Origin of the sequence: Pseudomonas sp. LFS074 (assembly GCF_047978165.1) — a bacterium.
Taxonomy (GTDB): Bacteria; Pseudomonadota; Gammaproteobacteria; order Pseudomonadales; family Pseudomonadaceae; genus Aquipseudomonas; species Aquipseudomonas putida_P.
This window is the reverse complement of sequence record NZ_JBFPFV010000001.1, coordinates 629,586-742,745: the sequence shown is the minus strand read 5'-3', so window position 1 is coordinate 742,745 and position 113,160 is coordinate 629,586. Positions and strand designations below refer to the sequence as shown.

Genomic DNA, 113,160 nt, shown 5'->3' with positions numbered 1-113,160 from the left:
GGCTATCGCGTCACCCGGTAAGAGCAGCCTTGTGCTGCTCCTACAGGTTCCGTGCTTACCGTGGCATCGCCCAGCAGCGGCCTTGCGCAGAACTCAAACACCCACACAATCGCTGTAGGCGCTGGGTTGCCTGCGATGGGCTGCGCAGCAGCCCCAGCCTCCCTCAAGGGCACAAGTCAGAAGTTGTACTTGATACCCGTCATGATGTTTCTTGGCGCACCGTACATACCGTGGTCGCCGGCATAGCTGAGGTACTCGCGGTCGAACACGTTGTTCAGGTTCACAGACGCACTCAGGTGTTGGTTGAAGTCGTAGCGCGCCAAGAGGTTGGTGACGGCATAGCTGCCCTGAGTGAAGGTGTGCAGGTCGGCACCGGTTTTACTCTGCCAGTTCACACCGCCGCCAAGGGTGACCTTGTTCAAGATGCCCGGCAGGCGATAGCTGGTGAAGGTCTTCAGACTGTGGCGAGGCAGGGTAGTAACGATACGTTGGTCGTCAGCGTCGGTGCTGACTGCATAGGCATAACCGGCAGATGCCTGCCAGCCTTCAGCCAGTTCTCCATCCAGGGTAAATTCAGCGCCCTTGGTAGTGGTGCCCTGTTCTGACTTGTACGTGTTGCCGCCTGGGGTATCGATCCAGATCGCCAGGTTGTCCTGCTCGATCTTGAACAGCGCGACGCTGGAGTTCAGCTTGCCATCGAAGTGGCTGCCCTTGATACCAACTTCATAACCGGTGCCTTCCATCGGGTCCAGTGGTTTGTTGTTGATGTCGCGAACCCAGGACGACTGAGGGTTGAAGATTTTCGTATAGCTGGCATACAGCGACCACGTATCGTTGACGTCATACACTACGCCGGCATACGGAATGTAGACGCCGGTCTCCGACTCTTTGGTCTTGGTTTTTTCTGCGTTGTAGGGTTTGTCCTCGATCTCACGATGCCAGTCGATCACGCGGCTACCCAGCAAGATACTGAGAGCGTCGGTGGCATGCAGGCGCGTGGCGAGATAAGCGGCGTATTGGGTTTCGTCGTTAGTGGATTTGCCAGTGACGTTGAATTCCGGTTTTACCGAGTTGCCGTTCCAGTTCAGCAGGTTGTCGATCGCCCCGGCCGGAGAGCCGGAATAGTCGTACTTCCAGCCGCCATAGCTTGGCACGTTCTCGTAGTAGTTGGACAAGGTCACACCGGCGATCAACTCGTGCTCGCGGCCCAACAGGCCGAACGGGCCGGTCAGGTAGGCATCGATGTTGTTCTGGCGCGGGATACCAGAGAAACGCACGGGCAACTGAGTGGTGCCGCTTCCGTCCGGGTTGAGGCCACCGTTTACGTAGTTGAAGACTTCATCGAACTTGTTTTCGGAGTGGGTCAGCTCGATCTTCCCGCTCCAACCATTGGCGAACTGCTGTTCGATCGACGTGAAAAAGCTGGTTTGTTCATGGTCGTTGTACGACCAGGTTTGAGCTGAATTGAGCGAGCGTTTGAGGTTGGTGCGAGAGCCGTCGGTGAAACGGGTCGGCAGGCCAGAGCGCATTGGGGAGTCAACGTCTGTGCGTTGGTAACTGAAGCCCATGGTCAGTAGGGTGTCTTCAGTCAGGTCAAACTCGGTAATGCCGTAGATCAGTTGCGAGTCCTGCTTGTAGCGGTCGACCCAGGACCGCTCGGTCTTGAAGTCGGCGACCACACGACCGCGTACGTTACCGGTTTCGGTCAGCGGGCCAGACACATCAAAGCCGGTACCGTAGCGGTCCCAATTACCGGCTTCGGCCCAGACGCTGGCCTGTGCCTCAGCGGTCGGACGCTTGCGGATCAGGTTGATCGTCGCTGAAGGGCTGCCCAGGCCGCTGATCAAGCCGGTAGCACCGCGCACCACCTCCACACGGTCATACATGGCCATGCTCTGGGTGTAGTTGTCCATGCGCTTGACGGTGGGCACGCCGTCGATTTCAAAGTTCTGAATCTCGAAGCCCCGAGAGAAGTAACCGTCAGACTCGGCACCCAGTCCGTCGCGCAACACGATGACGCCCGGGGTGGCATCGAGGGTGTCACTGAGATTGGTCAGGCGCTGATCATCCAGGCGCTGGCGGGTCATGACGGTCAGCGACTGCGGGGTTTCTTTGGGGGTCAGGTTCAGGCGGGTCGAACTGCTGGAGGAATAGGTGGTGTACAGCCCGGTACCTTCTGTCGTCGACCCGGGCGCTTTGCCCGAAATTGAAATGCTTTGAAGCTCCAGGGCGCTAGAAGCTGGCGCTCGTTGCAGGGTGTATCGCCCATCCGGCTGGCGAACCGCAATGAGTTGGCTGCCTGCGAGTAGCACCTGTAAAGCACCGTCGACCGTGTAATCACCACTCAAACCTGGGCTGTTTTGCCCGGCAATCAAATCATTGGAAAACGACAGCAGCAAATGGGCTTGCTGGCCCAGTTGGTTGAGCGCAGTACCGAGTGACGCCGGGGGAATTTCGTAGTGTTGCACGCTGTTATCGGCGGCTGCCCACACGGGCGATGAAGTAGCGATCAGAACCGCCGCGGCGCAACCCAATGTGTTGGCGAGCGACCTGTAGTGCGACGAAATACTGCGGTGAGGCATGTGAAGTTCCCCCGATGATTTTTGATGTATGGCCTATGAGTCTCGCCAGAAATCAAAACGGCTCATCGAGGACGAAAAAACTTCAGACGTTCGCTGGCGAGGGACGCAAGTTGATCCACAGGCGAGTGAAACGCTGTACCTCCAATTGCAGCGTCTGGGCGACGGCATCGATGACTCGATCGCTGTCAGCCAGCGGGTAGGTGCCCCACACGCGCAGATTGGCCAAGGCGGCGTCGCACCCAAGATACCCATGACGATAGCGGCCAAGTTCGTCGAGGAAAGCCTGAAGCGGTTGGCCGTTGGCGACGATCATTCCTTCGGCCCAGGCGGGGCTGGATGCTTGCATTACACCCTGATCGAGCACCCCAAGCGGCCCGAAACGCGCCAGCTGCCCGGCTTGCAGGGCAGTCCAGGTGCCGGCCTGAGTCGGGGTCACTTGAAGCGAGCCACGATAGACCGCCAACTGGGTAGAGCCATTGTCGAGCTGCCGTATCGTGAAACGTGCCGAGGACGCTTGCGTGCGAACCTGAGCGGTATCGATGAATAGCGCCGGGTTCAAGGCAGCATCAATCAAGACCTCGCCGCTGAGCAATCGAAGGTGCCAACGATGGCCCGTCGCACGAGCGTTTATCGCGCTATGGGTATTGAGTTCTAGCGACAGATCCGAGGCCAGCGCAACACGTCGCTGCTCGCCCACACCCGTGGTGTAATCGGCACTGAGGCGCGACACCATTTCGCTGTCTCGACTCATCCATGCACCGGCGCTTGCAGCCAGCAACAATGCCAACCCTTTTATCGCCCGACGCCTGCTCAGCTTTTCCTGGGAGGGAAGCAACAGCGCCCGCCGGGCAAGGTCTGGATCGCCTCGGGTGCGCAAAGAGTCGAGCTGCTCCCCCAGCGCCAAGGCTTTTTCCCAGGCCAGTTCATGCAAAGGGTGTTCACTGCGCCATGCCACAAAAGCGGCCTGTGCGGATGAATCGAAATTGGCCTCCTGCATATCGAGCCACCACTCCATCGCCTCCTCACACATTTTTGGCGATAGCGATGGTTCTCGGCTAACGGCGTTACCGGAAATCGTCATTGCAGCGATTCCGTCACCAGCATGCATCGCGCACCCGCTTTGATGATATGGCGTTTGACGGTAGCGATCGAAATACCCAGCCGTTCGGCAATTTCTCCGTGGCTGAGCCCGTCCAGTTGCGACCAGAGAAAAGCCTTTTTGACGGCGACATCCAGTTCGCAGAGCGCTTCGTCGAGCCGAACCAGCGTCTCGAAAACAATCAGTTGGGTCGCCAGATCCGGCAGCACGCTTTCGTCTTCCGTCTGGAGCGCATCCAGGTAGGCTTTTTCCAAGCGTGCGCGGCGATAGTGGTTGGACAGGACACTGCGTGCCACCTTGGCCAAGAAAGGCCGAGGCTGGCGGACTTCAAATGCCTGGTCACTGACCAACAGACGCATGAAGGTGTCCTGCATCAAATCAGCAGCGCGGTGTGAGCAGCTCAATTGCCGATACAGCCAGCTACGCAACCAGCGGTGTTGCTGTTCGTACAGAGCAGTGAACTGAGCGGTATCGACGGATGCCATTGGCGGTCACAGAATTGATGCAAATGAGAAGCGGTATCATATTTGACTAATAGGGTGCCGACAAGGATGCAAAAGGGCGCAGTGTGTGAAGGGCTGCGTAGCAGCCCCAATACCCCTATCCAACGGGAATGGACCACCAGGCAGCCGTTATTAGCTAGAGACCAGCGCACCGGTGATAGTTGGCTCCGCCTTACTCAATGATCTGGCCTACCCGCCTGATTCTGCTCACTTCGCGCCATCACCTTCCCACACTGCTCACTGGCCAATCGGCTGATGATCCGAATCGCCTGGTGGATACCGGCTGTGTTACGAAAGCTCAGTCGCGGGTTGTGTTCGCATTCCAGCATTTCATCGTGCTGGACCAAGGCCTCGCCTAGCAGTTCGAGCGTCCAGGCGTAGCTTTGGAGGGTGGATAGGCGCTCGTATTCAGTCATGGCGTGCCTCCGATTGCGCAGAGACAATGCGGGAATGGCTGAAGATGAAGTAGCTGCGGACCGTCGGGGAACGACGGTGGAGAACGGATGTGAGGATCTGTAACGGATCTACGGTGGTCATGCATGAGTTCCTTTCGTGATGGAACTGCCACCGCTCGCGGCCAAGCAAGTTAAGGTGGCAGCAGTACGCGGGTTGGCCGACCGGGACGAAAGGAGCCCGGCACACCCGAAGGTGTCCCGCGCACCACCGCCATAACACGACATCGCGGGCACAGAAAAGCGCCTGCGATGAAGACTGGGCGCTGATGCGCCTTTCGATTCCGACCGGCCAAGGTCGCGTCGCCGATGCTTCGGCGACGTGGGGACTTTATTCCCGAGTGGCTGATTTCGCAAGTTTCTGAGAGTACGAAAAGGCTGCGTGTTTCGTGGGAAGATGGCTGCCACAGCCTGGCAGTCACACCAAATCAAATGCTCGCAAAACTAACAGGTGCAAAGCCCCTGCCGGTTGCCCGGTGCCTGCTCCTCGCAAAAAAACCAGGATCTGCACGCTCGCTGTAGGAGCTGGCTTGCCTACGATGGGCTGCGCAGCAGCCCCTGCAATCCTTCCCCAAATGACTAAATCACAGGCAGGCCCCAAGCTAAGGGCCCCATCCAATGTGAACGGCTTTAGCGCTAAACGTCGGTTGTTGTTATGTAGATTAGAACTAGAATCTACGCAGGCGAGGATGTATTACGCATGTAAAAACAGCACATTGAAAAATGCCAACCACCTTCCCTACAGAGCTACATCCATGGCTACGTATTCGCGAGATCCAGCTGTTTTAGACAGAGTCGAGGAGCTGTGCCGCAACTGTAATTTAGGGAAATACCGACACTTCAATGCATCTTCCAGAGCCAAGCGCCTTAACGACTATCTAGGCTTACCTGTAGTGGCTATCAACATAATACTTGGCTCTGTATTTTTCATAGCACTGAGCCAAGATCTGCCCTCGATAACCAAGTGGGCCGGAGGCTTCCTAGGCCTGGCCGCAGCGCTTATCGGCGGCATTTCCACGTTCTTCAATTTCGGGAAACTTTTCGAAGGGCATCGCAGCATTGCTAACAAGTACATCAATCTCGCTGCAAAATGCGAAATATCAATCGCCCGCTACCGAGACAATTTAATTGACCTGGAAGGATTAGACAAGCTACTGCAAGATCTCCAGGAATCTTACTCAGAGATAAGTGAGGAGTCTAAAGCGTTCCCCACCAGCGAGCGTGACTTTAAAGTCGCGCTTGACAGTGAAACCATTCGCGTAAAAACAATGAGAGATCGACAAAAAGGTGAGTCACGGCCCCCACTTTAGTAATCGTCAGACCCAGAGCATTCGAAAATTCCAAAGCAGCTTGCCAGCATCAGGGGCTCCCGGTAAATGGCGTGCTACACAAGCGGCTCAAGAAATTTCTCCGCAGGCCGATCCAATCAGTTGTAAACCTCACAGCCCAGGAGAAAAACTTGCAACCAAGAAAAGCCATGACTTCAACGATCAATTTCCTAAAGCAACCAATAAACATAGTTCTCTTGCTTGCTGCTGCGTTTCCCTTGAGCGTAGTGCTTTGCGGTCTGACTTCACTTTCAAAGCCCAAGACAGAGGCCATGACAGTGGAAGTTTTAACAGCTTGTTCTGACAGCAATACTTGCTCAAAAAAAATAATACTACTAAGTGGAAGAATATTCAGCAACGAAGCACAATCAACCATTCAATCACTTGAAATAACCTTAACAGAAAATCCTGACATTAGAGATATTTGCTTAAATAGCATTGGAGGGGACAATGACGCCGCTGTAGCAATTTCCCTATTTATTGCCCAAAAAAAACTGAACACCTGCCTTGCTAATCGATATCAAAATATCGATGGAACCACTCATCCGCTTTCATTTGTGAGCTGTCAGTCATCCTGTACCTGGGTGATGCTTGCAGGTAAAGAGCGGACGATCTTCAGCTCAGATGTTTTTATTGGCTTCCATGGCAGTAAAAGCTGGGTAGGCATCGGCAAGTGCCATTGCACCTTCAATGATGAGAGTGCTAAAACTGGATGGCAGAAACTTATTGTGAATCTTTCCAATGCCAACGAAATATCACCCGAAGCTCTGGACGCTCAACTGAAGCTGTTAGATTGGTCGTTTGACCAGGGATACGGCCGAACTGTACCCAGAAAACTAGACTTGTTACTTACCAAGGATTACTACTTTACGCAGGACTCTCGCGCCATTTAAAACGCACTATTCAGAAAACTTATCACACCCAAGCAAGAGTTCTTCACGTTCATGCTTTTTAAGCATCTGCATATCTGGCACGGCAAGATAGGATTTTAGCGCAACAGATATATCAACAGCCCGGCTCACCTGGCCGTGTTCATCGCCTCGCTCATGGCACTGGGAACCGAGAACTATCACGACGCCAGTCATCCTGCCGCGCCCAAGAAACGCATCACATTGCTGCGAACGGTAGACGGTACGCTGACGCTGGAACCCCGCGAGGGCGATCGGGTGCTCGGCTTCCACTACTCGGTATGACCTGAACACCCTAGCCCACGCAACGAAGCACCAAAGTCGGTGAAATTCCGATCGACTAGGCAAAAGAAAAGGCGACCCTTTTGGGGCGCCTTCGGATGTTAATGAGTTTGTACTCGCAGCAATTCTTTAGTTTCGGGATCTACGATCCATTAGATCAGAACCCAGTCGAATCATCGGCCGTATGGTGGGGCCTATCGACTGCCCTTGCGTCAGTGTGTGCCATTTTCAACGCTGTCAGAACGGGAGGCCGATGACTGGCAAGCCATTCCCGAAAAATGCGCGTATGCAGTCCTCGAGATAGATTTTCGAAGATTTGCCCTGAAAGGTCAAACCACCTGTTTTCGCAAAGTCGTTTCAGTAGGCGGCCAAGACCATCAATGTTTTCCAGGCACAAAAAAGGCCTGCATCGCTGCAAGCCTTGATGTGTGGTGCAAGGACAGAGATTTTGGTAGCCGTCACTGGAACCTGAACTGGTGCGGAGACAGGAGTCGAATAAGGCACACATAGACCCCGTATTTATTGACCTCTAGCCTCTATATTTCCAAACCGTATACCTAACCATATACCTAAAACCCAAATCACCCTCCCCCACCTCGGCGGCATCGCAAGGCACAACCCGCCGAGCAGCAACTCTGCCTGCCTTCTGACCGTTTAGCTGGCCGGCCGGCTAACGGCTGAGATGCAGCCGCGCCCTGGCAACAAGCGGCAGGTCAAGTTTTCGGGATCGTTTGAGCATCAGCCGAATGAAACAGAAGACGGACATCCCAAGGAAAATCTCAGCTGCAGGGAAACCGCGAGTCCCCGTACCCGTGTAGGGAGGGGGGTATGGGGAGGACCCAAAAACGGCAAATGCACGACGCCCCACCCTGCTATCTAGTCAGTGAGGGGGCGCAACGATGAGCTACAGACTTCGTGGTCCCTAACCCGGCAAAGCGGTCAGTTCGGGAAGTCTAGGGGGTTGCCTCGCTGCTGGCTTCAGCCCTTTTTGGGGCGTGGGGAGTGTGACCATTAAGAACTGGTGTTCTTGGTGTTCTTGGTGTTCCAAAAACGCTGGAAGCCAGCAAACAAGGGACCTATAGCTAGGGAACACCATTGAGAAATATGTGGAACACGAAGGCTCAGTAACACAAAAGGTGTTCCGTACCTCCAAGACTCGAGTGGAGCAATCTGGATGGGCTTGAGGTAGATCTAGGGCATGCCAGAGTGGTACACCGCGACGGTGCAAAGCCCGATGAGCAGGTGAGGGGCTGGAATCTTTACCCCTAGGAAAAAGTGAAAAAAACGGCCTTAGACCATAGATTTTCCGGATGGTTCAGCACGCCTTCTCAGCAGGCATTGCATTTAATTTTTGGCGTATGTAGATTAGCGTTGCGTAAGCGTACCGCTTATGTGCTGCAATCGATTGCTTATAGATCCTGGGTTTTGCTCGTACGAGCGTCTGAAGTTTTTGACTTTGGACTTGTCCGGAGGCTCGCACCTCCGATCCCCTCCGAGAAACGTGGAGGAGACAGGGACGGTAGGTTTGGCCATGTGAAGGATGGCAGCTGCCAGCGATCTGATCGATGAATGCATCATCCTTCACTGCACCCTTGAGTATGGGTTGGTCAAACCTATTTTTAATAGGATTTAAAAATGGCGCTACTCAATCCTAGAAAAGTTTCAACGGGCTCGATTTCAAGTATTGAGAATCTTTGTAGCGCGCTTTCTGTATCGCTCGCCGAAATTTACGCGGCGCTGTCTCTTCCTGATGAGGAAAAATACGCTGTTTCCCAAGTGTTCAAGAGCGATGGCAGCGTTCGACTGGTCCACAATCCGCATTTCTTGCTCAGGAAAATTCAGCGAAGAATAAACAAGCGTATATTTTCCAGACTCAGCATTATTGAGTGGCCAGACCATCTTTATGGTTCCGTACCAAATCAACGAGAGCAAGATACTCAACGGCTGATTAACAAAGACTATGTGTCGTGTGCCGCCAAACACTGTGGCGCGAAGAGCTTATTGAAAGTCGATGTCAAGGATTTCTTTGATAACATACACAAAGACTTAGTGCTCGATATATTTAGCAATTTCATGAAATTTGACAGAGAAGTTTCTGAATTGCTTGCAGAGATTTGCTGTTTTAGGTCCCATGTAATCCAGGGAGCCCTGACCTCAAGCTATCTGGCCAGTTTGTGCCTCCATGATATTGAGGGCGCCGTGGTTCATAGATTGTCGCGAAAAGGTCTTGTATATACGCGCCTCGTAGATGACATAACGGTTTCGTCAAAGATATCAAACTACGACTTCAGTTATGCTCTGGACATTATTAGGGCGATGCTTACTAGTAAGGACCTCCCGCTTAACGTTGTTAAAACCCGATCTATTTATGTTTCCAGCGAGCCTTTGACTGTCCATGGTCTAAGGGTCGCATTTCCTCAGCCTCGCCTTCCATCTGGAGAGATCGCTAGGATCAGGGCAGCCGTAAAAAATATAGAAAATTTAGCATCAGAGCGTGGCTATAGAACAACTCACGCTTACCGACACGATTTCAATCGCTGTATGGGGCGAGTAAACAAATTAGTTAGGGTGGGTCATGATCGATACGACTCGCTGCTCGCTCGACTCAAGAAAATATTTCCTTTACCTTCTAAAAAAGATATCGAGCGTGCGCGTGCAATGCTGGACCGCCTGGCTCGTGACTGTGCTACTAAACGTAGCACCTATTGGTACGCAAAGCGATATTATAAGCTTCAAGAAAGATTGATTATCCTAAAACGTTCATTTCCAGCTGTCACGAAAGAAATCAGAAAGTCGCTAAAGGGTTTGAAGCCTGATTATGAATAAAAAACTTGGCGAAATTTGGCACGACTACCCATATCTAAACTATCTTGTCGCCGGACTATTATTGGTCGCCGCAACAGGCATAATACTGAGCACTATAACCATAATTATCACCGGCATTGACGGTGAGTTTGCCAGGCCTCTTTGCTTTAACAACGAATGCATTAAGAAGTTTTTACAAATATATGACCAATCCTTTTTGATACTCATAGCAACTCTGAATTTGCTTGTAGGGCTTGCGACGATTGGGGGGATAATAGTTGCGCTCATGAGTTTTTTAAACAGCGCAAACGCCACAGCACTATCAAACCATATCTCACATTTCTCTATATTTCAAAACTACGTAGCATTAGAGATCTCCAAGCGCACCCGTATATCTCCTTCATCTGTAGATACATTTGTTTGGTATAATTTAATTTTCTCCAATTCGCGAAATGGGAAAACTTCAATTTCCGATGATTACTGCGCCGTCATCTCAGCTTTAAATAGCGAAATACTTTTTTCTAATGAACAAGCAAGGACTGCGCTTCAAGGCTCATTTCGATACATGCCACATCAGAAAAGAATCATCGACGCTCTAAACTGTATGGGGGTCGCGTTAGGCCATCAGCCTAGAAATGAATTTTACGAGATTGAAGATCAAATTTTTTCTTTGATATCTAGCTTAAATAAATCTTTTTGTTTCTCGGACAAAGTACCTGAGCTAGTGAAGAGGCAATACGTTTAATTTATCGAAATGTAGTATTTATCTTTCCGCCTCCATGGCAATTTCAGCGGAATTTCCACGTTCACTATGCCTCAGAGAAAACATTTCAATATTTCCGCTGCTGGGGGGTACCGGGTTATCTCGAATGACTGAAATTGGCAGTTAACTTCCCTCCGCCAAGGGCCGCTCTGGGTCGAAAGCCCCATGGTGATCGTCCGTAAACCCATAGGAGCCCTTGGCGGAGGATAGCTAACGGCCAAAAGCAGATATTCAATCCATCAGCAAAACTAGAGACAACTCAATTAACCTTCATCCAACTTCAGCTCAAATGCTATAGGAGCACTTCTTAGCAACTGACCTGGTCCTGGACCAAAGCGTCTGGGTACTGTTTCTTTTTCCAATGATGTCGCCCAAATATCGCAAACTTTGGCAGAATCAAGTTGCTGACTGTTTTCGGCAATCGTGATAAATCTTTTGATCAATGCTGCGATTATTGCATACGAAAGCGATATGACGTGCGGAAGCACTCTGAAACCGGTCTCAGAAAATCCATCATAAGCAATTTTGTTACCCCTACCCAGCAGGTAGCTTTTGGTTATCGCACTATATGTCCGATGTGTATACTTGCTGAGATCACTATAAAGATTGCTTAAGTTTTGGGCTTTATCTTGGCACTCAAATTTTCTTATGAATTCTCTAAAAACCCTATGCGGAATGACTTCGTTATTATACCATTTAGCGAGATCTTTCCTGGCCCCATCACCAGCCAAATAAAAGTAGGCCGAAATATCCATTGTTTCAACTGCATCACGAAATAAGCGCGAGGCAATTCGATGCCTCTTTTCCTCTGTTAATTTTAAGGCATCTATTAGCGCCTCTAAGGCATCTATCTGTATTAGCCAGATCGCCTTGTCGAGAGTTCGTTCATCTCGATCAAAGTGCATGTCCTTTTCTGCATAATGAAGCTTTATTGACGATAGAACCTTATGAGCTTCTCGATGAAATTGCTCTTGCCCACCATACTCATACGGCTCATTCCACGCATCTTCTGTGTCTCTGTCCCATACAAAACTTGGCATAAGTCTCGCCCATAAATTCAACTGTCATTGATACGTCATGTCGCAATTTCCATTGCGATGGCGTGCCGCATAATGGTCTTGTCGATATCTTACTCGTCTTGACCATCAGGCTCGCCGAACAAGTACTTACCTGTATACCAAATTGACCGCCCAACGTTGTGAATTAGCTGCTCTCCTTGCCGTATGGGCGAGCTATCTTCATTGACGCCCGCGAGCTTGATCGCATCTGCAACCTTTGAACCTGTAGGATGCGCATCTCCCAATCGCATGTCATAAGCACCGGCAATTTCAGCAAATATCCGTTGGGCGCCGTCGATTCCAATACTTTGAGCCAGGATACTTTGTAGCAATTTATTCGAACCAAGCTTATCCTTCTCCGCGTGCGTAGAAAGCTTGCGTAGTTCGCGCACGTTGAGTCTGTCCGAGAACACTCGAATAATATCTTTGGCCAATCTGAGTAGAGTTGGTCTATCCTTGCTCGAAAATCTAGATACTTGTTGCCCTGCCTCGGCGTCATCAATGTCATGGGTGAATAAGGATATATTGTATTTTTCCCGAAACCCATCTTCTAGAAGCCTCATGCTTCCAAAGAATAGTTCTTCAACTGCATATGTAGATGCTGGTTTTGCCTTAACCTGCGATTCTAGCAACTCGCTTGAAACTTTACCTTCTGGAGCAGTGTTATGTGCGGCCCAAACATGTTGTTCCCAGGAGGCCAAGCGTGCGACGTCATAGGCGTAGACAGTAATCAGGTCAGAGCTATTGATCCCAAAGTGAGTTTTATACCCTGATGTGGACTGTATGGCCCCAGTTTCGCCAGTGTACCAGGTCAACTTAAAGCCGCGATTATTCAGAAGCTCAGTGACAACGCTCGCCCGAAACCATAACCAACGACCGATGTCCTCGTTCCTAAGTGCCCGTGATGGCATTCGAGTACCATCAGTTTCCACGATGAATTGAGGGAGGTTCGGATCAGTATCTCCACGAACCCGCTGGCTTTTTGATTGGTGGTCGACCCACTCCTCCCGCCAAAACTCACCCTCGACCCGAACACCTGCATAGCCTCCTCGTTGCCCATTGGAGCTTTCATGGCCTGTGTTAGTATCATTTTCCGGCCCCATTACCGGAGCGTCTTCTTCCTCATCGACGTCCGTCCTCCAAGCACGAAACATCGCCCAGCTTCCTCCGAACACGTCATTGAGATCCCTAACGATTAGCTCGAACCTGCCGTTATCTCTTTCCTCACTTCGTGTTTGCAAATTTGAATAAGCACTATGCTGCAAAGCGGCAACATTTTCCACTCTCTGTCGATAATACGACAGACGAAGCGACAAATTTCTAGCTGCTAAATAATCTATTAGAAACTCCCTTTTTATTTCAATAAGACGATGTTCGCCGTTCGCGTCGAAGGTTTCGCGAGCTACTACTACGAAGTTTTCTTCAGGTCTAACCCAGTTATCACCTTCTTTGATGAGACCCAGCGCCACGATGAGATCCGGACTCAATATCCATTTGTTGCCACCTATGACGGGCTGCGGCTGCACATAAACTAAGTTAAAGCCTATCGGCTCTTTATCGTTATATTGATATTGATCGATTGACGAATAATATCCATCTTCGTACGCATACGGGGCGACGGTATGCCCTATTCCTATGTCGCTCCACCCAAGGCGCTCTTCGACAAAGACTCGATGTTCTGGCGGGAATGCAACGGAGCCACATCCAAAATACTCACTGACATGACCTATCTCTTTCAAATCTCCTTTCTTGTCTTCTACAGACGCTCCCAAAGGAATCCATGCCGCGTTAGAAAATACTCTGCGAGTTTCCTTGGTTTGGAGAATCCACTCTTCATTCATGGTTGAACTTCCGGTATTCATGATAGCGCTTGGTAATAAAGGACTGCCCTTCGTCCTGTTTACCATATTAGCTCGCGATTGGGCGGCGTCGGTGCACAGGCTACTCAGGATGCCAGGGCTGAGGATGGAGTAGCAACGCGCCTAGCTTTCGAGGGCTAACGGCTGTATGCATCTGCTGGTGCTCAAACGGGGGAGGAACCGCGTTCAACGGTAGCCCGCTTTTGGCCGCTTTCTGCCTGTCGCGAAAGGCAGAAAACGGCCGAAAGCGGTCTTTCAGGAGCCTCAGCCGGTCGCTCGTCCAAACCGTCCTGTGGGTAGCACTACTGATAGGGTGTCTTACAGGAATTGTCATGAAAGACATCAGCTAAGGTTGATGCCTAATAGCCATCAAGCCTAAGATGGGCTTCCCTTACCCCCAATGGACGAGCCGTAGATGAAGCCAAAATCTACCTAACAAAAAATTGGTCAAGAACTGCGAATGCCGCATCGGCAGATACCAGACCCAGGAGAGTCACTATTGACCATTGCAGCGCGAATTCAGGAATGCACAGCTAAGCTCGCTCTAGGGGATGCCGAAAATGCGTTCATCCAACTTGCAATTGCCATCGACGGCACAGCCAAGCTGCTTTATCCAGGAAAGAAGACATCTGAGCGCTGTAAAAAATTCTTGAAAGACAGCCTGCCGTTCATTCTCTGGTCACTAAGCAATGGAACACCAGCTAAAACAACTAGCCTATCATTCGAAGTTTCGAGTTCCAGCGATTCAGGGACATGTATTGAATTCGAAGATCTTGTCTACAAAGTCATGCGCTGCTCCATACTCCATGAAGGCGAACTCTCGGAGAAAGTGGAATTTGTCAACGCCCCCTACGTTGGCACGCTCAATGGCAGAGTACAGTTCCCTTTGGCATTACTTGGATCGTTGCTCTTCGCAGTAATCGCCAGCCCCGTGAACGAGCGTCAAATAGTTCATGAATCAACTTCATTCATCTTTGGCAGCACCAAGGTCCCTGTAAATGACATGCTTGGAAATTTGGAAAAGACCAAAAAAGCAATCCGAAACGGTTTCCTATATGACGTAGAGCACTTGCTTCAGAATTTTAATACCGAAGACAATCATGAACGACAAAAAAATTAATACACATACATCAAAACACCACCACCTATTACTCTGAGATGGTGTTTTGACAATTTGATAATGACGGATTCGGCAAGCTGGAATTAAATGTCTGTCAGCTGCTCCAGCTGGATAGTGCTGCGTCGTTCCAAAACCCTACGATGTGAAATGAAATATCCCTTTTGGGGAGAAATAGCTGGAACGTAGAAATCGCTCAGGCTATCACCGTACCCAAGTAGTTTTTCAGCTGCTGCAACATGGGCCGCCAGGGTTGCCAGTTCTTGTGCAGCCCTCTCAAAGCGGTCTGCCCAATAAAATCGAGCAGCCTGAAGAACTTTTGAGCTCAGACTGTCAAGCTCTGATTGCTTCTGCTGAATAACAGCATCAAGCTCCGAGAGCTGTGTGCAAAGTGCAGACGAGACTGTATTAGCACCTTGAAGCGTCTGTTTGATTATCGCCAACGCGTGGGACGCCTTCTGCAACAATCCCTCTGCCTTGCGCTCAACCCCGCTATCGTTCTCCCCCATCGCCTGGGCATAAGCTTGGGCGGCTTGATGTTCATCGCGTTCTGCAGCTTCAAATTCACGCTCGTGCTTCGTAACAAGACCTGCCCTTTTGAACTCCAGCATCTCTCGCTTTTCGCGTAGGCTTTTAATTTCGCTTTGAATCTTGGCTATATCTTTTTTTGCCTGCCGCACGTTTTCAGAGGCAAACTTTACACCATCTTCCCAGCTAACCAAGCCCTGAAGTCTTGGAATCTCTCGAGATAGCTCATCAATTTTAGCTTTAGCATTGGAGTAAGGCGCGATCTGATCCCGAGGATAAACAGGCCTTCCCTGACGGCTATTAGCGAATGTTTTCTCTGCCTCGTCAGCGACGGCTTTTAGCCGAGGAAGATCTTTCTTCAAGCTTGCGAGTTCAGCTTGGCATTGTTTTAGCATAGACGAATTTGTGCTCATTTTGGACTCCAATAATCAAATTTATGAAAGCGCAGGCGTAGGCAGGCCGAGCCTATAAGTGGCCATTAATCTCCCGGCTAGTTTAGTGCTACTAGTTATTCGCCAAGCAATACGTTTGAATTCACAACATAAACCCGTCCTTTCGGCATTCCGGGTAGTGTTACGGATTGGGCGGCTTTTCCGTCTCCGCTCGGCTCAAGTATTCCGCGCGCGACCAGCTCTCTATTTACATTTCGCAAGTTCATACCTTTAAAAACCTCATCACGCCAAGTCGTGCCGAGGAAGTAATAGGTCACCGACGTATATAAAGAGTCGCCAATGCCATGATCCATAGTCCTGCGAAAGCCAAGCCGGTCTGCTGTACGCGGCGCATGCTCATCGGTCTTTGCGGCAATAGAATCCCACCGCGTGAAGCGACTTTCTCCATAACGCTCCACCATGCCGCGCAGCCTGGCCACGATAGCGTCACCTTCCAGGTTTCCGGCACCGCCACGTTCAGCCAACCAAGCATCCAAGCACACGCGCGCGGATTGCAGCGCTATTCCGTCTGGCCATCCTGTAACGCCCAAGGCTGTAGCCAACTCACCTGCCGCCGCTGCCAGTCCGAAGCGAGTTGCGGCACGCTGTGCCTGGCCGCTGGCGCTGGCAGGTAATGCCTCAGTGGTAAACCGCTCCAGAGTGCTGCGCACCATGGCCGCATATGCCCGCAACTTACCGGGCTCACAGAGGGCCGACAGGAAAGCCTGGGCAGGCGTGCCATAGCATCGGCTAACCCGGGCCTTGAGCGCATCCGACAGCGCGGCGGCATCGTCGAAGCTATGCAGCTCTTCAAACAACCCTAGCCCTTTGCTCGCGTCAGCCGGTACAGCAAGCAGTCGCACCTCCATACCGGCTTTCAGGTCCTTGTTTGCCTCGGCCATGTGTTGCGCCAAGGTCTTTTCCCCGGTGGAGAGAAACAGCAAGCGCCATTCCTGAACTTGGCGCCCACTCATGCCACGATCATTGGCCCGCGCCTTACCGGTGCCGTTACCCAGCATGTAGACCGTTTCCCCAATGATCCGTGGGTCGCACATCCCGATCTCATCGAGCACCAGCAACCCGTCCGAGTGCGCCGCTGCGATACTTTCCAGGGCGTTGTCTGTCGAGCGCCAGGAACGCACCAGACGTGGCCCACCCCAAACCGAGGCAGCCACCTGCAGGTGGGTGGTCTTCCCGCCCGAGCTATCGCCGTACAGGTGGAAACCGCCCGACTCGTGCCCGAGTAGATGCAACACCGCACCAGCGAAAGCCACGCATACGACGAACGCCAGGCGGTTATTGCCCACGCAAAGCGCACCGATTTGCTGCTGCCATTGTTCCAGTGTCCCCGCCTGAGTGATCGACGGAAGCTGAGCACCGGCTTCGTAGAAGTGCAGATATTCGGCGGTGGCACCTATCTGCCGATCTGGCAGCAAGTAGGCATCCCCGTGCCAGCCCAGACGAGTGACCAGGCGAGCCCGCTCAGCACCGTCATAGCCCTGCAAGTAGCTCTGTAGATCGTTGCGCGAATTGCGAGCAGTGCGCACGGGCGCCAGGCGCAGCCCCATATCGACCAGTGGCGCGAGCACTTCCTTGCCAAAGTCGCCGGCCATTGCCCTGGCCGGAATGTTGAGGCGCTTGTTGGCCCCATCCGGGTCATCGAACTCCACCAGCAACCCCCAGCCGTGGCCCTTTTCGTCACGGGTCCGAGCCAATACCTCTAGCCGTGAACAAACCGGGCGTGCTTCACCATCCTCACCGGCATAGAACACCCCATCTTTCGTGACACGGAAGCCGCTCGGGGCTGGGGCGGTTTTCTTCTCAGGTTGCGGCTTGGCCTGGCCAGTGGTCTTGTTCTGCTTGGTGGGGGTGGGTGTGGCGGCAGGTACGAGGGCGAATAGCTTCCCGGTGCGCTGCAGCTCTGCTAAGTGTTGAGCCGTCCAGCCTTTGGACAGGGCATCCGCCGCATCGTCACCTTCGCGCCACTCACCGCCTGGGGCGAAAGTGGGGCGCTCGCCCTCCATGCCAGGGAGTAGCCCGAACGCCGTCAAGGCTACCGTCTGGACCGAGGCAGCTCCAAGCTTTCGCAGGTGGTCGGCCAAGGCATCCATGCACTTAATGCCGGGGGCATCGTTGTCAGGCCAAAGCAATACGTCACGCCCGACTAGCGCCGCGAAATCAGCCTTCTGCCAAGAGTTCGTCCCGTTGGGCCAGCAGGTGGCAACATGCTCGGGCAACAGATCGGCAGCGGCATCGGAGGCCTTCTCGCCCTCGCACAGCACTACTGGCGCCAAGGGGCGTTTAGCCAGATCATCAAGTCGCAGCAGCGGGCGAGGCTCCGATAAACCCTGCCAGCGCCAAGCTAGCGAGTCATTTGCAGAGTTTTTGCACCAGGTGAGGGGCGCGAACACTTTGCGCGGCGTGCCGCTCTCATCCGGCCCGAGGTCGAAGCGGTACAGCACCATAAGTGGCTGACCGTTGGCGTCACGGTAAATCCAAACCTTGGAAGGTTTACCGTGCTGCCGGTGCGCTTGCAGCACCTTCAGCATTGCCTGCTCAGGAATGGGCAGCACGGGCACCCACTCTGGTTTTTTAGCCTGACTGGCGGGAGCTGTGACGTCGGATTTGCTCATCGCCTCGACACCGAGGAAGGCAGCCAGTTTGTTACACGCCTCCACATCTGTGCCGCGATCGAGGTAGCGCACCAGGTCAATCAAATCACCGCCTTTATCACCGGTGGCGAAGTCGCACCAGGTGGCTTTGGCCAAGTTCACCTTGAGCGAGCCTGAATGCTTGTCCGCTCTCGTTGGGTTGGGGGCGGTGTATTCCTTGCCACCGTCTACGCGCTTGCCACCGGGAAGCCAATGGGCCAGCACGCGCTCAATCGCCGCGCAGGAGGCGGCCTTGACCTGCGCAAAGGTCGGATGCCTGGAGTTGGGCATCTTCCTGCTCATGCCTGGCCACTCTCGGCAATCTGAATCCCAGTGGTCACATCATCGACAAGAGCCTTAGCCTGCTCACCCAAATAGTGCGCAGCCCACACAAGCGCATTGTTGTCGTCGCTCACGCCTGCTAGCTGCGTCAATTTGTTCACACAGCTCATGAGTACCGACGCCTGCTCCAATGCTTCCTCACCGGAGATATCGGGGCATACCCGGAAAAATGGTAGATTCGACGAGTTGTGCTTAGAGAAGGTGGCACCGCCCGCTGTATTAACCTGAATGCGCCCGCTCATTTCCGCCCCCTTTCCGCGACATGGCGGGTCGAATCGTCGGCATGCACGACCAAGATACGAATCTGCTCCAGCGTCCCACGTACGTCCCACAGAGCGCCGAGAATCACACGGTTAGTCAGGCGCTGCCCCTGCTCCGCCTCGAACTGATCCTCCAGCAAACACAGCACCGCCTGGGCTCGCTCAACGGCACAGGTGATCGCATCTATTGGGACGCCAGCGGGCGCCTGTGCGGTAACGCACAGCAGATCTTCGGGTTGAGAGCAGTGCTGTAGTTGAGTAGTCATTGGGCGCCCCCGTTTGCTTCCAGGGCGCGGGCACGGGCCATCGCCGCGTTGTAACGCGCCAAGCGGACGGAGAGGGATGAATTGGCGTGCAGTGCCGCAATAGCACGGGCCTTCAGGGCGGCAATGTGGCTCTGGAGAGCAGACGGATTGAGGGTGTGCATGGGGTGACGCTCCTTATGTGTGGAGCTGCCACGGTCCGTCGCCAAACGAATTAGGGTGGCAGCTGTGCGCAGGTTGGCGAACCGGTACATAAGGAAACCGGCAGACCCGAAGGTCTCCCACGCACAGCCGCCATAACACGGACGTACGGGCACAAAAAAAGCGCCTGCAATCGTGATGGGGGCGCCTGTGCGCCTTATGTTGATCGGGTCGCCAAACCCGGTCGCTGAATTTGCAGCGACAGGCGCAGAGTAACGTGTGACCCGACGAAGCGCAAGCTGAGTGGTGCGGGCAGGTTGCATGGCTCCTGGCCATGGCATAGAGTGAGCGGGCAAAGTGAAGATCCTCAGACGCCCTCGGTTGCAGCCGGGGGCGTTTTCGTTAGTGGATAATGGCCGGGCGACGCTCAAGCTTTAGCCAGGTGAGATTGCGGCCTTGCCTGGCCTTCTCATACATCTGTCCCAACGCATTGGGATTGGCGAGCACGTTGGGCACCAACTGCGCTGCATCCCGAATTACTACGTCCTCAGGCGCCTCGACAGCGAGCAGCATCCAATCAAGGGTCGGCCAAATCAGCAGCAGAACGTGCGCCCCTTTGCCTAGTGCTTCGTCGCGGAGTTTTTGCAGTCGCTCCAGTCGCCCAGGCGTAGGTGCCTTTGGACCCAGCTCGTCTATGGCATCAAGGGCAGCGGCGGGCAGGAAAATAGGTTTCATGCGGCGCACCCTCGCAACCAGGCCGCAACTCGCTGATCCTCCGCACATTCGCGCTCATACTCAGCACGCAGCATGCGGCGGCAATCCTCAGTGTTTACACGGACCCATTCGGACAGACCATCACAGGTCGGCTCATGCTCTGCGCGTTGGCTGATACGGCGGGCATCAACGTAGTTGTGCTCGGCCGCTTTGCGCTCAGCCGCTACTTGAGATTCCACATAGCCAGTCCACACCTCTGGGCAATTTGCATAGGCCGCATCACTCCCTACGAGCCAGTAAGTGACCCAATGGTTTGATTCGCTCGACTCTCCAGCGGGATGGGTCATAGCAAATGCGCCTGCCCCCACCACCTGTGCTGGCTCCATGCGCGTCCTATGCTGGCGCAATAGGGTAGGCAGTTCCCAAGGGGAAGGAACCAGCGGAAGCACCAGGCCATCTGGGTTGAAAAAGTGCGCTTTTCCATCCAGGCCGTTCCAACTTACACCTGCGACGGTACGTTGCTTCCAGTTGTTGCGGCCCGGCTGGTACAGGGCAAAGCCAATTCCGTATGTGTCGAAGAAGGGGCCAGTAAACGGCATGCGAGCGAGTCTCATGCAGTAATCCCCCGAGCTTCAATACGTTCACGCGCCCAGCGCTGCACTTCTGCGAGAACAAAGCCCACTGGCGCTCCCCGTGACGTGCTGCCGCTCAACGGCACGGGGCGGGGAAAGGTCGGATCGTCCTTGAGCCGCTTGTAGATAGTTGCGCGAGCTAGGCCGGTCATAGCCACCACATCGGGGAAGCGAATCAGCGTGGCGGCAGGATCAAAGCCTGGAACTTGACCAATACCCTGGCGCAGATTGCGCACCGAACCGCCGCCACCACGTGCATGGACAGCGGTCGATGGAGAGGGGTTGTTTGTGGATTGACGCGAGGACATTAGCTTTTCCCCCGAGGCGCCGTAGAAGTTTGGTGCCGCTTGGCTAGCCAGGCGTCCAGCTCGGCCCGCTGATAGCGGATGCGTGCGCCACAGCGGATGAAGGGGAGAGCGTGCCTACCAGTGCTGCGCCAGGTGGCCAGGGTCTTGACCGATAGGCCCAAGAATTTGGCTGCCTGCTCAGGCGTGAGGAGGTTAGCGGGCGAAACAGTTGTTACAGATCGGATGAGTTGCATGTGATGCCCCCGGATTTGATGAAACCAACGGGGGGGAAGATAAAAGGAGAGAGGGAAGTGAACTAGGTTCACTTCCCTGGAGTTCAGGCTGGAGGCAGAACACCTCCCTCGCGTAGTATTTCCCGTATGCGTTTTGACACAAGGCCTTCCGCAACCGGCCGCCTAGAAAGGATCCCTGAAATTTCACTGGGCTGCCTACCAGACGCGCGTAGCTCTCGGCCCGCATCACAGATGGCCTTATCGCGCTTGGCATTATTCTCTTGCCTGGCGGCACCGCTTCTCGCCCCGGCTTTCCTGCCTGTCGCTGCGCGAGACTTCTTCAATGCTTGCGCCAGCGCTTCGGGTGGAATACTTGGATTCCGATAAAGCTCCGCGAAGATGATGGAGTTGCGTGCGCGCCCTAGCATATCGACAGCCGACTCCCGTGCCTCGATCTCGGCTATCGAACATTCAATGCGGCAATCATTAACGATGGTGACGTAAAACTCAGGGTCATTCACCCTTAAGTCATCAACACGCGCGCGCCCAAATGCCTCCACCACATTGTCAGCCAATTGCGCTTGCCATTTGCGAAGAGCATGTATCGCTCGGCAGCCATAAGCCATAGCGAGGGCTGCCGCAAGCTGCGAATCGGTGGCACGCCTTTCCCATGCCCCCGCGTTACGCACCGCCCAAGCCAAGCCTAGTGCTGGAGACCGATCCAGCGCTTGCTCAATGTTGTAGAGCTTTCGGCTTATCTCTGCTACCGCCTCAATCGCCCACTCTTCAGGGCGCCACTCTTCGCGTTCTTCTGGACGCCACATTTCGACACCAGCCGCCACTAGATCAAGCCCTTCATCGAAGCGCTCCGCGAATTCGCGATAAAGCGGCAACCACTCCAACTCCAATTCAAGCTCGTCGAGGTCGAGGTTCAAAGGACTAATTAATTTGCCAAGAGTCATAGCAATACGCCGTTAGCTATTTGACGATCCCCACGCCCCGGTTGGCGCAGACAAAGCCGCGCCGGGCCGTGATTGAGTGCTTGGGCGCATCGGAGGAGCGGCCAGCAGGAAGGGGAGGAGGCTTGCGTTGGCGTAGAGGGGCGCACGGGCCGAGTCGCCTCGTTCAAGGAACACCGTGTGTGTTCCGGCGCCTTCGTGTTCCGCCGCTTAGGCAAAGGTGTTCCTTGGCTACAGACCTCGTGTTTTTTGGCTTCCAGCGTTTTTGGAACACCAAGAACACCAAGAACACCGGCTTTTAATCGAATACTTGTTTTCATTGCTGTCCAATCGTGCCGAATGCTCCACGCACCACATTGCTTACTCCCTCCCCCACGCGAGCAAAGTCATAAGGCGTGATGTGCTTCTCTCGATTGGCATCCAGATAGTCGGCCCACCACTGAACCATGAGCCGGCGTTCTTCAATGTACTCAGCCTTGTGGATGTATGCCGCCCGCACACTGTTACGCTCTTGGTGGCTCATCTGACGCTCTACCGCGTCCTTGCTCCACAGTCCCGATTCGACGAGCGCGGAACAGGCCATGGCTCTGAACCCATGCCCACACACCTCGGTCTTTGTGTCGTAGCCCATGCGTCGAAGCGCCTTGTTCACCGTGTTTTCACTCATGGGCTTCCAGTGGTTGCTGTCACCCGCAAACACCAGGTCGAAGCGCCCGGTGAGCTGGCGCACCTGCTCGAGCGTGGCCAGTGCCTGGCGACTCAGAGGCACCAGGTGGGGCGTGCTCATCTTGGAGCCGCGATGCGAGTTCTTCACGCCCTCGATCTGCTGGCGCTCGCCGGGGATCTCCCACATAGAACGACCGGTGTCGATCTCTGGCCAGCGAGCAAACCGCAACTCACTGGACCGGATGAAAACCAGAAGGGTGAGCTGGGTGGCCAGCCGGGTCAGCGGCCGGCCGGTGTCGCCGTCGATTCTCTGCAGCAGCTCAGGCAGCCGATCCAGCGCCAGCGCAGGACGGTGAACGGTCTTGCGTGTGGCGGTTGCGCCCTGTAGGTCCACCGCTGGGTTGGTGTCGATGTGCCCGTGCTGTACGGCCATACGCATAATTCCGGTCATGTACTGCCGTAGCCGGCCAGCGGTATCCAGAACCTCGCGCTTCTCTACCGCCTTGAGCGGCGCCAGCAGGTCGCGAGTCTTCAGGCCGGCCACCGGACGCTGGCCTAAGGCCGGGAGCAGGTAAGTTTCGATCCGCCGCCACACCGTCGCGGCATGACCTGGTGACCATTTCTTGGAACAGGCCTCATGCCAGTCCTTGGCCAGCACGCCGAAGGTGTTGGCCCTAGCATTCGCCGCTTCGACCTTCCCCTGCCGGGCGCTCTCAATCGGGTCCTTACCATGCACCAACAACTCCAGCGCTTCGGCTCGGCGGGCGCGGGCGGCTTTGAGTGTCAGCGCTGGGTAGTTGCCGAAGGTGGCCAGCCCCTCTCTGCCATCCGGCCGCTTGAACTTCATGCGCCAGATCTTGCTGCCGTTCTTCTTGACCAGCAGGAACAGGCCCTGACCGTCGAACAGGGTGTAGTCCTTGTCCCGCGGCTTGGCGGCCTCGCATTTGGGGTCTGAGAGGGGTGTAACGGTGCGTGCCATAGGTATACGTTTTCTCGTCGAACCGGCGTATACCCTAACGTATACCTAAAATCGGTATATGCCTAGAGACAGAATGAGACAGCCAGATACAAGAAAGCCCGCACTTGGCGGGCTTTTCAGGGGATTCCGTGTACAAGAAGAGACGTATCGGAACAGTAGAATGGTGCCGGAGACAGGAATCGAACCTGCGACCTTCGCGTTACGAGTGCGCTGCTCTACCGACTGAGCTACACCGGCGTGTAGCGCAACGTACCACTGCTCACACCCGCAACGCAAACCCCTGTTTCCGCTAGTTTATTACCCTACCCTCAAGCCCCCTTGCAGCCCTTGGGCGCCAGGTCGTCCTCGATGTCGGTGGTGCACGCCCATCCAGTTGCCGAACGCTTCAAAGTCAGTGACTTGCCCACCACATTGGCCGGCGCATCCACCAGCGTGCAAGCAATGCTGCCGCTGCCATCCGTCGCCTTGCCATCGGCTGCGATCGCACAATGCGCCGTCGCCGGCTGGCCACCCAGCTCGGTTACGCCCGTCACATCTTTCCCGTCATTCAAGCGTAGATCCATCGCCGTCTTCAGCGCGCTGATCTCCAGCAACCCGGCCGCAGCCTTGGAGCGGGCCTGGTGGTTGGTGTACATCGGTAAGGCGATGGTCGCCAGAATGCCGATGATCGCGACGACGATCATCAGTTCGATCAGGGTGATACCGCGTTGCCCTTTCATGAACGTATTTCCTTTTTGATTCGCTAACACGTTGAGGTCCGTGGCGCCCCAACCGGCAGCGGCGCAGTAGGCCTGAACAGACACCTTTTGTCACCCCTGCCCGCTTGGGCGTCATCTTCGCTGAACTACTCTAGTGAGCATCACGGACGCATGCCTTTGCATGGACGCGGCAAGCTGTTTCCAGCCTTGTCGCTGGAGCAGAAAAAGGACCTTCGAATGACTTCATCTTCACTCCTTTACAGCTGGCACGGCACCGACGCCAGCGGCACGCCGGTCAGCGGCCAGACACCTGGCCGCAGCCCGGCTTATGTGCGCGCTGCGCTGATCCGCCAGGGCATCACGGTGGCCAGTTTGCGGCCGGCCAGCGGGCTGACGTTCCGTTTGCCGAAGCGGCGCGAAAAGGCTGACCCGGCAGGGTTCAGCCGGCAGTTGGCGACATTGCTCAGGGCCGGGGTGCCGCTGCTGCAGGCGTTCGAGGTGATGGGGCGCAGTGGTTGCGATGCGGCGCAGGCTGCGTTGCTGGGTAGATTGAAACAGGATGTGGCCTCGGGCCTGGGGCTGGCGGATGCGTTGCAGCGTCACCCGGCATGGTTCGATGCGTTGTACTGCAACCTGGTGCGGGTGGGTGAGCATTCCGGCACGCTTGACCGGCAGCTCGAGCAGCTGGCGGGCATGCTGGAGCAGCGACGGGTGCTGCACAAGAAGGTGCGCAAGGCAATGATCTACCCGCTGCTGCTGTTGCTGATCGGGCTGGGGGTGTCAGCGATTTTGTTGCTGGAGGTGATTCCGAAGTTCGAGAGCATGTTCTCGGGCATGGGTACGACCTTGCCGGCATTTACCCAGTGGGTGATCGACTTGTCCACAGGGCTGAGTCGGTTTGCCCCGCTACTGCTGGTGATGGGCGTGGTGCTGGGTTTTGCCTTGCGCCAGCTTTACCGGCAGCACACGCCTGCGCGCCTGTGGATATCTCGGCGGGTGCTGGGCTTGCCGGTGTTTGGCAAATTGCTGGGGCAGGCGGCGCTAGCACGGTTTGCGCGTAGCCTGGCAACATCCTACGGCGCTGGCGTGGCGTTGCTGGATGCGCTTGTAACGGTGGCTGGAGTGACTGGGGGCGAACTGCACGAGCAAGCGGTGCTGCGGTTGCGCCAGGGCATGGCCAATGGGCAGGGGCTGAACCAGGCGATGGCCAGTGAACCGCTGTTTCCGCCTTTGCTGGTGCAACTGACGGCCATCGGTGAATCCAGCGGCACGCTGGACCAGATGCTGGAAAAAGCCGCCAGCCATTACGAGGAACAGGTCAGCCAGGCGCTGGACCAGTTGACCAGCCTGCTGGAGCCCGCCATCGTGCTGATCCTGGGCCTGCTGGTGGGGGGCCTGGTGGTGGCGATGTACTTGCCGATCTTCCAGTTGGGTAGCTTGATCTGAACATGACTTCATGGACTCTGCTGGCTGAACAGCCGGCGTACTTCCTCACCCTGGCCACGCTGCTCGGCCTGCTGGTGGGCAGCTTTCTCAACGTGCTGGTGTATCGCCTGCCGATCATGCTGGAGCGGCAATGGCAGCGTGAAGCACAGGAGATGTTGGGGCAGCCGATTGCGCAACACGAACGGTTCGACCTGTGCCTACCGGCCTCCCGCTGCCCACATTGCGCGCATCCGGTTCGCGCGTGGGAGAACATCCCGGTGATCAGCTATCTGGCCTTGCGCGGGCGGTGTTCATCCTGCAAAACCCGCATCAGCCCGCGCTACCCGCTGGTGGAAGTGGCCAGCGCGCTGCTTTCGCTGGTGGTGGCCTGGCGCTTTGGCGCTTCGGTCGAAGCCTTGCTGGCATTACCGCTCACCTGGTGCCTGCTGGCCCTGAGCCTGATCGATGCGGACCACCAGTTGCTGCCGGATGCGCTGGTGCTGCCGATGCTGTGGCTGGGGCTTATCGTCAATGCCTTTGGCATCTATGCCCCACTGACCGACGCGCTGTGGGGCGCGGTGGCCGGATACCTCAGCTTGTGGACCGTGTACTGGCTGTTCAAGCTGATCACCGGCAAGGAAGGCATGGGCTATGGCGATTTCAAGCTGATGGCGCTGATCGGGGCCTGGGGTGGCTGGCAGGTGCTGCCGTTGACGCTGCTGCTGTCGTCGGTGGTGGGGGCGCTGGTTGGCCTGTGCTTGCTGCGTTTGCGCCGGCATGCGATGGGGACAGCGATACCGTTTGGCCCTTATCTGGCGATTGCGGGGTGGATTGCTGTGCTCTGGGGTGATGAAATGTACGCCTCTTACATGCAACTGCTTGGATACTGATGGCCACTGCAGCCTTTACCCCCTGGATTCTCGGCCTGACCGGCGGCATTGGTAGCGGCAAGAGCGCCGCTGCCGAACGCTTCGTCGAGCTTGGCGTGCACCTGGTCGATGCCGACCAGGCAGCGCGCTGGGTGGTCGAACCTGGCCGCCCGGCCTTGGCCAGCATCGTCGAGCGCTTCGGCCCGGGTGTGCTGCAGGCGGACGGCCAACTCGACCGCGCCGCTCTGCGCCAACTGATCTTCGCCGACCCGGCGCAGCGCAAATGGCTGGAGCAACTGCTGCACCCGCTGATCGGGCAGGAGATTTTCAGCTACCTGGCAAAGGCGCAGTCGCCTTATGCAATCTACGTGTCGCCGCTGCTGATCGAGTCGGGCCAGTACCACAAAACCCAGCGTGTGCTGGTGATCGATGCACCGCAAGAACTGCAAATAGCCCGTACTCTGGCGCGCGACAACACCAGTGCCGAGCAGGTGCAAGCGATTCTGCAGGCCCAACTGGCCCGCGAGGAACGCCTGCGCCATGCCGATGATGTGCTGGTCAACGACGGCGACCTGGCCGCACTGCATGAGCAGATTGACCGCCTGCACCACTTTTACCTGACTTTGAAAGGAGGCCAGCCATGAGCCAGCCGTTGACCGTCGATTGCCCGACCTGTGGCGCACCTGTGGAATGGACCGAAAAAAGCGCGTTCCGGCCGTTTTGCTCGGACCGCTGCAAACTGATCGACCTGGGGGCCTGGGCGGCCGAGGAGCACAAGATTGCGGGGTCGGAAGAGTCCGAAGATGAGCTGTATTCGGGGGACCTGGAGCCGCGGCACTGAGCTGATTGCAAGGCGGTTGTGCCGGGCCCCTTGCCCCAGACCAAATCCTTGAGACTGGCGCGGTACCTGTAGGAGCGGCCTTGTGTCGCGATGGGCTGCAAAGCAGCCCCAGCAATTGTTGCTCTAACGCCAAAAACGGGGGCTGCTTTGCAGCCCATCGCGACACAAGGCCGCTCCTACAGGGTCCCCCACTATTTTCTAGACCGCATGATCACCGCTCATCTTCCTTCCAGGGCGCCTGCAGGTACCGTGTGCGGTTGAAGGTTTCCAGCCATTCCGGGCAGAACACCACCAGCGCACTGATGACCATGCCGTTGATGAACGCTTCGGGGAACATCATCAGCCACAGGTAGCCGACAAAGTCGCTGAGCCACTCCGGCAGGGCAAAGCGCCCATCCAGCCACAACACCCCCAGCGCCGCAGGCACACAAACCAGCACGGTCAGCGCGGCCGGGAAGAACCCCGAACAGAAGATATAAACGAACAGGTTGCGCGGCTGGGCACGTTCGACCAAGACCGCGCACACTTCGGTAATCAGCACCGGCAAGCCCACCAGCAACAAGCCATTCACCCCCAACGCTGCCAAGTCCTGACGCCCCAACACGAGCAAACCAAGCTGGGCCATGACCCCGCCCAGCACCGCCAGCGGCCAGTCCAGCAACAGGGTGACCGCCGTCATGCCAATGAAGTGGTAAGACACCCCGGTATCGAAATCGCGCCTCACCAGCCACAGTGCGAACAGGCAAAAGACTGTGCCAAACAGCAAATGCTGACGGCGCCGGTCGGTGAACAGCTCAACCCAGCGAACCCGGCTTACCGCCCAGATCAGCAATGGCACATAACCCAGCCAACCAAGGGTAACGGTGGTGCCGGACAACACCTGCGCGCTGATCACCTGACAAATACCCCTATCGATGCTATGGACAATCCCAGTCTACACCCATTCAAATTCAGCATCTTATCGTCATGGTTTAACGGCTAAGCTTGTCTGCATGGATGACTCAGACTACCTGCGCCTGCTTACCATCCAGGCCGAACAAGCCAATGCCTTTCTCTCCAACGCCCGCAAGTGGGAGCGGGAGCGTTGGGTGTGCCAGCGCCTGTTGCAGGGGTTGAACATTCCCTATCGCAGCGAGGACTTCACCCCAGCCGGCCAGGAGCCGCCGGACGTGTTGTTCCGCGACGCGGCCTTCGAGGTATTTTTCGTGCTCGACGAGGGCCGCCGACTGAACGATGAATGGCGCGAAGAGCTGCAGCGCAGGCGCAGTGCGTTTTCCTTGGCGCAGCTGGTGCGGCGTGAAGCACGCCCACGGCGCATCAGTGCCACCGAATTGCTGGGGCGCCTGGCGCCGACCTTGCGCAAGAAGGCGCACAATTACCGGGAACGCGGGCTGGAGCTGAACGAGCTGGACATCATCGCGTTCTCCAGCCTCAAGCGCGAAGTGCTCGACCTCAACACCCACTTCCCGCCGCCCACCGAGTACCTGCGCCAGGGCTGGCGCTCACTGTCGCTGGTCGGGCCAACCTTTGCCCGGGTGCTGTTCGCCCACCCTGACGCGCCAGACTTCCTGCGCGGCAACCTGGGCCGCAGCATCGTCTTCGACGTAGGCATCAGTCTTTGATCCAGTGCAGCGAATGTTTGCGATGGCGTACACTCGGCGCCAGGGATAGAAAGCATTATCATTTGTTTCAAGCGCTTGCGCGAACGCTGTAGCGTTTGCGCAGTCACAAACGTCTACCTGACGAGGCCCACCATGACCAGCCGCCTGAACCCGGAAGATCAGCGTCGTGTCGATGAGTATCTGCGAGCCCCCCAGCACCAAGTCGAGCGCAGGCCCTTCCGGCCGTGGCTGCTCCTTGTGCTGGTGCTGGCCGTGACCATCGGGTTGGGTCTCATCAGCCGCCTGCTGAGTGGACTGGTGCTATGAGCTGCTTCGCGCTCGCCCTTCCCTCGTGCAGTTTGCGGCCGCCCCTCTGGGGCACGAATTCCGTAAACCTTATGAGATATTCCCATGACTCATCGCATCGTGATTGTCGGCGGCGGCGCCGGCGGCCTGGAACTGGCGACCCGCCTGGGTAAAAGCCTGGGCAAGCGCAAGCAGGCCGACATCACCCTGGTCGACGCCAACCTCACGCACATCTGGAAGCCATTGCTGCACGAAGTGGCCGCTGGCTCGCTGAACTCCTCGGAAGACGAACTGAACTACGTGGCCCAGGCCAAGTGGAACCACTTCAATTTCCAGTTGGGGCGCATGAGCGGCCTGGACCGTGAAGGCAAACAGATTCAACTGGCCGCCACCCTCGATGAAGAGGGCCGCGAGCTGTTGCCTGCGCGCACCCTGGGCTACGACACCCTGGTCATCGCCGTGGGTTCCAACACCAACGACTTCGGCACCCTGGGCGCAGCGCAACATTGCCTGTTCCTGGATACCCGCAAGCAGGCCGAGCGCTTCCACCAGCAACTGCTCAACCACTACCTGCGCGCCCACGCCGGCGACGTGGCCAGCGAAAAAATCAGCGTAGCCATTGTGGGCGCCGGTGCCACCGGTGTGGAGCTGGCGGCCGAGCTGCACCATGCTGCCCACGAGCTGGCGGCCTATGGCCTTGACCGCATCCAGCCCAAAGACATGCACATCACCCTGATCGAGGCCGGCCCGCGCGTACTGCCGGCGCTGCCGGAGCGCATCAGCGTGCCGGTGCACAAGACCCTGGAGAAACTCGGGGTGAAGGTGATGACCAACGCCGCGGTCAGTGAAGTGACCGAGGACGGCCTGAAAACCAAGGACGGCGAAGTGATCCAGGCCAGCCTCAAAGTGTGGGCGGCGGGTATCCGTGCGCCAGGCTTCCTCAAGGACATCGATGGCCTGGAAACCAATCGCATCAACCAGCTGGTCGTGCGCCCTACCCTGCAAACTACCCGCGACGACAACATCTTCGCCTTCGGTGACTGCGCCGCCTGCCCGCAACCCGGCAGCGACCGCAACGTACCGCCACGGGCCCAGGCTGCGCACCAACAGGCTTCGATGCTGGCGCAAAGCCTGAAGGCGCGGCTGGAGAACAAGGCGCTGCCGACCTACGAGTACAAGGACTACGGCTCGCTGGTGTCGCTGTCGCGCTTCTCGGCGGTGGGCAACCTGATGGGTAACCTGATGGGCAGTGTGAAGCTGGAAGGCTGGCTGGCGCGGATGTTCTACGTGTCGCTGTACCGCATGCACCAGATGGCGTTGTACGGGTTCTTCCGCACGGCGTTGATGATGCTGGGTAGCAAGATTGGCCGGGGTACAGAACCGCGCTTGAAGCTGCACTGACAGTTGCCGGGGGCGCTTAGCGCCCCTCTCGCGGCGCAAGGCCTGCAAGGCAGGCCCAACATTCTGACAGGCAAAGAAAAAGGGCATCTCTTGCGAGATGCCCTTTGTTCATGGTGGGTCGTGTAGGATTCGAACCTACGACCAATTGGTTAAAAGCCAACTGCTCTACCAACTGAGCTAACGACCCAAAAATGGTCGGGGTGAGGGGATTCGAACTCCTGACATCCTGCTCCCAAAGCAGGCGCGCTACCGGACTGCGCTACACCCCGGGTCTTTCAAAAAAAAGGGCATCTCTTTGAGATGCCCTTCTTTACATGGTGGGTCGTGTAGGATTCGAACCTACGACCAATTGGTTAAAAGCCAACTGCTCTACCAACTGAGCTAACGACCCAAAAATGGTCGGGGTGAGGGGATTCGAACTCCTGACATCCTGCTCCCAAAGCAGGCGCGCTACCGGACTGCGCTACACCCCGAGATTGGCTCCGCGACCTGGACTCGAACCAGGGACCCAATGATTAACAGTCATTTGCTCTACCGACTGAGCTATCGCGGAACTGAACTTCGGTACAACTCCGAAGACTGTGTTCGCTTCGGACTCTTTAGCTGCTTCGCTTTCGCGTTGTCGCTGCTGAGGCCGGCTATTCTACATTCTTCGTTTTGCTTGTCAACCACTTTTTTTCATTCAACTTACTGATTTGTAAGTTGTTTTGCGGTCACCGTTGTTGCTGGTGATTCGCTTAGTGCCTGACAACGCGGCGTATATTAGGGGCACTCTAAATATGATGCAAGCAAAAATTTCAAAAATTTCAGCAAGTTATCCAAAGCGGCCGGAAAGCCCCGGTTTTACTGGGCTGTGCCGGCTTCTTCGCTGGCAAACCCGCCCCTCTCGGTATCCACAGCGCCTGTAAAGAAGCAAAAAAAAGCCCCGCAGGTGCGGGGCTCATGAGGATGCAAATTAGCCAAAGACGATTTCGTCGCCTTCCACCTTGGCGGTAATCGCCGCACCCGGCACAAACTTGCCTGCCAGGATCAGCTGCGCCAATGGGTTTTCGATCCAGCGCTGGATTGCCCGCTTCAGCGGCCGTGCGCCGTATACAGGGTCGTAACCCACGGCAATCAGCTTGTCCAACGCGTCCGGGCTCAAGCTCAGCGACAGTTCGCGCTCCAGCAGACGGCTGCGCAGGCGGCCCAGCTGAATCTCGGTAATGCCAGCGATCTGCTCACGGCCCAGTGGCTCGAACACCACCACTTCGTCGATGCGGTTGATGAACTCCGGACGGAAGTGCGCACCCACCGCATCCATCACCGCCGCACGTTGCGCCTCGCGGTCACCCACCAGCTCCTGAATCTGCGCCGAGCCCAGGTTGGAAGTCATCACGATCACGGTGTTGCGGAAGTCCACGGTGCGCCCATGACTGTCAGTCAGGCGGCCGTCTTCCAGCACCTGCAGCAGTACGTTGAACACATCCGGGTGGGCCTTCTCCACCTCGTCCAGCAGCACCACCGAGTATGGCTTGCGCCGTACAGCCTCGGTCAGGTAGCCGCCCTCTTCATAACCTACATAGCCTGGCGGTGCACCAATCAGGCGAGCCACGGAGTGCTTCTCCATGAACTCGGACATGTCGATGCGCACCATCGCCTCTTCGGTGTCGAACAGGAACTCGGCCAGCGCCTTGCACAGTTCGGTCTTGCCCACGCCGGTAGGGCCGAGGAACAGGAACGAACCACTTGGCCGGTTCGGGTCGGACAGCCCGGCACGCGAGCGGCGCACGGCGTTGGCCACGGCGGTTACCGCCTCGCCCTGACCGATCACGCGCTGGTGCAGCAACGCTTCCATCTTCAGCAGCTTCTCACGCTCGCCTTCGAGCATCTTGGCCACGGGAATACCGGTCCACTTCGACACCACTTCGGCAATTTCTTCCTCGGTCACCTTGTTGCGCAGCAACTGGTTCTCGGTCTTGCCGTGCTGGTCGACCATCTGCAGGCTGCGCTCCAAGTCCGGGATCACCCCGTACTGCAGTTCGGCCATGCGGCTCAGGTCGCCTTTGCGACGGGCGGTTTCCAGCTCCTGGCGAGCCTGCTCGATCTTTTGCTGGATCTGCGCCGAGCCCTGCACTTCGGCTTTTTCCGAGGCCCAGATTTCCTCCAGGTCGGAATACTCACGCTCCAGCCGCTCGATTTCCTCGGTCAGCTTCTCCAGGCGTTTTTTTGCCGCTTCGTCTTCTTCTTTCTTCAGTGCCTGCGACTCCACCTTCAACTGGATCAGGCGGCGATCAAGGCGGTCGAGCACTTCCGGCTTGGAGTCGATCTCCATACGGATACGGCTGGCCGCTTCGTCGATCAGGTCAATGGCCTTGTCCGGCAGCTGGCGGTCAGTGATGTAGCGATGGCTGAGCTTGGCCGCAGCGATAATTGCACCGTCGGTGATGGCCACCTTGTGGTGCACTTCATAGCGCTCTTTCAGGCCACGCAGGATAGCGATGGTGTCTTCCTCGCTCGGCTCCTCTACCAGCACCTTCTGGAAACGGCGCTCCAGGGCGGCGTCCTTCTCGATGAACTGGCGATACTCGTTCAGCGTAGTGGCACCGACGCAGTGCAGCTCGCCGCGGGCCAGGGCCGGCTTGAGCATGTTGCCGGCGTCCATGGCGCCCTCGCCTTTGCCAGCGCCGACCATGGTGTGCAGTTCGTCGATGAACAGGATGATCTGGCCTTCCTGCTTGGACAGCTCGTTCAGCAGGCCTTTCAGACGCTCTTCGAACTCGCCGCGGTATTTGGCACCGGCAATCAGCGCCCCCATGTCCAGCGCCAGCAGGCGCTTGCCCTTGAGGCCGTCTGGCACTTCACCATTGATGATGCGCTGGGCCAGGCCCTCGGCGATGGCGGTTTTACCCACGCCAGGCTCACCGATCAGCACCGGGTTGTTCTTGGTACGGCGTTGCAGTACCTGCACGGTACGGCGGATTTCATCGTCACGGCCGATCACCGGGTCCAGCTTGCCTTCTTCGGCACGCTTGGTCAGGTCGACGGTGTACTTGTCCAGGGCCTGGCGCGATTCCTCGGCGTTGGCGTCATTCACTGCCGCGCCGCCGCGCAGGTTGTTGATGGCGTTTTCCAAGGCTTTCTTGGTCACGCCCTGGCTCAGCAGCAGTTTGCCGAGTTTGCTGTTCTCGTCCATGGCGGCCAGCAGTACCAGTTCGCTGGAAATGAACTGGTCACCCTTCTGCTGGGCCAGGCGGTCGGCCTGGTTGAGCAGGCGCGCCAGGTCCTGCGACATGTTCACATCGCCGGTGGGGTTCTGGATTTTCGGCAGTTGGTCGAGTTCTTTCACCAGCCCTTGGCGCAGGCTGTTGATGTCGAAGCCTACCTGCATCAGCAGAGGCTTGATGGAGCCGCCCTGTTGTTCAAGCAGCGCCTGTACCAGGTGCACGGGCTCGATGGCAGGGTGGTCCATGCCAACGGCCAGGGACTGGGCATCGGATATTGCAAGTTGCAGCTTGCTGGTCAAACGGTCTATTCGCATGGTGTACCTTCCTTTAAAGGGCAGGTCGGAGCGATGGACAGCGCCTGTTTATGAAGAACCTGCCTGAGATGACCTTATAGATAAGGTTGATTCTGGAAGATTCAAGCGTAGCGGGGTTGACCGAAGTCAACCTGTTGGATTAGCGAGGCTCCAGCCACACCAAGGATGCAAACCGCCCACCCTGCGGGGTACGGCGATAGGAGAAGAACCGCTGATCGCTGACCGTGCAAAAGCCACCGCCATAAACGGCAGTGACGCCACGAGCAGCCAGGCGAATACGCGCCAGCTCATAGATGTCGGCCATCAGCTTGCCCGGCCGCTCGCCCTCGACAAACGCCCGGGCGGCTTCTGGATGCACGGCAGTGAAGGCATCGCGCACTTCCAGCCCTACCTCGAACGCCTGCGGGCCAATGGCCGGCCCCAGCCACACCAGCACCTCTTCCGCCGGCAGTGCCAGGCGGTCCAAGGTGGCTTCCAGCACACCGCCAGCCAGCCCACGCCAGCCTGCATGTGCCGCGGCCACACGGGTGCCCGCGCGGTCACAGAACAGCGCAGGCAGGCAATCGGCAGTCATCACGGTGCAGGCAATGCCAGGCTGGTCGGTCCAGCTGGCGTCGGCCTCGGCCACCACGGCTGGGTCGGCAGCCGCCACCACCAGGCCATGTACCTGCTTCAGCCAGGCCGGCTGAATGGCGAACGGGGCGCTGAGGCGACGGCGGTTCTCGGCGACGGCGGCAGGGTCGTCCCCCACGTGGTCGCCAAGGTTGAAGGTTTCATAAGGCGGCAGGCTGACGCCGCCCTGACGGGTGGTGACACAGGCGCGAACCGAGGCCGGGGCCGGCCAGTCGGGGATCAGCAGCGACTGCGCCAGGCCACTCATCCGATGAAGCTCTCGCGGTCCTGGTTCAAAAGCGACAACAACCAGACGAAGTCATCCGGCAGTGGCGACTCCCACTTCATGATTTCACCGGTAATCGGGTGGGCCAAGGCGAGGAAACGCGCATGCAGCGCCTGGCGCGGGAAGGTCTTGACCGCCTCGACCATGGTTGGGCTGGCAGCCGGCGGAATACGGAAGCGCCCGCCGTACGTCTGGTCGCCAACCAGAGGGAAACCTACATGGGCCATGTGCACGCGTATCTGGTGGGTGCGGCCGGTTTCCAGCTTCACTCGTACATGGGTGTGCGAGCGGAAGCGCTTGAGCACACGGTAATGGCTGACCGCCGGCTTGCCGCCGTCGGTTACCGCCATGCGCTGGCGCATGCCGCCATGGCGGCCAATGGGCGCGTCGATCTTGCCACCGGCTGTCACCACACCAATCACGATGCACTCGTAGATACGGCTGACCTTGCGGGCCTGCATCTGCTCGACCAGCTTGGTCTGCGCCTGCAAGGTCTTGGCCACCACCATCAAGCCGGTGGTGTCCTTGTCCAGGCGGTGAACGATACCGGCGCGCGGCACGTTGACGATGTCTGGCACGTGGTGCAGCAGCGCATTGAGCAGCGTACCGCTGGCATGCCCGGCGGCCGGGTGCACGACCAGCCCGGCAGGCTTGTTGATCACCATGATATGGTCGTCTTCGTAGACGATATCCAGTTCGATATCTTCTGCGATCCACTCACCCTGGGCCTCTTGCTCGGCCTCCAAGGCAAGCAGCGAACCGCCATAGACGAGGTCTCGAGGGCGCACGACTGCACCATCGACCGTCAGGCGGCCCTCTTTGATCCACGAAGTTAGCCGCGAACGCGAGTACTCGGCGAACAATTGGGCGGCGACCTGGTCGAGGCGTTGGCCGCCCAGTTCGGACGGTACCTCTGCGCTAAGTTGAATGATCTCGGACATGCTCGATTCGGCGGGCGCACAGCCTTTGGTTTCGGCTGCGAGCTTGTGGTTAAATACGGCTTCTTTTGTCCCGGGGTTGGCCGGGGCGCTCATCATAACAGGACGGCACCGCCCAAGACAGCGGCCGTCAAAGGGACGCAAGCCGCCATGCAAGTGAAACACCTGCTGCTGATCGCCATCCTCGGGCTTACCGCGGCCTGTTCCTCTAATAAAGAGGTCATTGACGAGAACCTCAGCGAGGCCGAGCTGTACCAGCAGGCCCAGGCTGATCTGGACAACTCCAGCTACACCAGCGCCGTGAACAAGCTCAAGGCCCTGGAATCGCGCTACCCGTTCGGCCGCTATGCCGACCAGGCGCAGCTCGAGCTGATCTACGCCAACTACAAGAACTCCGAGCCTGAGGCCGCCAAGTCGGCCGCCGAGCGCTTCATCCGTCTGCACCCGCAGCACCCGAACGTCGATTACGCCTACTACCTCAAGGGCCTGACCTCGTTCGACCAGGACCGTGGCCTGCTGGCGCGCTTCCTGCCACTGGACATGACCAAGCGTGACCCGGGCGCCGCCCGCGACTCGTACAACGAGTTCGCCCAGCTGACCAGTCGCTTCCCCAACAGCCGCTACGCGCCAGACGCCAAGCAGCGCATGATCTACCTGCGCAACCTGCTGGCCTCGTACGAAATCCACGTGGCCGATTACTACCTGAGCCGCCAGGCTTACGTAGCTGCCGCCAACCGGGGCCGCTACGTGGTCGAGAACTTCCAGGAAACCCCATCGGTCGGTGACGGCCTTGCAGTGATGGTCGAGTCGTACCAGAAAATGCACCTGGACGAACTGGCCGCCAGCAGCCTGGAAACCCTCAAGCTCAACTACCCGGACCACCCGAGCCTGGTCGATGGCGAGTTCCAACCCAAGCAGACCGAGTCTGACGGCCGTGGCTGGCTGTCCAAGGCCACCCTGGGCCTGATCGAGACCGACGCCCCGCTGCCGCCGGGCGAAACCCGCGCCAACCAGGACGTGGTCAAGCAGTTCCAGGACGCGCGTGACGAGATGCCGCAAGAGCTGCTGCCTAAAGACGAAAACGGCGACCCGATCGTGCCGGAAGGCCCGAAAGAGGCCGAGAAAGACCGCTCCTGGTTCAGCTACATGACCTTTGGTCTGTTCGACTGACCCACAGCGGTAAATGAAAGGGAAGCCTTGGGCCTCCCTTTTTTATTGGCCGCGTCCTAGACTGTCGGCTTCTTCAATCGACAAGCTGGACACCATGGTTCGCCTACTTTTCTGGATTGCCCTGATCGCCGCCGCGTTCTGGCTGTGGCGCAAGTTCAAAGTCAGCCAACAGTCGCACCCCGAGGCGAAGCTGGATGCGCCGCTGAAGATGGTGCGCTGCGCCCATTGCGGTGTGCACCTGCCCAACGACCGGGCACTGCAGCAAGGCAACGATTGGTATTGCAGCCAGGCACACTTGCAGCAAGGCCCTGGCCGCCAGAACTGAACACAAAGCCCGCTGTGGAGCGACCTTGCGTCGCTCCTACACTCGCTACGCATACTCCTGCCGATACTTATCCCTCCCCGACCCTTTCACACCATTTACGACCCCTCCCCCGCCGCCAGCATTGACCCACCCCAGTAAAATTCGCTAAATCCTATTTATCCGCATAAATATGAAAAATAGCGAAATGCTCAAACCCAAACGCAAGCGCCAGAAGCTGTCCGATGTGATCGTCGAATCGGTCAAGCGCTCGATCGTCACCGAAGCGCTGCACCCAGGCGATCGCCTGCCCACCGAACGTGAGCTGATGGAGCATTTCGAGTGTTCCAAGGGCACCGCCCGCGAAGCGCTCAAGGCGTTGGAGGTCGAAGGCCTGGTGAGCACCCGTACCGGGCCGACCGGCGGCGCCTACCTGAACGAAGTGGGCACCGAACCGGCCAGCCGTGCGTTGCGCAACTACCTGCACTTTCAACACCTGGACGGCGAGCAGGTGTACCAGCTGCGCAAAGTCATCGAGGTGGAGCTGGCGGTCTCGGTGATGGGCAAGCTGAGCGAAGCGGACTATGCCGTGCTGCAGGCCAACATCGATTTCTGCAGCGCGCCGGAAGACAGCGAAGAAGGCCAGCGCGAGCAGCGCCTGGCCGAGCTGGAGTTCCACACCTTGCTGGCCGACCGCTGCCCCAACCCGTTGCTGCGTTTCATGGCGGTGTTCCTCAATGACCTGTTGCGCGACCTGGTAGTGCTGAAAAAAGCCTACCTGCCCAAGCGCCAACAGTTCGCCGCCGCCAATATCGACTACCACAAGCAACTGCTGACCGCCCTGCGCGCCAGCGACGAACCCGCTGTACGCCGGCTGATGCACGAACACATGTGCGACGCCGAGCACCACATGACCGCGCTGGAAGGCGAGGTTGCCCGTAACTTCCTGCTGGAGTTCAACCACAACCACTGATGCGCCTGGAAAGAGGCCTGCACACAGGCCCGGCCGTACCCGCTTTGTCATTGCCACTCCTGCCTAATAACCACAACCAAGGAGTTACTCATGCAAAGACGTACCCTGCTCAAGGCAGGCCTTGCCCTGGGTGCCTTAGGTAGCCTCCCCTTGGGGGCGCACCGGGCATTCGCCGACCAACCGTTGACCTTCTATGGGCTCAAGTCCATGTCGGGCGCCTTCGCCAGCTACGGCAAGTACGCCGACATGGGCTCGCGCCTGGCCATTGCCGAATACCCCCAGCTGCTCGGCCACCCGCTCAAGTACAAAGTCATCGACACCGAAGGCAACGCCGGCAAGGCGGTGCGCAAGGTACAGGAAGCCATCGGCCAGGATGGCGCACGCTTCTTCCAGGGCTGCACCCTGTCCTCCTCGGCACTGGCGGTGTCGAAGGAAATCCACAAAGCCGGCGGCGTGTTCATGACGCCTGTGGGCGCCGACGAAATCACCGGCAAAGACTGCAACGCCTCGACCTTCCGCTGGTCGGTGCCCACCTACGGCGCCATTCGCGAAACCTTGGTGCCGATGATCCGCCAACTACCACAGGCCAAGCGCTGGTACACCATCACCCCGCAATACGTGTTCGGTGACGCGTTGCTGGACAATGCCCGCAAGGTGTTCGCCGAGCTTGGGGTGGAACACATCGGTAACAGCTACCACTCGCTGCAGGAGCAGGAATTCTCTGGCTACCTGACCAACGCCATCGCCGCAAAACCCGACGTGCTGGTGTTGCTCAACTTCGGCAGCCAGGCCTCCAACGCCCTGCGCCAGGCGGTCAACTTCGGCATCAAGGACCGCATGAAAGTGCTGATGGTGTGGTCTGCCGGCCTCGACCAGTTCCAGGAGCTGGGCAGCGACGTGCTCGAGGGCGTGTACCTGGGCGCGCAGTACTGGCACCAGGTCGATACCCCGTTGAACAAGCAGTTGGTCGCCGCCACCCGCAAGGCTTACGGCATCAACCCCAACTACCCACTGGCCGCTGACTACATCGGCACCAAGGTCATGCTCGAGGCCATCGTCAAGGCTGGCAGCCTGGACGGTGCCGCCGTGTCTGCGGCATTGCAGGGCATGCGCTTCCAAGGCCCGACCGGCGAAGAACTGATCCGCCCGGGTGACCATCAGGTGCTCAAGGATTACTACCTGCTGCGCGGCAAGCCCCAGGGGCAGATGCGCGACGAGGACGACCTGGCCGAAGTCATCAGTTCGGGCCGCTCGTTCGTCGAGGTCGACCACACCGGTTGCGCCCTGGCCTGAAGCCGCGGCGTTAGTCACAAACACTTGTACAGGCAGCCGCCTCGCGCGCTGTCGAGGGCACGCTCATGCTCGATTTGTACCTGTTCCAACTGCTCAACGGCCTGGGCCTGGGGATGATCTACTTCCTCATCGCCGTGGGCCTGACGATCATTTTCGGCCTGCTCAACTTCGTCAACTTCGCCCACGGTGCGTTCTTCTTGCTGGGCGCCTACCTGTGCTACACCGCCGTAGCGATAACCGGCAACTTCTGGCTGGCGCTGCTGATTGCGCCGCTGGTAGTGGCCGCACTGGCGTGGGCGGTCGAGCGCCTGTTGATCAAGCGCATCTACCACCTGCCGCACACCTTCCAGATCCTCGTCACCCTCGGCATCGCACTGATCATCCAGGAAGCCTCGGTGCTGATCTGGGGCCCGGTGGGCAAGAACATTGCCGTACCGCCGGAGCTGCGCGGCGTGCTGATCCTCGGTGACTTCATCTACCCCTACTACCGCCTGTTCCTGATCGGCTTCGCCGCGCTGATCGGCGTTGGCTTGTGGTTGCTGCTGGAGCGCACCCGCTTCGGCGCACTGGTGCGCGCGGGTAGCGAAAGCACCGAAACCGTATCGCTGCTGGGCACCAATATCTTTCGCCTGTTCTCCCTGACCTTCGCCCTGGGCGTGGGCCTGGCCGGCGTGGCGGGTGTGCTGTTCGCACCACTACGCGGGGCCCAGCCTTTCGTCGGGCCGGAGATCCTCGGCATTGCCTTCGTGGTGGTGGTGATCGGCGGCATGGGCTCGTTCGGCGGTGCGCTGGTTGGCGGCCTGCTGGTGGGTGTGGTGCAAAGCATGATGACCAGCCTCTGGCCGCAAGGCGCCAGCCTGATGATCTACGGCGCCATGGCCGCAGTGATCCTGGTCCGTCCCTATGGCCTGTTTGGGAGAGCCTGACATGAGCGAGAAAAACCCATTGCCAGTCGCCAAGGGCCGCGCCCCGGCACTGCTGTTGCTGGTGGTTGCCAGCCTGGTGGCGCTGCCGTTGCTGCTGCCTTCGGCCACCCTGGCCACCGAAATCCTGATCTTTGCCCTGGCCGCCCTGGCCTGCAACCTGCTGCTCGGCTACACCGGCCTGCTGTCGTTCGGCCAGGGCATCTTCTTTGGCGTGGGCGCCTATGGCGCGGCGCTGCTGATGATTCACCTGCACTGGGGCATGTTCGCCGCGCTGCTTGGCGCAGCCGTGTTCGGCGCCTTCCTGGCACTGCTGGTGGGCGCATTGGCGATCCGCCGCACGGGCATCTACTTCGTCATGCTGACCCTGGCCTTCAGCCAGATGGCCTATTTCCTGGCTTATACCCTAAGCGGCTGGACCGGCGGCGACAACGGCCTGCTCGATGTGCCCCGGCCCAACATCGAAATCGCCGGCCATGTGCTGGTCGACCTGGCTGACCCTCGGCATTTCTATGTGTTCGTCGCCGTGCTGTTCCTGTTGATTTTCGCCGCTGCCTTGCGGGTGATCCGCTCGCCATTCGGCAGCACCCTGCTGGCTATCCGCGAGAACGAGACCCGCGCTGCCGCCATTGGCTACGACACCCGCCACTTCAAGATCCTGGTGTTCATGCTGTCGGGGGCCATCACCGGCATCGCCGGCGCGCTGTACGCCATGCTGCTGCACTTTGCGCCGCTGTCGAACATCGACCTGATGATGAGCGAGAACATCCTGATCATGACCATCGTCGGCGGCACCGGCTCGTTGTTCGGCTCACTGCTGGGGGCCGGCGCCATCGTGCTGCTGGGTGACGTGCTGTCGGAGCTGTGGCCACGCTGGCTGATGCTGCTGGGGGTCATCCTGATTCTGGTGGTGGTGTTCATGCGGGGCGGCCTGTGGGGTGGACTGGCCGAACTGGGCAAGCGCCTGCTGGCCACCCGCAGTGCCAATGACAAATCCCAGGCCAAGACCAAGGAGACCCTATGATGAGCGACTACCTCCTGGAAACCCGCCAACTGGAGCTGGCCTACGGGCCGTTCAAGGCAGTCGCAGGCGTTGACCTCAAGGTCCGCGCCGGCACCATCCACACCGTCATCGGCCCCAACGGTGCTGGCAAGACCAGCCTGTTCCACTGCTTGACCGGCGAGCGTCAGGCCACGGCGGGCAAGATCCTGTTCAACGGCCAGGACATCATCCGCAAGCCGTCCCACGGGCGGGTGGCGCTGGGCATGGCGCGTTCGTTCCAGCTCACCAGCCTGTTCCAAAACCTGTCCGTGCGCGAAAACCTGCGCTTGGCCGCCCAGGGCCGAGACGGCCTGGGCGCCCTGAATTTCTGGCGCAGTGTGGAGCACAAACGCAGCCACTGGAACACCGCCGACCAGGTGCTGGAACGCCTGAAGCTGAGCGCCCGCGCCGAAACCCTGGCCGGCGAGCTGTCACACGGCCAGCAACGGGTGCTGGAAGTGGGCATGTCGATCTGCGCCAAGCCCACCCTGCTGATGCTCGACGAACCCACCTCGGGCATGGGCATCGACGACATTCCGGTGATGACCGACCTGATCAGCGACCTCGGCCGCGACCACACCGTGCTGCTGATCGAGCACAACATGAGCATCGTCATGTCGATCAGCCAGCGCATCACTGTGATGAGCCACGGCCAGATTCTGGTCGAGGGTACCCCTGAACAGGTGCGCAACGACGAGCGCGTACGCACCGCCTACCTTGGAGAGGCCGCCTGATGCTCAACGTCGATTCGATCCACTCCTATTACGACAAGAGCCATGTGCTCGAAGGTGTCTCGCTCAAGGTTGAAGCAGGCGAACTGGTGACGCTGCTCGGGCGCAATGGTGCCGGCAAGACCACCACCCTGCGCAGCATCCTTGGCATCGTCCGCCCACGGCAGGGGCAGATCAGCTTCAACGGCCAACAGTTGGTCGGCCGTGAAATCTTCGATATCGCCCGGCTTGGTATTGCCCTGGTGCCTGAGCACCGTGGCATCTTCCGCCAGCTCAGTGTGGAAGAGAACCTGAAGATAGCCGTGCGCAAGGCCAGCCGCTGGCAGCTGGAGGACGTCTACAGCATGTTCCCACGGCTCAAGGAGCGGCGCCGCAATGGTGGTTTCGCCCTGTCCGGTGGCGAGCAGCAGATGCTGGCCATCGCCCGCGCCCTGCTCAACGGCCCCAAGCTGCTGATCCTCGACGAACCCACCGAAGGCCTGGCCCCGGTGATCGTCGACGAGCTGGTGAAGATCCTGCGGCGGATCAAGGACGAAGGCCTGTCGATCCTGCTGGTGGAGCAAAACCTGATGGTCTGCGATGCACTCGCCGATCGCCATTACGTGCTTGAACAGGGCCGGGTCGCCTACCAGGGCAGCGCCGCGCAGTTCCGCGAGGACCCAAGCATCAAGAACCGTTACCTGGCCCTGAGCGCCTGAAAGGAGAACGCCCATTCACTACCTGGCCGCTGACGCTGCCGGTCTGATAAGATCCAGTTCTACACCCAGTCTGATAGCCTGTCGGGCGTTACTGACGCCCAGTTTCACGACCACATTCTTGATGTGAAACTTCACGGTACTCACAGAAATGCCCGTAATAGCGGCAATCTCAGCATAGGTTTTGCCCATACTCGCCCAGTACAACACCTCATTTTCACGCGAGGAAAATATCGTTTTGTCCGCGCTCTGATTTAACGCCGGGGCTCGCTCGCCTTCGGTACCGGCCAGGCGGTACATCTGCTCGTTAAAATCAATCAGCAGCATCTGCATCGTGCCCTGTTCGGCAGCAAGGCGTTGCTCCAGCGCAGTCTGATCGTTGCCTTTAATGATCACGGACAACAGAGCAAGGTTGTTCATGTGGTCATGCAGGACATAGGTAAAGCCGTTAACGATGTTGTATTGCTTGGATAAAGAGAAAATTTTGGTGAACCGCAGGTCGGACATCAGCGTAATATTCTCATCCCAGGCAAACGGCGAGGTGCGTTTAAAGGCCGTGAGAATAACCGGATCGGTCAGCTGAAAGTTGTTAGCGCGGTATAACCTAATCCATTCGTCAGGATAACTGGAAATAATCAGAACATTTGAAGGATTTTTTTTGCTCACAACAGTGTAAGCGTAATCCGGACTACCCAGCGGAGATAACTTTCTCTGTATGTAAGTCTGAAGCGTATCCGTTATTGTTTGATTTTCAAGGAAAAAAGAAAACATTCAGGCTCCATGCTGCTTCTTTTACTTAACGTGGACTTAACCTGCACTATAGTACAGGCAAGATGATACTTAAGAGTAACTTACAATGAATCATTCAGAGGTTACAATGGCTTCAGTTGTTTAGCGGTAAAAAAAAACCTGACCTGTACGGCCAGGTCGCTAAAACAGCCAACACTAGGGAAAACGTCCGGCCAGACGTCACAAAATATAAAGTGATGCTGGCCGGGACACTCATAGTAACATCTTTGAAACATTTGTACAAACATTCACGGTTACTCAATCTGCAGGAACACCCGCACCGATCCTTCGCAGCACTTGCTTGGCCAAGGTTCACTGGTCAGCCGCGAGCGCCTTTGGCAATCGCTGATGGACCTTGCCCAGCTCGGCGCCACTGCCAAGGGTGGCGTGTGCCGCCTGGCCCTGACCGACCTCGACCGCCAGGCCCGCGACCTGTTCGTACGCTGGTGCGAAGAGGCCGGCTGCACGGTCAGCGTCGACGCCATCGGCAACATCTTTGCCCGTCGCCCCGGCCGCAATCCTTCCCTGCCGCCGGTCATGACCGGTAGCCATATCGATACCCAACCCACCGGCGGCAAGTTCGATGGCTGCTACGGCGTCATGGCAGGCCTTGAGGTGATGCGCACGCTCAACGACTTGAAGCTGACCACCGAAGCCCCACTGGAAGTGGTGGTGTGGACCAACGAAGAAGGCTCGCGCTTCCCGCCCTGCATGATGGGCTCGGGCGTGTTCGCCGGGAAGTTCGGCCTGCAGGAGACCCTGGACAAGGTCGACGAGCAGGGCGTGTCGGTTGGCGCGGAGCTGCAGCGCATCGGTTACGCCGGCCCACGCGTGCCGACCGGGCATGCCGTCGGCGCCTACTTCGAAGCGCATATCGAACAGGGCCCGGTGCTGGAAGACCAGCGCACCACCATTGGCGTGGTTCAGGGCTGTCTGGGACAAAAGTGGTTCGACCTGGTGCTGACCGGCGTCGAGGCACATGCCGGGCCCACCCCCATGCACCTGCGCAAGGACGCCCTGGTCGGCGCCGCCGACGTGGTGGCTGCGGTCAACCGCACGGCCCACGCCCACCAGCCACATGCCTGCGGCACAGTGGGCTGCCTGACCCTGCACCCAGGCTCGCGCAACGTCATCCCAGGCCAGGTGCAGATGACCATCGACCTGCGCCACCTCGACCCCAAGCACCTCGCCGCCATGGTCAGCGAAGTACAGGCCGCCATCGAAAGCAGCACGGCCAAGCACGGGCTGAGCTACACGCTGACCCCGACCGCCGACTTCCCGCCGCTGTATTTCGCCGAGCAGTGCGTGGACGCCGTGCGCCAGGGCGCGCGCGAGCTGGGCTTGAGCCACATGGATATCGTCAGCGGCGCCGGCCACGATGCCATCTTCCTCGCCGAGCTGGGCCCGGCCGGGATGATCTTCGTGCCGTGCGAGGGCGGCATCAGCCACAACGAAATCGAAAATGCCGCACCGCAGGACCTGGCCGACGGCTGTGACGTACTGTTGCGCGCCATGTTCCAGGCCGCCAACCCGGGAGCCCGTTGAGATGACCCAGAAAACCGCGATTGGCGAGTTCACTGCCGTCGAACTGCTCGAGCTGTACCAGCGCCGCCAACTGTCCCCAGTCGAGGTAGTCGACGATGTGCTGGCGCGCATCGACCTGCACAACCCGGCAGTCAACGCCTACTGCCATGTCGACGGCGAAGGGGCCCGCGCCGCCGCCCGCGCCAGCGAACAGCGCTGGCAACGTGGCGAACCCTGTGGCCGGCTGGATGGCGTACCCGCTTCGATCAAGGACCTGACCCTGACCCGTGGCATGCCCACCCGCAAAGGCTCGCGCACCACCTCGAGCGCCGGGCCATGGGACATCGATGCGCCCTTCTCCGCGTTCATGCGTGAGGCCGGGGCGGTGCTGGTGGGCAAGACCACCACGCCGGAGTTCGGCTGGAAAGGGGTAACAGACAATCCGCTGTACGGCATCACCCGCAACCCCTGGGATACCAGGCTGACTGCCGGCGGCTCGTCGGGTGGTGCCGCGGCAGCCGCGGCGCTGAACCTGGGTGTGCTGCACCAGGGCAGCGATGCCGGTGGCTCGATTCGTATTCCCTGCGCCTTTACCGGCACCTTCGGCATCAAGCCAACCTTCGGCTATGTGCCGCAGTGGCCAGCCAGCGCCATGACCGTGCTGTCGCACTTGGGGCCAATGACGCGCACCGTGGACGACGCGGTGCTGATGCTCGATTGTGTCGCTCGCCCCGATGCCCGTGATGGCCTGGCCGGTGCACCACGGCAGACACCGTGGCTGGGCCAGCAGCAAGACCTGAGCGGCCTGCGCATCGCCTACAGCGCGAATTTCGGTTACGTGCAGGTCGACCCGCAGGTCCAGGCGCTGGTGGCACAAGCGGTGCAACGCCTGGCGCGGCTGGGTGCGCAGGTAGAGGAAGTGGACCCTGGCTTCAGCGACCCGCTGGAAACCTTCAACACCTTGTGGTTCGCCGGCGCGGCCCGCCTGGCCGGCGCGCTCAGCGAAGAGCAACGGGCGCTGCTGGACCCTGGGCTGCGCTGGATTGCCGAGCAAGGGGCGCAGATCAACCTGCGCGAATACACCCAGGCGCTTGAGGCGCGGGCAGCGTTGATAGCGAAGATGAATGCCTTCCACCAGCGCTATGACGTGCTGCTATCCCCCATGCTGCCGCTGGTGGCATTCGAGGCTGGGCACAACGTGCCGCCTGGGTCGGGGATGGCGCAGTGGATGGAGTGGACGCCGTTCAGCTACCCCTTCAACCTGACGCAACAGCCGGCGGCATCGGTGCCTTGCGGGTTTACCCGCGAAGGGTTGCCGGTGGGCCTGCAGGTGGTGGCCGGGCGCTTCGCCGATGAGCAGGTGCTGCGGGTGTGCAAGGTGTATGAACAGCATTACCCAAGCCGGCACTTGCAGGCTCCTATTACCGGTTGAGCGCTCTAACAGGCTCGCTGGCCCTTTCGCGGGTAAACCCGCTCCCACAGGGATCACACGGTTTTCAAACCTGTGCTGCACCTGTGGGAGCGGGTTTACCCGCGAAGAAGCCCTCAGCCCAAACGACCTTCTGGCGCATAAGGCGCCGGGTCGATAATCGGCTCGGCCCCGGTCAGCAAGTCGGTAAACAATTGGCACGAAGCCGGTGCCAGCACCAGCCCATTACGGTAATGCCCGCAGTTCAGCCACAACCCCGCATGCCCCGGCACCGGCCCGATATACGGAATACCTTCCGGCGAGCCCGGCCGCAGCCCAGCCCAGTGCGCCACCACCGTGGCCCCCTCAAGCTCAGGCAGCAACTCCACCGCCGATGACTTCAGGCTGTCCAGCGCATCCCCGGTCGGGGTCTTGTCATAACCGGCATGCTCCAGCGTACTGCCCACCAGAATGTGCCCATCACGCCGTGGGATCGCATAGCGCCCCTTGGCCAGCACCATACTCGGCAAGAAGTCGTCGGCGCACTTGAACAGGATCATCTGGCCCTTCACCGGCTCTACCGGCAGTTCGAGGCCAAGGGTACGCAGCAGGTCACCACTCCAGGCGCCAGCGCTGAGCACCACTTCATCCGCCACCAGCACGCCGTCGGCGGTCTGCACCCCGGTCACGCGCCCGTCCTGCTGCACGAAACCGGTGATCTGGCAGTGTTCGCGCAAGGTCACGTTAGGCAGCGCCAGCAGCGCCGCCTTCAGCGATTTGACCAACCGTGGGTTGCGCACATTGGCCACCCCAGCCATGTAGATGGCGCGCTTGAAGCCCGGGCCCAGCACCGGCACCGCGTCATAGGCCGCCGAGATATCCACGGCGCTAAGCGGTCGCTGCTCGCGCTCGGCCCAGGCCAACGCTTCGGCCTCGTCGTCCAGATCGAGCCAGTACAGCCCAGTGGTGTGCACTTCGGGGTCGACGCCGGTGCTGGCGAACAAGCGCTCGCCCAGCTGTGGATAAAAGTCTTGCGACCAGTGCGCCAGGGCGGTCACCGCCGGGCTGTAGCGCCATGGGTACAACGGCGAAACAATGCCACCGCCAGCCCAGGACGACTCGCGGCCAACCTCGCCCTGATCACACACCACCACCTGGCCGACCTTTGCCGCCAGGTTGAACGCCGTCAGCAGGCCAATCACCCCGCCGCCGACCACCACTACTTGCTTGTTCATCTGTCGATCCAACACCTGAAGTAAAACCGCGATGCACCGGGCATCATTCAACCTTCAGCTTCCCCAGCAGTGCTCGCTGCCACCAACGGCACCGGGGTTGCTGCGCGCGCCAGCCTGGTCGAGCTGGAAATCGCCACAGCCATCCTGTGCCATCAGCCCATTCGGCAGCCGCCGGGCGTGCAGCGTGAAGGTGTCGCTGCCGCGCTGGGCCTGCAGGCTGTAGTAGCGGGTACCGTCGGGCAAGGCCGGGTCGCCCTCGGCATACTCGCCGGTGCGCACGCGGTGGCGCTCCAGACGCAGGGCGGCATCATGCAGCAGGCCAACCACTTCGCTGCGCGCGGCTCGCCGAAGCTGGTCGCTGTAACTGGGGTAGGCAATGGCTGCCAGAATGCCGGTCACGGCCAGCACAATCAACAACTCGATCAGGCTCAAGCCTTGCTGCATGTCAGTCTCCTCTGAGTCTTTGTCGCCAGGCCATGCGTTGCATCTTGTCGTCGGCCACGGCGTAGACGGCTTCCAGTACCTGTCGTGACTGGGTTTGTTTGCTCACGGCGGTTATCCGAAACAGGGTGGCCTGCGCGCGCTTACTCGGGCCAAGATTCTGCAGGTGGAAATAGCCCTCTTGCGTGCTGTGCCACTGCCCGGCCAGGTCGTGCGGTCGAGCTGGCGGCATGCACGCGGAACACGGATCAGGAGGTGCACGCTTGATCTCGGCCTCCCCTGCTTGCAAGGTGGCCTCCGCTTCTTCGAGCGCCAGCAGACCATCGCGCAGGTGACCGGCCATTCGCGTTTCCACCAAGGCATCACTCAGGGCTGAGGCCGCCAGCAAGCCGAGCAGCAGGCTCAGTACCAACGCCAACAGCAGCACGACACCGCGTTGACGCTTCATGGCCCCGGCACCGAGTTGCGCAGCGCCACGCTAAGCTCATGGCGCTGTTCGAGTTTGAGCGTGGGCTCGTACAACGTGAGCGCGATATCCACTCTCACTCCTTCGGGTGTTTGCACACGTTCGAAGCGCGCCTCTCGTACATTCTCGACCAGCGGCTGAAAGCTTCTTCCTCGCTTGAACTTCAGTTGGTTGCCCTGGAGCTGGTAGACGTATCTGCTGATAGGAAACGCCAGTGGATAGCCCTCTTTGGGATCCACATCCACGCTCACTTTCTCGATGCAGTCTGTGTGCAAGAGCCAGTCAGACTTGCCAGCCTGTCCGGGCAACTCCGCTACAACCAGGCTGAGGGTAGTGGAATCAACTTCCAATGGTCGGGCGAAAGCCAACTGTGAGCCCGGGGCGTTGAAGTCGCCTGGACCGAGCTGAAGACAGCCAAACATCCCCGTCATGCGGATGTCCTGCGCCATACGCAGTAATGCCTGACGTGCTTCATCCTGCATACGCACTGCCGTGCTTTGCAGGCGCCAAGCCTGGTGTGCGGAGGTAAAGAGCTGGCTGGCCGCCGCCAGCAGCAGCAACCCGATGGCCAGTGCCATCACAACTTCAAGCAAACCGAACCCAATCTGGCGGCGCCTCATCGCCGCCTCCGCTCAAGCTCGCTATGCGCCGCCATCGCCGCCCGCCCATCACGGCGTGCGCTTTCCGTCGCCTGCAATGCCTGCAACTGCATCGCTGCGGTTGCGAACATGCCCACGGCCACAACCGCGACAACCAACAGCACTTCCAGGAGCGTCATGCCCCGTTGCCTTACGTGCATCCTTGCACCTCCCGTGACTTTTCCTGCAACAGCCTTGGAACCGGCCGACTAGAACGCTTGGCCAGCGAACGTGAAGCTATAGCCAAGCACTTCCAGGGAGGAATGCACGGTGAGGCAACGCGGCGTAACACTGATTCAAATGTTGTCGGCCTTGGCGGTGGCTGTCTTGCTGACACAGCTGGGTATTCCGGCCTACGCCAGGATGAGTGACGACCTACACCGGGCGGCAGCGGCCCGAGATCTGGCCCAGGCACTGCGCAGTGCGCGCAGCCATGCCGTGCTGCAGGGCCAACCGGTAGTTGTAGTGGCGCTGGACGGTAATTGGGGGAATGGCTGGCGTGCAGTGTTAGAGCACAATCAGCAAGTGCTGCGTGAACATCGGCTTTCTCGACCCATGTACATCGCAGCGAATACGGGGGGGCAGGTGAAATTCAGTGCACAGGGTGTGCCGATGCAGCCAAACAACGCTCAGCTGAGTGGCCGGCTTGTAGTCTGCGAAAAAACCAACAGCCCTTATCATGTGGTTCTGGCAAGCACTGGCAGAGTAGCCTTGCGCACAGGCGAACCGAATCATCCGCTGTGCGCAAGGCCCTGATCAGATCAGCGACCGAACCCGCAGCTCTTTAGGCATCGAGAAGGTGATGTTCTCCTCCCGCCCATCCAGCTCTTCAGCGCCCGTGGCGCCCCAAGCTTTGAGTTGCTCGATCACGCCACGCACCAGCACTTCGGGGGCCGAAGCACCGGCAGTGATGCCGATACGCGCGGCCTGGTCGAACCAGCCGCGTTGCAGGTCCTCGGCACCATCAATCAGGTAAGCCGGAGTGCCCATGCGCTCGGCCAGCTCGCGCAGGCGGTTGGAGTTGGAGCTGTTCGGGCTGCCGACCACCAGCACCACGTCACTCTCGCCTGCCAGTTGCTTGACGGCGTCCTGGCGGTTTTGGGTGGCGTAGCAGATGTCGTCCTTGCGCGGGCCACCGATGTTCGGAAAGCGTGCACGCAGGGCGTCGATGACGCGACTGGTGTCGTCCATCGACAGCGTGGTCTGGGTGACGAAGGCCAGGTGGTCCGGGTCGCGCACCTGCAGGTTGGCAACATCTTCCTCGTCCTCGACAAGGTAGATGGCGCCACCGTTGCTGGCGTCGTACTGGCCCATGGTGCCTTCGACTTCCGGGTGCCCTTCGTGGCCGATGAGAATGCACTCACGGCCATCGCGGCTGTACTTGGCCACTTCGATGTGCACCTTGGTCACCAGCGGGCAGGTGGCATCGAACACTTTCAGGCCACGGCCAGCTGCTTCCTGGCGCACGGCCTGGGAAACACCGTGGGCACTGAAGATGACGATGACATCGTCCGGTACCTGGTCCAGCTCTTCGACAAAGATGGCGCCACGGTTGCGCAGGTCTTCCACCACGAACTTGTTGTGCACCACTTCGTGGCGCACATAGATCGGCGGGCCGAAGACTTCCAGCGCGCGGTTGACGATCTCGATCGCCCGGTCGACCCCCGCGCAAAAGCCGCGAGGGTTGGCGAGTTTGATTTGCATGCTCGGCTCCAGGCTTACAGGGCCTTCACCTCGAGGATCTCCACCTCGAAGGTCAGGGTCTTGCCAGCCAGTGGGTGATTGAAGTCGATGGTCACCTGGTCGTCATCGAACGCTTTGACCACACCTGGCAGCTCGGTGTTGGCGGCGTCGTTGAAGATGATCAGCAGGCCTTCGGACAGCTCCATGCCTTCGAAGTTGGAGCGCGGCATAACCTGCACGTTCTGCGGGTTAGGCTGGCCGAAAGCGTTCTCCGGGGCCACTACCACAGTGCGCTTGTCACCGGCCTTGAAGCCGAACAGGGCGCTTTCAAAGCCCGGCAGCAGGTTGCCATCGCCAACCTTGAAGGTGGCCGGGGCTTTGTCGAACGTGCTGTCGACGGTGTCGCCGTTTTCCAGGTGCAGCGCGAAGTGCAAGGTGACTTCGGTGTTCTGGCCGATACGGGTGTCAGTCATGGACCGGATCCTCGGACTTCTTGCTCTTGAACATATCCAGCGCCAGCATCACCGCACCAACGGTGATGGCGCTGTCGGCCACGTTGAAGGCCGGGAAGTAGTGGCGGTTCTGCCAGTGCACCAGGATGAAGTCGACCACATGGCCCAGCACGATGCGATCGTACAGGTTACCGATGGCGCCACCCAGCACCAGCGCCAGTGCCACGGCCAGCCAGGTCTCGTTGCGCCCCAGGCGCTTGAGCCATACCACCAGCACGGCACTGACCACCACGGCGATCAGGGCGAACAGCCAGCGCTGCCAGCCAGCGCCATCAGCGAGGAAGCTGAACGCGGCACCGGTGTTGTAGGCCAACGTCCAGCTGAAGTAGTCAGGGATGACCACAATCTGCTGGTACATGGTCAGGGCGTTGTTGAAGTACAGCTTGGTGGCCTGGTCGAGGACCAGGACCAGCAAGCTCAGCCAAAGCCATGCAAGGCGCCCGAAGCGCCCCGCTGCAGGGTTAGGCATAGTGGCGCACCTCACCCGAACCGCTCAGGTTGTCGACGCAACGGCTGCAGATTTCCGGGTGCTCCGGGTGGCTGCCAACGTCGGCGCGGAAGTGCCAGCAACGGCCGCACTTGGCGTGGCCGGACTTGACCACCTTCAGCTTGAGGCCTTCGACTTCGGTGGCCACGGCTTCGGCCGGCGCCTGAGCGAACGGCACCACGCTGGCGGCCGAGGTGATCAGCACGAAGCGCAGTTCGTCGCCCAGCTTGCCCAGGTCGGCGCTCAGGCCTTCGTCGGCGTACAGGGTCACTTCGGCCTGCAGGTTGCCACCGATCACCTTGGCGGTACGCTGGTTCTCCAGCTCTTTGTTCACCGAGGCCTTCACCGCCATCACGCGGTCCCAGTAGGCGCGGTCCAGCTCGGTGCCTTCCGGCAGCTCGCTCAGGCCCTGGTACCAGCCGTTGAGCATTACCGACTCGTTGCGCTCGCCCGGCAGGTACTGCCAGATTTCGTCGGCGGTGAACGCCAGGATTGGCGCGATCCAGCGCACCAGCGCCTCGCTGATGTGGTATAGCGCGGTCTGGCAGGAGCGGCGGGCGACACTGTTGGCACCAGTGGTGTACTGGCGGTCCTTGATGATGTCGAGGTAGAAGCCGCCCAGTTCCTGTACGCAGAAGTTGTGCACCTTGGAGTAGACGTTCCAGAAACGGTACTCGCTGTAGTGCTCTTCCAGCTCGCGCTGCAGCAGCAGGGTGCGGTCCACGGCCCAGCGGTCCAGTGCCAGCATGTCTTCCGGGGCCAGCAGGTCGCGGGCCGGGTCGAAGCCGGACAGGTTGGACAGCAAGAAGCGCGCGGTATTGCGAATACGGCGATAGGCGTCGGCGCTGCGCTGCAGGATCTGCTCGGAAACCGCCATTTCACCGGAGTAGTCGGTGGCCGAAACCCACAGGCGCAGGATGTCGGCACCCAAGGTGTTGTTGACCTTCTCCGGTTCGATGGTGTTGCCCAGCGATTTGGACATCTTGCGGCCGTTTTCGTCCACGGTGAAGCCATGGGTCAGCAGCTCGCGGTATGGCGCGTGGTTGTCGATGGCGCAACCGGTCAGCAACGACGAGTGGAACCAGCCACGGTGCTGGTCAGAGCCTTCCAGGTACAGGTCGGCGACCGGGCCGGTGGTGTGGCCGATGTCGTGCGAGCCACGCAGCACGTGCCAATGGGTGGTACCCGAGTCGAACCACACGTCGAGGGTGTCGGTGATCTTGTCGTACTGGTCGGCTTCAACGCCCAGCAGCTCGGCGGCGTCCAGCTTGAACCAAGCCTCGATGCCCTCCTGCTCGACGCGTTTGGCCACTTGCTCCATCAGCTCGACAGTGCGCGGGTGCAGTTCGCCGGTCTGCTTGTGCAGGAAGAACGGGATTGGCACGCCCCAGTTGCGCTGACGCGAAATGCACCAGTCCGGGCGGTTGGCGATCATCGAATGCAAGCGCGCCTGGCCCCAGGCCGGCACGAACTTGGTGTCTTCGATGGCTTTCAGCGCGCGCTCACGCAGCGGCTCGCCGGTGGTTGGCTGCTTGTCCATGCCCACGAACCACTGCGCAGTAGCACGGTAGATCAGCGGGGTCTTGTGGCGCCAGCAGTGCATGTAGCTGTGGCTGATGGTTTCGGTGTGCATCAGCGCACCGACTTCGCTCAGCTTCTCGACGATGGCCGGGTTGGCCTTCCAGATGAACTGGCCGCCGAAGAATGGCAGCGACTCGACATATACACCGTTGCTCTGCACCGGGGTGAGGATGTCGTCGTTGACCATGCCGTAGCGCTTGCAGGTAACGAAGTCGTCTTCACCGTATGCAGGTGCCGAATGCACCACGCCGGTACCCGCGCCCAGCTCGACGTAGTCGGCCAGGTAGATTGGCGACAGGCGATCATAGAACGGGTGACGGAAGTTGATCAGCTCCAGCGCCGAACCTTGGGCGGTGGCAATGATCGAGCCTTCCAGGTTGTAGCGCTTGAGGCACGATTCGACCAGCTCCTCAGCCAGTACCAGCAGGCGCTCGCCGGTGTCGACCAGGGCGTACTTGAACTCCGGGTGGATGTTCAGCGCCTGGTTGGCCGGGATGGTCCACGGGGTGGTGGTCCAGATCACGATGGCGGCCGGTTTGGCCAGCGACGCCAGGCCGAAAGCAGCGGCCAGCTTGGTTTCATCGGCAACCGGGAAGGCCACGTCGATGGTCTGGGATTTCTTGTCGGCGTACTCGACTTCCGCTTCAGCCAGGGCCGAACCGCAATCGAAGCACCAGTTCACAGGCTTGAGGCCCTTGAACACGAAGCCTTGCTTGACCATCTCGGCCAGGGCGCGGATTTCACCGGCCTCGTTGGCGAAGTTCATGGTCTTGTACGGGTTGTCCCAGTCACCCAGCACGCCCAGGCGAATGAACTCGGTCTTCTGCCCTTCGATCTGCTCGGCGGCGTATTCGCGGCACAGCTCGCGGGTGCGGTCGGCGGACAGGTGCTTGCCGTGGGTAACCTCGACCTTGTGCTCGATCGGCAGGCCATGGCAGTCCCAGCCCGGTACATACGGCGCATCGAAGCCGGCCAGGGTCTTGGAGCGGACGATCATGTCCTTGAGGATCTTGTTCAGCGCATGACCGATGTGAATCTTGCCGTTGGCATAGGGCGGGCCGTCGTGCAGGACGAACTTGGGACGATCCTTGCCAATTTCGCGCAGCTTCTGGTACAGGCCAATGCTGTCCCAGCGCTGCAGGATCTGCGGTTCGCGCTGAGGCAGGCCGGCCTTCATGGGGAAGGCGGTGTCCGGAAGGTTAAGCGTGGCTTTGTAGTCGGTCATTTCAGGCTCTTCGTTAGCGGTTGAGCGTGCCAATGTGCACGTGCGGCGGCGATATCCGCATCGATCGCCGACTTCAGCGCCTCCAGGGAGGCGAATCGCTGCTCTTCACGCAGCTTGTGGTGGAACTCCACCGTCAGGCGCCGGCCATACAGGTCACCGGCATAATCCAGTAGATGAATTTCCAGGTGCGGGCGCCCATCACCGGCAACGGTGGGACGCACGCCAATATTGCCGACACCCGGCCAGGCCTTGCCGTCGATTTCGATGCTGGCCAGGTAGACCCCGGACAGCGGCACGCGGCGGCGCTTGAGCTGGATATTGGCGGTAGGTGTGCCGAGCTGGCGGGCCAGCTTCTGGCCATGCAGTACGCGGCCAGTGATGCTGTACGGGCGACCCAGCAGGTGCTCGGCCAGTTCGAAGTTGCCCTCGGACAGGGCCTTGCGCACTTCGGTGCTGCTGACCCGCAGGCCGTCCTGGATTACCGTGTTGGCGGCCTCGACGGTAAAGCCGTACTGCTTGCCGGCCTCGATCAGGAAGGCGAAATCGCCAGCACGGTCGCAGCCAAAGCGGAAGTCATCGCCCACTTCGAGATGACGCACACCCAAGCCGTCGACCAGGATGGCCTTGACGAAGGCATCGGCGCTGAGCTTGCTCAGGCGCTGATTGAACGCCAGGCACAAAACCCGGTCAATGCCCTCGGCGGCCAGCAGCTCGACCTTGTCGCGCAGGCGGGCCAGGCGCGCCGGCGCGGTTTCAGGGGCGAAGTACTCGCGTGGTTGCGGTTCGAAGATCACCACGCAGGTCGGCAGGCCCAAGGCCTGGCCGCGCTCGCGCAGACGCGCCAGGATTGCCTGGTGGCCGCGGTGAACCCCGTCGAAGTTGCCAATGGTGGCGACACAGCCCCGGTGCTCGGGGCGCAGGTTGTGAAGACCTCGAACCAGCTGCATAACGCGCTTCTTGCTCATAAAGTGGCCGATTATAACCACACCCGGGCGCTGGTGACAGGCAGCAGCGCCCAAGGGCGGCGTGGAATGCGAAAAACCGACGTTTGACCCGCCCCAAGCCTTAGTGCAAGGCCTTGCGGGCGAAATGCCGAGGCCGGAAGCCGCACAGGTACAGGCAGCCGAAATACGTCACGACGCCCGCCAGGATCAACGCCCCCAGGCGCAGGAAGCGCTCGAGCATGATGCCCTGCTCCCAGGCCGGCATATAGTGCATGCCCGCCAACAGTACCGCCGACATGAGTGCCACTGCCAAAACAAGCTTGAGCAGGAACATTGCCCAGCCTGGCTGAGGTTCGAACAACTGCTGACTGCGCAGCTTCCAGAACAGCAAGCCGGCATTCAGGCAGGCACCGAGGCTGATCGCCAATGCCAGGCCGGCATGTGCGAGCGGCCCGACCAGGGCAAGGTTGAACAGCTGAGTGCAAACCAGCGTGAAGATCGCGATTTTCACCGGCGTGCGGATATTCTGCTGCGCATAGAAGCCGGGTGCCAGTACCTTGACCAGAATGATCGCCAGCAAGCCCACGGAATAGGCCATCAGCGCCCGCTGGGTCATGGCCGCATCGAACGCACTGAATTTGCCGTATTGAAACAACGCAACGGTCAGTGGCTCGGCAAGAATGGCCAGCGCCAGGGTGCAGGGCAGCACCAGCAGGAAGCACAGGCGCAGGCCCCAGTCGAGAATCCGCGAGTACTCCTCGCGGTCCTTGTTGGCGTAGGTCTTGGCCAGGGTCGGCAGCAGGATCGTGCCCAATGCCACGCCCAGCACACCCGAAGGCAACTCCATGAGGCGGTCGGCGTAGTACATCCACGACACCGAGCCGGCCACCAGGAAGGAAGCGAAGATGGTGTTGATGATCAACGAGATCTGGCTCACCGACACCCCGAGAATCGCCGGCAGCATCTGCTTCAGTACCCGCCACACACCGGCGTCCTTTAAGTTCAGGCGCGGCAGCACGAGCATGCCGATCTTCTTCAGTGCCGGCAGCTGGTACAGCAACTGCGCCAGGCCACCGGCCAGCACGCCCCAGGCCAAGGCCATGATCGGCGGGTCGAAGTACGGTGTCAGCAGCACGGCGAAGGCGATCATCGCCACGTTCAGCAAGGTCGGGGTGAAGGCCGGTACCGAGAAACGGTTCCAGGTATTGAGGATCGCACCGGCCAGGGAAGACAGCGAGATCAGCAATATATAAGGAAAGGTCACTCGCAACAGGGCGGTGGTCAGCTCGTATTTTTCGGCGCTGTCAACAAAACCCGGGGCCGTCGCCCACACCACCCAGGGCGCCGCCAGGATACCGATGGCGGTCACCAGGGCCAGGACCAGGGTCAGCAGGCCGCTGACGTAGGCAATGAAGGTGCGTGTCGCCTCCTCGCCCTGCTGGGTCTTGTATTCGGCCAGGATCGGCACGAAGGCCTGGGAGAATGCACCTTCAGCGAAGATCCGCCGCAACAGGTTGGGCAACTTGAACGCGATGAAGAAGGCGTCGGTGGCGACACCGGCACCGAAGATGCGCGCCAGGATGGTGTCGCGGACGAAGCCCAGCACCCGCGAAATCATGGTGATCGAGCTTACTGCAGCCAGGGATTTGAGCAGGTTCATCGAAAAGATTCACGCCAATGACAGAGGACGCTGCCAGACAGCGTCCGAATGTGCGATACTCCCGCGCCTTCGCAGGGGAGCCAAAAATTCCCGAGTGTACAGGTCGCGCAGCAGAAAGGAATCTTTCCCGCTTGTTGGCGCACCGCTCGGCGGAACCTTGCAGGTGGCCTTGACAATCGATCTACTGATCGGCATGATTCGCGGCCTATTTTGTTTGCTATTTACCTAAAGTCTTTCGAGGAGCTCGACGGTGGCCAACACACCTTCCGCCAAGAAACGTGCAAAACAGGCTGAGAAGCGTCGCAGCCACAACGCCAGCCTGCGTTCCATGGTCCGCACCTACATCAAGAATGTAGTTAAAGCCATTGACGCAAAAGACGCCGAAAAAGCGCAAGCCGCTTACGTTCTGGCTGTACCTGTAATCGACCGTATGGCCGACAAAGGTATCATCCACAAGAACAAGGCTGCTCGTCACAAAGGCCGTCTGAATGGCCACATCAAGGCGCTGAAAGAAGCTGCAGCTGCCTAAGCGACGCGCTAGTCGAAAAACCGACCCTAGGGTCGGTTTTTTGTTGCCTGCAATTTATTGGAATCCTTCGGTCCCAATATTTATGGTCAATTGACACAATTCATCATCAATTGACACCTGCAGGAGCGGGCAAACCCGCCCCTGCAGACACTCTTACCTGGCGATTTGGATCTTCGGCGCCCACTGCATCCATTCATCCTCCGCCTTGTCGAACAAGGCGAATGTCTGCTGCGGTCGTGCTGGGTTGCCCATCTGCTCGCCATCTGGCGTTGCAAAAGCGATACCGCCATCGATCAGGGTCTGCACCGACTCGGTGCGCACCGTGGCGCCCTTGAACAGCCCCCAATCGAAACCGAAGCCACTGCTGTTCCAGAAACGGCTACCGCTGCGTACCAAGGCGGCATAGCGCGGCTCGATGAGGATATGGATCAGCACACGGTCAGCGCTCTGGCCCAGCTCGAAGCCTGTCACCTTGCCCACCGCAACCTCACGGTAGGTCACCGGCACACCCGGTTTGATCGAGCCACGGCGTGGCGCACTGAGTGTCAACGGCAGACCGACCTCTGGCCCCGCCACCTGTGGAGCATCGGCCAAGGCAATGAAATCACGCTGCGGACCACGGTCCTTGGCTGCCGGCTGCACTTCCAGGTACTGGCCGCCAATCAGGGTGTCGAGGTTCTCGGTGCGCACCAGGCCTAATGCTGGCTTGACCACCCAGAACTGCGTACCGGCGCGGGCGATACGGTCCGCCGCTTCGGTAATGCGCGCCCGCAGCAGCACGGCCTGCAAGTCATCGGTGAGGTCGACGCTTTCGATACTGCCCACATCCAGGCCACGGAAGCGGATCGCCGTACCCGGCTTCAGGCCATCTGCACGGTCGACACGGATGGTGATCAACGTGCCGGCACGGTTTACCGCTTCTTGGCTGTCATGCAGGCGGAAGCGCGGAATGTGCCGTTTCAGCGCCACATCGGGCCGCGGCGTGTCGAAGGCGATACCACCGGCCATCAATGTTTGCAGTGATTCACTCTTGATCTTGATGCCAGAAAGGCCGCCGGTCAGGGTGATACCACTGACGTTCCAGAAGCGCGACGAACCATTGACCAGCTTTTCGTACTCCTTCTCGATATGTACACCGATCAGGATGCGGTTGCTGTTGCGAGCGAACTGGTAGCTTTGGACGCTACCCACCTTCACCTGGCGGTACATAACCGGGCTGCCGACTTCCAGCGAACCCAAGGTGTCGGCGAACAACACCATGTGCAGGCCCGGTGCCTTGAGATCGAGTGGCGGCGCCTTGGCACGGGCTTCGAACTCACGCTCTGGCCGTGCGCCCTTCTCACCGGGGCGAATGGCGATGTAGTTACCTTTGACCAGCGCTTCCAGGCCAGTGATACCCGCCAGGGAAATCGACGGTTTGACTACCCAGAACTGAGTCCCGTCCACCAGGTAGTCTTCGGTCAGCGGGTCCAGTGTCAACTCGGCCGACGCGCTGGACAGGTTGTCTTCCATCTTCAGGGCCTTCAGCGAGCCCACCTGAATACCCTTGTACATAACCGGCGTGCGACCCGCCTGCAGGCCTTCATAATCGCTCAGTTTCACTTTGACCCGAATACCGGCCTGGGCTGCATCAAAGTCCTCATACAGGCGGAATGGCAGGCTCGGGTCGGTGGGCGGGCTGTCCTTGCGGTATTCCGGCGTGGCGAAGGCGATACCACCGGCCACGATGCTCGACAGCGACTCGCTGCGCACCTTCACACCTGACAGCGAAGCATCGATGCTGACGCCGCTGGCATTCCAGAAACGCGTGTGTTTACGCACCAGGCTGGCGTAGGCGGGCTCGATGAAGACTTTGACCTCGACGGTGCTCTGGTCCTCGGACAGTCGGTAGCTTTTCACTCGACCCACCTGAATCTGCTTGTAGAACACCGGGCTGTCACGGTTGAGCGAACCCAGCCTGTCGGCCTTGAGGGTCAGATGCAGGCCAGGCTCCGTATCCGAGAGCGGCGGGGCCACCTTCAACGCGGTAAAGCGCTTGGTACGCTCCCCCTCCCCTGGACTGACGGCGATGTAGTTACCCGACACCAGTGTCTCAAGGCCGGTAATACCCGCCAGGCTGACACTGGGCTTAACCAGCCAGAAGCGTGTGCCCTTGGTCAGGTGAGGCTCCGCAGCCTTGTTCATCTCGATGGTGGCGATCACTCCCTGGTTGTCGCCCTCGGCATCGAGCACCAGGTTCTTCACCTTGCCTACCGGCATGCCCTTGTAGATGACTTCGGTCTTGTTGGCGACGATACCTTCACCCGACTCGAAGCGGACTTCAATTTCTACCCCCGCCGAGCTGTAGGCCTGCCACGCGAGCCAGCCACCGATCATCAAGGCGATCAAAGGCAGAATCCAGATGGCCGACCAGTTAGAGGCTGGGCGGGTTTTAGCCGTTGGCAGGTCACTCATGGTCGTCATCCGACTCCGTGTTATCCCAAATCAGTCGGGGATCGAAAGTTAAAGCGGCAAGCATTGTCAGGATCACCACAGTTGCGAAGGCGACAGCGCCCAGATTGGCTTCGACACTGGCTATTCGGCCGAAATTCACCACGGCCACCAGGATGGCGATGACGAAGATATCGAGCATGGACCAGCGCCCAATGAATTCGATGAAGCGGTACATCAATATCCGTTGCCGCGCCGAAAGCGGCTGGTGACGCTGAACGGAGTACAGCAGCAGGCCAATGCCCACCAGCTTGAACGTGGGCACCAGGATACTGGCAATGAACACCACCGCAGCAATGGGCACCATGCCGTGCTTGAGCAGGGTAATGACGCCGGACATGATCGTGTCGGGGCTGCCCTGACCGAGTGTACTCACAGTCATGATCGGCAGCAGGTTGGCCGGGATGTACAAGATCGACGCGGCAATCAGCAGCGCCCAGGTACGCACGATACTGTTTGGGCGGCGAGCATGGACAATGGCGCCGCAGCGTGTACAGGTCTGCGACGTGCTGTCTTGCACTTGCTTGTTCAGTTCATGACATTCATTGCAGACAAGAATGCCTGCATCAATCGCCCGCATGCAGGTCCTCCCCCGAAAGTGCACTCCAAATCTGGTGCGGTGACATCACCACCTCAAGCCATACCTGGATCAACAACAGGCTGATGAAACAGAACAGCCCCAGGCCCACGGTCAACTCGGCCAGGTCCACCAGCTTGACGATAGCCACCAACACCCCCATGAAATAGACCTCGAGCATGCCCCAGTCACGCAGGTGGTGATAGATGCGGTAGAACAACAGGCCGAAGTTACGCCCCACGTTCAAGCGGATACTCAGCAGTACCGCCAGTTGGCAGAGCAGTTTTGCCAAGGGGATGGCCATGCTGCACAGGAACACGACTACCGCTACACCACGCATCTGCGAATTGTACAGGCCCAATACGCCGCTCCAGACAGTATCGTCCGAGGTCTGGCCAAGCAGGTGCAACTGCATGATCGGTAGAAAATTGGCAGGCACGAACAGCAACAGCGCGGTCAGTACCAACGCCAGGCTACGGTTGACCACGTTGTGCCGATGAGCATAAAGCTCGTAACCGCAACGTGGGCATTGGGCTTTCTCACCGTGCTGGAGCACGGGCTTGCGCAGCAGCAGGTCGCATTCGTGGCAGGCGACAAGCTCGTCCAACGGCAATTGGGCCAAGGTTTCAGGTTCGACAGAGTTGGGCATATAGCGCTTCTGAATAGGTGCGTGGAGCTATTCTAGTGTTCTGGCTCGAATTGTGGGAGCTGACCTTGGCCTAGAGGGGGGTGGGGTAATCCCTATGAGACGTGGCTTTTCAGGCTACAAAGACAAAACCCCTACCTGCATGTGCAGATAGGGGTTTTGCGAAATGAATCTTGACGATGACCTACTCTCACATGGGGAAACCCCACACTACCATCGGCGATGCATCGTTTCACTGCTGAGTTCGGGATGGGATCAGGTGGTTCCAATGCTCTATGGTCGTCAAGAAATTCTGTAGCCAGAATGTCCAGATGGACAGCCCAGCGAATTCGGATATGTGATTGTGTGGTTCGTTGCGAACTTTCGGTTCGTATCATCTTCACCACCGCAATTTGGCTGACGCACAAATTGCTTGGGTGTTATATGGTCAAGCCTCACGGGCAATTAGTATTGGTTAGCTCAACGCCTCACAGCGCTTACACACCCAACCTATCAACGTCGTAGTCTTCGACGGCCCTTTAGGGGATTCAAGATCCCAGTGAGATCTCATCTTGAGGCAAGTTTCCCGCTTAGATGCTTTCAGCGGTTATCTCTTCCGAACATAGCTACCCGGCAATGCCACTGGCGTGACAACCGGAACACCAGAGGTTCGTCCACTCCGGTCCTCTCGTACTAGGAGCAGCCCCTCTCAAATCTCAAACGTCCACGGCAGATAGGGACCGAACTGTCTCACGACGTTCTAAACCCAGCTCGCGTACCACTTTAAATGGCGAACAGCCATACCCTTGGGACCGGCTTCAGCCCCAGGATGTGATGAGCCGACATCGAGGTGCCAAACACCGCCGTCGATATGAACTCTTGGGCGGTATCAGCCTGTTATCCCCGGAGTACCTTTTATCCGTTGAGCGATGGCCCTTCCATACAGAACCACCGGATCACTAAGACCTACTTTCGTACCTGCTCGACGTGTGTGTCTCGCAGTCAAGCGCGCTTTTGCCTTTATACTCTACGACCGATTTCCGACCGGTCTGAGCGCACCTTCGTACTCCTCCGTTACTCTTTGGGAGGAGACCGCCCCAGTCAAACTACCCACCATACACTGTCCTCGATCCGGATAACGGACCTGAGTTAGAACCTCAAAGTTGCCAGGGTGGTATTTCAAGGATGGCTCCATGAGAACTGGCGTCCCCACTTCAAAGCCTCCCACCTATCCTACACAAGCAAATTCAAAGTCCAGTGCAAAGCTATAGTAAAGGTTCACGGGGTCTTTCCGTCTAGCCGCGGATACACTGCATCTTCACAGCGATTTCAATTTCACTGAGTCTCGGGTGGAGACAGCGCCGCCATCGTTACGCCATTCGTGCAGGTCGGAACTTACCCGACAAGGAATTTCGCTACCTTAGGACCGTTATAGTTACGGCCGCCGTTTACCGGGGCTTCGATCAAGAGCTTCGCTTGCGCTAACCCCATCAATTAACCTTCCGGCACCGGGCAGGCGTCACACCCTATACGTCCACTTTCGTGTTTGCAGAGTGCTGTGTTTTTAATAAACAGTCGCAGCGGCCTGGTATCTTCGACCGGCATGGGCTTACGGAGCAAGTCCTTAACCCTCGCCGGCGCACCTTCTCCCGAAGTTACGGTGCCATTTTGCCTAGTTCCTTCACCCGAGTTCTCTCAAGCGCCTTGGTATTCTCTACCTAACCACCTGTGTCGGTTTGGGGTACGGTTCCCAGTTATCTGAAGCTTAGGAGCTTTTCTTGGAAGCATGGTATCAACCACTTCGTCGCCTAAAGGCAACTCGTCATCAGCTCTCGGCCTTGAAATCCCGGATTTGCCTAAGATTCCAGCCTACCACCTTAAACCTGGACAACCAACGCCAGGCTGGCCTAACCTTCTCCGTCCCTCCATCGCAATAACTGGAAGTACAGGAATATTAACCTGTTTTCCATCGACTACGCTTTTCAGCCTCGCCTTAGGGACCGACTAACCCTGCGTCGATTAACGTTGCGCAGGAAACCTTGGTCTTTCGGCGTGCGAGTTTTTCACTCGCATTGTCGTTACTCATGTCAGCATTCGCACTTCTGATACCTCCAGCAAGCTTCTCAACTCACCTTCACAGGCTTACAGAACGCTCCTCTACCGCATCACCAAAAGGTGATACCCGTAGCTTCGGTGCATGGTTTGAGCCCCGTTACATCTTCCGCGCAGGCCGACTCGACTAGTGAGCTATTACGCTTTCTTTAAAGGGTGGCTGCTTCTAAGCCAACCTCCTAGCTGTCTAAGCCTTCCCACATCGTTTCCCACTTAACCATGACTTTGGGACCTTAGCTGACGGTCTGGGTTGTTTCCCTTTTCACGACGGACGTTAGCACCCGCCGTGTGTCTCCCATGCTCGGCACTTGTAGGTATTCGGAGTTTGCATCGGTTTGGTAAGTCGGGATGACCCCCTAGCCGAAACAGTGCTCTACCCCCTACAGTGATACATGAGGCGCTACCTAAATAGCTTTCGAGGAGAACCAGCTATCTCCGAGCTTGATTAGCCTTTCACTCCGATCCACAGGTCATCCGCTAACTTTTCAACGGTAGTCGGTTCGGTCCTCCAGTCAGTGTTACCTAACCTTCAACCTGCCCATGGATAGATCGCCCGGTTTCGGGTCTATACCCAGCGACTAAACGCCCTATTAAGACTCGCTTTCGCTACGCCTCCCCTATTCGGTTAAGCTCGCCACTGAATATAAGTCGCTGACCCATTATACAAAAGGTACGCAGTCACCTAACAAAGTAGGCTCCCACTGCTTGTACGCATACGGTTTCAGGTTCTATTTCACTCCCCTCTCCGGGGTTCTTTTCGCCTTTCCCTCACGGTACTGGTTCACTATCGGTCAGTCAGTAGTATTTAGCCTTGGAGGATGGTCCCCCCATATTCAGACAAAGTTTCTCGTGCTCCGTCCTACTCGATTTCATTGATAAGAGATTTTCGTGTACGGGGCTATCACCCACTATGGCCGCACTTTCCAGAGCGTTCCACTAATCTCAAACCAACTTAAGGGCTGGTCCCCGTTCGCTCGCCACTACTAAGGGAATCTCGGTTGATTTCTTTTCCTCAGGGTACTTAGATGTTTCAGTTCCCCTGGTTCGCCTCTTGCACCTATGTATTCAGTACAAGATAACCAGCTTATGCTGGCTGGGTTCCCCCATTCAGAGATCTCTGGATCACAGTCTGTTTGCCGACTCCCCAAAGCTTATCGCAGGCTACCACGTCTTTCATCGCCTCTGACTGCCAAGGCATCCACCGTATGCGCTTCTTCACTTGACCATATAACCCCAAGCAATCTGGTTATACTGTGAAGACGACATTCGCCGAAAATTCGCACGTCGCTCTTTCGAGCAGAACTCACAAATTTTACCTTAGCCTGATTAACCAGCAGTGAAACTGGCCATCAGTCTATTTCTATCACATATCCGAATTTTTAAAGAACGATCTGACAAAAGTCAGAAATCAACATTCATCAACGAATGTTCATTTCTAAGTTCTGACAAGTGACTGCGTACTGCGAAAGTGGTGGAGCCAAGCGGGATCGAACCGCTGACCTCCTGCGTGCAAGGCAGGCGCTCTCCCAGCTGAGCTATGGCCCCGTATTTTACGCCTGAACCATGTGATGGTAGGTCTGGGCAGATTTGAACTGCCGACCTCACCCTTATCAGGGGTGCGCTCTAACCAACTGAGCTACAGACCTATAACAGGGTCGCGTTACAGCATCGTCTTTATACAAGTGAATCAAGCAATTCGTGTGGGAGCTCATCAGTAGGCTGATGTCGTCGATTAAGGAGGTGATCCAGCCGCAGGTTCCCCTACGGCTACCTTGTTACGACTTCACCCCAGTCATGAATCACACCGTGGTAACCGTCCTCCCGAAGGTTAGACTAGCTACTTCTGGTGCAACCCACTCCCATGGTGTGACGGGCGGTGTGTACAAGGCCCGGGAACGTATTCACCGCGACATTCTGATTCGCGATTACTAGCGATTCCGACTTCACGCAGTCGAGTTGCAGACTGCGATCCGGACTACGATCGGTTTTGTGAGATTAGCTCCACCTCGCGGCTTGGCAACCCTCTGTACCGACCATTGTAGCACGTGTGTAGCCCAGGCCGTAAGGGCCATGATGACTTGACGTCATCCCCACCTTCCTCCGGTTTGTCACCGGCAGTCTCCTTAGAGTGCCCACCATAACGTGCTGGTAACTAAGGACAAGGGTTGCGCTCGTTACGGGACTTAACCCAACATCTCACGACACGAGCTGACGACAGCCATGCAGCACCTGTGTCAGAGTTCCCGAAGGCACCAATCCATCTCTGGAAAGTTCTCTGCATGTCAAGGCCTGGTAAGGTTCTTCGCGTTGCTTCGAATTAAACCACATGCTCCACCGCTTGTGCGGGCCCCCGTCAATTCATTTGAGTTTTAACCTTGCGGCCGTACTCCCCAGGCGGTCAACTTAATGCGTTAGCTGCGCCACTAAAATCTCAAGGATTCCAACGGCTAGTTGACATCGTTTACGGCGTGGACTACCAGGGTATCTAATCCTGTTTGCTCCCCACGCTTTCGCACCTCAGTGTCAGTATCAGTCCAGGTGGTCGCCTTCGCCACTGGTGTTCCTTCCTATATCTACGCATTTCACCGCTACACAGGAAATTCCACCACCCTCTACCGTACTCTAGCTTGCCAGTTTTGGATGCAGTTCCCAGGTTGAGCCCGGGGCTTTCACATCCAACTTAACAAACCACCTACGCGCGCTTTACGCCCAGTAATTCCGATTAACGCTTGCACCCTCTGTATTACCGCGGCTGCTGGCACAGAGTTAGCCGGTGCTTATTCTGTCGGTAACGTCAAAACAGCAAGGTATTAGCTTACTGCCCTTCCTCCCAACTTAAAGTGCTTTACAATCCGAAGACCTTCTTCACACACGCGGCATGGCTGGATCAGGCTTTCGCCCATTGTCCAATATTCCCCACTGCTGCCTCCCGTAGGAGTCTGGACCGTGTCTCAGTTCCAGTGTGACTGATCATCCTCTCAGACCAGTTACGGATCGTCGCCTTGGTGAGCCATTACCCCACCAACTAGCTAATCCGACCTAGGCTCATCTGATAGCGCAAGGCCCGAAGGTCCCCTGCTTTCTCCCGTAGGACGTATGCGGTATTAGCGTTCCTTTCGAAACGTTGTCCCCCACTACCAGGCAGATTCCTAGGCATTACTCACCCGTCCGCCGCTGAATCAAGGAGCAAGCTCCCGTCATCCGCTCGACTTGCATGTGTTAGGCCTGCCGCCAGCGTTCAATCTGAGCCATGATCAAACTCTTCAGTTCAATACTGCTTGGGTTTTTAAGAAACCCTAAACTTGGCTCAGCAATCTCAAATGACTATGTGATTTCTCGCATGGCCACTTGTGATGCTGATAATCTTTTTGACTATCAGTCCGTACTCACAAGCACCCACACGAATTGCTTGATTCAATTTGTTAAAGAGCGTTTGGTTAAGAGCTTTTCGTCCCAACCGAGGCGCGCATTCTACGCTTTCCTCAGAGCCTGTCAAGCGTTTATTTTGAAGTTTTTTGCGAGAAACTCGTTTAGCTTCAAACACTTGGCTCGCTGCGATCTCTCGTAGCGGGAGGCGAATCATACAGCACCAAGAAGCGCTGTCAACCACCATTTCAACCGCTTGCGATCATTTGATCGTAGCCCCTCCAGCACCACCTTAACTACTTAACTCATTGAATCTCAAGGAGTTTGTCGTTCCGATGTCGCTGGAAGTGGGGCGCATTATAAGGGGATTCGAAACCCCGTCAACCTTTAATTTCAATAAACCTTCATATCGCTGAAAAACAAAGCGGGGAGGCCTACCGGCCTCCCCGCTTTAGTCACCGGCCTTAAAGGCTAGGGAATGCAAACTGCGACGCTTCATGGCTGGCACGCTGCGGCCAACGCTGGGTAATCGCCTTGCGACGCGTATAGAAGCGCACCCCGTCAGGGCCATAGGCATGCAGGTCACCGAACAGCGAACGCTTCCAGCCACCAAAGCTGTGATAAGCCACCGGCACCGGCAGCGGCACGTTCACACCCACCATGCCCACTTCGATCTCGTCGCAGAACAGGCGCGCCGCTTCACCGTCACGGGTGAAGATGCAGGTACCGTTGCCATACTCGTGATCATTGATCAGTTGCATGGCCTGCTCCAGGCTGTTCACACGCACCACGCACAGCACCGGGCCGAAGATCTCTTCTTTATAGATGCGCATCTGCGGGGTCACCTTGTCGAACAAAGTACCCCCCACGAAGTAGCCATCTTCATTACCGGCCACACGCAAGCCACGGCCATCCACCACCAGCTTGGCACCAGCAGCAACCCCGTCATCGATGTAACCCACTACCTTGTCACGGGCAGCAGCAGTCACCAGCGGGCCCATGTCCAGGCCGCACGAGGTGCCGGCACCAATCTTCAGCGCCTTGATCTGCGGTTCCAGCTTGGCAATCAGGGCATCGGCTACCTGGTCGCCCACGCACACCGCAACCGAAATAGCCATGCAACGCTCGCCACACGAACCGTAGGCCGCGCCCATCAGTGCGCTTACAGCATTGTCCAGGTCGGCATCCGGCATCAGCACGGCGTGGTTCTTCGCGCCACCCAAGGCTTGCACGCGCTTGCCACGCTTGGTGCCTTCGGCATAGATGTACTCGGCGATCGGGGTTGAACCAACGAAGCTCAGCGCTTTTACTTCTGGCGCTTCGATTAGCGCATCCACCGCTTCCTTGTCACCGTGCACCACGTTGAGGATGCCCTTCGGCAGGCCGGCTTCCAGCAGCAGTTGGGCAATGTACAAGGTCGAGCTTGGGTCACGCTCGGAAGGTTTGAGGATGAACGCGTTACCGCAAGCAATGGCCAGCGGGTACATCCACAGAGGCACCATGGCCGGGAAGTTGAACGGGGTAATGCCAGCAACCACACCCAGCGGCTGGAAGTCGGACCAGGCATCGATATTCGGGCCGACGTTGCGGCTGTACTCGCCCTTCAAAACCTCTGGCGCTGCACAGGCGAACTCGACGTTCTCGATGCCGCGCTTCAGCTCGCCAGCTGCGTCTTCCAGGGTCTTGCCATGCTCTTCGCTGATCATCTGCGAAATCTTGGCTTCGTTCTGCTCCAGCAATTGCTTGAAGCGGAACATCACCTGGGCGCGCTTGGCCGGCGGGGTGTTGCGCCAGGCCGGGAAGGCCGCCTTGGCGGAGTCGATCGCTTCCTGCACGGTCGCGCGGCTGGCCAGCTCGACCTTGCGAACAGCCTGGCCGGTGGACGGGTTGAAGACATCAGCGGTGCGTTCTCCCTTGGAAACCAGCTCGCCATGGATCAGGTGCTGAACAATGCTCATGCAAAACTCCAGATAAAGAAGGTAGAGACAGGCGCGCGATACCTGCACGCGCCTGACATCGAAATCGGAAAGATCAGTCGATCAGGTTCAGGTTTTCGCCGACGGCGTCGAACAGGCGATCCAGTTCTTGCGGCGTGGTGTTGAACGTTGGGCCGAACTGCAGAGTGTCGCCCCCGAAGCGTACATAGAAGCCTGCCTTCCACAACTTCATCGCCACTTCGTATGGGCGAACGATGGCATCACCGTCACGGGCGGCGATCTGGATGGCGCCGGCCAAGCCGTAGTTACGGATATCGATGACGTTCTTGGTGCCCTTTACGCCGTGCAGCAACTTCTCGAAGTGCGGCGCCAGCTCGGCAGCGGACTGCACCAGGTTTTCTTTCTGCAGCAGGTCCAGCGCGGCGATACCGGCGGCACAGGCTACCGGGTGCGCCGAGTAGGTGTAGCCGTGCGGGAATTCCACGGCATATTCCGGCGTCGGCTGGTCCATGAAGGTCTGGTAGATCTCGCTGCTGGCGATTACCGCGCCCATCGGGATGGCGCCGTTGGTCACCTGTTTGGCGATGCACATCAGGTCCGGGGTAACGCCGAAGGCTTCCGAGCCGGTCATCGCGCCCATGCGGCCGAAGCCGGTGATCACTTCGTCGAAGATCAGCAGGATGTTGTGCTGGGTGCAGATTTCACGCAGGCGTTTCAGGTAACCCTTCGGCGGTGGCAGCACACCGGCCGAACCTGCCAGCGGCTCGACAATGACCGCAGCAATGTTGGAGGCATCGTGCAGTTCGATCAGCTTGAGCATTTCGTCAGCCAGGGCAATACCGCCCTCTTCTGGCATGCCTTTGGAGAAGGCGTTCACCGGCAACACGGTGTGAGGCAGGTGATCGACGTCCAGCAGTTGGCCAAACATCTTGCGGTTGCCGTTGACACCCCCCAGGCTGGTACCGGCGATGTTCACCCCGTGGTAGCCACGAGCACGGCCGATGATCTTGGTCTTGGTCGCCTGGCCTTTCAGGCGCCAGTAGGCACGTACCATCTTCAGCGCGGTGTCAGCGCATTCGGAACCGGAGTTGGTATAGAAGACATGATTCAGATTGCCCGGCACCAGCTCGGCGATCTTTTCCGCCAGCTGGAACGACAGCGGGTGGCCAAACTGAAACGCGGGGGAATAGTCCAGCGTACCCAGCTGGCGAGTCACCGCTTCGGTGATTTCCTTGCGGGTGTGCCCGGCGCCGCAGGTCCACAGGCCAGACAGGGCGTCAAAGATCTTGCGCCCCTGGTCATCGACCAGGTAGTTGCCTTCGGCCGCCACGATCAGGCGTGGGTCGCGCTGGAAATTGCGGTTGGCGGTGTAGGGCATCCAGTGGGCATCCAGCTTGAGCTGGCTGGCGATACCGGCAGGGGCGGTTTCGGGCATGTTCATCGGCGGTTCCTCGAAAGACGATTAGGCAACGATGGATGTTGTTGCAGCTAAATTGGCACGGCGATAAAGTCGGAAAAAGCCTACATTTCTAATCTTCAGACAGGTCGTGACTAAACTAATGAGCCGACGCCCCGATCCACTCGCTCAAGTCAGCGATTTCGACATCCGCTTGCTGAAGATCTACCGCAGCGTCGTCGAGTGCGGTGGCTTCTCAGCCGCCGAAAACGTACTGGGCATTGGCCGCTCGGCCATCAGCCAGCAGATGAACGACCTCGAACAACGCCTCGGCCTGCGTCTGTGCCAGCGTGGTCGCGCCGGTTTCTCGCTGACCGAGGAAGGCCGCGAGGTCTACCACTCGGCACTGCAGCTGCTCAGTGCTCTGGAGAGCTTCCGCACCGAGGTCAACGGCCTGCACCAGCATTTGCGTGGCGAACTGAACATTGGCCTGACCGACAACCTGGTGACGCTGCCACATATGCGCATCACCCATGCCCTGGCCGAGCTCAAGGATCGTGGCCCGGATGTACGCATCCAGATCCGCATGATCGCCCCCAGCCAGGTCGAGCACGGCGTGCTCGACGGCAGCCTGCACGTGGGCGTAGTGCCGCAGACCAGCCCGTTGTCGGGCTTGGAGTACCAGCCGTTGTACAGCGAACGCTCGCTGCTGTACTGCGCGGTTGGCCATCCGTTGTTCTATGCCGATGACCAGCAAATCGACGACGAGCGCCTCAATAGCCAGGAAGCCATCACCCCCACCTTCCGCCTGCCTGCCGAAATTCAGGCGCATTACCAGGCGCTGAATTGCACGGCCAGCGCTTCGGACCGCGAGGGCATGGCGTTTCTGATCCTGACCGGGCGCTACATCGGCTACCTGCCCGACCACTACGCCACGTTCTGGGTACAACAGGGCCGTTTGCGTGCGCTCAAGCCCCGGCAGCGCTTCTACGACCTGAGCCTGAGCTGGGTTACCCGCAAAGGCCGGCGCCCCAACCTGGTGCTGGAAAGCTTCCTCGAAAGCCTGGCTGCGACACGTTGATGCCAGTCTGTGCCGCAAACGCTTGTCACTTCGGCACAGGCAGGTAATCTTGTCCGACAGCCGCAGCCATTGCCCCGTACGGAATCGTCCATGACCCTAGAAGTCCCTGCGCATCGCCTCTCCGCCTCGGGCAAGCCCGCAGGCCGCATCCGCCAGAAGAACGAACAGGCCATTATCCAGGCCGCCGAAGACGAATTCGCCCGCCATGGTTTCAAGGGCACCAGCATGAACACCATCGCGCTCAAGGCAGGGTTGCCCAAGGCCAACCTGCACTACTACTTCACCAACAAGCTGGGCCTGTACATTGCCGTGCTCAGCAACATCATCGAGTTGTGGGACAGCACGTTCAACGCCTTGAGCGTCGAGGATGACCCCGGCGAAGCCCTGAGCCAGTACATCCGCACCAAGATGGAGTTCTCTCGGCGCAACCCGCAAGCCTCGCGGATTTTCGCCATGGAAGTGATCAGCGGTGGCACCTGCCTGACCGAATACTTCAGTGCCGACTACCGCGAATGGTTCCGCGGCCGGGCTGCAGTGTTCCAGGCCTGGATCGAAGCCGGCAAGATGGACCCTGTCGACCCGGTGCACCTGATCTTCCTGCTCTGGGGCAGCACCCAGCATTACGCCGACTTCGCCACCCAGATCTGCCAGGTGACCGGCCGCAGCCGCCTGACCAAGCAGGACATGGAAGACGCGAGCAACAACCTTATCCACATCATTCTGAAGGGCTGCGGCATCAAGCCGGCTGCCTGACTACTTTTTATGCCTTCTACCCTGCTCGACCTCTGCGAGTACCGCGAGGAAATCCGCAAAAGCCGCTTCATCACCCTCGCCGGGCCAATCAGCAGTGCCGCCGAAGCGATGAGTTTCATCGAACGCCACAGCGACCTTGCCGCCACCCACAACTGCTGGGCCTGGAAACTCGGCGCGCAGTACCGCAGCAGCGATGACGGCGAGCCCGGCGGGACCGCAGGGCGGCCGATCCTGGCGGCCATCGAAGCGCAGGATTGCGACCAGGTGGTGGTTCTGGTGATCCGCTGGTACGGCGGTATCCAGCTGGGTACAGGCGGACTGGCAAGGGCCTATGGCGGCGGCGCCAACAAGTGCCTGCAACAAGCACCCAAACGCCTGCTGGTACAGCGCAGCGAATTCACCTGCAGCTGCAGTTTCAGCGAACTTGCGCTGGTGAAGCTGCGCCTGGCAGAGGTTGACGGCCTGGTCCTGGATGAACAGTTCACCGCCAATGGCGTGGATCTGTTGATTGCCCTGGGTGACGCCCACCTGGCGCCATTGCAGCAGCAACTGGCCGATCTGAGCCGCGGGCGCATTTTGCTCGAAGCGCGCTGAACATTGCCCACAACACCTGTGGGCCTGCCTGTGGATAACCTTGGGGCACTCATTTGCAGCCAGCTATTTTCAAGGCCTGCAGCGTTTTGATCATAAATTGATCACTATTTGATGACAGCCGCAAATTGCTGAAAGCGCTCGAGTTATCCTCAATGCAAGGCCTGGCGGGCCAGCGCGCGAAAGCCTCAGCTTGCACACAATAACTGTGGACCAGCCTGTGGATAACCCGTGCGCTAACAGGCCAGGCGCCCGGCCAGGCAAGGCCCAGGCATAGTTGATCGTTTTTTATACAGCCATAGGCAGGCAGCGACTGCCGCTGTGCATTATCCTCAATACCTTTCTTTGCCACCGACCAACGGAGCGCGCTCACATGGCTAACGCAAAAAACGCACTTATCATCGGCGCCTCGCGGGGGCTTGGCCTGGGCCTGGTACAACGCCTGCACGAAGACGGCTGGAACATAACCGCCACCGTCCGCAACCCGCAGCAGCCAGGTGCCCTGGCGGACGTGCCCGGCGTGCACATCGAGCAGCTGGAGATGAACGACACTGCCCAGCTCGACGGCCTGAAGCTACGCCTTCAAGGCCAGGCATTCGACCTGGTGTTCATCAACGCAGGTGTCATGGGCCCGTTGCCGCAAGACTTGGAGACGGTACAGACCAAAGACATCGGCGACCTGTTCATGACCAACGCCGTGGCGCCGATCCGCGTGGCACGCCGGCTGGTAGGCCAGGTACGCGAGGGCAGCGGTGTTCTGGCGTTCATGAGCTCTATTCTGGGCAGCGTGACCATACCCGACGGCGGTGAAATCTGCCTGTACAAAGCCAGCAAGGCAGCACTGAACTCGATGATCAACAGCTTTGTTGTCGAGCAGCAGCGCCCCGACCTGTGCGTACTGGCCATGCACCCGGGCTGGGTGAAAACCGACATGGGCGGCGAAAACGCCGAAATCGATGTGCTCACCAGCACCCGTGGCATGCTCGAACAGATCAAGGCGCAAAGTGGCAACGGCGGCCTGCACTTCATCAACTACAAAGGCGAACCCTTGGTCTGGTGATTCACCCGGTCGCGGGCCGGCCGGGCGCATTGCCTGGCCGGTGCCTGTAGAATGGCGGCAACCGTACCTGATTGAGACCCCTTTTTATGTATGACTGGTTGAACGCCCTGCCCAAGGCCGAGCTGCACCTGCACCTGGAGGGCTCGCTGGAGCCCGAGCTGCTGTTCGCCCTGGCCGAGCGCAACAAGATCGCCCTGCCCTGGAACGATGTGGAAACCTTGCGCGGCGCCTACGCCTTCAACAACCTGCAAGAGTTCCTCGACCTGTATTACCAGGGCGCCGATGTGCTGCGTACCGAGCAGGACTTCTACGACCTGACCTGGGCCTACCTGCAACGCTGCAAGGCTCAGAACGTGGTTCACACCGAACCGTTCTTCGACCCGCAGACCCACACTGACCGCGGTATCGCCTTCGAAGTGGTGCTCAACGGTATCAGCCAGGCGCTCAAGGACGGCCGCGAGCAGTTGGGCATCAGCAGTGGCCTGATCCTCAGCTTCCTGCGCCACCTCAGCGAGGATGAGGCGCACAAGACCCTCGACCAGGCCTTGCCGTTCCGCGATGCGTTCATTGCCGTAGGCCTGGACAGCTCGGAGATGGGCCACCCGCCACGCAAGTTCCAGCGTGTGTTCGACCGCGCCCGCAGCGAAGGCTTCGTCGCCGTTGCCCATGCGGGAGAAGAAGGCCCGCCCGAGTACATTTGGGAAGCCCTCGACCTGCTGAAGATCAAGCGTATCGACCATGGCGTGCGCGCCATCGAGGACGAGCGCCTGATGCAGCGCATCATCGAAGAACAGATCCCGCTCACCGTGTGCCCGCTGTCCAACACAAAGCTGTGCGTGTTCGATCACATGAGCCAGCACAACATCCTGGACATGCTCGAGCGTGGCGTGAAAGTCACCGTCAACTCGGACGACCCGGCCTACTTCGGCGGCTATGTCACGGAAAACTTCCACGCCCTGCACACCCACCTGGGCATGACCGAAGACCAAGCCCGTCGCCTGGCGCAGAACAGCCTTGACGCACGTTTGATCTGAGTCGCATGACGACGTTGCGCTCAACCGACCTGCAACGTCGCCACGCGGGCAATGCGATTGATCTGCTGGACGCCCAGCGCCGAAATATGCAAAGCCCGCGTGTCCTCGGCCTCACGTATCCAGCCAGATTGCAAAAACAACCTGAACAAGGCCTGGCCCAGCACGCCCCCAAGGTGCGGGCCCTGGTCATCCCACTCGGTGCAGCGGCAGATCACGCAACCTCGTTGCTGGTGTGGCGCCAGAGCATCGATGTAGACCCCGACCAACGCCAACTGCGCCCGCCCCTCGTCACTGACCATCAACTGTCGACCGCAGCCGTCCAGCCAGCCGGCCACCACCAGGCGATCATACAACTCACTGGCCAACGCCCCGCCCAGGTGGTCGCCACATCGGCGTGCCCGGCGCATCGACATGGGCAGCGATGATACCGGCGCCTTGGCACGCTCTCCCCGTACGCTTTCCAGCTGTACGCTGGCCAAGGCCTCAACCGCCGCCCCGACCTGAGGGGTTGCCAGGCAGAAGTAGCGTTTACGGCCCCTGGCTTCATGCTTGAGCAAACCGGCCGACGACAGCAACGAGAGGTGCGCGCAGGCCGACGACGAAGTCAGGCCGGTCATTATCGCGAGTTCATTGGCCAACCGTGGCGTGCCATCGATCAATGCCCACAACATGGCACTGCGCTTGGGGTCGGCCATCAGGCTGGCGATTTGGCTGATACTGCTGGCTGCGTTCATGTCCCTGTAACTCCCTGCAAGTTCACTGTGTGGATGCGATTGCCAACCCTGGCAGGGAAGCGCGTCTCGCTGGCACTGGCCTGGTTCGCCAGTATAAGCCGCAGAAAATACCGTTCAGACGACCACGCGCCGACCTACCCAAGGCGAAAACCATTGGGTATGCCTACCCTTGGCACTCAGCGAGGCAGCTTTGGAAAACGGCTCGAACCCAGCCAAACAAGGCCCAGGTACACCCATACAGAAGCACTGAAACATTCTGATAAAAATAGGCTTGCAGCAATTTCAGATACGGCCCACAGCAACCTTCAACAATTAGCGCGCAACAAAGCGAAAGTTCTGGGGAATTGCAGGCTTTGCGCCCAAAGCAGGAAACACTGTCTGGAAAATGTACGCACTTACCGTCAGTCAGGACGCTGAAGCAGTGCCATGGCAGGCTGGTGGGCCAGCGCTACACTTGAGCGGCTCCCCTTCCTGGAGGTATGCCGCGATGAAAATTGTCGTAAGTGCGTCGAGCCGAAACCCCGCCTGCCCCTGGCAAGTCCAGCTCGATCAGCATGTGGTCAGTTTCCGTAGCGAGGCCGAGGCGCGCGCCTTCGTCGCTACGCTGGAAACCCGTCTGCAGGCACCTCACCCGCTCATGCGGGAGCCTTGGCCTGCAAACGTCGGGTCAACAGCGCGACACTGACCACAAGCGCCCCGCACAGGCTGATCACCATTGCCATCGGCACTGCACTGCCATCATGCAGCAGCCCGACCAGCGCCGCCGCACCTGCGGCAACGCTGAACTGCACGCAGCCCATCAGTGCCGAGGCACTGCCGGCCCGCGCACCCTGCCCGCTCATGGCGCAGGCGGAAGCATTGGGAATGATGCAACCAAGGCTGGCGATACAGATGAACAGCGGTATCAGCAGCGGCCACAACTGCGCGGGTCGCAATGCCGCCACGCCCAGCAGCACCAGGCCCGCAACCAGGTACAGCCAAACCGCGCGGGCCAGCAGGAAGGCTGGCCCGCGCCTGGCCAGCAAGCGGGCGTTCACCTGTGCCACCAGAATAAAGCCCGCAGCATTGGTACCGAACAACCAGCCGTAATGCTCGGCGGGCACCCCATACAGCTTGATGAATACGAAGGGCGAACCGGCGATATAGGCAAACATGCCGGCAATAGCGATACCGCCGGTCAACGCATGGCCGAGGAAAGCCCGGTCAGCGAGCAAACGCAGGTACTGGCGCAAGGCGCCAGACAGCGGCTGGCGGGGTATATGCTCAGGCAGGCTTTCAGGCAGGCCCAGGCTGACCGCCAGCAGGCAGCCGGCACTGAACAGGCTCAGCGCGAGGAAAATCGACTGCCAGCCGGCCAGGTTCACCAGCACCCCACCCAGCATCGGTGCCAGGATCGGCGCCAGGCCCATGACCAGCATCAGCTGCGAGAACACTTTCGCTGAGGCTACCGGGTCGCACTTGTCGCTGACGATGGCCCGCGACAGCACCATGCCGGCACAACCGCCCAGTGCCTGGACGAAACGCGCCAGTACCAACGTGTCGAGGTTGGGGGCATAGGCACAAGCCAGTGACGCCAGGGTGAACAGGGTCACGCCGAACATCAACGGTAGGCGTCGGCCAAAGCGGTCGGCAACTGGCCCATAGGCCAACTGGCCGATGGACAGGCCGAGGAAGTAGGCAGCCAACGTGGCCTGGACGTGTTTTTCATCGGTAGCGAACGCTTGCGCCATGGCCGGGAAGGCGGGCAGGTAGAAGTCGATCGCCAAAGGCCCAAACGCACTGAGTGCGCCCAGGATGAGCACCATTCGCAGGTTCATCAGGAATCCATAGCAGGCTAAGCAAGTGCGTGATTCTACCTGCTGTGGACCCCATCAGTCTGAAAACATTTGCAACACAGTGCCCCTGTGGAGGGCACTGCCAAGTCTTCAGGCAAGTTCGGCCTGATAACCTTCATCCCGAATGGCAGTGAGGATCTGCTCCTGCGCCAGCTCACTCTGCACCCGTACCTGTTTCGCCGCCAGGTCGATCTCGACCTTGGCCGCCGCATCCTGCTCCTGCACCGCGCGGGTCACGGCTTTCACGCAATGGCCGCAGGTCATGCCTTGTACATTGAACACTTGCATGGGTTACCTCCTTCAGGTTTTCCACGAGTCTCAAGCTTGCCATCAGGGCAAGGTCAAGCCCCGCCTGCAACAGCCGGGGTGGAAATCCGCGCCCGCGTCGGCCAAGCTGCGCCTTTGACGATCAAGCAAGCAGGAGATTTTTCATGTTCAGGGCAGCATTGGGCGTCGTCGGGCTACTGGGCGCGCTGGCTGTGGTGCCACCGGCCAGCGCCGAGGGCAACTCGGCCTACAGCGTACTGATCATTTCCCGGGAGCGGCTGGAGGTAGCTACCAGCTGCGAAATCGGCGTGTACCTCAACGACCAGCTTTCCGGACGCGTATTTCAGGAGCAGTCCACCTCGTTCAACCTGCCGCCGGGCCCTGTGGATGTGCGCCTGCGCCTGCTACCTGGGCAAATGCCGGGTTGCGCCGCAGGCATCGAAGACCAGCGCAGCACGCGTTTGAACCTGCAGGCGGGCCAGATCAACAAATACCGCATCGCCATGGGGCAATATGGGCTGGAGTTGAAGCGAGCCGATCTGGGCTATTGACCTTGCCCGCGTGGCAAGGTTGATGCTGGAGGCCAGTCCAAGGAGGAGAGCCATGCCCGCATCCACCACTTACGACCTGCCGATCACCGGCATGACCTGTGCCAGCTGTGCTGGCCGGGTCGAACGCGCCCTGCGCAAGGTCACAGGCGCTGAACAGGTCAGCGTAAACCTCACCACTGAAAAAGCCCGGGTTCTGGCCCCGGCCGACAGCCTGCCGGCGTTGGTCGACGCCGTGCGCGAAGCCGGTTACGGCGTGCCCACCCGCACCCTCGAACTGCAGATCGGCGGCATGACCTGCGCCAGCTGTGTCGGCCGTGTAGAGCGCGCCCTCGGCAAATTGCCCGGCGTCGAGCAGGTCAGCGTGAACCTGGCCAGCGAACGCGCGCACCTCGAAGTGCTCACAGCCCTCGATGACAACCTGCTGATCGACGCCGTACAAAAGGCCGGCTACAGCGCCAGCCTGCCGCAATCTGCCAGGGACGAGCAAAGCGCTGCCCAGCACCGCCTGCGCAACGAGCGCCTGGCGGTCGGCGCAGCCTTGCTGTTGGCCCTGCCGCTGGTATTGCCAATGCTGGTACAACCGTTCGGCCTGCACTGGATGCTGCCTGCCTGGGCGCAATTCCTGCTGGCCACGCCGGTGCAATTCATTCTTGGGGCACGCTTCTACGTAGCCGCCTGGAAGGCCGTGCGCGCCGGTGCCGGCAACATGGACCTGCTGGTGGCCCTGGGTACCAGTGCCGGCTATGGCCTTAGCCTGTACCAATGGGCGCAGGCCCCCGCCGGCATGGCCCCGCACCTGTACTTCGAAGCCTCCGCCGTGGTGATTGCCCTGGTATTGCTGGGCAAGTACCTGGAAAGCCGCGCCAAGCGCCAAACCGCCAGCGCCATCCGCGCCCTCGAAGCCTTGCGCCCGGAACGCGCCGTGCGCGTGGTCGATGGCCAGGAGGAGGACGTGGCAATCGCCCAGTTGCGCCTGGGCGACCTGGTCCTGGTAAAGCCCGGCGAGCGTTTCCCGGTCGATGGCGTGGTCGAAGATGGCAGCAGCCACGCCGATGAGGCCCTGATCAGCGGCGAGAGCCTGCCAGTGCCCAAGCAACCCGGCGACAGCGTCACCGGTGGCGCTATCAACGGCGAAGGCCGGTTGCTGGTCCGTACCCAGGCACTGGGCACCGAGACCGTGCTGGCACGCATCATCCGCCTGGTGGAAGACGCCCAGGCCGCCAAAGCGCCAATCCAGAAGCTGGTCGACCGGGTCAGCCAGGTATTCGTCCCGGCTGTACTGGTGCTGGCGCTGATCACCCTGATCGGCTGGTGGCTGGCCGGTGCACCACTGGAAACCGCGCTGATCAACGCCGTTGCCGTGCTGGTCATCGCCTGCCCCTGCGCCCTCGGCCTGGCCACGCCCGCAGCGATCATGGCCGGCACCGGGGTCGCCGCCCGCCATGGCATCTTGATCAAGGATGCCGAAGCCCTGGAGCGGGCCCATGCGGTCAACCGCGTGGTCTTCGACAAGACCGGCACCCTTACCTCCGGCAGCCCGCGGGTGGTTCACAGTCAGGCACAGGACGGCAGCAGTGCCGAGCTGCACCGCCTGGCCGGCGCCCTGCAGCGCGGCAGTGAACACCCGCTGGCCAAGGCGGTACTGCAGGCGTGCGCCGAACAGGGGCTGGACGTGCCCGAGGTTGCCGACAGCCAATCGCTGACCGGGCGCGGCATTGCCGGGCGTGTCGAGGGCCGTGAGCTGGCGCTGGGCAACCGCCGCCTGCTAGACGAGAGCGCTCTGCAGCCTGGTGAGCTGGCCTCCAAGGCCCAGGCCTGGGAAGCCGAAGGGCGCACCCTGTCATGGCTGATCGAACGCGGCAGGCAACCGCGCGTGCTGGGCCTGTTCGCCTTTGGTGACAGCCTCAAGCCCGGCGCCGCGCAAGCCATCGACACCCTGCATGCACAGCACATCAGCAGCCACCTGCTGACCGGTGACAACCGTGGCAGCGCCAAGGTGGTGGCCGATGCCCTGGGCATCGACGATGTGCATGCCGAAGTGCTGCCGGCCGATAAGGCCGCGACGGTGACGGCACTCAAGCGCGACGGTGTGGTTGCCATGGTCGGCGATGGCATCAACGATGCACCCGCGCTGGCCGCTGCCGACATCGGCATCGCCATGGGTGGCGGCACCGACGTGGCCATGCAGGCCGCCGGCATCACCCTGATGCGTGGCGACCCGCGCCTGGTGCCCGCCGCGCTGGAAATCAGCCGCAAGACCTACGCGAAGATCCGCCAGAACCTGTTCTGGGCTTTCATCTACAACTTGATCGGCATCCCGCTGGCCGCGCTGGGTTACCTCAACCCGGTACTGGCCGGTGCCGCCATGGCCCTGTCCAGCGTCAGCGTGGTCAGTAACGCGCTGTGGCTCAAGGCGTGGAAACCCACCAGTAGCAGCACCCAGGAGGCGCCATGAACATCGGCCAGGCCGCCCGCCGCAGCGGGCTCAGCACCAAGATGATCCGTTACTACGAGTCCATCGGCCTGCTCAAACCAGCCACACGCAGCGATAGCGGCTACCGCTTGTACCAGGCGCAAGACCTGCACAGCCTGGCCTTCATCAAGCGCTCCCGCGACCTGGGCTTTTCCCTTGAGGAGGTCGGCAAGCTGCTGACCCTGTGGCAAGACCGCCAGCGTGCCAGTGCCGACGTGAAGGCACTGGCGATACAGCACATCGATGAACTGAACCGGCGCATCGAGGAGCTGGTGAGCCTGCGCGATACCCTTGGCGAGCTGGTGTCGCACTGCCAAGGGGATGACCGCCCGGACTGCCCGATCCTCAAGGACCTGGCCAATGGCGCTACCGGCAACTGCTGTCACTGAGCGATCAAAAGCGTTTGGTATGCCAAAAGCGTCCAAACGCGACCGAATAGTCACCAAACACGACTTTGTCCAATAAATACAGGGGTTCTGGCTTCATAAAACCCGGATGCTGCCGATGCACTGGCTACCTGCCTCGTGGGTCGACAATAAAAAATTCCGGGAGCGTCGATGAGCATCAAACAGAAACTGACCTGGGCATTCGCGGTCATCGCCGGCTTGCCCATCGTCCTAGTGGCCACTCTGGTGGTCCTCAACCTGCGTGGCGAAGCCCGCGATGGATTCCTCGACGGTAGCAGCCGGGAAATCCGCCAGGTCAGCAACGCGATGAACATCTTCTTCCAGGGCATCAACCAGAACGTCGAGTACCTGGCTTCCCAGCCAATGGTCGCTGCCACGGGCAGCGAGCTGAACAAGTACATGAGCGCCACCCCGTCCTACGAACTGGGCGAACAGGCCAGCAAGCTCCTCGAGTTCATGACCCGCCTGGCCAACTCGCACCCCGCTTATGCCTACCTGTCCTACGGCGTGAATGACGGCGGCTACACGGGCTGGCCGGCCGGGCAGAAGTTCGTCAACTACGACCCACGCACCCGCCCCTGGTACCAACTGGCCATGGCCAACCCAGGCAAGACCGTGCGCACCGGCGCTTACTACTGGGCCGCCGACGACGCGGTGCTGGTCAGCACCGTGCGCGCCGTGGCCAACCAGCTGGGCAACCCCGGCGGCGTGGTCAACATCGATGTTTCCCTCAAGGGCCTGACCGAGATCGTCAAGCAGATCAAGCTGGGCGAAAGTGGCTACCTGATGCTGGTGGAAAGCAACGGCAACGTGATGGTCGACCCGCGCGATGCAGGCCACAACTTCAAGCAACTGGCGAGTTTTGGCGACGGTTACGCCGAGCTGGCCAAGGCCGGCAAAGGCCTGGTCGAGGTCGAGCTCAATGGCGTGCGCTACATGGCCAACGTCTACCCCGACGAGCAACTGGGCTGGACCTTCATCGGCCTGATCGAACAAAGCGAGGTGATGCAGACCACCACCCGCCTGACCTGGCTGATCGGCGTCATCGCCGTGGTGCTGGCCGTGCTGTTCGCCGTGGTCGGTGCGGCCTTCGCCAAACTGATCGTGCGCCCGATCAACAGTGTCACCAATGGCCTGGAAGACATTGCCCAAGGTGAAGGCGACCTGACCCGCAACCTGGAAATCCGCGGCCGCGACGAAACCGCGCAATTGGCCAGCTGGTTCAACCAATTCCTCGGCGCCATTCGCAGCCTGATCCAGCACATCGGCGCTGCCGCCAGCAAGATCCTCAGCACCTCCAGCAGCTCGACCCGCGTCTCCAGCGACATGGCCGAGGCCGCCGGCCGTCAGCGCGAAGCCGTGGACATGGTGTCCACTGCCTTCCACGAGATGGTCGCCACCGCCAACGAAGTAGCGCGGTCTTGCAGCCAGGCGGCGCAGTCGGCCGACAGCGGCCAGCAGCAAGCCCGCGAAGGCCAGCAACAGATCGATGCCGCGGTAAGCAGCGTGGACCGCCTGAGCCACGAGATCGAGCAGTCGGCGCAGTCGATCCAGCAATTGGAGCGTGACAGCAACGCCATCCAGTCGATCCTCGGCACCATCCGCTCCATTGCCGAACAGACCAACCTGCTGGCCCTGAACGCGGCCATCGAAGCAGCTCGTGCCGGTGAGCAGGGACGTGGCTTTGCCGTGGTGGCCGACGAAGTGCGGGCCCTGGCCAAGCGCACTGCCGACTCCACCGCCGAAATCGACGGTTTGCTGGGCAACCTGGCCAGCCGCACTGCCGAAGTGGCCGAACAGATGCATGCCAGCCTGGAAGTTTCGCAGCAGTCGGTGAGCCGTATCGGCCTGGCCCGCGACAGCTTCGGGCAGATCCGTGAGTCGGTGGACGTGATCCGCGACATGAACACGCAGATCGCCACGGCGGCCGAAGAACAGCACCAGGTGGCCGAGGACATCAACCGCCACATCAGCCAGATTCACGGCGATGCGCAACTGGTGGCCGAACTGGCCCAGGCGGCGCGTCAGGACTCCGAGAGCCTGGCCGGGCTGTCCAATGAACTGGACACGCTGGTGCGCAGGTTCCGCACCTGATGCATTGCCTGTGCCGGCCTCTTCGCAGCTAATGCCGCGAAGAGGCCGGCAAAGGCAACCGAGCACTAAAGTTTCAGCTCCCCCGGGGTCGCCCCAAACAACTGCTTGAACGCCGCAATATAGGCCGATGTGGAGTCATACCCACACCCCAGCGCCGCCTCGGTCACATTCTCCCCCGCCTCCAGTAGCGCCAGCGAAGACAGCAACCGCATGCGCTGCCGCCAATTGCGAAAGCTCAACCCGGTCTCCCGCTGGAACAGCCGCATCAGCGTCTTCTCCGAACACCCCAGCTCGCGCGCCCATTGCTGCAAGGTCTGCGGCTGGTCCGGCGCGGCGATCAAGCCATTGCACAGCGCCAGCAAGCCAGGGTGGCGTGGCAAGGGCAGTGAAAAACCAACTTCCGGCAACGTGCGCAACTGGTCGAGCAGCACCGCCACCAAGCGCGCCTCGGCACTGTCACCCTCCGGGTAATCCGCCGGCAACAGGCAAAACTGCTTGATCAGTTCGCGTGCCAGTGGTGTCACCTCAAGCACCCGGCATTGCTCAGGCGCCCATGGGCAGGCATCGCGGCGCACATACAGGCTGCGCATCTCGGCTTGCATCGAAGTGACCACTTCATGCTCGGCATCGGCAGGGATCCACACCCCCCACTGTGGCGGGGCAAAGTAGCTGCCGTCGCGCGTGTACACACCGAGTACGCCGCTGATCGCGTAGGAAAACTGCACCCAGTCGTGCTGGTGGCGGGTGGTCCAGGAACCGGCACCAAGGCTTTCGGCACGGGCGTAGAGGGGCCTGGGCAGGTGGTCCAGCACCGGAATAGCGCGGGGATGACCGATAATCGGCATGGCGGTTTCTTGTAGTTCTGACCAGACAAGCCTAACAGCTGGCATCGTCTCGATGTTCAACCTGTGTCATCGCTCGACGATTACCGTCACCCCCTGCCCACCTGCCGCACAGATCGAAATCAGCCCACGCCCCTTCCCCGCCGTCGCCAGCAGCTTGGCCAGGTTGGCCAATATCCGCCCCCCGGTCGCCGCAAATGGATGCCCGGCCGCCAGCGAACTGCCCTTGACGTTGAGCTTGCTGCGGTCGATCGCCCCAAGCGGCGCCTCCAGCCCCAACCGCTCGCAGCAAAAATCGATATCCTCCCAGGCCTTCAGCGTGCACAGCACCTGGGCAGCAAAGGCTTCGTGGATTTCGTAGTAATCGAAGTCCTGCAGTGCCAGGCCATTGCGCGCCAGCAAGCGTGGCACCGCGTACACCGGCGCCATCAATAACCCTTCGCGGCCCGTGACGAAATCTACCGCTGCGGTTTCCCCATCGACCAAATAGGCGAGCACCGGCAACCCTTGCTGCTGCGCCCACGCCTCGCTGCCTAACAGCACCAGCGAAGCACCATCGGTCAACGGCGTGGAGTTACCCGCCGTCAGGGTGCCTTGCCCACTGCGGTCAAAGGCAGGTTTAAGCCTGGCCAACTGCTCAAGGCCAAGGTCCGGGCGCAGGTTGTTGTCCCGAGTCAGCGAGAGAAACGGCGTTAGCAGGTCGTCCTGCCAACCCTCGGCATAGGCCGCAGCCAGCTTCTGATGACTGAGCAGCGCCAGCTCGTCCTGCTCGGCGCGACCAATGCGCCAGGCTTGGGCCATGCGCTCGCAATGCTCGCCCATCGACAACCCCGTGCGCGGTTCGCCATTGCGCGGTAACTCGGGCTTCAGGTGATGAGGCCGCAGTTTCAAGAAGGGCTTGAGCCGCTCGCCCAGGCTCTTGCCACGGTTGGCCTGCAGCAGGATATGGCGCAGGCCTTCGTTGACGGCAATCGGTGCATCGGAGGTGGTATCCACACCGCCGGCAATACCGCAGTCGATCTGCCCCAGGGCAATCTTGTTGGCCACCAGCAGCGCCGCCTCCAGCCCGGTGCCGCAGGCTTGCTGGATGTCATAGGCTGGTGTCTGCGGGGACAGGCGCGACCCCAGCACACATTCGCGGGTCAGGTTCATGTCGCGTGAGTGCTTCAGCACTGCGCCAGCCACCACCTCACCCAGGCGCTGCCCATGCAGGCGATAGCGCTCGACCAACCCTTCGAGCGCGACGGTGAGCATCGCCTGGTTGCTGGCCGTGGCGTAGGCGCCATTGGCGCGGGCGAAGGGGATTCGGTTGCCGCCCAGGATTGCGACCCGGCGAGATGAACGCATGCGCTAGCTCCTCCTGAAACAATTTGATCCGTACAGCCTAGGTGTTTTTACCGTATTCGAACGACCCTGCCACAAAGTTGGTCCACACTTTCAAGCTTGCCTTTCAGGAGACCACCCATGAGCGATCGCTACCTCGGTTTTGCCAACTCCAATCTCGGCCGTCGCCTCGTGGATGCCCTTGGCCTGCCACGCCCGGCGCCGCTGGAGCGCTGGCAAGCTGGCCGCCTGCGCCCGGTGGAAGGCGCCCTGGTATTGGGTGGCGGACCTCTGGCGAGCCAGGTCGAAGCCATCGCCCCGTGCCTGACCGACGAGGTCTACAGCTTCAATGCCGACAACCTGCAGGCTGAAGCCTGGGTGGCCGGCCTGGGGCCGAAAATCAAGGCTGTGGTGTTCGATGCCAGTCATTTGTCCGACAGCGATGCACTGAAGCAGTTGCGCGAATTTTTCCAGCCGCTGTTGCGCAGCCTGGCACCGTGTGCCCATGTACTGGTGCTTGGCCGTGCACCAGAAGGCCTCGACAACCCGTTGGCCAGCGTTGCTCAACGCGCCCTCGAAGGCTTCAGCCGCTCGCTGGCCAAGGAGCTGCGCAACGGCGCGACCGCCCAATTGTTGTATGTCGCCCCCGATGCCGAGAACCAGCTGGAAGGCGCCCTGCGCTTCTTTCTCTCGCCCAAGAGTGCCTTCATCTCGGGCCAGGTATTGCGCATGGGGGCTTGTGCCAGTCAGGTCGAGGACTGGACCCGCCCATTGGGGGGCCGCCGCGCTCTGATCACCGGCGCCGCACGCGGTATCGGCGCTGCCATAGCTGAAACCCTGGCCCGCGATGGCGCCGAGGTGCTACTGCTCGATGTGCCCCAAGCCAGCCAAGACCTCGACGCCCTCGCGGCACGCCTAGGCGGCAAGGCACTGCCACTGGATATCTGCGCCAGCGACGCGGCAGCGCAACTGCTTGCGGCCCTGCCCGACGGCATCGACATCGTAGTGCACAACGCAGGTATCACCCGCGACAAGACGCTGGCCAACATGACGCCGGAATACTGGGACGCAGTGCTGGCCGTCAACCTCAAGGCCCCGCAGTTGCTGACCCAGGCGCTGTATGACAACGGCGCGCTGGGGGAAAACGCACGCATCACCCTGCTGGCATCGGTCAGCGGTATTGCCGGGAACCGTGGGCAGGCCAACTATGCCGCCAGCAAGACAGGGCTGATTGGCCTGGCCCAGGCCTGGGCGTCACGGCTCGCCGAGCGCGGTGGCAGCATCAACGCAGTGGCCCCCGGCTTTATCGAAACCCATATGACTGCAGCCATGCCCATGGGCCTGCGCGAGGCCGGGCGACGCTTGAGTTCACTGGGCCAGGGCGGGCGCCCGCAAGATGTCGCCGAAGCCATTGCCTGGCTCAGCCAGCCGGGCTCAGGGGCTGTCAACGGCCAGGTGCTGCGCGTTTGCGGCCAGGCATTGATGGGGGCTTGAGCATGAGCCGACAGTGGCACGACCTGCACAGCCCAACGGCCCGCGCCCGCCTTTATCTGCGTGCAGCCAGCAAGCGCACAATCAGCGGCGAGCAGTTGCCGGAGGATGGCCTGCGCTGTTTCATCCGGGTTCAGCCGGGCAATCTGAACGCCTATCGAAGGCTGTGCCACTTTCCCGATGATGGCCGCCTGCCGGCGGCTTATCCCCATGTCATGGCGTTTACCCTGCAATTGCAGTTGATGACCGCAAATGACTTCCCCTTCCCGCTACTCGGCCTGGTGCACCTGCACAACCGCATTGAGGTACTGCGCCCGCTTGGCGCTATCGAAGGGCTGCGCTTTGCGGTGTATGCGCACAACCTGCAGCCCCATGCCAAAGGTGGCACCTTCGACCTGGTCACCGAGGCTGAAGACGGCATCGGTCTGCTGTGGCGTGAAACCAGCCGTATGCTGGTGCGTGGGTTGAAGCTGGAAGGCGAAGTGGATGAGCCCGCTGACGCCGAACCTGGTTCTTTGCCCGAGGCCACCCGCTGGTACGCCGACAGTGATATCGGCCGGCGTTATGCCAAGGTTTGCGGGGATTACAACCCTATTCACCTCAGTGCACTCAGTGCGCGGTTGTTCGGCTTTCCCACGTCCATTGCCCATGGCATGTGGACCAAGGCCATGGCCTTGGCCGCATTACGCGGGCACCTGCCGCACAGTGGCTATGCCTTCGAGGTGGATTTTTGCAAGCCGGTAAGGTTGCCTTCGGAGGTGGTGCTCAGTGCCAGTGAGGCGGGCCCTTCGGGGACGTTGCGGCTGGATGGCCATGGAGGTGTGCTGCATATGGTCGGGCGCTGGGCTCTGCTGTAGGCGCCGCTTGCTTTGCATCGGGCCTGGGCAGAAGCTATGCAGCATTAGGAGACCCCCGATGAACCTGCAAGAACTCACCCAACGCCTGCATCAGATCCGCGACAACAACGACTGGCGCGGCTTCCACAGCCCAAAGAACCTGGCCATGGCCGCCAGCGTCGAAATGGCCGAACTGGTGGAAATTTTCCAGTGGCTGAGCGAGGACGAATCGCGCCAGTTGCCTGCCGACAAACTGGCCCACGCCGGCCAGGAAGTCGGCGATGTGGTGCTCTACCTGTTGCTGCTCTGCAGCGAACTGGGCCTGGACATGGATCAAGTGGTGCGGGCCAAGCTGGCCGATAGCGAGAGGCGCTTCGCCCTATGAACGACCGTCACTTCGATGAGCTGGCCACGCGCTTTGCCGAGAAGATCTACGGCGGCGCCAAAGGTGCGATCCGCCTGGCCGTGCTGCAGGCTGACCTTGCCGAGGCGCTGCCCGACCGCCCGCTACGTATCCTCGACATTGGCGCCGGGTTGGGCCACATGGCCTTGTGGCTGGCCGAGCGCGGCCATCAGCTGACCTTGGCCGAGCCCGCAGCCCCCATGCTCGACGGCGCCCGTGCGCGCTTTGCCGAAGCGGGCCAACCGGCCACCTTCATTCATGCGCCCTGGCAAGAACTGCTTGGCCAACTGACCGAGCCCTACGACCTGGTGCTCTGCCACGCCGTGCTCGAATGGCTGGCCGAACCCGAGAGCATCCTGCCTGTGCTGCACCAGCTCACCGCCCCCGACGGCTGGTTATCGCTGGCCTTCTACAACCGCGATGCACTGGTCTATCGCAACCTGCTCAAGGGCCATTTCCGCAAGTTGCGCAGCAACCGTCTGGAAGGTGAAAAGCAGAGCCTGACCCCACAGAAACCGCTTGATCCACGCGAACTCAAGGCGCAACTTGAACCTATGTGGCAGGTTGAAAGCGAAAGCGGCGTGCGGGTGTTCCACGACTACATGCCCAAGGAGTTCCAGGGTAAGGCCGAGCTGCTCGACCTGCTGGAAATGGAGCTGGCCTACCGCCGCCACCCCGGTTTCGCTGGCCTTGGCCGTTACCTGCACTGGGTCTGCCGCCCTCGCTAACCCGCCCCGCCGGGAGGAATACATGCCGTACCGTCTGTTGTGCCTGGCCCTGCTGCCCATTGCCCTGGCTGGCTGCCAGGGCAGCAACCCGTATGTGGCCAGCAGCCGCCCGTTACCACCGGCCCCTGCACAGGCCGCTACCACTTTCGACGCCAGTGCCTACCCGGCGCCCGCCCGTGATTACGGGCACTACCGCAGCTGGAGCTGGCGCAACGGCCAGTTACCCAGCGGCTCGGCCAATGCTGACCCGGCGCAGTTGGCCGATGCCGTCAGCGGCGCACTCGATCAGCATGGCCTGCGCCCCGCCCGAGGGGCCTCCGGCGACTTGTTGGTCAGCGCCGACATGCGCCTGGAAAAACGCTTGCGCCAGGTGCGTGACTACGACACCTACGACCCCTACTACGGGCCGTACCCCTACGGTGGTGTCGGCTATGGTGGCTACCGCCATGGTTACGGGGGCTATGCCAGTGTGCCCATCGTGCGCACCTATGAGGTCGAAGTCATGGTGGTGCGTATCGACCTGTACGACGCCCGCAGCGGCCAGCCGGTATGGAGCGCCAGCGCCGAAAGCGGCAGCGACAAGGACTCGCCGCGCGAACGCGAAAGTGCCTTGCGCGATTCTGTGCACAAGGCGCTCAGCGGCTATCCTCCCAGTTAATCGCTAACGGAGAACCATCATGTTGCGCCGTCTCGTTCTACTGTCATTCGCGTTATTGCTCGCCGCCTGCTCCAGCAATAACGTCCAGCAGGATTTCGATGCCAGCCGCGATTTCGCCGCCTACCGCAGCTGGGCTTGGCAGGAGCCGGGGCTGCAGTACCGCCCGGACGACCCACGGATCAAGAGCGACCTCACCGAACAGCGCATTCGCCAAGCGGTCGCTGATCAGCTCGACCAGCGCGGCCTGCGCCCGGTGCAAGGCGGCGCTCGGCCTGATCTGAGCGTACGTACTTACCTGATCGTCGAGCAGCGCCAGCAGCAGATCACCACCAACTATGGCGGTGGCTGGGGTGGCTACTGGGGCGGCTACTGGGGGGGGCCGATGTACAACGAAACCCGCAGCGTCGACTACAAGGTCGCCACGATTCAGGTCGACATGTTCGATGGGCGTGACGGCAAGCTGGTGTGGCGCGGCAGTGCCGAGCAGATCATGAACAACTACCCGCCAAGTCCTGAAGAACGCAATACCGCCATTCACGACACCGTGGCCAAGGTGTTGGCCAACTATCCGCCAGGCAGCAAGAAATAGCGGCTTGATGCAGGTCTTTGCAGGAGCGGCCTTGCGCCCAGGCCGCGCCTGCAAAAGACCGCGCAGGCCTGCGTCAGCTACGACAAAATCCATTCCAGCCACGCCTTTTTACCCATCCCGCCCCACTCCCCCGCACGTTCCCGTCTATCTTCACTTAAGGAAACCTGACTGACCGGGTAGAAGTGTTCAACATTTGGGAAGGGCGACCTGCCAATGCAAAGCATTGTTCTCCTGCTGTGGCTTGCCTTGTGCTCCGAACAGGATGTGCGTCAACGCCAGATCTCCAACCTGCTGACCCTGGGCGTGGCTACCTGCGCCCTAATCTGGCTGTTCGCCACCGGCCACAGCTGGATCGGCGCCGACGCCAGCGATGCCGGCTGGGCGCTTGCCATCGTCATGCTGCTGACCCTGCCAGGCTATATGCTCGGCCGCTTCGGCGCCGACGACGTCAAGCTGATGGGCGCCCTGGCCCTGGCCACCAGCCCGCAATATGTGCTCGGCACCTTTATCGGCGCCGGCGTCAGTGTGCTGGTATGGCTGCTTACCCGCCGGCGCCTGTGGACCTTGCTCAACCCCAAGGTAAAGAAGCGTTTGCAGGCCCTGACCGAGGAAATGGGCGACAAACAGGCGTTCGTCCCCTATGTGCTGGCAGGGTTTCTTCTGACGGCCGTATGGATCCAATAAGGCTTCCAGTGGTCCGAAGACTTGTACACGCCTTGTACATATTCGCTTAGAGCGACTACTTTTAAGCTGCCAGAGCGTCTGGCACGGGAGCAGGGCGGTATACGAACAGGGAGTTGATCGTGTCCAGACCAGTGAGTGAAGTGAAGGTGTTGGTGGTTGATGACCAACCGGTCATTGTCGAACAACTGTGTGAATTCCTCGAAACCAAGGGCTATGTCTGCATACCAGCCCACTCAACTGACGAAGCTATCGAGCGATATGTGGCAGACCCGGCCATCGGTCTGCTCATCTGTGACCTGCACATGCCGGAGCGAGATGGCATTGAGCTGGTACGCGCCTTGAAGGGGCTCGACGGCAGCCCGCGCATGTTCGAAGCCATCATGTTGACTGGGCGTGCCGAGAAACAGGACGTGATCCGCGCGCTACGCGAAGGCTTTGCCGACTACTACCAGAAGCCGATGGACCTTGACGAGCTGCTGGCGGGCGTACGCCGGCAGGAAGAAGCCTTGCTGGAGCGCCAGCGAAACTTCCGTGATCTGGGTGGGTTGAACCAGCGCCTGCAAGAGCTGGCCGACTCAGTGGACGAACTGTATCAGGACCTGGAAAAAGCCCGTGGCCAAGGCACCCACCGGCGTGCCAGTGACGTGGAGGAAAGCGAAAGCGAACTGCCAGCGGCGTTCGAGAAGCTGTCGCCACGCCAATTGGAAGTGGCGCGCCTGGTCAGCAAAGGCAAGACCAATTACCAGATCGCCTGTGAGCTGGGCATTACCGAGAATACCGTGAAGCTTTACGTGTCACAGGTGTTGCGCCTGACCCACATGCACAACCGCACCCAGCTGGCACTGGCGCTTACCCCTAGCTCATCGCCGGTGCATCAGCGGTTTACCACCCATTGAGGGGGCAGCGTGTAAATTACCGGGGCTGCTTCGCGGCCCCTACAGTTGAACGTCAACGCTCAAGGTCAGCCGAGGCCCACGGTCCAGGCTATCGAGCGCCACATCCGCCAACGGCTTGGCCACTTCCAGCGCCACATTGAACACGCGCCCATCTCCTAACCGCACACCAAACGCCAGCGACGCCAGGTGGGCATCCTCCACCGGCCCTCGGTTATGCCAGGCCTGCGCCGTGTCCACTGCCGCATATGGCTGAACCAGCGCCAGCCCGCTCCCCTGCATGCTGTAGCTCAGCTCGTAAGCCACACCCCAGCCCTTGTCCCCGTCCGCCTGGTCACGCGGGTATCCACGGCCAAAACTCTGCCCGCCAAAACCCGCGCGCTCGCTGTCGGGCAACTTGTCATCACTCCAGTACAAGGCCCCGGACACCACGCCCTGCCAGTTATCCAGCAGTGCGTCGCTCTGCAAGCCGGAAAGCCGCAGCCGCAGAAAGTCCAGGTCGTAGTCGGCATCGCTTCGAGCCCCAAGGTAATCCAGGCCCTGATAGACCCCAGCACTGACGATACGCATACGCCTCTGCTCCATCTCGCGCCAATCGCCCTCGAACGACAGCGCACGCACGTAGGTGTCGTAGTCCCGAGACGATGGCTGCTCATCCGTGTGGTCTTCATCGCGCTCACGAACTGCGTACAAGTGCCCCTGAACCACCAGCCACTCATCCGGCCTGACGATCACCGGCTGACGAAGCCCTATCGCATAGCGCTCGCTGTCGTGCTCGCGGGTGATATCGCGACCATGGTCAAGGCGTATGCGCGTGCCGGGCTCGCTGCGGTAGCGCGAAGCCGACAGCAGCAGTTGACTGCCGGCGGCGTCCAGGTACTGGCTGTAGTCCAGACGCTGGTAATGGACCTGGTCGTCCCCTGGAGGCAGCAGCCAACTGGCCGTGAGTTGTTCACCATGGCGGGTCTGGGCATTGCTGGTTGCCGTGAACAACGCCTGTGCAGTGTCGCGGCTGGAGTCGGTCACCGTCACAGCGGCGCCGAATGGCTTGCGCCGCGCATGCAGGGTCAGCCGGGCGGCGCCATCAGCGGCCTGCGCCATTGTCAGCTCGGCCTCTACCGACACACCAGGCATGCGCGCGGCCAGGCCCAGAAAACGCTCCAGCGTTTCCCGCGTCAGCGGCCGCTCAGCCTCAAGGCGCGCCAGCAACTGTTGCAAATACTCGCTGGCCGGGCCGATATCGCCGTCCACGCGGTAATCACGGAGGTAACCTTCGACCAGCACCACGCTGACCCTACCCTCTGCCACATCCTGCGGTGGCAGATAGGCATACGACAACAAGTAGCCCTGCTGCCGATAACGCTGGGTCAGCCGCTCGGTATATTGCTGCAATTCACCCAACGTGGTCTGGCGCCCTATCAGCGCTTGGTAGTGCTCACGCAGGTCGCTCAGGGGGAACACCGTGCCGCCCTCGAAGCGTACTTTTTGCAGTATCAGCGGGGTATTGGCCGAAGCCCAGTCAGGCTTGTGGATAGCCGCCTCGGCCAGCCGTATGTTGGGGCTGACGAGGCGGTAGGCCGCAATAGGCAGGTTGGCGCTGGGCAAGCGTCGCTCGTATTCATGGCTGTCGAGAAAACCCGGCAACGGCTCGCCCTGGGCCGCAAGCGCCCAGGGCAGCAACAGCAGGGGCACGGCCAGAGGACGCATAGGGCGCTCCATGTTCCCTTGGGTTGTGGGGCACCCGCCGCTCACCCCCCTCACCTGCAAGCGTAGGTGCTGGCCCGGCTGCCGTCGAACACCTACTCGCTGACCTGGAACGCCACCCGCGCCGTCTCGCCACTTTCGTCCAGCGCGCTGAGTTCGGCCTGCCCGACCTGGGGCAAGCGCAGCAGCAAGCTGTCCTGCCCTTGGGTTTCACCCAGCGGCTGGCCGTTGAGGAACCACCAGCGCCGTCCACCACCACCCAACGCCGATACATGCAATTGCAGCGGCTCACTGCTGGTGGCTGGGCGACGCAGATTATCGCCGGGGCGCACGCCCACGATCGACAGCGGTGGCGCGCTGGCCGGTAGTTGCGGCGGGCAGGCCGGGTCGAGGGCGGGCAGACGCGCCGCGCGCCGTTCGAGGCGGGGCAGCCAGGGCTCCAACGGCGCCGGCCACAAGGCGATTTCACGGGGCTTGGCGCCCGGGCAACTGCCATCGACACGCAGGCCCTGGTCGTTGACCCACACGTTTTCGCGCAAACCCAGGCCCAGCGGTTGGTCAGCGGCCTGCAAGGTTGGCGGCGTAGTGCCATCCAGGGTCCAGGCGAAGCGCTGGCGTCGGCAGTTGGGGTCCTGCTTGCTCATCGGCTGGCCCAGCGGCCAGCAGATCGCCGCCACACCGACGTTTGCCGGTACACGCGCCACTGGCACGCTGATGCCACGCTGACTGTCACGGTTGCTCAGCAGGTCATGCACCTGCAGCATCAGCGGCGCCGCCGAAGCCAGGCCAAATTGCCCGGGAACCGGCGTGCCATCGGGGCGACCGATCCACACGCCGATCAGGTAGCGCGGCCCTACGCCGATCGACCAGGCATCGCGAAAGCCATAGCTGGTGCCGGTTTTCCAGGCCAGTTGCGGGCGCTGCACCAGTTCGGCATGCGGGTCGCGGTCGGGGCGAGCCTGGCCACTGAGGATGCGTCGGATGATCCACGCCGCGCCTGGCGACAACAGGCGTCGCTCTACCAGCGGGTCCTGCGGCTGCAAACGCACCTTCGCACTGTTACCGTCCCGTGCCAGCGCCGCGTAGCCACCCACCAAATCTTCCAGCCGGCTGCCGGCGCCCCCCAGTATCAACGACAGGTTGGGCTCGGCCAGCGGCGGCAATATCAGCGGCACGCCCGCCATGCGCAGCTGCGCGGCAAAGCGTTTCGGGCCATAGGCCTCCAGCAATTGCACGGCCGGCAGGTTGAGCGACAGGGCCAGCGCCGAGCTGGCCGAGACCGGGCCGCTGAAGCCCATGGAGAAGTTGCCGGGGCGATAATCGCCATAACGCCGTGGCACATCCTGCAGCAGCGATTCGGAATGGATCAGGCCATCGTCCAGCGCCATGCCGTAGAGAAACGGCTTGAGGGTGGAACCGGGCGAACGCAGCGAGCGCACCATATCGACATGGCCAAAACGGCGCTCGTCCGCCAAATCTATCGAGCCCAGGTAAGCGCGCACCGCCATGGTCTGCGCATCGACCACCAGGACGGCGGCCGAGGTGCGCTCCGGTAGCCGGGCGCGCCAACCCAGCAGCAGGTCTTCGAGGCGCCGCTGAAGTGCGGCATCGAGCGTGGTGCGAATCAGTGGCGGGCTGTCGGCGCTGTTCAGGCGCCGGGCCAGCAAGGGTGCCAGGGCCGGCTCCTGGCGTGGCGCCAACACCAACGGTTCCTCGGCCGCCTCGCGGATTTGCCGCTCAGGCCACACTTGGTATTCGGCCAGGCGCTGCAACACCTTGTCGCGCGCGCGCTGAGCACGCTCGTGGTGGCGGTCTGGGCGCAGCCGGCTGGGTGCCTGGGGCAGCACCGCCAGCAGCGCCGCTTCAGCGGGTGTCAGGTGCAAGGGCGACTTGCCCAGGTACGCCCAGCTGGCCGCGGCCACGCCCTGCAAGGTGCCGCCGAACGGCGCGCGGTCCAGGTAGATCTGCAGGATTTCGCGCTTGGACAAGTGCCATTCCAGCTGCGCCGTACGCCACAACTGACGCAGTTTGCCAGCCAGGGTGCGGTCGTGCGGGTCGAGCAGGCGCGCCACCTGCATCGACAACGTACTGCCGCCCGACACCACGCGCCCACCGCGCAGGTTCAACCAGGCAGCGCGGGCCAAGGCCAGTGGATTGACCCCAGGGTGGCTGTAGAACCAGCGGTCCTCGTAAGTCAGCAAGGCCTGCAGGTACAGCGGCGACACCTGTTCGGGGCTGACCGGGTAGCGCCACACGCCATCAGCATCGGCAAAGCGCCACAACGGCGTCCCGTCCTCGGCCAGCACCACCCGGGCCAGGTCGTCGCCCGGCATGGGCAGCGGCCAGATACGATCAGCAAGCCACAACAGGCCGCACAGCACCAGCACGCCGATCAGCGTGGCACGCAACATCCTGCCCGCATGGCGATGTGGCCGCGCTAAGCTTGGCATCGGGAACCGACCTGGCCAGGTAATGGCCAAAGGCTTTGGGACGGCAACCTCGCCGATTCGTTCATCAGGAAGCAACTATGCATGTAGAAGGTTTTTTCGAGTGGTTGGGCCAGGCACTGGGGTCGTTGATCCGCTTCATCGTCGACGCATTGAGCGGGCTGTTCAACCTGCTGGCCAATGCCGGTGGCAATTTCATCGACGGCCTGGCGCGCACCTTGGGCATGGACACCTCGCTACTCAGCATCCTGGCCCTGATCATCGGCCTTATGCTGCTGTACTCGGCAATCCGTGCGTTCATGCGCGCCTCGATCATCCTCGGGATCATCTGGCTGGTGCTGGGGTTGTGGGTGATGAGTTGGGTGATTCACTAGAAACTGCGCCATTCCTGTAGGAGCGGCCTTGCGTCGCGATCGGGCGCGCAGCGGCCGCAAAACCTGGCGACGCGGTACCACAGTTGCTCCGCGCGCTCAGGTTTTGGGGCCGCTTTGCGGCCCGATCGCGACACAAGGCCGCTCCTACAACAGACCGCGTAGCCTCAGCGGGCTTTTACGGTCATCTCCCCTTGCCCATCGCCCACAGCCTGCAGGTTCGGCCGGTACATCGACTCAACCTGCGGCGGCGGTACGCGGTAGGTGCCCGGGGTCACCGCCCGCGCCAGATACAACAGGTGCGTGGTGCCGTAGCTGTCGAGCTTGAGCGCGGCAACATAACGATCATCACGGTACTCCTGGTGCACCACACTGGCGTTCTGCATAGACTCGCGCCACTCCTTCACCGCGCTGCTGGCGTTGTCCAGGCTGGCGGCGCTTTGCGCCAGGTTCTGGTTTTCCAGCTCCAGGCCTGCTGGCAGCAAATCCACCACCAGCGCATCCGGTACACGGTCTTCAGCCTTGAGCGCCAGGTGCACCAGCACCAAGTCACCACTGCGCAGGTTGTGCAGGTCCAGCGGCTGGCCATTCATGCCCAAGTACTCTCGGCGAATCTGCAGGCCATTGCCGCCAGCAGCAGGCGCCTGGCGTGGGTAGCCCGACAAGGTCAACTGCTGGTACAGCGTCTCGCTGCCTTCGTTCTGCACACTCAGCGGCGATGCCAGTAGCGGGCCTTCCAGCTTCATGCCGGCCTCGGCATTGTTGAACTCGCGCACCTCGCCAGCACTGTCCAGGCGTGCCTGCCACTTGCCTTCCGGCTTGCCCAGCAGGCTACGGCCGGCAAGGAACAGTGCATTGCGCTCCTGGGTAGACAGCCAGCGGTTGGCCGCCAGCTCATCCGACAAGGCGAACAGGCGCTGATCGACCTGGCTGCTGGCCAGGTTGCTTTCCTGCAGCAGTGCCAGGATCAGCGCCTGGTCACGCAGGGCGCTGCCGTAATCGGCCATCCAGCCTTTGCCACGGCTGATGCCCAGGCCCGCCTGCAAGGCTTGCTCGGCACGCGGTTTGTCACCCATCTTGTCCAGTGCCACCGCCAATTGCACCAGCGGTAGGCCAGAACGGGCATCGGCGCGGCGCTCGAACAGGCCTCGCAGGGCACCCAATGGCGCCTGCTGGCTGCGCGACAGCACCAGCGCCGCGTAGGCCTGCACGGCAAAGCGAGTGTGGTCGGCATTTTCGCTGTAGTCGACTTCGATCAGGTTGCGTTCCTGCAGGTAGCGCAGCAGGCGCTCGCTGGCCTTCTTCAGCGCTTCGGCCGGCACGCCGTAACCTTGGTCACGGGCACGCAGCAGGAAGTCGGTGACGTAGGCGGTGAGCCAGTACTCTTCTTCGCTGTCCGAACTCCACAGGCCAAAGCTGCCGTTGTAGCGCTGCATGCCCAGCAGGTGCTCGATGCCCATTTCGATCTTGCGCTTGCGCACCTGCGCCGGCTCGCCCTTGATGCCCAGGCGTTTGAGGCTATCGGCATCAGCGTACAACGACGGGTACAGGCCGCTGGTGGTCTGTTCCAGGCAACCGTAGGGGTAGGCTTCCAACGCGCGAATCTGCTCGGCCAGGTTCAGCGGCGGCCGGCTCGACAAGGCCAGGCTGGCTTCCAGGCCGGCAGGTTCGAAAGCTGCCAGGTCCGCTTCAGGCAAGGTCCATGGCTGGTCTTTCAACGCCACGCGGTAGTGCTTGAGCATCGCCGGATAAGCTGGGCGCACGCCCAATGTCCACTCACGCTCGAACGCGGTGGCGGGCTCGTTTGGCAACTGCAGGCCAGTGACCCGCACATGCACTTTACCCTGCCCCAGGCCCCCTTGGGCCTGTACCGGGATCATCAGTGTCGAGCGCTGGCCTTCGGTCAGGTTAACGCTCTGCACGGCGTTGGCCGCCAGGCTCAGTTGCCCATCGGTGGTGATTTCAACGTTCAACTGTTGAGCACGGCCCGACAGGTTGGCCAGGTCCAGTGCCAGGCTGGTGCGGTCGCCACCGGCCAGGAAGCGCGGTGCCGACAGCTCGGCAATCAACGGTGCAGCGACCACGGTTTTGCCTTCTGCCATGCCGAAGTGTTCTTCGGTCCAGGCCTGGGCCATCAGCCGCAGTTCGCCGTTGAAGTCGGGGATATCGACCGTGGCCTGGCCCTCACCCTTGTCGTCCAGGGTCACCGGCAGGCTCTGCTGGGCGACGATGGTGACCGTGGTGTTAGGGCGCTTGCCACCCTTGGCCATTGCCGCGTCACCGCCAAACGCCAGGCTCGCCAGGCGGCCCTGGCCGGCTTCGATCAACTGGCCGTAGATGTCCAGTTGGTCGGCACCATAGGCCTTGCGCCCGAACAGGCTGGCAAACGGATCCGGGGTTTTGAAATCAGTGATGTTGAGGATGCCCACGTCCACCGCAGACAACAGCACATGCACCTGCTTGGGCACGCTGCCATCGGCATTGGTGGCTTTCACCTTTACGGTCAGCGGCTGTTTCGGGCGCATTTTTTCGGGTGCCTGCAGGCTCACCGCCAGCTTGCGTTCGGCGCGGTCCAACGGCAGGTGCAGCACACCCACGGCGCGTTTTGGTGTGGCGTTGGCCTTGCGCTCTCCAGGGCGAATCACCAGCGCGCTGATGTAAAGGTCGTGGCGCGCCCAGGCGTTGTCCAGTTGCACATCAAAGGTCTTGCCCTCGGCGGGCACGTCGATCTCCTGCCACCACAGCGGGCCATCGCTGGACTCGATCATCAGGTAGCCGCTGCCAGCAGCAGGTGGCGTGACGGTGACCTTGGCAGTAGCGCCATCGGCGTAGGACGGTTTATCCAGCGCCAGCTTGACCTGGTCCGGGCGCACCGCGCCGCCTTCGGCGTTATCTTGGGCGCGATAACCGGCCCAGAAGCGCTCGCTGGACACCAGGCCGGTCTGCGGGTCTTCGACCTCCACGCGGTACGGGCCCCATTCAACCTGGAAGCTCAGTTTGGCCGTGGAGCCGGCCTTGACGCTAACGGTCTCCTCACGCTGGGTGAGGAACTTCTCGTTGTAGGCGTAGCTCCAGCCATCGCTCTGCGAGTAGTTCCAGTAGTAGTCTCGACGCTCGCGAATCAGACGTACCTTGAGGTCGTTGGCCGCCAGCTTGTTGCCGTCGCGGTCGGCCACCAGGAATTCGAACTCCACCGGCCCGTCGCTATCGGTTTCCTCACCCTCGAACAGGCCACGCAGGCCCGGCAGGCGCTCGGCAGGCCAGATCGGTTGCTCCAGACGACGGGTGATCGGCCGGCCACCGGACTCCTGCAGGCTGGCCTGCACGGTCAGTTGCAGCGGTGAGCGGGCTTCGGCCCAACGGCTTTCGATATCGACCACGGCCTTGCCAGCCTGATCGAGCGTGACTTCGTCCAGCTCCAGGTCCTGGTTCAGCTCGGTTTCGGTGACCGAGCCGAACTGGTAGCCCGGCAGCGCAGGCACCGCTTCGCGAAGGGGACGCACATAGGCCTGGCCACTCAGGCGATTACCGGCAGCCGGGGCGCCATAGAGGTAACGGCCATTGACCTGGATGCGCGCATCCTCCTCCGGCGACAGCGGCGTGCTGCTGCCCTTCAGCTCCAGCGCCAGGCGTTCAGGCAGGAAGTCCTCGACGAGAAATTCATACACCTGCTTGCGCCCGCCGCCCAGGTCGAGCAGCAGTTGCCAACGGCCAGTCGGGGCCTCGGTGGCGAGCTGCAACTGGTATTGGTACAAGCCATTGCTGTCGGCCTCCCAGACGAACTTGCGGCTCACCTGCTCATCCGGGCGACGCACTTCCACACTCACCGGCTGGGCCTTGACCGGCTTGCCGTCCTGGTCGCGCAGAAGGCCGTTGAGCAGCACCGTTTCGCCTGGGCGATACAGGTCACGCGGGCCGAAGATGAAGAACTGCAACGGGTTGGCTTGCGGGCCGGTAATGTCGAACTCGGCCAGGTCCAGGGCGGCGGTGTTCAGGCGCAGCAGGGTGGTGTGCACACCTTGGGTAGCAATCAGGGTATCGGCCTTGGACGTGATCGGCAGCTGGGCGTGGCCCTTGCCATCGGTGCTGGCCTGGGCCAGCAACTTGCCCTTCTCGTCATGGATTTCGAGATTGACGCCGCTCATCGCCTTGCCGCCTTCCAGCGCCTGCGCGAACACGTCCAGGCGGTCGCGGTAGCGGTGCGCCGACACGCCGATGTCGCTGAGGGTGAACAGGGTCGCCGGCTGCGAGTAGTCGTAAGTGCCCGAAGCACGCATCACTGCCAGGTACACGCCCGGGTCCTGCAGCGGCTTGATGCCGGCGATGGGCAGCAGCACGGTTTCGCGGGTGTTGCGGGCAGGGTTGAGGTCGAAGCGGCCGCTGTAGACCAGCTCGGCCATGTCCAGGGTTTCCTTGGACTGGTAGTAGTACAGGCTGCTGTTGCGCCCCCAGCTGGCCAGGAAAGACGAGAGCATTTCCGGCTTCACCCGGAAAAACTCGACATCGACCTTGTCGACGTTCAGGGCAATCACCGGCAGCCCCTCGGCCAGGCGCGTGGGCAGCAGCGAGCCGCGGCTGGCAAAGCCGATGGTCGGCTGCATGTCGCGGGTTTCCAGCTGGGTGATCGATTCACTGTCCAGTTGCTTGCCGTTGACCGCCAGCAGGCCCTTGTCGACGGTCAGCACCAGCTTGCGCTGCGGTTCCAGGTGACGCAGGCGCAGTTCCATCTGGTTGTCGGAGAGCTCCCAGGCGCCGTCTAGCTTGCCTTTGACGGTGTCGACCAGGTGCACCTTGGTGGCGAAGTCCTGCTTGGCATCCAGCGGCGCGGAGAAGCTGATCGACAGCGTCGCAGCGCCATCGAGCTGCACTTCGGATACATCCAGCACCGTGAGTTCGCGGCCCTCGTAGCGCTTGGCGAGCACGGCCGGGTCTTCGCGTTTGGGGGCGAGGGCTTCGGCGGGCGCGGTGGCCGCCGGTTTGTCCGGCGCCGGTTTGTCCGGCGCGGATGAGTCACAGGCACTGAGCAACGCCAGCGCGCAGGCCAGCAACAATCCTTTGTTGAACATGGAGTAGGAACTCTTGGGCAGCGTGTACGTGAGGGCAGCAACTATAGCGCAACGTCAGGTGCGGCACCCGGCGTTGCGCGCCCAGTAAGACCACGGTCGCGCGAAATGGTTGCCTGGTGGTTACACTGTGGCCTTCGTTAAAGGGGCGTACAGCGGCCCCAAGCCCCTTGGTAAGCAAATGTCCCAACTCTCCGCCGACTGGCGCCACCGCCCTACCCACCACAAGGTCTGGGCGCTGGCCGCACCGATGATCTTGTCCAACATCTCCGTACCGCTGGTGGCGCTGGTCGACAGCACCGTCATCGGCCACCTCCCCCACGCCCACCAGCTAGGCGCCGTGGCCGTGGGCGCCACTTTGTTCACCTTCATGGTTGGCCTGATGGGCTTCCTGCGCATGGGCTCCACTGGCTTCGCCGCACAGGCCGCTGGCCGTGGCGACGGCGCCGCGTTGCGCCAGGTGCTGGTACAAGGGCTGCTTTTGGCGGTCGGTTTCGCCCTGATGATCGGCCTGCTGGCTCTGCCGTTCAGCCAGCTGGCACTGCATGCGATGCAACCCAGTGCAGCCCTGCAGCAATCCACCGAAGACTTCTTCCATACCCGCCTGCTTGGCCTGCCCGCGGCGCTTGCCAGCTATGCGCTGGTTGGCTGGTTTCTGGGCACCCAGAACGCCCGGGCGCCACTGGCCATCCTGCTGACCACCAACCTGCTGAACATCGTCCTGAACCTGTGGTTCGTGCTGGGCCTGGATTGGGGCGTACTGGGGTCGGCACGGGCTTCGGTCATTGCCGAATGGAGCGCCGCGCTGTTCGGCCTGGCCCTGACCCGCCCGGCACTGCGTGCCTACCCGGGGCAGATCGCCTGGGCAGCGCTCAAACGCTGGCAGGCCTGGCGCCCGCTGCTGGCGGTCAACCGCGATATCTTCCTGCGCAGCCTGGCGCTGCAACTGGTGTTCCTGCTGATTACTGTGCAGGGGGCGCGCCTGGGTGAGGCCACGGTGGCGGCCAACGCCCTGCTGCTCAATGGCCTGCTGCTGACGGCCTATGCCCTCGACGGGCTGGCGCATGCGGTCGAGGCCCTGTGCGGCCATGCCATTGGTGCCCGCGACCGCGACACCTTGCGCCGTTCGTTGGTGGTGGCCTGTGGCTGGTCGCTGATCACCAGTTTGGGGTTTGCCGGGTTGTTCCTGCTGGGCGGGCACTTGTTCATCGACCTGCAGACCGACATCGAAAGCGTGCGCAATGCGGCCTATCCGTATTTGCCCTACCTGGCGGTACTGCCGTTGATTGCAGTGTGGAGTTACTTGCTGGATGGGTTGTTCATCGGTGCGACGCGGGCGCGGGAGATGCGCAATGCGATGGTGGTGTCGGTACTGATTGCACTGCCGGTGGCGGTGGCCATGAACGGGTTCGGCAACCATGGGCTGTGGTTGGCGTTTCTCGGGTTCATGGGGTTGCGGGCGGTGACGCTGGGGTGGGTGGGGTGGCGGTTGCAGCAGAAAGGTGAGTGGGTTCGGTAATGCCGGGATCGCGGAACGGCTCGGTATCGTGATCCCTGTAGGAGCGGCCTTGTGTCGCGAAATGAGGGCGAAGCCCTCACCTGCCGGCTCACAGCCACACACAATTCCAATGTGGGTACTCGCCCGCTCGTCGAACCAGACCCGCCCGAATCGGGTTGGCGATGATGTAGCGGGCAGCAGCCCTTACATCCTCATCCTTGCGCAATGCCCGGTCATAAAAGCCAGGCTGCCAGATGTGCTTTCGCTCGGCACCTATACGGTAAAGCGCACAACTGCTGCGTGACTTGAAAGCACACATGAGTTTGTCCAGGCTGGTAGGCCCAAGCTCGATCAACCAATGCAGATGGTCTGGCATCAGAACCCAAGCCAACGTACGGCAACTACCTTCATGATCACTCAGGCGCAATTGATTAATGGCCGCTCGTGCAAACCAGAGGTTCTGGAACAGCGGGCGCCGTTGGCGGGTAACGGTAGTTAGCAGATAAAGCCTGCCTGACTCTGAAAAGCGCCCTTGGCGCAAGCGATGATTGCCGTGACGGTCCATGTCGAATTCCTTTGAACATTGCATTCGCAGGATAGGTGTCGCAATGAGGGATGGCGTAGGCGGATCATTACCGGGTATGACGCCGTGAGGGCTGCGCCCTCAGTTCGCGACGCAAGGCCGCTCCTACAGGGAAATCGCGTATGGCAATTACTGCGCGATCCGCTGTAGGAACGGCCTTGTGTCGCGATGGGCCGCAAAGCGGCCCCGGCGGTTACGACGACAAGTACGAAGACCGGGTCAACCCAAGGCGCAAGGCATCCAGGAACTGGGTACGCTCACGTGCGGTGATCTTGGCGCTGGCCACCTTGTCGCGGTAATGCGTCATCAACTCCTCCGGCGACAGGTGCACGTAGCGCAGCATGTCCTCGATGGTGTCGTGGGTCTCGATACCGGCGTGGTACACGCTGCCGTCGGCATTCTGGTAGATGTTCACCGAGTCGGTGTCACCGAACAGGTTGTGCATATCGCCCAGGATTTCCTGGTAGGCACCGACCAGGAACACGCCCAGCAGGTAGTCCTCGCCCTCCTTCAGCGCATGCACCGGCATGCTGGTCTCGATGCTCTGCTCATCAACGTACTGGTTGATCTTGCCGTCGGAGTCGCAGGTCAGGTCCTGCAATACCGCACGTCGCATCGGCTCTTCGTCCAGGCGGTGCAGCGGGATGATCGGCAGTACCTGGCCGATGGCCCAGGTGTCCGGCAGGCTCTGGAACACCGAGAAGTTGCAGATGTACTTGTCGGCCAGCTTGTCGTTCAGCTCGTCCAGCACCTGACGGTGCGAGCGCTGGCGGGCCTTGAGCGAGTTGTGCAGGCGGCGGCAGACGGCAAAATAGCACTGTTCAGCCAGTGCCTTCTCGCCCAGGCTGATCTTGCCATCGGCATACTGCGCGGCCACGTCACCCATATAGTGGGTGGCGCGCCAGTAAGTCTCGGTGACCATCTCGATATCGGTCGGGCCAAGCAGGTCGACCAGCCACTGCACGGTCTCGGGCAGGGCTTCCTTGTTCTCGATGGTGGGCACGTCGTCGTTGTGTTTCTCGACGTCGGTCACCTGGATCACCAGCATGGCGTGGTGCGCTGTCAACGAGCGGCCACTCTCGGAGAAGATGTGCGGGTGCGGCAGGCCCTGCGCGTCGCAGAACTCCTTGAGCATGCCCACCACCACGCCGGCGTAGTCGTCCATGTCGTAGTTGATCGAGCTGGCATTGCGCGAGTGGGTGCCGTCGTAGTCCACGCCCAGGCCACCGCCAACGTCGATGTGGTCGACCGGCAGGCCCAGCGCACGCAGTTCGCCGTAGTAACGGATGGCTTCCTTGAAACCGTGCTGATAGTCAGCCAGGTTGGCGATCTGCGACCCCATGTGGAAGTGCAGCAGGCGAATGCCCTGGTCCAGGCCTGCATCGCGGAAGCGCTGTACTACAGAGAGCAGCTGGGCGGCAGACAAACCGAACTTGGACTTTTCGCCACCGGTATCGGCCCACTTGCTCGAAGCCAGCGACGACAGGCGCACGCGCAGGCCGACCTGCGGTTTCACCTTCAGCTCGGCGGCCTCTTCGATCACCAGCGCCACTTCCGACTCTTTCTCGATGACGATGAACACGTTGTGGCCGAGCTTCTGGCCCATCAACGCCAGGCGAATGAACTCACGGTCCTTGTAGCCGTTGCAGACGATGGTGCCGCCCTTCGGCGCCAGCGCCAGTACGGCCAGCAGCTCGGGTTTGGAGCCGGCTTCCAGGCCAATGGAAACGTTTTGCGTGGCGATGATGTTTTCCACCACCGCTTCCTGCTGGTTGACCTTGATCGGGTACAGCGCGGTGTACTGGCTCTGGTACTCCAGGCGCGCGATGTTGGCATCGAACGCACCAGTCAGCTGGCGTACGCGGTCCTGCAGAATGTCGGGGAAGCGCACCAGCAAGGGCAGCGACAGGCCGCTCTGGCGCAGTTCGTCAACCTGTTCGTACAGGTCGATCGGCGCGCTGTTGGGGCCGTTGGGGCGCACTTCGACGCGCCCGGCTTCATTGATGGCGAAATAACCAGCGCCCCAATGGCGGATGCCATAAACACTGCGGCTGTCGGCCACGGTCCATTGGCTACCATCGTCTTTGCGTGTGCGTCGTACGGACATTCAAGTCCCCTATAGATAAGTCGAAGACACTGCCCCGCAGGCAGCGGAGCGAGTGTAAAAGCTGAAAATGACGATTCATCCGTGTTCAGGCATAGACCCTGGCCACGGGAACGAGTTTAGAAAGCGCTGGGCAAAAAATCGCGCGATGGCCTCAGCCGCCGGACTTTTTCGCCTTGAAACCCTGTTTGGTCAGCTCGCCGATCAACAGCTCGACATGGTCGCCCTGGATCTCGATAACCCCGTCCTTCAGAGCGCCGCCGGTACCGCAGCGGCGCTTGAGCGTGGTCGCCAGCTCTTTGAGCTGGTCGGGCGGCAGCGGCACGCCGGTGACGGTGGTCACGGTTTTGCCGCCACGGCCTTTGCTCTCACGGCGCACACGGGCAATGCCGTCGCCTTCGGGGATAATTTGCTGCTTGCAGATGCAGGCATCCACTGGCTGGCCACAGTCAGGGCAGTGCCGACCAGCGTCGGTGGAATACACGAGACCGCCAAGGGCGGAAAAGGAAGAAGCTTTCTTGGCCACTTTTGTTCCTCTGTGCTGAGGACAAAAACTGGTCGTGCCTTGGGGTTGAGGCCGACCGCGAAGCCCCACTCTGGCAGGGGCGGCGCTACTGCCGCAAGACTTGCGACAGCCCGAAAAGGGCGCGCAGTGTAACGATAAATGCAGCCGTTGCTAAGTACAGGATTGCGGCATTTTGCGAATGTTTTGCGACCCTTCGCGTATTGGGGCTGCTTTGCAGCCCGATCGCGACACAAGGCCGCTCCTACAGGAGACCGCGCAAGGCCGGGGGACGCGACCTCTTGTAGGAGCGGCCTTGTGTCGCGATCGGGCCGCAAAGCGGCCCCTGCTTTATTTCAAGCTAAGCTTGTAGCGCTGCAACGCCGCCAACGAGTCCGGGCAATATGGCTTGCTGAGGCTTTCCTGCTCAGCCTGCTCCAGGCCAATGAACCGCGCCTCGATCACCTCTTCCGGCTGCAGTCGCAATGGCGCATCGGACACCGCCGAATACACCGCACACCACAGACGGTTGTCCGGCTGGTCAAAGTAGAACCGCTCGTGGAAACGCAGCTGCGCACCTTCAATCCCCAGCTCTTCGGCCAGCTCGCGTGCGGCCGACTCGGCATACGCCTCCCCGGCCGCGACCATGCCGCCTGCCGCCACATCCCAATAGCCTGGGTACAGCGCCTTGCTCAGGGTGCGACGATGCACACACAGCTCACCGGCACTGTTGAACAGCAAGATGAACGTACAACGCCCGATCAACCCGCGCTCACGCAACTCGGCACGGGGCAACGCGCCCAGCACCTGGTCGGCTTCGTCCACCCAGGTGACCAGTTCGCGGTCGGAAGCCGCACGGTGGGCGGCCTCGGTTGGGCTGATAGCCATCATCAACCCTGCGACAGCAACTGACGCAGGTCGATAACCGCGGCGTTGGCCCGGGAAATGTAGTTGGCCATGACCAGCGAGTGGTTGGCCCACATGCCGAAGCCACTGCCGTTCAGCACCATTGGGCTCCACAGCGGCTCTTGCGAGGCTTCCAGCTCGCGGATGATCTGGCGCACGCTGACCGTGGCGTTCTTCTTGGCCAGCACATCGGCAAAGTCCACCTCGATAGCACGCAGCAGGTGCGACAGCGCCCACGCCTGGCCACGGGCTTCATAGAACACGTTGTCAATCTGCAGCCACGGGGTTTCCACCAACTCCTCGTCCACTTGCGGCGCCTGGCCGGCGACGACCGACTCGGTCTTCAGCGTGCTGTTGAGCTTGACCCGGCCAACGCTGGCCGACAGCCGCTGCGACAGCGAGCCCAGGCGAGTGGCCACGTCACCCAGCCAGTTGTTCAGGTTGTCGGCACGGGTGTAGAAGATCGCGCCCTTGTCGCCAGCAGCCAGGCGAGTCTGGTAGCGGGACAGCGACTTGATGCCCTCTTCGAACTCCGACTCGCTCGATGGCAAGATCCAGCTCTTGTTGTCGAAGTTGAATCGCGGCTCGGCCTTGGCCAGGTCGGCGTCTTCGGTGGACTGCGACTGCGACCGGGCGAAGTCCTTGCGCAGCGCGCGCGACAGGTCGCGTACCTGGACCAGCACGCCATATTCCCAACTCGGCATGTTGTCCATCCACAGCCCTGGCGGGAAGCGGTCGTTGGAAATGTAGCCGCCCGGCTTGTTCAGCAAGGTGCCGGCAACGGTCTTGAGGGTTTCGAGGGTGGTGTAGCCCACCACCATTTGCTGGCCATTGCGCTCGGCAGCGGCCTGGGCATTCTGCTGCACCGGGAACAGCGCGGGCTCCTGGCTCCAGTACCAGCCAAGGCCGATACACACCAGCAGGTACAACCCGATCAGGGTCCCCAGGGCGCGGCTCCACAGGCCGCCAAGGTAGCTACGGGCGGCAGCGCCGCGGCCATCGACACGCTCACGGGGCTCGGCTTTGGCCTCGCGGTTTTTCCAGTCCAGCATGGCTTTGTCCTTAATCAGTCACGACGGTTCAGGGGCTTGGACCACAGGCCTGCGCCAGGGTGCCACGGCAAGCCCGCGTGGCAGCACTATAAAGCAGACACCACCGTACGCATAAGCGACCATTCAGTCAGTAACTGAATATTCGTTCTGGCCGCTTTGTTGATGCAGGGCAGTCACGCGCTTGAAAAGAGCTGCTAGCATAGAGCCATCATTGCCCCTGCACATCCCAACCTATAAGTAGCCAGGACATGAGCAAAGCAGTCGAGCCGAGCCCGCAATGCCCCGTGCAACAGCTGACGCGTAACGGCCTGCGCAAGGACGACCCGCTCGACCCACTGCTGCTGCCGCCCCCACGCAAACCGGTGTACATCCTGCTGCAGGATCATGAGCGTGCCCAGCGCTTGGCCCAGCAACTGGAGTTCTTCGGCCTGGTGGTGCAAGCACTGCCCAATGCTACGGCGTTTCTCGCCTCGATCTGCGAGTACCCGCCTTCGGCCATCATTATGGATGTCGACTTCACCGGTACGGGCCAAGGCCTGCAGCTGGCCGCCCAGGTGCAGCAAGGGTTGGCGCGACATATTCCGCTGCTGTTCTTCAGCCACCACGAAGCCGACACCCCAACCCGCCTTGCCGCCGTACGCGCCGGTGGCCAGGACTTTCTCACCGGCAGCCTGGAGGCTTCCAGCCTGCTGGAAAAGGTCGAACTGCTGACCAATGCCACCCCGCACGACCCGCTGCGCGTGCTGATCATCGACGACTCGCGAACCCAGGCCCTGTACACCGAGCGGGTGCTGGCCGGCGCCGGCATGGTCACCCGCAGCCTGACCGACCCGATCCGTACCATGGCCGAGCTTGCCGACTTCCAGCCCGACCTGATCATCCTCGACCTGTACATGCCAGCCTGCACCGGCCCGGAACTGGCCAAGGTGATTCGCCACAGTGACCGTTATGTGAGCGTGCCGATCATCTACCTGTCAGCCGAGGACGACCTGGACAAGCAGCTGGATGCCATGAGCGAAGGCGGTGATGACTTTTTGACCAAACCCTTTCGCTCACGTCACCTGATCACCACCGTGCGCAACCGCGCCGCCCGCGCCCGGCACTTGAAGGCGCGCATGGTGCGCGACAGCCTGACCGGGCTGTACAACCACACCCACATCCTGCAACTGCTGGAAGACTGCAGCTTCCGCGCCCGCCGCGAACTGCAGCCGTTGAGCTTTGCCATGCTCGATATCGACCACTTCAAAAAGATCAACGACCGCCACGGCCACCCCATGGGCGATCGGGTGATCAAGAGCCTGGCGTTGTTCCTCAAGCAGCGCTTGCGCAAGACCGATTTCATTGGCCGCTATGGTGGCGAAGAGTTCGCCATCGTCATGCCCAATACCGCGCTGGACGCGGCACACAGGGTACTGGACGAAATTCGCCGGCGCTTTGCCGAGATTCTCTACCCGGCGCAGCCACGGGATTTGCAGTGCACCTTCAGTGCCGGAGTCGTACAGCTGGACGAGGGGCTGGATGCACTGACCATGGCCAGTGCGGCGGACGAAGCGCTGTACCGGGCCAAGCACGCGGGGCGCAATTGCGTAGTGCGTGTAGAGCCCTAAGTCACTTAAAACCGTACCGGCACTGTGCCACTTTTTTCTGGCGTCAAGCCCTTGCCGTCATCACCGCGTCACAAAATCGCAATAACTTCAGCCGCCACTCCCCCTCACCAGGAAGCTCGCGGCTATGCGCCTGAAGTGGCTGACCAATTTCAACACCCTGTTGCTGGTGACCGTGTGCCTCGCCTTGGGCGCAACCCTGTGGTGGTCGCAGCGGGCCCTGGAGCGCCCCTACCAGATGATGGAGCGCTACCTGGGCCTGTCCCAACAGTTCCAGAACCAGGCGGCACGCAACATCCAGGCGTACCTGGGCAGCGGCGATGCCCTGCGCCATGCCGCCGCCATGGAAGCCAACCAGCAGCTGCAGGCCGCCCTGGCCGACTGGCCCGTTGAGCTGGCCGAGCAATTGCGCCCTAGCCTGGACAGCCTGCAGGCCTTCACTGCCAATGAACTGCTGGCCGCTGGCAAGCTGGCCGGCGACCCACAAGCCTTGCTGCTGCAAGCCGAGCGGGAGCTGGGGGCGAACCTTGAACAAATGGCCGGCTACGCCCGCGACAGCGGCAATGCCGAGGCCAACCGTTACCTGCTGCCACTGCTCGACGCCACCGTGCACCTGGGCCGGCTGTCACTGGCCCGCGACAAGCTGGTCAGCAGCGGCCGCCCGGAGCTGGCCGACGAAGTCGAGCGCGAGCTGCAACTGATCCGCGTCCAGGCCCAGGTGGTCGACGGTCTGCCCCTGCTCGGCGTAACCCGTACGGCCGAATCCGGCGCCGACGACTTCGCCGCGATGATGGGCCTGGCGTCCCAGGCCAGCGCCCAGCAGGAAGACATTGCCGTAGGCCTGAAGCGCGAACTGCAAAGCCTGCTCAGCCGCTACCCGGCCGAGCTGCAACGCACCCGCGAACAAATCGAGCGCCGCGTCGCCCTGGCGGCCAGCACCCGCCAGCGCCTGGAGGCGGTGCAGCAGGCCATCGCCGCGCTGGAGCCCGAGGTACGCGGCCAGCATGCAAAAATCGCTGCCGAAGTGCGCATCATCCAAGGCCTGATGATCGGCCTGATCCTGCTGATTGCCCTGCTGATCGACACACTGCAGAGGCGCTTGGCCCGCACCCTTACAGGCCTGGCGCCCGCCCTGTCGCGTTGGGCAGAGGGTGACTTTGCCCAGGCTATCACCCTGGGCAAGACCAACCGCGAACTGCACGATATCCAGGAATCGCTCAACCGCCTGCGCCAGTACCTGGTCGAGCTGGTCGGCACCATCCGCCACAACGCCGAACAAGTGGCCGGCAGCAGCCACGCCCTGGCCGGCATGAGCGCCGCGCTGCACGATGGCGCCGAGCGCCAAGCCGGCGATACCGGGCAGATCCGCGATGCCCTCGGTGAACTGGAGGCGACCATTCAGCAAGTGGCGGGGGATGCGAGCGCCGCCGCCGATGCCAGCCGCGATGCCGGGCGCGCCGTGGAGCAAGGCCAGGCCGTAATTGGCCAGAGCCTGTCGGGCTTACGTGACCTGGTCGATGAAGTGCAAGGCAACGCCCGCATGATCGAGCAGTTGGCGGAAGAGTCGGCAACCATCGGCGGCGTACTGACGGTAATCCGCTCGATTGCCGAGCAGACCAACCTGCTGGCACTGAACGCCGCGATCGAAGCGGCCCGCGCCGGTGAGATGGGCCGTGGCTTTGCCGTGGTGGCCGATGAGGTGCGCTCGTTGGCACAGCGCACCACAGGCGCTACCGGCGAGATTCAGGCCCTGATCGACCGCTTGCAGCAGGCGGCCAGAGGCTCGGTGGCCGGGATGCGCGCGCAGCTTGAGCATGCCGAGGCCACGGCCAATCAGGCCCAGGCGGCAGACGGAGCACTGGATGAGATTGTCTGTGCCATTCGTACCATCTCGGACACGGCCGTGCGGATTGCCGATGTCACGGCGCAGCAGAGCGGCGCGGTGAGCGAAATTCGTGACCACAGCGAGCGGATTCATGAGCTGGGTGAGGACAACTTGCAGCGTATTGGTGAGGGGCGTGAGCAAGGCGAGCATTTGCTGAGCCTGGGCGGCGAGCTGAACCGGGCGGTGCGGGCGTTCAGAGTCTGACCTGGATCTTTCAGCGCCTGTGAGATCGAGCGCCGCCCGCGCGGCGCATCGCGAGCTGCGCTCGCTCCTACGTTTGTTATTGGCCAGTAACGCCTGTGGCAGGCGCACGCGACCGCCTTGTTTGTACGACGCAATATCGCGCCATGCGCCAAGGCGTTCGCGCGCAAATCGCACAGAAATAATTGGCCCGAAACAAACGTAGGAGCGAGCGCAGCTCGCGATGCGCCGCGCGGGCGGCGCTCGATCTCATAGGCGCCGCATATGTCATGGCAGGCACTACTGGCCCCAACCCACACCAACTCCGCTATCATGCCCAGCACGTTCCACCTCGCGAGTCCGCCATGCGCCGCCTGTTTTTCCTGCTGTTCCTGCTGCTGGCCAGCCCTGCCTTCGCCACGGGCCTGCTCGACAACCGCCCCAGCGCCACACTCGGCGCCGCTTCGCTGGCCAACAACGCCGACTTCCTGCCGGTGCACGAAGCCTTCAAGCTCAACCTGGTCCAGGCCGATGCGCAAACCATCAAGCTGCGTTTCGTCGCCACCGATGGCTATTACCTCTACCGCCACCGTTTCCAGTTCCGCACGGAACCGGCCGATATCGCCCTTGGCACGCCGAACATCCCCAAGGGCGAAGCCAAGCACGATGAGTTTTTCGGCGACGTCGAGGTGTACCACGGTGTGCTCGACATCGAGCTGCCACGCAACGACCCGCGCGCCTTCACCTTGCTGGTGGGCTACCAGGGCTGCGCCGACAAAGGCCTGTGCTACCCACCGGAAACCGCACGCCTGACCATCGATGGCGAAGGCCTTGGCAACACG

General features: G+C 60.4%; 100 protein-coding genes, 8 tRNA genes, 3 rRNA genes and 2 pseudogenes (1 of these 113 cut by a window edge). 49 read left to right on the top strand and 64 right to left on the bottom strand.

What is annotated here, in order from left to right:
* Positions 1-176: 176 nt before the first annotated feature.
* From ACNQP3_RS03475 to ACNQP3_RS03460, 4 genes are all read right to left on the bottom strand, one after another.
* On the bottom strand, positions 177-2,582 hold the full coding sequence (locus ACNQP3_RS03475) for a TonB-dependent siderophore receptor (RefSeq protein ID WP_264316804.1): 2,406 nt from the start codon (positions 2,580-2,582) through the stop codon (positions 177-179).
* Positions 2,583-2,664: 82 nt separating this feature from the next.
* Positions 2,665-3,663 carry a FecR domain-containing protein gene (locus ACNQP3_RS03470; protein WP_069943220.1) on the bottom strand — a complete coding sequence of 333 codons (999 nt, stop codon included), beginning with the start codon at positions 3,661-3,663 and terminating at the stop codon, positions 2,665-2,667.
* Positions 3,660-4,166, bottom strand: coding sequence for a sigma-70 family RNA polymerase sigma factor (locus tag ACNQP3_RS03465; RefSeq protein WP_264316803.1), 507 nt, complete (start codon positions 4,164-4,166; stop codon positions 3,660-3,662). The genes ACNQP3_RS03470 and ACNQP3_RS03465 overlap by 4 nt, the downstream gene beginning before the upstream one ends.
* Positions 4,167-4,360: 194 nt before the next feature.
* Positions 4,361-4,600 (bottom strand): hypothetical protein, encoded by a 240-nt coding sequence (locus tag ACNQP3_RS03460; protein ID WP_264316802.1) that lies wholly within the window; start codon positions 4,598-4,600, stop codon positions 4,361-4,363.
* Positions 4,601-5,391: 791 nt separating this feature from the next.
* Between ACNQP3_RS03460 and ACNQP3_RS03455 the strand changes: the two genes are divergently transcribed.
* From ACNQP3_RS03455 to ACNQP3_RS03435, 5 genes are all read left to right on the top strand, one after another.
* Positions 5,392-5,946, top strand: a complete 555-nt coding sequence (locus tag ACNQP3_RS03455; protein ID WP_264316801.1) for an SLATT domain-containing protein — start codon at positions 5,392-5,394, stop codon at positions 5,944-5,946.
* Between the two features lie 167 nt (positions 5,947-6,113).
* Positions 6,114-6,857, top strand: coding sequence for a hypothetical protein (locus tag ACNQP3_RS03450; RefSeq protein WP_264316800.1), 744 nt, complete (start codon positions 6,114-6,116; stop codon positions 6,855-6,857).
* Between the two features lie 153 nt (positions 6,858-7,010).
* Complete coding sequence (locus tag ACNQP3_RS03445; RefSeq protein WP_264316799.1) at positions 7,011-7,157, top strand: hypothetical protein; 147 nt, start codon at positions 7,011-7,013, stop codon at positions 7,155-7,157.
* 1,632 nt (positions 7,158-8,789) lie between these two features.
* Positions 8,790-9,980 carry a reverse transcriptase family protein gene (locus ACNQP3_RS03440; RefSeq protein ID WP_197898603.1) on the top strand — a complete coding sequence of 397 codons (1,191 nt, stop codon included), beginning with the start codon at positions 8,790-8,792 and terminating at the stop codon, positions 9,978-9,980.
* Positions 9,973-10,704 (top strand): retron Ec48 family effector membrane protein, encoded by a 732-nt coding sequence (locus tag ACNQP3_RS03435; protein WP_264316798.1) that lies wholly within the window; start codon positions 9,973-9,975, stop codon positions 10,702-10,704. Before ACNQP3_RS03440 ends, ACNQP3_RS03435 begins: the two co-directional genes overlap by 8 nt.
* Before the next feature lie 281 nt (positions 10,705-10,985).
* Here ACNQP3_RS03435 and ACNQP3_RS03430 read toward each other — a convergent pair whose 3' ends face one another.
* Both ACNQP3_RS03430 and ACNQP3_RS03425 read right to left on the bottom strand, forming a co-directional pair.
* A complete protein-coding gene (locus tag ACNQP3_RS03430) occupies positions 10,986-11,762 on the bottom strand; it encodes a hypothetical protein (RefSeq protein WP_264316797.1) in 777 nt (258 codons plus the stop codon).
* Between the two features lie 89 nt (positions 11,763-11,851).
* Positions 11,852-13,621, bottom strand: a complete 1,770-nt coding sequence (locus ACNQP3_RS03425; protein ID WP_264316796.1) for a hypothetical protein — start codon at positions 13,619-13,621, stop codon at positions 11,852-11,854.
* Positions 13,622-14,138: 517 nt separating this feature from the next.
* Between ACNQP3_RS03425 and ACNQP3_RS03420 the strand changes: the two genes are divergently transcribed.
* Complete coding sequence (locus tag ACNQP3_RS03420) at positions 14,139-14,759, top strand: hypothetical protein (protein WP_264316795.1); 621 nt, start codon at positions 14,139-14,141, stop codon at positions 14,757-14,759.
* 83 nt (positions 14,760-14,842) lie between these two features.
* Here the strand turns inward: ACNQP3_RS03420 and ACNQP3_RS03415 are convergent, their stop codons facing one another.
* The 13 genes from ACNQP3_RS03415 to ACNQP3_RS03355 all read right to left on the bottom strand — a co-directional run bounded on the left by ACNQP3_RS03415 (position 14,843) and on the right by ACNQP3_RS03355 (position 24,561).
* The gene (locus tag ACNQP3_RS03415; protein WP_264316794.1) at positions 14,843-15,697 is read right to left on the bottom strand and encodes a hypothetical protein; all 855 of its coding nucleotides are present in this window, start codon (positions 15,695-15,697) and stop codon (positions 14,843-14,845) included.
* 95 nt (positions 15,698-15,792) lie between these two features.
* Positions 15,793-18,669 carry a DUF927 domain-containing protein gene (locus ACNQP3_RS03410; protein WP_264316793.1) on the bottom strand — a complete coding sequence of 959 codons (2,877 nt, stop codon included), beginning with the start codon at positions 18,667-18,669 and terminating at the stop codon, positions 15,793-15,795.
* On the bottom strand, positions 18,666-18,950 hold the full coding sequence (locus ACNQP3_RS03405; RefSeq protein WP_261242062.1) for a DUF3077 domain-containing protein: 285 nt from the start codon (positions 18,948-18,950) through the stop codon (positions 18,666-18,668). The genes ACNQP3_RS03410 and ACNQP3_RS03405 overlap by 4 nt, the downstream gene beginning before the upstream one ends.
* On the bottom strand, positions 18,947-19,234 hold the full coding sequence (locus ACNQP3_RS03400) for a hypothetical protein (protein WP_264316792.1): 288 nt from the start codon (positions 19,232-19,234) through the stop codon (positions 18,947-18,949). Before ACNQP3_RS03400 ends, ACNQP3_RS03405 begins: the two co-directional genes overlap by 4 nt.
* The gene (locus ACNQP3_RS03395; RefSeq protein WP_197898613.1) at positions 19,231-19,395 is read right to left on the bottom strand and encodes a hypothetical protein; all 165 of its coding nucleotides are present in this window, start codon (positions 19,393-19,395) and stop codon (positions 19,231-19,233) included. Before ACNQP3_RS03395 ends, ACNQP3_RS03400 begins: the two co-directional genes overlap by 4 nt.
* 379 nt (positions 19,396-19,774) lie before the next feature.
* Entirely contained in the window at positions 19,775-20,107 is a 333-nt protein-coding gene (locus ACNQP3_RS03390; RefSeq protein ID WP_264316791.1) for a hypothetical protein, read from the bottom strand.
* On the bottom strand, positions 20,104-20,700 hold the full coding sequence (locus ACNQP3_RS03385; protein ID WP_264316790.1) for a hypothetical protein: 597 nt from the start codon (positions 20,698-20,700) through the stop codon (positions 20,104-20,106). The genes ACNQP3_RS03390 and ACNQP3_RS03385 overlap by 4 nt, the downstream gene beginning before the upstream one ends.
* Positions 20,697-21,026, bottom strand: a complete 330-nt coding sequence (locus ACNQP3_RS03380; RefSeq protein ID WP_319026130.1) for a helix-turn-helix transcriptional regulator — start codon at positions 21,024-21,026, stop codon at positions 20,697-20,699. The genes ACNQP3_RS03385 and ACNQP3_RS03380 overlap by 4 nt, the downstream gene beginning before the upstream one ends.
* Complete coding sequence (locus ACNQP3_RS03375; protein WP_264316789.1) at positions 21,026-21,259, bottom strand: helix-turn-helix domain-containing protein; 234 nt, start codon at positions 21,257-21,259, stop codon at positions 21,026-21,028. Before ACNQP3_RS03375 ends, ACNQP3_RS03380 begins: the two co-directional genes overlap by 1 nt.
* Positions 21,260-21,342: 83 nt before the next feature.
* Positions 21,343-22,200, bottom strand: coding sequence for a hypothetical protein (locus ACNQP3_RS03370; RefSeq protein ID WP_264316788.1), 858 nt, complete (start codon positions 22,198-22,200; stop codon positions 21,343-21,345).
* Between the two features lie 313 nt (positions 22,201-22,513).
* The gene (locus ACNQP3_RS03365) at positions 22,514-23,842 is read right to left on the bottom strand and encodes a tyrosine-type recombinase/integrase (protein WP_264316787.1); all 1,329 of its coding nucleotides are present in this window, start codon (positions 23,840-23,842) and stop codon (positions 22,514-22,516) included.
* A 161-nt stretch (positions 23,843-24,003) separates the two neighbouring features.
* A tRNA-Thr gene (locus tag ACNQP3_RS03360) sits at positions 24,004-24,079 on the bottom strand.
* A gap of 71 nt (positions 24,080-24,150) precedes the next feature.
* Positions 24,151-24,561: a pilin gene (locus tag ACNQP3_RS03355; RefSeq protein WP_264316786.1), complete on the bottom strand. Its 411-nt coding sequence runs from the start codon at positions 24,559-24,561 to the stop codon at positions 24,151-24,153.
* A 216-nt stretch (positions 24,562-24,777) separates the two neighbouring features.
* On the opposite strand from ACNQP3_RS03355, the gene ACNQP3_RS03350 reads away from it, so the two are divergent.
* The 4 genes from ACNQP3_RS03350 to yacG are packed head-to-tail and all read left to right on the top strand — an operon-like array spanning position 24,778 to position 27,675.
* A complete protein-coding gene (locus ACNQP3_RS03350; RefSeq protein WP_264316785.1) occupies positions 24,778-25,986 on the top strand; it encodes a type II secretion system F family protein in 1,209 nt (402 codons plus the stop codon).
* A gap of 2 nt (positions 25,987-25,988) precedes the next feature.
* The gene (locus ACNQP3_RS03345) at positions 25,989-26,855 is read left to right on the top strand and encodes a prepilin peptidase (protein ID WP_264316784.1); all 867 of its coding nucleotides are present in this window, start codon (positions 25,989-25,991) and stop codon (positions 26,853-26,855) included.
* A complete protein-coding gene (gene coaE / locus ACNQP3_RS03340; RefSeq protein ID WP_012270393.1) occupies positions 26,855-27,478 on the top strand; it encodes a dephospho-CoA kinase in 624 nt (207 codons plus the stop codon). Before ACNQP3_RS03345 ends, coaE begins: the two co-directional genes overlap by 1 nt.
* The gene (gene yacG / locus ACNQP3_RS03335; protein WP_012270392.1) at positions 27,475-27,675 is read left to right on the top strand and encodes a DNA gyrase inhibitor YacG; all 201 of its coding nucleotides are present in this window, start codon (positions 27,475-27,477) and stop codon (positions 27,673-27,675) included. Before coaE ends, yacG begins: the two co-directional genes overlap by 4 nt.
* Positions 27,676-27,886: 211 nt before the next feature.
* Here the strand turns inward: yacG and ACNQP3_RS03330 are convergent, their stop codons facing one another.
* On the bottom strand, positions 27,887-28,570 hold the full coding sequence (locus ACNQP3_RS03330) for an energy-coupling factor ABC transporter permease (protein ID WP_012270391.1): 684 nt from the start codon (positions 28,568-28,570) through the stop codon (positions 27,887-27,889).
* 97 nt (positions 28,571-28,667) lie between these two features.
* On the opposite strand from ACNQP3_RS03330, the gene ACNQP3_RS03325 reads away from it, so the two are divergent.
* The 3 genes from ACNQP3_RS03325 to ACNQP3_RS03315 all read left to right on the top strand — a co-directional run bounded on the left by ACNQP3_RS03325 (position 28,668) and on the right by ACNQP3_RS03315 (position 30,983).
* Entirely contained in the window at positions 28,668-29,297 is a 630-nt protein-coding gene (locus tag ACNQP3_RS03325) for a DUF1780 domain-containing protein (protein ID WP_003247546.1), read from the top strand.
* Positions 29,298-29,429: 132 nt separating this feature from the next.
* On the top strand, positions 29,430-29,603 hold the full coding sequence (locus ACNQP3_RS03320) for a DUF3094 domain-containing protein (protein WP_008091951.1): 174 nt from the start codon (positions 29,430-29,432) through the stop codon (positions 29,601-29,603).
* An 84-nt stretch (positions 29,604-29,687) separates the two neighbouring features.
* Complete coding sequence (locus tag ACNQP3_RS03315; protein WP_012270390.1) at positions 29,688-30,983, top strand: NAD(P)/FAD-dependent oxidoreductase; 1,296 nt, start codon at positions 29,688-29,690, stop codon at positions 30,981-30,983.
* Between the two features lie 111 nt (positions 30,984-31,094).
* Here ACNQP3_RS03315 and ACNQP3_RS03310 read toward each other — a convergent pair.
* The 8 genes from ACNQP3_RS03310 to rluD all read right to left on the bottom strand — a co-directional run bounded on the left by ACNQP3_RS03310 (position 31,095) and on the right by rluD (position 36,342).
* Positions 31,095-31,170: transfer RNA gene (locus tag ACNQP3_RS03310), tRNA-Lys, on the bottom strand.
* Between the two features lie 5 nt (positions 31,171-31,175).
* Positions 31,176-31,252 (bottom strand) — tRNA-Pro (locus ACNQP3_RS03305).
* Positions 31,253-31,298: 46 nt separating this feature from the next.
* A tRNA-Lys gene (locus ACNQP3_RS03300) sits at positions 31,299-31,374 on the bottom strand.
* A 5-nt stretch (positions 31,375-31,379) separates the two neighbouring features.
* Positions 31,380-31,456 (bottom strand) — tRNA-Pro (locus ACNQP3_RS03295).
* A 4-nt stretch (positions 31,457-31,460) separates the two neighbouring features.
* A tRNA-Asn gene (locus tag ACNQP3_RS03290) sits at positions 31,461-31,536 on the bottom strand.
* Positions 31,537-31,938: 402 nt separating this feature from the next.
* The gene (clpB, locus tag ACNQP3_RS03285; RefSeq protein WP_012270389.1) at positions 31,939-34,503 is read right to left on the bottom strand and encodes an ATP-dependent chaperone ClpB; all 2,565 of its coding nucleotides are present in this window, start codon (positions 34,501-34,503) and stop codon (positions 31,939-31,941) included.
* A 139-nt stretch (positions 34,504-34,642) separates the two neighbouring features.
* Complete coding sequence (pgeF, locus tag ACNQP3_RS03280) at positions 34,643-35,383, bottom strand: peptidoglycan editing factor PgeF (RefSeq protein WP_060494322.1); 741 nt, start codon at positions 35,381-35,383, stop codon at positions 34,643-34,645.
* Complete coding sequence (gene rluD, locus ACNQP3_RS03275) at positions 35,380-36,342, bottom strand: 23S rRNA pseudouridine(1911/1915/1917) synthase RluD (protein ID WP_041166635.1); 963 nt, start codon at positions 36,340-36,342, stop codon at positions 35,380-35,382. The genes pgeF and rluD overlap by 4 nt, the downstream gene beginning before the upstream one ends.
* A 147-nt stretch (positions 36,343-36,489) precedes the next feature.
* Between rluD and ACNQP3_RS03270 the strand changes: the two genes are divergently transcribed.
* The 8 genes from ACNQP3_RS03270 to ACNQP3_RS03235 all read left to right on the top strand — a co-directional run bounded on the left by ACNQP3_RS03270 (position 36,490) and on the right by ACNQP3_RS03235 (position 43,470).
* Complete coding sequence (locus ACNQP3_RS03270; RefSeq protein WP_012270386.1) at positions 36,490-37,509, top strand: outer membrane protein assembly factor BamD; 1,020 nt, start codon at positions 36,490-36,492, stop codon at positions 37,507-37,509.
* A 94-nt stretch (positions 37,510-37,603) separates the two neighbouring features.
* On the top strand, positions 37,604-37,834 hold the full coding sequence (locus tag ACNQP3_RS03265) for a PP0621 family protein (RefSeq protein ID WP_012270385.1): 231 nt from the start codon (positions 37,604-37,606) through the stop codon (positions 37,832-37,834).
* A gap of 184 nt (positions 37,835-38,018) precedes the next feature.
* Positions 38,019-38,783: a FadR/GntR family transcriptional regulator gene (locus ACNQP3_RS03260; protein ID WP_060494323.1), complete on the top strand. Its 765-nt coding sequence runs from the start codon at positions 38,019-38,021 to the stop codon at positions 38,781-38,783.
* A 90-nt stretch (positions 38,784-38,873) separates the two neighbouring features.
* On the top strand, positions 38,874-40,076 hold the full coding sequence (locus tag ACNQP3_RS03255; RefSeq protein WP_012270383.1) for an ABC transporter substrate-binding protein: 1,203 nt from the start codon (positions 38,874-38,876) through the stop codon (positions 40,074-40,076).
* Positions 40,077-40,141: 65 nt separating this feature from the next.
* Positions 40,142-41,002 (top strand): branched-chain amino acid ABC transporter permease, encoded by an 861-nt coding sequence (locus ACNQP3_RS03250; protein ID WP_012270382.1) that lies wholly within the window; start codon positions 40,142-40,144, stop codon positions 41,000-41,002.
* A 1-nt stretch (position 41,003) separates the two neighbouring features.
* Positions 41,004-42,023 (top strand): branched-chain amino acid ABC transporter permease, encoded by a 1,020-nt coding sequence (locus ACNQP3_RS03245; RefSeq protein ID WP_179027052.1) that lies wholly within the window; start codon positions 41,004-41,006, stop codon positions 42,021-42,023.
* Positions 42,023-42,775: an ABC transporter ATP-binding protein gene (locus ACNQP3_RS03240; protein WP_041166365.1), complete on the top strand. Its 753-nt coding sequence runs from the start codon at positions 42,023-42,025 to the stop codon at positions 42,773-42,775. The genes ACNQP3_RS03245 and ACNQP3_RS03240 overlap by 1 nt, the downstream gene beginning before the upstream one ends.
* The gene (locus ACNQP3_RS03235) at positions 42,775-43,470 is read left to right on the top strand and encodes an ABC transporter ATP-binding protein (RefSeq protein ID WP_012051120.1); all 696 of its coding nucleotides are present in this window, start codon (positions 42,775-42,777) and stop codon (positions 43,468-43,470) included. The genes ACNQP3_RS03240 and ACNQP3_RS03235 overlap by 1 nt, the downstream gene beginning before the upstream one ends.
* Before the next feature lie 18 nt (positions 43,471-43,488).
* On the opposite strand, the gene ACNQP3_RS03230 is transcribed toward ACNQP3_RS03235, so the two are convergent.
* A complete protein-coding gene (locus ACNQP3_RS03230; RefSeq protein ID WP_006119203.1) occupies positions 43,489-44,238 on the bottom strand; it encodes a helix-turn-helix transcriptional regulator in 750 nt (249 codons plus the stop codon).
* Positions 44,239-44,502: 264 nt separating this feature from the next.
* Here ACNQP3_RS03230 and ACNQP3_RS03225 point away from each other — a divergent pair, with 264 nt between their 5' ends.
* Positions 44,503-45,801, top strand: coding sequence for a Zn-dependent hydrolase (locus ACNQP3_RS03225; protein WP_416470116.1), 1,299 nt, complete (start codon positions 44,503-44,505; stop codon positions 45,799-45,801).
* A gap of 1 nt (position 45,802) precedes the next feature.
* Positions 45,803-47,212 (top strand): amidase, encoded by a 1,410-nt coding sequence (locus tag ACNQP3_RS03220; RefSeq protein ID WP_264316782.1) that lies wholly within the window; start codon positions 45,803-45,805, stop codon positions 47,210-47,212.
* Positions 47,213-47,325: 113 nt separating this feature from the next.
* Here ACNQP3_RS03220 and thiO read toward each other — a convergent pair whose 3' ends face one another.
* The 5 genes from thiO to ACNQP3_RS03195 are packed head-to-tail and all read right to left on the bottom strand — an operon-like array spanning position 47,326 to position 50,129.
* Positions 47,326-48,423: a glycine oxidase ThiO gene (thiO, locus tag ACNQP3_RS03215; protein WP_069943434.1), complete on the bottom strand. Its 1,098-nt coding sequence runs from the start codon at positions 48,421-48,423 to the stop codon at positions 47,326-47,328.
* 54 nt (positions 48,424-48,477) lie between these two features.
* Positions 48,478-48,867, bottom strand: coding sequence for a type IV pilin protein (locus tag ACNQP3_RS03210; RefSeq protein WP_012270376.1), 390 nt, complete (start codon positions 48,865-48,867; stop codon positions 48,478-48,480).
* A 1-nt stretch (position 48,868) separates the two neighbouring features.
* Positions 48,869-49,312, bottom strand: a complete 444-nt coding sequence (locus ACNQP3_RS03205; protein WP_012270375.1) for a hypothetical protein — start codon at positions 49,310-49,312, stop codon at positions 48,869-48,871.
* A complete protein-coding gene (locus ACNQP3_RS03200; RefSeq protein ID WP_012270374.1) occupies positions 49,309-49,950 on the bottom strand; it encodes a PilW family protein in 642 nt (213 codons plus the stop codon). The genes ACNQP3_RS03205 and ACNQP3_RS03200 overlap by 4 nt, the downstream gene beginning before the upstream one ends.
* Positions 49,947-50,129 (bottom strand): prepilin-type N-terminal cleavage/methylation domain-containing protein, encoded by a 183-nt coding sequence (locus ACNQP3_RS03195; protein ID WP_264316781.1) that lies wholly within the window; start codon positions 50,127-50,129, stop codon positions 49,947-49,949. Before ACNQP3_RS03195 ends, ACNQP3_RS03200 begins: the two co-directional genes overlap by 4 nt.
* A 109-nt stretch (positions 50,130-50,238) precedes the next feature.
* On the opposite strand from ACNQP3_RS03195, the gene ACNQP3_RS03190 reads away from it, so the two are divergent.
* Entirely contained in the window at positions 50,239-50,724 is a 486-nt protein-coding gene (locus ACNQP3_RS03190; RefSeq protein ID WP_012270372.1) for a GspH/FimT family pseudopilin, read from the top strand.
* Here ACNQP3_RS03190 and ispH read toward each other — a convergent pair whose 3' ends face one another.
* From ispH to murJ, 6 genes are all read right to left on the bottom strand, one after another.
* A complete protein-coding gene (gene ispH, locus ACNQP3_RS03185) occupies positions 50,725-51,672 on the bottom strand; it encodes a 4-hydroxy-3-methylbut-2-enyl diphosphate reductase (RefSeq protein ID WP_010951872.1) in 948 nt (315 codons plus the stop codon). It lies immediately after the preceding gene.
* 14 nt (positions 51,673-51,686) lie between these two features.
* On the bottom strand, positions 51,687-52,124 hold the full coding sequence (gene fkpB, locus ACNQP3_RS03180) for an FKBP-type peptidyl-prolyl cis-trans isomerase (protein WP_012270371.1): 438 nt from the start codon (positions 52,122-52,124) through the stop codon (positions 51,687-51,689).
* Positions 52,117-52,632, bottom strand: a complete 516-nt coding sequence (gene lspA / locus ACNQP3_RS03175) for a signal peptidase II (protein ID WP_012270370.1) — start codon at positions 52,630-52,632, stop codon at positions 52,117-52,119. Before lspA ends, fkpB begins: the two co-directional genes overlap by 8 nt.
* A complete protein-coding gene (ileS, locus tag ACNQP3_RS03170; RefSeq protein ID WP_012270369.1) occupies positions 52,625-55,456 on the bottom strand; it encodes an isoleucine--tRNA ligase in 2,832 nt (943 codons plus the stop codon). The genes lspA and ileS overlap by 8 nt, the downstream gene beginning before the upstream one ends.
* Positions 55,453-56,403 (bottom strand): bifunctional riboflavin kinase/FAD synthetase, encoded by a 951-nt coding sequence (ribF, locus tag ACNQP3_RS03165; RefSeq protein WP_041166363.1) that lies wholly within the window; start codon positions 56,401-56,403, stop codon positions 55,453-55,455. The genes ileS and ribF overlap by 4 nt, the downstream gene beginning before the upstream one ends.
* 118 nt (positions 56,404-56,521) lie before the next feature.
* Positions 56,522-58,060, bottom strand: a complete 1,539-nt coding sequence (gene murJ / locus ACNQP3_RS03160) for a murein biosynthesis integral membrane protein MurJ (protein WP_012270367.1) — start codon at positions 58,058-58,060, stop codon at positions 56,522-56,524.
* 250 nt (positions 58,061-58,310) lie between these two features.
* Between murJ and rpsT the strand changes: the two genes are divergently transcribed.
* Positions 58,311-58,589: a 30S ribosomal protein S20 gene (gene rpsT, locus ACNQP3_RS03155; protein WP_003247625.1), complete on the top strand. Its 279-nt coding sequence runs from the start codon at positions 58,311-58,313 to the stop codon at positions 58,587-58,589.
* Between the two features lie 153 nt (positions 58,590-58,742).
* Here rpsT and ACNQP3_RS03150 read toward each other — a convergent pair whose 3' ends face one another.
* The 10 genes from ACNQP3_RS03150 to ACNQP3_RS03105 all read right to left on the bottom strand — a co-directional run bounded on the left by ACNQP3_RS03150 (position 58,743) and on the right by ACNQP3_RS03105 (position 71,137).
* Positions 58,743-61,043 (bottom strand): PqiB family protein, encoded by a 2,301-nt coding sequence (locus ACNQP3_RS03150; RefSeq protein ID WP_264316780.1) that lies wholly within the window; start codon positions 61,041-61,043, stop codon positions 58,743-58,745.
* Positions 61,036-61,659, bottom strand: coding sequence for a paraquat-inducible protein A (locus tag ACNQP3_RS03145; protein ID WP_012270365.1), 624 nt, complete (start codon positions 61,657-61,659; stop codon positions 61,036-61,038). Before ACNQP3_RS03145 ends, ACNQP3_RS03150 begins: the two co-directional genes overlap by 8 nt.
* Complete coding sequence (locus tag ACNQP3_RS03140; protein WP_012270364.1) at positions 61,646-62,305, bottom strand: paraquat-inducible protein A; 660 nt, start codon at positions 62,303-62,305, stop codon at positions 61,646-61,648. Before ACNQP3_RS03140 ends, ACNQP3_RS03145 begins: the two co-directional genes overlap by 14 nt.
* Positions 62,306-62,473: 168 nt before the next feature.
* Positions 62,474-62,589, bottom strand: a 5S ribosomal RNA gene (rrf, locus tag ACNQP3_RS03135).
* 136 nt (positions 62,590-62,725) lie between these two features.
* Positions 62,726-65,618: ribosomal RNA gene (locus tag ACNQP3_RS03130) — 23S ribosomal RNA — on the bottom strand.
* A 244-nt stretch (positions 65,619-65,862) separates the two neighbouring features.
* A tRNA-Ala gene (locus tag ACNQP3_RS03125) sits at positions 65,863-65,938 on the bottom strand.
* 24 nt (positions 65,939-65,962) lie between these two features.
* Positions 65,963-66,039: transfer RNA gene (locus ACNQP3_RS03120), tRNA-Ile, on the bottom strand.
* Between the two features lie 87 nt (positions 66,040-66,126).
* Positions 66,127-67,663, bottom strand: a 16S ribosomal RNA gene (locus ACNQP3_RS03115).
* Together the 16S, 23S and 5S rRNA genes with 2 tRNA genes alongside form the textbook arrangement of a ribosomal RNA operon.
* Positions 67,664-68,223: 560 nt before the next feature.
* The gene (locus ACNQP3_RS03110; protein WP_012270363.1) at positions 68,224-69,717 is read right to left on the bottom strand and encodes a CoA-acylating methylmalonate-semialdehyde dehydrogenase; all 1,494 of its coding nucleotides are present in this window, start codon (positions 69,715-69,717) and stop codon (positions 68,224-68,226) included.
* 73 nt (positions 69,718-69,790) lie between these two features.
* Positions 69,791-71,137, bottom strand: coding sequence for an aspartate aminotransferase family protein (locus tag ACNQP3_RS03105; RefSeq protein ID WP_012270362.1), 1,347 nt, complete (start codon positions 71,135-71,137; stop codon positions 69,791-69,793).
* 118 nt (positions 71,138-71,255) lie between these two features.
* Between ACNQP3_RS03105 and ACNQP3_RS03100 the strand changes: the two genes are divergently transcribed.
* The 5 genes from ACNQP3_RS03100 (at position 71,256) to ACNQP3_RS03080 (ending at position 75,611) form a co-directional block, all read left to right on the top strand.
* Entirely contained in the window at positions 71,256-72,173 is a 918-nt protein-coding gene (locus ACNQP3_RS03100) for a LysR family transcriptional regulator (protein WP_012270361.1), read from the top strand.
* Positions 72,174-72,263: 90 nt separating this feature from the next.
* On the top strand, positions 72,264-72,926 hold the full coding sequence (locus ACNQP3_RS03095; protein WP_012270360.1) for a TetR/AcrR family transcriptional regulator: 663 nt from the start codon (positions 72,264-72,266) through the stop codon (positions 72,924-72,926).
* Between the two features lie 9 nt (positions 72,927-72,935).
* Positions 72,936-73,520 (top strand): IMPACT family protein, encoded by a 585-nt coding sequence (locus ACNQP3_RS03090; protein WP_012270359.1) that lies wholly within the window; start codon positions 72,936-72,938, stop codon positions 73,518-73,520.
* 370 nt (positions 73,521-73,890) lie between these two features.
* Entirely contained in the window at positions 73,891-74,577 is a 687-nt protein-coding gene (locus tag ACNQP3_RS03085) for an SDR family oxidoreductase (RefSeq protein WP_264316779.1), read from the top strand.
* Positions 74,578-74,663: 86 nt separating this feature from the next.
* A complete protein-coding gene (locus tag ACNQP3_RS03080; protein ID WP_012270357.1) occupies positions 74,664-75,611 on the top strand; it encodes an adenosine deaminase in 948 nt (315 codons plus the stop codon).
* 20 nt (positions 75,612-75,631) lie between these two features.
* Here ACNQP3_RS03080 and ACNQP3_RS03075 read toward each other — a convergent pair whose 3' ends face one another.
* Positions 75,632-76,345 carry an ArsR/SmtB family transcription factor gene (locus ACNQP3_RS03075; protein WP_060494584.1) on the bottom strand — a complete coding sequence of 238 codons (714 nt, stop codon included), beginning with the start codon at positions 76,343-76,345 and terminating at the stop codon, positions 75,632-75,634.
* Between the two features lie 487 nt (positions 76,346-76,832).
* On the opposite strand from ACNQP3_RS03075, the gene ACNQP3_RS03070 reads away from it, so the two are divergent.
* Entirely contained in the window at positions 76,833-77,030 is a 198-nt protein-coding gene (locus tag ACNQP3_RS03070) for a hypothetical protein (protein ID WP_071984764.1), read from the top strand.
* Here the strand turns inward: ACNQP3_RS03070 and ACNQP3_RS03065 are convergent.
* Positions 76,981-78,162, bottom strand: a complete 1,182-nt coding sequence (locus ACNQP3_RS03065) for a multidrug effflux MFS transporter (protein ID WP_012270355.1) — start codon at positions 78,160-78,162, stop codon at positions 76,981-76,983. The two genes, ACNQP3_RS03070 and ACNQP3_RS03065, sit on opposite strands and share 50 nt — an antisense overlap.
* A gap of 108 nt (positions 78,163-78,270) precedes the next feature.
* The gene (locus tag ACNQP3_RS03060; RefSeq protein WP_012270354.1) at positions 78,271-78,468 is read right to left on the bottom strand and encodes a heavy-metal-associated domain-containing protein; all 198 of its coding nucleotides are present in this window, start codon (positions 78,466-78,468) and stop codon (positions 78,271-78,273) included.
* Between the two features lie 143 nt (positions 78,469-78,611).
* Between ACNQP3_RS03060 and ACNQP3_RS03055 the strand changes: the two genes are divergently transcribed.
* From ACNQP3_RS03055 to ACNQP3_RS03035, 5 genes and pseudogenes are all read left to right on the top strand, one after another.
* On the top strand, positions 78,612-78,998 hold the full coding sequence (locus ACNQP3_RS03055) for a hypothetical protein (protein WP_012270353.1): 387 nt from the start codon (positions 78,612-78,614) through the stop codon (positions 78,996-78,998).
* 52 nt (positions 78,999-79,050) lie between these two features.
* Positions 79,051-81,453: a heavy metal translocating P-type ATPase gene (locus ACNQP3_RS03050; protein WP_060494585.1), complete on the top strand. Its 2,403-nt coding sequence runs from the start codon at positions 79,051-79,053 to the stop codon at positions 81,451-81,453.
* Positions 81,450-81,860, top strand: coding sequence for a Cu(I)-responsive transcriptional regulator (gene cueR / locus ACNQP3_RS03045; RefSeq protein ID WP_012270351.1), 411 nt, complete (start codon positions 81,450-81,452; stop codon positions 81,858-81,860). Before ACNQP3_RS03050 ends, cueR begins: the two co-directional genes overlap by 4 nt.
* A 168-nt stretch (positions 81,861-82,028) precedes the next feature.
* A pseudogene (locus ACNQP3_RS03040) lies at positions 82,029-83,114 on the top strand (cache domain-containing protein); the annotation flags it as partial.
* Between the two features lie 90 nt (positions 83,115-83,204).
* Positions 83,205-83,972, top strand: a complete 768-nt coding sequence (locus ACNQP3_RS03035; RefSeq protein ID WP_370739411.1) for a methyl-accepting chemotaxis protein — start codon at positions 83,205-83,207, stop codon at positions 83,970-83,972.
* Here the strand turns inward: ACNQP3_RS03035 and ACNQP3_RS03030 are convergent.
* The 3 genes and pseudogenes from ACNQP3_RS03030 to ACNQP3_RS03020 form a co-directional block, all read right to left on the bottom strand.
* Positions 83,953-84,000: pseudogene (locus ACNQP3_RS03030) on the bottom strand (hypothetical protein); the annotation flags it as partial. The gene ACNQP3_RS03035 and the pseudogene ACNQP3_RS03030 overlap by 20 nt on opposite strands.
* A 37-nt stretch (positions 84,001-84,037) precedes the next feature.
* Positions 84,038-84,817: an AraC family transcriptional regulator gene (locus ACNQP3_RS03025; protein ID WP_012270349.1), complete on the bottom strand. Its 780-nt coding sequence runs from the start codon at positions 84,815-84,817 to the stop codon at positions 84,038-84,040.
* Positions 84,818-84,883: 66 nt separating this feature from the next.
* On the bottom strand, positions 84,884-86,161 hold the full coding sequence (locus tag ACNQP3_RS03020) for an acetyl-CoA C-acetyltransferase (RefSeq protein WP_264316778.1): 1,278 nt from the start codon (positions 86,159-86,161) through the stop codon (positions 84,884-84,886).
* A gap of 117 nt (positions 86,162-86,278) precedes the next feature.
* On the opposite strand from ACNQP3_RS03020, the gene ACNQP3_RS03015 reads away from it, so the two are divergent.
* The 8 genes from ACNQP3_RS03015 (at position 86,279) to ACNQP3_RS02980 (ending at position 92,422) form a co-directional block, all read left to right on the top strand.
* The gene (locus ACNQP3_RS03015) at positions 86,279-87,631 is read left to right on the top strand and encodes a 3-oxoacyl-ACP reductase (RefSeq protein ID WP_264316777.1); all 1,353 of its coding nucleotides are present in this window, start codon (positions 86,279-86,281) and stop codon (positions 87,629-87,631) included.
* A gap of 2 nt (positions 87,632-87,633) precedes the next feature.
* Positions 87,634-88,485, top strand: a complete 852-nt coding sequence (locus ACNQP3_RS03010) for a MaoC family dehydratase (RefSeq protein WP_264316776.1) — start codon at positions 87,634-87,636, stop codon at positions 88,483-88,485.
* A gap of 58 nt (positions 88,486-88,543) precedes the next feature.
* Positions 88,544-88,849, top strand: coding sequence for a MazG-like family protein (locus ACNQP3_RS03005; protein ID WP_012270345.1), 306 nt, complete (start codon positions 88,544-88,546; stop codon positions 88,847-88,849).
* Positions 88,846-89,595: a methyltransferase domain-containing protein gene (locus tag ACNQP3_RS03000; RefSeq protein ID WP_012270344.1), complete on the top strand. Its 750-nt coding sequence runs from the start codon at positions 88,846-88,848 to the stop codon at positions 89,593-89,595. The genes ACNQP3_RS03005 and ACNQP3_RS03000 overlap by 4 nt, the downstream gene beginning before the upstream one ends.
* Before the next feature lie 22 nt (positions 89,596-89,617).
* Entirely contained in the window at positions 89,618-90,253 is a 636-nt protein-coding gene (locus ACNQP3_RS02995; RefSeq protein WP_012270343.1) for a DUF4136 domain-containing protein, read from the top strand.
* 19 nt (positions 90,254-90,272) lie between these two features.
* On the top strand, positions 90,273-90,842 hold the full coding sequence (locus ACNQP3_RS02990; protein ID WP_012270342.1) for a DUF4136 domain-containing protein: 570 nt from the start codon (positions 90,273-90,275) through the stop codon (positions 90,840-90,842).
* Positions 90,843-91,055: 213 nt separating this feature from the next.
* Entirely contained in the window at positions 91,056-91,526 is a 471-nt protein-coding gene (locus ACNQP3_RS02985; protein ID WP_012270341.1) for an A24 family peptidase, read from the top strand.
* A gap of 119 nt (positions 91,527-91,645) precedes the next feature.
* Positions 91,646-92,422, top strand: a complete 777-nt coding sequence (locus tag ACNQP3_RS02980) for a response regulator transcription factor (RefSeq protein ID WP_012270340.1) — start codon at positions 91,646-91,648, stop codon at positions 92,420-92,422.
* A 39-nt stretch (positions 92,423-92,461) separates the two neighbouring features.
* Here ACNQP3_RS02980 and ACNQP3_RS02975 read toward each other — a convergent pair whose 3' ends face one another.
* Together ACNQP3_RS02975 and pbpC are read right to left on the bottom strand one after the other, a co-directional pair.
* Positions 92,462-94,126 (bottom strand): ShlB/FhaC/HecB family hemolysin secretion/activation protein, encoded by a 1,665-nt coding sequence (locus ACNQP3_RS02975; protein WP_060515574.1) that lies wholly within the window; start codon positions 94,124-94,126, stop codon positions 92,462-92,464.
* A 92-nt stretch (positions 94,127-94,218) separates the two neighbouring features.
* The gene (pbpC, locus tag ACNQP3_RS02970) at positions 94,219-96,573 is read right to left on the bottom strand and encodes a peptidoglycan glycosyltransferase PbpC (protein WP_012270338.1); all 2,355 of its coding nucleotides are present in this window, start codon (positions 96,571-96,573) and stop codon (positions 94,219-94,221) included.
* A 77-nt stretch (positions 96,574-96,650) separates the two neighbouring features.
* Here pbpC and ACNQP3_RS02965 point away from each other — a divergent pair, with 77 nt between their 5' ends.
* Positions 96,651-96,944 carry a hypothetical protein gene (locus ACNQP3_RS02965; protein WP_012270337.1) on the top strand — a complete coding sequence of 98 codons (294 nt, stop codon included), beginning with the start codon at positions 96,651-96,653 and terminating at the stop codon, positions 96,942-96,944.
* 164 nt (positions 96,945-97,108) lie between these two features.
* Here ACNQP3_RS02965 and ACNQP3_RS02960 read toward each other — a convergent pair whose 3' ends face one another.
* Complete coding sequence (locus ACNQP3_RS02960; protein ID WP_264316775.1) at positions 97,109-102,007, bottom strand: alpha-2-macroglobulin family protein; 4,899 nt, start codon at positions 102,005-102,007, stop codon at positions 97,109-97,111.
* Positions 102,008-102,185: 178 nt separating this feature from the next.
* Between ACNQP3_RS02960 and ACNQP3_RS02955 the strand changes: the two genes are divergently transcribed.
* Positions 102,186-103,523, top strand: coding sequence for an MATE family efflux transporter (locus ACNQP3_RS02955; protein WP_264316774.1), 1,338 nt, complete (start codon positions 102,186-102,188; stop codon positions 103,521-103,523).
* Between the two features lie 88 nt (positions 103,524-103,611).
* On the opposite strand, the gene ACNQP3_RS02950 is transcribed toward ACNQP3_RS02955, so the two are convergent.
* The 5 genes from ACNQP3_RS02950 to ACNQP3_RS02930 all read right to left on the bottom strand — a co-directional run bounded on the left by ACNQP3_RS02950 (position 103,612) and on the right by ACNQP3_RS02930 (position 108,649).
* The gene (locus tag ACNQP3_RS02950; RefSeq protein WP_060493803.1) at positions 103,612-104,067 is read right to left on the bottom strand and encodes an REP-associated tyrosine transposase; all 456 of its coding nucleotides are present in this window, start codon (positions 104,065-104,067) and stop codon (positions 103,612-103,614) included.
* Between the two features lie 211 nt (positions 104,068-104,278).
* A complete protein-coding gene (speA, locus tag ACNQP3_RS02945) occupies positions 104,279-106,192 on the bottom strand; it encodes an arginine decarboxylase (RefSeq protein WP_012270333.1) in 1,914 nt (637 codons plus the stop codon).
* Positions 106,193-106,343: 151 nt separating this feature from the next.
* Complete coding sequence (locus ACNQP3_RS02940) at positions 106,344-106,715, bottom strand: translation initiation factor Sui1 (protein ID WP_012270332.1); 372 nt, start codon at positions 106,713-106,715, stop codon at positions 106,344-106,346.
* A gap of 327 nt (positions 106,716-107,042) precedes the next feature.
* Positions 107,043-107,579 carry an NUDIX hydrolase gene (locus tag ACNQP3_RS02935; RefSeq protein WP_012270331.1) on the bottom strand — a complete coding sequence of 179 codons (537 nt, stop codon included), beginning with the start codon at positions 107,577-107,579 and terminating at the stop codon, positions 107,043-107,045.
* A gap of 2 nt (positions 107,580-107,581) precedes the next feature.
* A complete protein-coding gene (locus ACNQP3_RS02930) occupies positions 107,582-108,649 on the bottom strand; it encodes a DUF2333 family protein (protein WP_012270330.1) in 1,068 nt (355 codons plus the stop codon).
* Positions 108,650-108,897: 248 nt separating this feature from the next.
* Between ACNQP3_RS02930 and ACNQP3_RS02925 the strand changes: the two genes are divergently transcribed.
* From ACNQP3_RS02925 to ACNQP3_RS02915, 3 genes are all read left to right on the top strand, one after another.
* Complete coding sequence (locus ACNQP3_RS02925; protein WP_264316773.1) at positions 108,898-110,256, top strand: diguanylate cyclase; 1,359 nt, start codon at positions 108,898-108,900, stop codon at positions 110,254-110,256.
* Between the two features lie 124 nt (positions 110,257-110,380).
* Positions 110,381-112,342: a methyl-accepting chemotaxis protein gene (locus ACNQP3_RS02920; RefSeq protein ID WP_264316772.1), complete on the top strand. Its 1,962-nt coding sequence runs from the start codon at positions 110,381-110,383 to the stop codon at positions 112,340-112,342.
* Between the two features lie 341 nt (positions 112,343-112,683).
* On the top strand, positions 112,684-113,160 hold the beginning of the coding sequence (locus ACNQP3_RS02915; protein WP_012270327.1) for a protein-disulfide reductase DsbD. The gene runs 1,296 nt beyond the window's last position; only the first 477 of its 1,773 coding nucleotides appear in the window; it begins with the start codon at positions 112,684-112,686; the stop codon falls past the right edge of the window.

Bases quoted from the DNA above. Each gene is read 5' to 3' on its own strand.
- ACNQP3_RS03475 (WP_264316804.1), bottom strand. From the start codon at position 2,582: ATGCCTCACCGCAGTATTTCGTCGCACTACAGGTCGCTCGCCAACACA.
- ACNQP3_RS03470 (WP_069943220.1), bottom strand. From the start codon at position 3,663: ATGACGATTTCCGGTAACGCCGTTAGCCGAGAACCATCGCTATCGCCA.
- ACNQP3_RS03465 (WP_264316803.1), bottom strand. From the start codon at position 4,166: ATGGCATCCGTCGATACCGCTCAGTTCACTGCTCTGTACGAACAGCAA.
- ACNQP3_RS03460 (WP_264316802.1), bottom strand. From the start codon at position 4,600: ATGACTGAATACGAGCGCCTATCCACCCTCCAAAGCTACGCCTGGACG.
- ACNQP3_RS03455 (WP_264316801.1), top strand. From the start codon at position 5,392: ATGGCTACGTATTCGCGAGATCCAGCTGTTTTAGACAGAGTCGAGGAG.
- ACNQP3_RS03450 (WP_264316800.1), top strand. From the start codon at position 6,114: ATGACTTCAACGATCAATTTCCTAAAGCAACCAATAAACATAGTTCTC.
- ACNQP3_RS03445 (WP_264316799.1), top strand. From the start codon at position 7,011: ATGGCACTGGGAACCGAGAACTATCACGACGCCAGTCATCCTGCCGCG.
- ACNQP3_RS03440 (WP_197898603.1), top strand. From the start codon at position 8,790: ATGGCGCTACTCAATCCTAGAAAAGTTTCAACGGGCTCGATTTCAAGT.
- ACNQP3_RS03435 (WP_264316798.1), top strand. From the start codon at position 9,973: ATGAATAAAAAACTTGGCGAAATTTGGCACGACTACCCATATCTAAAC.
- ACNQP3_RS03430 (WP_264316797.1), bottom strand. From the start codon at position 11,762: ATGCCAAGTTTTGTATGGGACAGAGACACAGAAGATGCGTGGAATGAG.
- ACNQP3_RS03425 (WP_264316796.1), bottom strand. From the start codon at position 13,621: ATGAATGAAGAGTGGATTCTCCAAACCAAGGAAACTCGCAGAGTATTT.
- ACNQP3_RS03415 (WP_264316794.1), bottom strand. From the start codon at position 15,697: ATGAGCACAAATTCGTCTATGCTAAAACAATGCCAAGCTGAACTCGCA.
- ACNQP3_RS03410 (WP_264316793.1), bottom strand. From the start codon at position 18,669: ATGAGCAGGAAGATGCCCAACTCCAGGCATCCGACCTTTGCGCAGGTC.
- ACNQP3_RS03405 (WP_261242062.1), bottom strand. From the start codon at position 18,950: ATGAGCGGGCGCATTCAGGTTAATACAGCGGGCGGTGCCACCTTCTCT.
- ACNQP3_RS03400 (WP_264316792.1), bottom strand. From the start codon at position 19,234: ATGACTACTCAACTACAGCACTGCTCTCAACCCGAAGATCTGCTGTGC.
- ACNQP3_RS03395 (WP_197898613.1), bottom strand. From the start codon at position 19,395: ATGCACACCCTCAATCCGTCTGCTCTCCAGAGCCACATTGCCGCCCTG.
- ACNQP3_RS03390 (WP_264316791.1), bottom strand. From the start codon at position 20,107: ATGAAACCTATTTTCCTGCCCGCCGCTGCCCTTGATGCCATAGACGAG.
- ACNQP3_RS03385 (WP_264316790.1), bottom strand. From the start codon at position 20,700: ATGAGACTCGCTCGCATGCCGTTTACTGGCCCCTTCTTCGACACATAC.
- ACNQP3_RS03380 (WP_319026130.1), bottom strand. From the start codon at position 21,026: ATGTCCTCGCGTCAATCCACAAACAACCCCTCTCCATCGACCGCTGTC.
- ACNQP3_RS03375 (WP_264316789.1), bottom strand. From the start codon at position 21,259: ATGCAACTCATCCGATCTGTAACAACTGTTTCGCCCGCTAACCTCCTC.
- ACNQP3_RS03370 (WP_264316788.1), bottom strand. From the start codon at position 22,200: ATGACTCTTGGCAAATTAATTAGTCCTTTGAACCTCGACCTCGACGAG.
- ACNQP3_RS03365 (WP_264316787.1), bottom strand. From the start codon at position 23,842: ATGGCACGCACCGTTACACCCCTCTCAGACCCCAAATGCGAGGCCGCC.
- ACNQP3_RS03355 (WP_264316786.1), bottom strand. From the start codon at position 24,561: ATGAAAGGGCAACGCGGTATCACCCTGATCGAACTGATGATCGTCGTC.
- ACNQP3_RS03350 (WP_264316785.1), top strand. From the start codon at position 24,778: ATGACTTCATCTTCACTCCTTTACAGCTGGCACGGCACCGACGCCAGC.
- ACNQP3_RS03345 (WP_264316784.1), top strand. From the start codon at position 25,989: ATGACTTCATGGACTCTGCTGGCTGAACAGCCGGCGTACTTCCTCACC.
- coaE (WP_012270393.1), top strand. From the start codon at position 26,855: ATGGCCACTGCAGCCTTTACCCCCTGGATTCTCGGCCTGACCGGCGGC.
- yacG (WP_012270392.1), top strand. From the start codon at position 27,475: ATGAGCCAGCCGTTGACCGTCGATTGCCCGACCTGTGGCGCACCTGTG.
- ACNQP3_RS03325 (WP_003247546.1), top strand. From the start codon at position 28,668: ATGGATGACTCAGACTACCTGCGCCTGCTTACCATCCAGGCCGAACAA.
- ACNQP3_RS03320 (WP_008091951.1), top strand. From the start codon at position 29,430: ATGACCAGCCGCCTGAACCCGGAAGATCAGCGTCGTGTCGATGAGTAT.
- ACNQP3_RS03315 (WP_012270390.1), top strand. From the start codon at position 29,688: ATGACTCATCGCATCGTGATTGTCGGCGGCGGCGCCGGCGGCCTGGAA.
- clpB (WP_012270389.1), bottom strand. From the start codon at position 34,503: ATGCGAATAGACCGTTTGACCAGCAAGCTGCAACTTGCAATATCCGAT.
- pgeF (WP_060494322.1), bottom strand. From the start codon at position 35,383: ATGAGTGGCCTGGCGCAGTCGCTGCTGATCCCCGACTGGCCGGCCCCG.
- rluD (WP_041166635.1), bottom strand. From the start codon at position 36,342: ATGTCCGAGATCATTCAACTTAGCGCAGAGGTACCGTCCGAACTGGGC.
- ACNQP3_RS03270 (WP_012270386.1), top strand. From the start codon at position 36,490: ATGCAAGTGAAACACCTGCTGCTGATCGCCATCCTCGGGCTTACCGCG.
- ACNQP3_RS03265 (WP_012270385.1), top strand. From the start codon at position 37,604: ATGGTTCGCCTACTTTTCTGGATTGCCCTGATCGCCGCCGCGTTCTGG.
- ACNQP3_RS03260 (WP_060494323.1), top strand. From the start codon at position 38,019: ATGCTCAAACCCAAACGCAAGCGCCAGAAGCTGTCCGATGTGATCGTC.
- ACNQP3_RS03255 (WP_012270383.1), top strand. From the start codon at position 38,874: ATGCAAAGACGTACCCTGCTCAAGGCAGGCCTTGCCCTGGGTGCCTTA.
- ACNQP3_RS03250 (WP_012270382.1), top strand. From the start codon at position 40,142: ATGCTCGATTTGTACCTGTTCCAACTGCTCAACGGCCTGGGCCTGGGG.
- ACNQP3_RS03245 (WP_179027052.1), top strand. From the start codon at position 41,004: ATGAGCGAGAAAAACCCATTGCCAGTCGCCAAGGGCCGCGCCCCGGCA.
- ACNQP3_RS03240 (WP_041166365.1), top strand. From the start codon at position 42,023: ATGAGCGACTACCTCCTGGAAACCCGCCAACTGGAGCTGGCCTACGGG.
- ACNQP3_RS03235 (WP_012051120.1), top strand. From the start codon at position 42,775: ATGCTCAACGTCGATTCGATCCACTCCTATTACGACAAGAGCCATGTG.
- ACNQP3_RS03230 (WP_006119203.1), bottom strand. From the start codon at position 44,238: ATGTTTTCTTTTTTCCTTGAAAATCAAACAATAACGGATACGCTTCAG.
- ACNQP3_RS03220 (WP_264316782.1), top strand. From the start codon at position 45,803: ATGACCCAGAAAACCGCGATTGGCGAGTTCACTGCCGTCGAACTGCTC.
- thiO (WP_069943434.1), bottom strand. From the start codon at position 48,423: ATGAACAAGCAAGTAGTGGTGGTCGGCGGCGGGGTGATTGGCCTGCTG.
- ACNQP3_RS03210 (WP_012270376.1), bottom strand. From the start codon at position 48,867: ATGCAGCAAGGCTTGAGCCTGATCGAGTTGTTGATTGTGCTGGCCGTG.
- ACNQP3_RS03205 (WP_012270375.1), bottom strand. From the start codon at position 49,312: ATGAAGCGTCAACGCGGTGTCGTGCTGCTGTTGGCGTTGGTACTGAGC.
- ACNQP3_RS03200 (WP_012270374.1), bottom strand. From the start codon at position 49,950: ATGAGGCGCCGCCAGATTGGGTTCGGTTTGCTTGAAGTTGTGATGGCA.
- ACNQP3_RS03195 (WP_264316781.1), bottom strand. From the start codon at position 50,129: ATGCACGTAAGGCAACGGGGCATGACGCTCCTGGAAGTGCTGTTGGTT.
- ispH (WP_010951872.1), bottom strand. From the start codon at position 51,672: ATGCAAATCAAACTCGCCAACCCTCGCGGCTTTTGCGCGGGGGTCGAC.
- fkpB (WP_012270371.1), bottom strand. From the start codon at position 52,124: ATGACTGACACCCGTATCGGCCAGAACACCGAAGTCACCTTGCACTTC.
- lspA (WP_012270370.1), bottom strand. From the start codon at position 52,632: ATGCCTAACCCTGCAGCGGGGCGCTTCGGGCGCCTTGCATGGCTTTGG.
- ileS (WP_012270369.1), bottom strand. From the start codon at position 55,456: ATGACCGACTACAAAGCCACGCTTAACCTTCCGGACACCGCCTTCCCC.
- ribF (WP_041166363.1), bottom strand. From the start codon at position 56,403: ATGCAGCTGGTTCGAGGTCTTCACAACCTGCGCCCCGAGCACCGGGGC.
- murJ (WP_012270367.1), bottom strand. From the start codon at position 58,060: ATGAACCTGCTCAAATCCCTGGCTGCAGTAAGCTCGATCACCATGATT.
- ACNQP3_RS03150 (WP_264316780.1), bottom strand. From the start codon at position 61,043: ATGAGTGACCTGCCAACGGCTAAAACCCGCCCAGCCTCTAACTGGTCG.
- ACNQP3_RS03145 (WP_012270365.1), bottom strand. From the start codon at position 61,659: ATGCGGGCGATTGATGCAGGCATTCTTGTCTGCAATGAATGTCATGAA.
- ACNQP3_RS03140 (WP_012270364.1), bottom strand. From the start codon at position 62,305: ATGCCCAACTCTGTCGAACCTGAAACCTTGGCCCAATTGCCGTTGGAC.
- ACNQP3_RS03110 (WP_012270363.1), bottom strand. From the start codon at position 69,717: ATGAGCATTGTTCAGCACCTGATCCATGGCGAGCTGGTTTCCAAGGGA.
- ACNQP3_RS03105 (WP_012270362.1), bottom strand. From the start codon at position 71,137: ATGAACATGCCCGAAACCGCCCCTGCCGGTATCGCCAGCCAGCTCAAG.
- ACNQP3_RS03100 (WP_012270361.1), top strand. From the start codon at position 71,256: ATGAGCCGACGCCCCGATCCACTCGCTCAAGTCAGCGATTTCGACATC.
- ACNQP3_RS03095 (WP_012270360.1), top strand. From the start codon at position 72,264: ATGACCCTAGAAGTCCCTGCGCATCGCCTCTCCGCCTCGGGCAAGCCC.
- ACNQP3_RS03090 (WP_012270359.1), top strand. From the start codon at position 72,936: ATGCCTTCTACCCTGCTCGACCTCTGCGAGTACCGCGAGGAAATCCGC.
- ACNQP3_RS03085 (WP_264316779.1), top strand. From the start codon at position 73,891: ATGGCTAACGCAAAAAACGCACTTATCATCGGCGCCTCGCGGGGGCTT.
- ACNQP3_RS03080 (WP_012270357.1), top strand. From the start codon at position 74,664: ATGTATGACTGGTTGAACGCCCTGCCCAAGGCCGAGCTGCACCTGCAC.
- ACNQP3_RS03075 (WP_060494584.1), bottom strand. From the start codon at position 76,345: ATGAACGCAGCCAGCAGTATCAGCCAAATCGCCAGCCTGATGGCCGAC.
- ACNQP3_RS03070 (WP_071984764.1), top strand. From the start codon at position 76,833: ATGAAAATTGTCGTAAGTGCGTCGAGCCGAAACCCCGCCTGCCCCTGG.
- ACNQP3_RS03065 (WP_012270355.1), bottom strand. From the start codon at position 78,162: ATGAACCTGCGAATGGTGCTCATCCTGGGCGCACTCAGTGCGTTTGGG.
- ACNQP3_RS03060 (WP_012270354.1), bottom strand. From the start codon at position 78,468: ATGCAAGTGTTCAATGTACAAGGCATGACCTGCGGCCATTGCGTGAAA.
- ACNQP3_RS03055 (WP_012270353.1), top strand. From the start codon at position 78,612: ATGTTCAGGGCAGCATTGGGCGTCGTCGGGCTACTGGGCGCGCTGGCT.
- ACNQP3_RS03050 (WP_060494585.1), top strand. From the start codon at position 79,051: ATGCCCGCATCCACCACTTACGACCTGCCGATCACCGGCATGACCTGT.
- cueR (WP_012270351.1), top strand. From the start codon at position 81,450: ATGAACATCGGCCAGGCCGCCCGCCGCAGCGGGCTCAGCACCAAGATG.
- ACNQP3_RS03035 (WP_370739411.1), top strand. From the start codon at position 83,205: ATGGCCGAGGCCGCCGGCCGTCAGCGCGAAGCCGTGGACATGGTGTCC.
- ACNQP3_RS03025 (WP_012270349.1), bottom strand. From the start codon at position 84,817: ATGCCGATTATCGGTCATCCCCGCGCTATTCCGGTGCTGGACCACCTG.
- ACNQP3_RS03020 (WP_264316778.1), bottom strand. From the start codon at position 86,161: ATGCGTTCATCTCGCCGGGTCGCAATCCTGGGCGGCAACCGAATCCCC.
- ACNQP3_RS03015 (WP_264316777.1), top strand. From the start codon at position 86,279: ATGAGCGATCGCTACCTCGGTTTTGCCAACTCCAATCTCGGCCGTCGC.
- ACNQP3_RS03010 (WP_264316776.1), top strand. From the start codon at position 87,634: ATGAGCCGACAGTGGCACGACCTGCACAGCCCAACGGCCCGCGCCCGC.
- ACNQP3_RS03005 (WP_012270345.1), top strand. From the start codon at position 88,544: ATGAACCTGCAAGAACTCACCCAACGCCTGCATCAGATCCGCGACAAC.
- ACNQP3_RS03000 (WP_012270344.1), top strand. From the start codon at position 88,846: ATGAACGACCGTCACTTCGATGAGCTGGCCACGCGCTTTGCCGAGAAG.
- ACNQP3_RS02995 (WP_012270343.1), top strand. From the start codon at position 89,618: ATGCCGTACCGTCTGTTGTGCCTGGCCCTGCTGCCCATTGCCCTGGCT.
- ACNQP3_RS02990 (WP_012270342.1), top strand. From the start codon at position 90,273: ATGTTGCGCCGTCTCGTTCTACTGTCATTCGCGTTATTGCTCGCCGCC.
- ACNQP3_RS02985 (WP_012270341.1), top strand. From the start codon at position 91,056: ATGCAAAGCATTGTTCTCCTGCTGTGGCTTGCCTTGTGCTCCGAACAG.
- ACNQP3_RS02975 (WP_060515574.1), bottom strand. From the start codon at position 94,126: ATGCGTCCTCTGGCCGTGCCCCTGCTGTTGCTGCCCTGGGCGCTTGCG.
- pbpC (WP_012270338.1), bottom strand. From the start codon at position 96,573: ATGCCAAGCTTAGCGCGGCCACATCGCCATGCGGGCAGGATGTTGCGT.
- ACNQP3_RS02965 (WP_012270337.1), top strand. From the start codon at position 96,651: ATGCATGTAGAAGGTTTTTTCGAGTGGTTGGGCCAGGCACTGGGGTCG.
- ACNQP3_RS02960 (WP_264316775.1), bottom strand. From the start codon at position 102,007: ATGTTCAACAAAGGATTGTTGCTGGCCTGCGCGCTGGCGTTGCTCAGT.
- ACNQP3_RS02955 (WP_264316774.1), top strand. From the start codon at position 102,186: ATGTCCCAACTCTCCGCCGACTGGCGCCACCGCCCTACCCACCACAAG.
- ACNQP3_RS02950 (WP_060493803.1), bottom strand. From the start codon at position 104,067: ATGGACCGTCACGGCAATCATCGCTTGCGCCAAGGGCGCTTTTCAGAG.
- speA (WP_012270333.1), bottom strand. From the start codon at position 106,192: ATGTCCGTACGACGCACACGCAAAGACGATGGTAGCCAATGGACCGTG.
- ACNQP3_RS02935 (WP_012270331.1), bottom strand. From the start codon at position 107,579: ATGGCTATCAGCCCAACCGAGGCCGCCCACCGTGCGGCTTCCGACCGC.
- ACNQP3_RS02930 (WP_012270330.1), bottom strand. From the start codon at position 108,649: ATGCTGGACTGGAAAAACCGCGAGGCCAAAGCCGAGCCCCGTGAGCGT.
- ACNQP3_RS02925 (WP_264316773.1), top strand. From the start codon at position 108,898: ATGAGCAAAGCAGTCGAGCCGAGCCCGCAATGCCCCGTGCAACAGCTG.
- ACNQP3_RS02920 (WP_264316772.1), top strand. From the start codon at position 110,381: ATGCGCCTGAAGTGGCTGACCAATTTCAACACCCTGTTGCTGGTGACC.